Annotated in this window: 82 protein-coding genes, 2 tRNA genes, 1 other RNA gene and 1 riboswitch (1 of these 86 running past the window's edge); of the genes, 40 read left to right on the top strand and 45 right to left on the bottom strand. The window is 60.1% G+C overall.

Translation table 11 applies throughout. The annotated features are described in order from the left end of the window. From AB8C10_RS01685 to AB8C10_RS01670, 4 genes are all read right to left on the bottom strand, one after another. Positions 1–925, bottom strand: the 5' portion of a protein-coding gene (locus AB8C10_RS01685; RefSeq protein WP_368866630.1) for a primosomal protein N'. The gene continues 1,442 nt to the left of window position 1, outside the view; the window shows 925 of its 2,367 coding nt (coding positions 1–925); the start codon lies at positions 923–925; the stop codon falls past the left edge of the window. Positions 926–958: 33 nt separating this feature from the next. Then, complete coding sequence (gene metK / locus AB8C10_RS01680; protein ID WP_005506182.1) at positions 959–2,164, bottom strand: methionine adenosyltransferase; 1,206 nt, start codon at positions 2,162–2,164, stop codon at positions 959–961. A gap of 175 nt (positions 2,165–2,339) precedes the next feature. Beyond that, positions 2,340–4,280: an excinuclease ABC subunit UvrC gene (uvrC, locus tag AB8C10_RS01675; protein WP_368866629.1), complete on the bottom strand. Its 1,941-nt coding sequence runs from the start codon at positions 4,278–4,280 to the stop codon at positions 2,340–2,342. 164 nt (positions 4,281–4,444) lie between these two features. Then, positions 4,445–5,125 (bottom strand): lysophospholipid acyltransferase family protein, encoded by a 681-nt coding sequence (locus tag AB8C10_RS01670; RefSeq protein WP_294640995.1) that lies wholly within the window; start codon positions 5,123–5,125, stop codon positions 4,445–4,447. Positions 5,126–5,755: 630 nt separating this feature from the next. Between AB8C10_RS01670 and AB8C10_RS01665 the strand changes: the two genes are divergently transcribed. From AB8C10_RS01665 to AB8C10_RS01655, 3 genes are all read left to right on the top strand, one after another. Next, complete coding sequence (locus AB8C10_RS01665; protein ID WP_368866628.1) at positions 5,756–8,173, top strand: nitric-oxide reductase large subunit; 2,418 nt, start codon at positions 5,756–5,758, stop codon at positions 8,171–8,173. Positions 8,174–8,175: 2 nt separating this feature from the next. Beyond that, entirely contained in the window at positions 8,176–9,018 is an 843-nt protein-coding gene (locus tag AB8C10_RS01660; protein WP_049353133.1) for a transposase, read from the top strand. A gap of 285 nt (positions 9,019–9,303) precedes the next feature. Then, positions 9,304–10,077, top strand: coding sequence for a slipin family protein (locus AB8C10_RS01655; protein WP_005506196.1), 774 nt, complete (start codon positions 9,304–9,306; stop codon positions 10,075–10,077). A gap of 416 nt (positions 10,078–10,493) precedes the next feature. Here the strand turns inward: AB8C10_RS01655 and AB8C10_RS01650 are convergent, their stop codons facing one another. The 3 genes from AB8C10_RS01650 to AB8C10_RS01640 all read right to left on the bottom strand — a co-directional run bounded on the left by AB8C10_RS01650 (position 10,494) and on the right by AB8C10_RS01640 (position 16,300). Next, on the bottom strand, positions 10,494–12,248 hold the full coding sequence (locus AB8C10_RS01650) for a bifunctional hydroxymethylpyrimidine kinase/phosphomethylpyrimidine kinase (protein ID WP_236146119.1): 1,755 nt from the start codon (positions 12,246–12,248) through the stop codon (positions 10,494–10,496). A 400-nt stretch (positions 12,249–12,648) separates the two neighbouring features. Then, complete coding sequence (locus tag AB8C10_RS01645; protein ID WP_368866627.1) at positions 12,649–14,397, bottom strand: ABC transporter ATP-binding protein; 1,749 nt, start codon at positions 14,395–14,397, stop codon at positions 12,649–12,651. A 1-nt stretch (position 14,398) separates the two neighbouring features. Next, positions 14,399–16,300, bottom strand: coding sequence for an ABC transporter transmembrane domain-containing protein (locus tag AB8C10_RS01640; RefSeq protein WP_368866626.1), 1,902 nt, complete (start codon positions 16,298–16,300; stop codon positions 14,399–14,401). Between the two features lie 444 nt (positions 16,301–16,744). On the opposite strand from AB8C10_RS01640, the gene AB8C10_RS01635 reads away from it, so the two are divergent. Further along, positions 16,745–19,345: a DEAD/DEAH box helicase gene (locus tag AB8C10_RS01635; protein WP_368866625.1), complete on the top strand. Its 2,601-nt coding sequence runs from the start codon at positions 16,745–16,747 to the stop codon at positions 19,343–19,345. 93 nt (positions 19,346–19,438) lie between these two features. After that, a complete protein-coding gene (locus tag AB8C10_RS01630; RefSeq protein WP_070616310.1) occupies positions 19,439–20,890 on the top strand; it encodes an alpha/beta fold hydrolase in 1,452 nt (483 codons plus the stop codon). Positions 20,891–21,005: 115 nt separating this feature from the next. On the opposite strand, the gene AB8C10_RS01625 is transcribed toward AB8C10_RS01630, so the two are convergent. Beyond that, positions 21,006–22,211, bottom strand: a complete 1,206-nt coding sequence (locus AB8C10_RS01625; protein ID WP_368866624.1) for a TerC family protein — start codon at positions 22,209–22,211, stop codon at positions 21,006–21,008. 305 nt (positions 22,212–22,516) lie between these two features. Next, a complete protein-coding gene (locus AB8C10_RS01620; protein ID WP_368866623.1) occupies positions 22,517–23,119 on the bottom strand; it encodes an NAD(P)-dependent oxidoreductase in 603 nt (200 codons plus the stop codon). A 198-nt stretch (positions 23,120–23,317) separates the two neighbouring features. On the opposite strand from AB8C10_RS01620, the gene AB8C10_RS01615 reads away from it, so the two are divergent. Continuing rightward, on the top strand, positions 23,318–23,749 hold the full coding sequence (locus AB8C10_RS01615) for a winged helix-turn-helix transcriptional regulator (protein ID WP_314074715.1): 432 nt from the start codon (positions 23,318–23,320) through the stop codon (positions 23,747–23,749). An 87-nt stretch (positions 23,750–23,836) separates the two neighbouring features. Here AB8C10_RS01615 and AB8C10_RS01610 read toward each other — a convergent pair whose 3' ends face one another. The 3 genes from AB8C10_RS01610 to AB8C10_RS01600 form a co-directional block, all read right to left on the bottom strand. After that, complete coding sequence (locus AB8C10_RS01610) at positions 23,837–24,616, bottom strand: ornithinee aminotransferase (protein WP_368866622.1); 780 nt, start codon at positions 24,614–24,616, stop codon at positions 23,837–23,839. Positions 24,617–24,780: 164 nt separating this feature from the next. Continuing rightward, on the bottom strand, positions 24,781–26,949 hold the full coding sequence (uvrB, locus tag AB8C10_RS01605; protein ID WP_049354746.1) for an excinuclease ABC subunit UvrB: 2,169 nt from the start codon (positions 26,947–26,949) through the stop codon (positions 24,781–24,783). Positions 26,950–26,958: 9 nt separating this feature from the next. Continuing rightward, entirely contained in the window at positions 26,959–27,126 is a 168-nt protein-coding gene (locus tag AB8C10_RS01600; protein ID WP_168165103.1) for a hypothetical protein, read from the bottom strand. Positions 27,127–27,388: 262 nt separating this feature from the next. On the opposite strand from AB8C10_RS01600, the gene AB8C10_RS01595 reads away from it, so the two are divergent. The 3 genes from AB8C10_RS01595 to AB8C10_RS01585 all read left to right on the top strand — a co-directional run bounded on the left by AB8C10_RS01595 (position 27,389) and on the right by AB8C10_RS01585 (position 30,790). Beyond that, positions 27,389–28,531, top strand: a complete 1,143-nt coding sequence (locus AB8C10_RS01595; protein WP_368866621.1) for a FecCD family ABC transporter permease — start codon at positions 27,389–27,391, stop codon at positions 28,529–28,531. Then, positions 28,531–29,475, top strand: a complete 945-nt coding sequence (locus AB8C10_RS01590) for an ABC transporter ATP-binding protein (RefSeq protein ID WP_368866620.1) — start codon at positions 28,531–28,533, stop codon at positions 29,473–29,475. Before AB8C10_RS01595 ends, AB8C10_RS01590 begins: the two co-directional genes overlap by 1 nt. A gap of 163 nt (positions 29,476–29,638) precedes the next feature. Continuing rightward, positions 29,639–30,790, top strand: coding sequence for an ABC transporter substrate-binding protein (locus tag AB8C10_RS01585; protein WP_368866619.1), 1,152 nt, complete (start codon positions 29,639–29,641; stop codon positions 30,788–30,790). 150 nt (positions 30,791–30,940) lie between these two features. Here the strand turns inward: AB8C10_RS01585 and AB8C10_RS01580 are convergent, their stop codons facing one another. Together AB8C10_RS01580 and AB8C10_RS01575 are read right to left on the bottom strand one after the other, a co-directional pair. Further along, entirely contained in the window at positions 30,941–32,269 is a 1,329-nt protein-coding gene (locus AB8C10_RS01580; protein ID WP_368866618.1) for a 2-oxoglutarate dehydrogenase, read from the bottom strand. Between the two features lie 513 nt (positions 32,270–32,782). Next, positions 32,783–33,469 (bottom strand): IMPACT family protein, encoded by a 687-nt coding sequence (locus tag AB8C10_RS01575; protein ID WP_049353142.1) that lies wholly within the window; start codon positions 33,467–33,469, stop codon positions 32,783–32,785. A gap of 58 nt (positions 33,470–33,527) precedes the next feature. On the opposite strand from AB8C10_RS01575, the gene coaE reads away from it, so the two are divergent. Further along, a complete protein-coding gene (gene coaE, locus AB8C10_RS01570; RefSeq protein WP_049353143.1) occupies positions 33,528–34,163 on the top strand; it encodes a dephospho-CoA kinase in 636 nt (211 codons plus the stop codon). Positions 34,164–34,388: 225 nt separating this feature from the next. Here coaE and rpsA read toward each other — a convergent pair whose 3' ends face one another. Together rpsA and polA are read right to left on the bottom strand one after the other, a co-directional pair. Next, on the bottom strand, positions 34,389–35,843 hold the full coding sequence (gene rpsA / locus AB8C10_RS01565) for a 30S ribosomal protein S1 (RefSeq protein ID WP_005506223.1): 1,455 nt from the start codon (positions 35,841–35,843) through the stop codon (positions 34,389–34,391). Between the two features lie 648 nt (positions 35,844–36,491). Continuing rightward, entirely contained in the window at positions 36,492–39,503 is a 3,012-nt protein-coding gene (gene polA / locus AB8C10_RS01560) for a DNA polymerase I (RefSeq protein ID WP_368866617.1), read from the bottom strand. Between the two features lie 453 nt (positions 39,504–39,956). On the opposite strand from polA, the gene AB8C10_RS01555 reads away from it, so the two are divergent. From AB8C10_RS01555 to AB8C10_RS01545, 3 genes are all read left to right on the top strand, one after another. Then, entirely contained in the window at positions 39,957–41,234 is a 1,278-nt protein-coding gene (locus AB8C10_RS01555) for a dicarboxylate/amino acid:cation symporter (RefSeq protein ID WP_368866616.1), read from the top strand. Positions 41,235–41,357: 123 nt separating this feature from the next. Then, positions 41,358–41,864, top strand: coding sequence for a PaaI family thioesterase (locus AB8C10_RS01550; protein ID WP_070847530.1), 507 nt, complete (start codon positions 41,358–41,360; stop codon positions 41,862–41,864). 53 nt (positions 41,865–41,917) lie between these two features. Then, entirely contained in the window at positions 41,918–42,166 is a 249-nt protein-coding gene (locus AB8C10_RS01545) for a hypothetical protein (protein WP_049341350.1), read from the top strand. A 272-nt stretch (positions 42,167–42,438) separates the two neighbouring features. Here the strand turns inward: AB8C10_RS01545 and AB8C10_RS01540 are convergent, their stop codons facing one another. Further along, a complete protein-coding gene (locus tag AB8C10_RS01540) occupies positions 42,439–43,050 on the bottom strand; it encodes an ANTAR domain-containing response regulator (protein WP_049327112.1) in 612 nt (203 codons plus the stop codon). Between the two features lie 452 nt (positions 43,051–43,502). Here AB8C10_RS01540 and AB8C10_RS01535 point away from each other — a divergent pair, with 452 nt between their 5' ends. After that, the gene (locus AB8C10_RS01535) at positions 43,503–44,405 is read left to right on the top strand and encodes a PIN-like domain-containing protein (protein ID WP_368866615.1); all 903 of its coding nucleotides are present in this window, start codon (positions 43,503–43,505) and stop codon (positions 44,403–44,405) included. 151 nt (positions 44,406–44,556) lie between these two features. Here the strand turns inward: AB8C10_RS01535 and AB8C10_RS01530 are convergent, their stop codons facing one another. Next, positions 44,557–45,603, bottom strand: coding sequence for a glycosyltransferase (locus AB8C10_RS01530; RefSeq protein WP_368866614.1), 1,047 nt, complete (start codon positions 45,601–45,603; stop codon positions 44,557–44,559). 208 nt (positions 45,604–45,811) lie between these two features. Beyond that, positions 45,812–46,921 carry a signal recognition particle-docking protein FtsY gene (ftsY, locus tag AB8C10_RS01525; protein ID WP_311453000.1) on the bottom strand — a complete coding sequence of 370 codons (1,110 nt, stop codon included), beginning with the start codon at positions 46,919–46,921 and terminating at the stop codon, positions 45,812–45,814. 180 nt (positions 46,922–47,101) lie between these two features. Between ftsY and AB8C10_RS01520 the strand changes: the two genes are divergently transcribed. Next, positions 47,102–48,520: an MFS transporter gene (locus tag AB8C10_RS01520; protein ID WP_368866613.1), complete on the top strand. Its 1,419-nt coding sequence runs from the start codon at positions 47,102–47,104 to the stop codon at positions 48,518–48,520. An 84-nt stretch (positions 48,521–48,604) separates the two neighbouring features. On the opposite strand, the gene AB8C10_RS01515 is transcribed toward AB8C10_RS01520, so the two are convergent. The 22 genes from AB8C10_RS01515 to AB8C10_RS01410 all read right to left on the bottom strand — a co-directional run bounded on the left by AB8C10_RS01515 (position 48,605) and on the right by AB8C10_RS01410 (position 75,430). Further along, on the bottom strand, positions 48,605–50,056 hold the full coding sequence (locus AB8C10_RS01515; protein WP_368866612.1) for a hypothetical protein: 1,452 nt from the start codon (positions 50,054–50,056) through the stop codon (positions 48,605–48,607). A 275-nt stretch (positions 50,057–50,331) separates the two neighbouring features. Next, the gene (locus AB8C10_RS01510) at positions 50,332–51,753 is read right to left on the bottom strand and encodes a hypothetical protein (protein WP_368866611.1); all 1,422 of its coding nucleotides are present in this window, start codon (positions 51,751–51,753) and stop codon (positions 50,332–50,334) included. Positions 51,754–52,392: 639 nt separating this feature from the next. Beyond that, the gene (gene trpC, locus AB8C10_RS01505; RefSeq protein ID WP_368866610.1) at positions 52,393–53,208 is read right to left on the bottom strand and encodes an indole-3-glycerol phosphate synthase TrpC; all 816 of its coding nucleotides are present in this window, start codon (positions 53,206–53,208) and stop codon (positions 52,393–52,395) included. A 14-nt stretch (positions 53,209–53,222) separates the two neighbouring features. After that, positions 53,223–54,833: an anthranilate synthase component I gene (locus tag AB8C10_RS01500; protein ID WP_368866609.1), complete on the bottom strand. Its 1,611-nt coding sequence runs from the start codon at positions 54,831–54,833 to the stop codon at positions 53,223–53,225. 288 nt (positions 54,834–55,121) lie between these two features. Then, positions 55,122–55,598 carry a 6,7-dimethyl-8-ribityllumazine synthase gene (gene ribH, locus AB8C10_RS01495; RefSeq protein WP_005506244.1) on the bottom strand — a complete coding sequence of 159 codons (477 nt, stop codon included), beginning with the start codon at positions 55,596–55,598 and terminating at the stop codon, positions 55,122–55,124. A 63-nt stretch (positions 55,599–55,661) separates the two neighbouring features. Then, positions 55,662–56,414, bottom strand: a complete 753-nt coding sequence (locus tag AB8C10_RS01490) for a GTP cyclohydrolase II (protein WP_368866608.1) — start codon at positions 56,412–56,414, stop codon at positions 55,662–55,664. Between the two features lie 8 nt (positions 56,415–56,422). Next, complete coding sequence (ribB, locus tag AB8C10_RS01485; protein ID WP_368866607.1) at positions 56,423–57,715, bottom strand: 3,4-dihydroxy-2-butanone-4-phosphate synthase; 1,293 nt, start codon at positions 57,713–57,715, stop codon at positions 56,423–56,425. Positions 57,716–57,980: 265 nt separating this feature from the next. Continuing rightward, positions 57,981–59,291, bottom strand: a complete 1,311-nt coding sequence (ribD, locus tag AB8C10_RS01480) for a bifunctional diaminohydroxyphosphoribosylaminopyrimidine deaminase/5-amino-6-(5-phosphoribosylamino)uracil reductase RibD (protein ID WP_368866606.1) — start codon at positions 59,289–59,291, stop codon at positions 57,981–57,983. After that, a complete protein-coding gene (gene pnuC / locus AB8C10_RS01475; protein ID WP_005507473.1) occupies positions 59,292–60,023 on the bottom strand; it encodes a nicotinamide riboside transporter PnuC in 732 nt (243 codons plus the stop codon). It abuts the gene before it with no gap. 388 nt (positions 60,024–60,411) lie between these two features. Next, a riboswitch (FMN riboswitch) is annotated at positions 60,412–60,611 on the bottom strand. A 1,377-nt stretch (positions 60,612–61,988) separates the two neighbouring features. After that, positions 61,989–63,260, bottom strand: a complete 1,272-nt coding sequence (gene fabF, locus AB8C10_RS01470; RefSeq protein WP_368866605.1) for a beta-ketoacyl-ACP synthase II — start codon at positions 63,258–63,260, stop codon at positions 61,989–61,991. Between the two features lie 215 nt (positions 63,261–63,475). Beyond that, positions 63,476–63,718: an acyl carrier protein gene (locus AB8C10_RS01465; RefSeq protein ID WP_005507475.1), complete on the bottom strand. Its 243-nt coding sequence runs from the start codon at positions 63,716–63,718 to the stop codon at positions 63,476–63,478. A 198-nt stretch (positions 63,719–63,916) separates the two neighbouring features. Beyond that, complete coding sequence (locus tag AB8C10_RS01460; protein ID WP_005506251.1) at positions 63,917–64,942, bottom strand: beta-ketoacyl-ACP synthase III; 1,026 nt, start codon at positions 64,940–64,942, stop codon at positions 63,917–63,919. Positions 64,943–65,058: 116 nt separating this feature from the next. Then, entirely contained in the window at positions 65,059–65,958 is a 900-nt protein-coding gene (locus AB8C10_RS01455; RefSeq protein WP_005507477.1) for an ACP S-malonyltransferase, read from the bottom strand. Between the two features lie 356 nt (positions 65,959–66,314). Next, entirely contained in the window at positions 66,315–67,436 is a 1,122-nt protein-coding gene (locus AB8C10_RS01450; RefSeq protein WP_368866604.1) for a tyrosine recombinase XerC, read from the bottom strand. Between the two features lie 153 nt (positions 67,437–67,589). Next, entirely contained in the window at positions 67,590–69,347 is a 1,758-nt protein-coding gene (dprA, locus tag AB8C10_RS01445; protein ID WP_368866603.1) for a DNA-processing protein DprA, read from the bottom strand. Between the two features lie 61 nt (positions 69,348–69,408). Then, positions 69,409–70,947, bottom strand: coding sequence for a YifB family Mg chelatase-like AAA ATPase (locus AB8C10_RS01440; RefSeq protein ID WP_368866602.1), 1,539 nt, complete (start codon positions 70,945–70,947; stop codon positions 69,409–69,411). Then, positions 70,947–71,417 carry a YraN family protein gene (locus AB8C10_RS01435; RefSeq protein WP_368866601.1) on the bottom strand — a complete coding sequence of 157 codons (471 nt, stop codon included), beginning with the start codon at positions 71,415–71,417 and terminating at the stop codon, positions 70,947–70,949. Before AB8C10_RS01435 ends, AB8C10_RS01440 begins: the two co-directional genes overlap by 1 nt. 318 nt (positions 71,418–71,735) lie before the next feature. Next, positions 71,736–72,062, bottom strand: a complete 327-nt coding sequence (locus AB8C10_RS01430) for a DUF2469 domain-containing protein (protein WP_005506259.1) — start codon at positions 72,060–72,062, stop codon at positions 71,736–71,738. Between the two features lie 78 nt (positions 72,063–72,140). Further along, positions 72,141–72,947 carry a ribonuclease HII gene (locus AB8C10_RS01425; RefSeq protein ID WP_368866654.1) on the bottom strand — a complete coding sequence of 269 codons (807 nt, stop codon included), beginning with the start codon at positions 72,945–72,947 and terminating at the stop codon, positions 72,141–72,143. Positions 72,948–72,962: 15 nt separating this feature from the next. Then, positions 72,963–74,102 carry a signal peptidase I gene (gene lepB / locus AB8C10_RS01420; RefSeq protein WP_368866600.1) on the bottom strand — a complete coding sequence of 380 codons (1,140 nt, stop codon included), beginning with the start codon at positions 74,100–74,102 and terminating at the stop codon, positions 72,963–72,965. Positions 74,103–74,325: 223 nt separating this feature from the next. After that, positions 74,326–74,673: a 50S ribosomal protein L19 gene (rplS, locus tag AB8C10_RS01415; RefSeq protein ID WP_012903660.1), complete on the bottom strand. Its 348-nt coding sequence runs from the start codon at positions 74,671–74,673 to the stop codon at positions 74,326–74,328. A 217-nt stretch (positions 74,674–74,890) separates the two neighbouring features. Continuing rightward, positions 74,891–75,430 carry a single-stranded DNA-binding protein gene (locus AB8C10_RS01410; protein ID WP_368866599.1) on the bottom strand — a complete coding sequence of 180 codons (540 nt, stop codon included), beginning with the start codon at positions 75,428–75,430 and terminating at the stop codon, positions 74,891–74,893. A 370-nt stretch (positions 75,431–75,800) separates the two neighbouring features. On the opposite strand from AB8C10_RS01410, the gene AB8C10_RS01405 reads away from it, so the two are divergent. Next, positions 75,801–76,700 carry an HNH endonuclease family protein gene (locus AB8C10_RS01405; RefSeq protein ID WP_368866598.1) on the top strand — a complete coding sequence of 300 codons (900 nt, stop codon included), beginning with the start codon at positions 75,801–75,803 and terminating at the stop codon, positions 76,698–76,700. A gap of 114 nt (positions 76,701–76,814) precedes the next feature. On the opposite strand, the gene AB8C10_RS01400 is transcribed toward AB8C10_RS01405, so the two are convergent. Together AB8C10_RS01400 and mptB are read right to left on the bottom strand one after the other, a co-directional pair. Beyond that, a tRNA-Arg gene (locus AB8C10_RS01400) sits at positions 76,815–76,890 on the bottom strand. Positions 76,891–76,995: 105 nt separating this feature from the next. Then, a complete protein-coding gene (gene mptB, locus AB8C10_RS01395; RefSeq protein WP_368866597.1) occupies positions 76,996–78,669 on the bottom strand; it encodes a polyprenol phosphomannose-dependent alpha 1,6 mannosyltransferase MptB in 1,674 nt (557 codons plus the stop codon). A 217-nt stretch (positions 78,670–78,886) separates the two neighbouring features. Here mptB and orn point away from each other — a divergent pair, with 217 nt between their 5' ends. From orn to def, 3 genes are all read left to right on the top strand, one after another. Further along, a complete protein-coding gene (gene orn / locus AB8C10_RS01390) occupies positions 78,887–79,537 on the top strand; it encodes an oligoribonuclease (protein ID WP_368866596.1) in 651 nt (216 codons plus the stop codon). Between the two features lie 106 nt (positions 79,538–79,643). Next, positions 79,644–79,716 (top strand) — tRNA-His (locus tag AB8C10_RS01385). Positions 79,717–79,944: 228 nt separating this feature from the next. After that, positions 79,945–80,517, top strand: a complete 573-nt coding sequence (def, locus tag AB8C10_RS01380) for a peptide deformylase (protein ID WP_049334074.1) — start codon at positions 79,945–79,947, stop codon at positions 80,515–80,517. A 118-nt stretch (positions 80,518–80,635) separates the two neighbouring features. On the opposite strand, the gene rnpB is transcribed toward def, so the two are convergent. Beyond that, positions 80,636–81,028: RNase P RNA component class A (gene rnpB / locus AB8C10_RS01375), an RNA gene on the bottom strand. Between the two features lie 149 nt (positions 81,029–81,177). On the opposite strand from rnpB, the gene AB8C10_RS01370 reads away from it, so the two are divergent. The 11 genes from AB8C10_RS01370 to AB8C10_RS01320 all read left to right on the top strand — a co-directional run bounded on the left by AB8C10_RS01370 (position 81,178) and on the right by AB8C10_RS01320 (position 105,070). Next, entirely contained in the window at positions 81,178–81,969 is a 792-nt protein-coding gene (locus tag AB8C10_RS01370) for a YaaA family protein (protein WP_368866595.1), read from the top strand. Positions 81,970–82,344: 375 nt separating this feature from the next. Then, positions 82,345–83,412, top strand: coding sequence for an S-layer homology domain-containing protein (locus AB8C10_RS01365; RefSeq protein WP_368866594.1), 1,068 nt, complete (start codon positions 82,345–82,347; stop codon positions 83,410–83,412). Positions 83,413–83,993: 581 nt separating this feature from the next. Then, a complete protein-coding gene (locus tag AB8C10_RS01360; RefSeq protein WP_368866593.1) occupies positions 83,994–87,095 on the top strand; it encodes an S-layer homology domain-containing protein in 3,102 nt (1,033 codons plus the stop codon). A gap of 252 nt (positions 87,096–87,347) precedes the next feature. After that, positions 87,348–90,689, top strand: a complete 3,342-nt coding sequence (locus tag AB8C10_RS01355; RefSeq protein ID WP_368866592.1) for a siroheme synthase — start codon at positions 87,348–87,350, stop codon at positions 90,687–90,689. A 261-nt stretch (positions 90,690–90,950) separates the two neighbouring features. Then, positions 90,951–92,987 carry a superoxide dismutase gene (locus tag AB8C10_RS01350; RefSeq protein ID WP_368866591.1) on the top strand — a complete coding sequence of 679 codons (2,037 nt, stop codon included), beginning with the start codon at positions 90,951–90,953 and terminating at the stop codon, positions 92,985–92,987. A 319-nt stretch (positions 92,988–93,306) separates the two neighbouring features. Beyond that, positions 93,307–95,424, top strand: coding sequence for a peptidase (locus AB8C10_RS01345; protein WP_368866590.1), 2,118 nt, complete (start codon positions 93,307–93,309; stop codon positions 95,422–95,424). 465 nt (positions 95,425–95,889) lie between these two features. Next, on the top strand, positions 95,890–97,680 hold the full coding sequence (locus AB8C10_RS01340) for a pentalenene synthase (RefSeq protein ID WP_368866589.1): 1,791 nt from the start codon (positions 95,890–95,892) through the stop codon (positions 97,678–97,680). 441 nt (positions 97,681–98,121) lie between these two features. Further along, positions 98,122–99,006: an S-layer homology domain-containing protein gene (locus tag AB8C10_RS01335; protein ID WP_368866588.1), complete on the top strand. Its 885-nt coding sequence runs from the start codon at positions 98,122–98,124 to the stop codon at positions 99,004–99,006. Between the two features lie 344 nt (positions 99,007–99,350). After that, on the top strand, positions 99,351–101,309 hold the full coding sequence (locus AB8C10_RS01330; protein ID WP_368866587.1) for a gluconolactonase: 1,959 nt from the start codon (positions 99,351–99,353) through the stop codon (positions 101,307–101,309). A 332-nt stretch (positions 101,310–101,641) separates the two neighbouring features. After that, on the top strand, positions 101,642–103,177 hold the full coding sequence (locus AB8C10_RS01325; RefSeq protein WP_368866586.1) for a peptidase: 1,536 nt from the start codon (positions 101,642–101,644) through the stop codon (positions 103,175–103,177). A 321-nt stretch (positions 103,178–103,498) separates the two neighbouring features. Further along, on the top strand, positions 103,499–105,070 hold the full coding sequence (locus tag AB8C10_RS01320; RefSeq protein ID WP_296545275.1) for a gluconolactonase: 1,572 nt from the start codon (positions 103,499–103,501) through the stop codon (positions 105,068–105,070). A gap of 197 nt (positions 105,071–105,267) precedes the next feature. Here the strand turns inward: AB8C10_RS01320 and AB8C10_RS01315 are convergent, their stop codons facing one another. Continuing rightward, on the bottom strand, positions 105,268–106,212 hold the full coding sequence (locus AB8C10_RS01315; protein WP_296545274.1) for a Nif3-like dinuclear metal center hexameric protein: 945 nt from the start codon (positions 106,210–106,212) through the stop codon (positions 105,268–105,270). 98 nt (positions 106,213–106,310) lie between these two features. On the opposite strand from AB8C10_RS01315, the gene msrA reads away from it, so the two are divergent. The 10 genes from msrA to AB8C10_RS01265 all read left to right on the top strand — a co-directional run. Then, on the top strand, positions 106,311–106,832 hold the full coding sequence (gene msrA / locus AB8C10_RS01310; protein ID WP_368866585.1) for a peptide-methionine (S)-S-oxide reductase MsrA: 522 nt from the start codon (positions 106,311–106,313) through the stop codon (positions 106,830–106,832). A 212-nt stretch (positions 106,833–107,044) separates the two neighbouring features. After that, positions 107,045–107,815 (top strand): DUF6318 family protein, encoded by a 771-nt coding sequence (locus AB8C10_RS01305; protein ID WP_296545272.1) that lies wholly within the window; start codon positions 107,045–107,047, stop codon positions 107,813–107,815. Between the two features lie 142 nt (positions 107,816–107,957). Then, a complete protein-coding gene (locus tag AB8C10_RS01300) occupies positions 107,958–108,758 on the top strand; it encodes a DUF6318 family protein (RefSeq protein WP_368866584.1) in 801 nt (266 codons plus the stop codon). 262 nt (positions 108,759–109,020) lie between these two features. Further along, on the top strand, positions 109,021–109,791 hold the full coding sequence (locus tag AB8C10_RS01295) for a DUF6318 family protein (protein ID WP_368866583.1): 771 nt from the start codon (positions 109,021–109,023) through the stop codon (positions 109,789–109,791). A 247-nt stretch (positions 109,792–110,038) separates the two neighbouring features. After that, positions 110,039–110,791, top strand: coding sequence for a DUF6318 family protein (locus tag AB8C10_RS01290; protein WP_368866582.1), 753 nt, complete (start codon positions 110,039–110,041; stop codon positions 110,789–110,791). A gap of 40 nt (positions 110,792–110,831) precedes the next feature. Next, positions 110,832–111,632 carry a DUF6318 family protein gene (locus tag AB8C10_RS01285; RefSeq protein WP_298698713.1) on the top strand — a complete coding sequence of 267 codons (801 nt, stop codon included), beginning with the start codon at positions 110,832–110,834 and terminating at the stop codon, positions 111,630–111,632. Between the two features lie 98 nt (positions 111,633–111,730). Continuing rightward, positions 111,731–112,498 carry a DUF6318 family protein gene (locus AB8C10_RS01280; RefSeq protein WP_311450174.1) on the top strand — a complete coding sequence of 256 codons (768 nt, stop codon included), beginning with the start codon at positions 111,731–111,733 and terminating at the stop codon, positions 112,496–112,498. Positions 112,499–112,704: 206 nt separating this feature from the next. Next, positions 112,705–113,415: a DUF6318 family protein gene (locus tag AB8C10_RS01275; RefSeq protein WP_368866581.1), complete on the top strand. Its 711-nt coding sequence runs from the start codon at positions 112,705–112,707 to the stop codon at positions 113,413–113,415. 238 nt (positions 113,416–113,653) lie between these two features. Then, positions 113,654–114,364 carry a DUF6318 family protein gene (locus tag AB8C10_RS01270; RefSeq protein WP_368866580.1) on the top strand — a complete coding sequence of 237 codons (711 nt, stop codon included), beginning with the start codon at positions 113,654–113,656 and terminating at the stop codon, positions 114,362–114,364. Positions 114,365–114,528: 164 nt separating this feature from the next. Beyond that, a partial coding sequence (locus tag AB8C10_RS01265) for a DUF6318 family protein (RefSeq protein WP_368866579.1) occupies positions 114,529–115,343 on the top strand: 815 nt, incomplete at its 3' end.

Raw genomic sequence — 115,343 nt, 5'->3', positions numbered from 1 at the left:
CCAGGTTCTTAGCGGTCGGAACCACCGCAATAGCGCCGCGACCGCTGGCAGCAGCAGCCGCGAGTGCGGTCGCCAAAACATCCGCCCACGTGTGCTCCAGGTGGCCGGGAAGAACCGTCATCACGGCGCGGGTCGCGGCACCGGCGGCAACATCTTCAATGAACTCCGCGCCGTTCTCGTAATCGGAGAAGACGGAGGCGGCATCCGGCGCGTCCGGGTTCAGCGCCGGCGGGTCCAGCACGAAGGGTGCGAGCGCGCCGGGGGTGGCAAGCCACGCGTACGGGTCGGTATCGCTGGAGGTGGCGGAGGCGGCAGAAGGCTCAGATTCCGCGCTCTCGGGGGCATCGGAAGTGCTTACCGGGGCAGAATCACCCAAATACGCCGACTCATAACCCGGCAGAAGGGGCGCGTACTTCTTATCCAGCGCGGCAATGCGCGGCGGCACCGCCAGGCGCAGCACGTTCGCCACCGTGGAGGCGTAACGGTCAGCAAGCGCCTCGGCAAGCGCAAAAATTTCGGGCGCAACAGAGGGCACACGCGACAGCACCGACTTGAGCGGCAGCAGCGAGGTGCGCGTCCAATCAGTCGTGGCGGCGCGCTCCTCAATGTAACCGGTCAGCTCGTGACCGTTGAACAGCACACGCACGCGAGCGCCGGGCACCGCATCCTCACTCAGCTCAGCGGGCACGCGGTAATCAAACGTGCGGTCCACCTGCGGCAGAGTGCTATCCACACGCACACGCGCCACAGGGTTCGGCACGCCGCTCGCCTCCAACTCGGCGGCAACGTTTACCGGCTCCGGGGCGGCAGGAATCAGGGCATCACGAAGAGCAGGAAATCCCTGCAACAGGTCAAGCTGTTGCAGGGATTCCTGCTGAGCACCCAACGGTGCCGAAGAGTTCGATTCAGAACTGCTCTGAGTCACCCGAATCAGCGTGCTCCTCTACCCTGACAGATATTAGGAGGAGGACACTGCCGAACGCAGTGCATCCACGCGGTTCAGGCGCTCCCAGGTGAATTCCGGCTCGGTACGACCGAAGTGGCCGTGAGCTGCGGTCTTCTTGTAAATCGGGCGGCGCAGATCCAGTTCGTTAATGATTGCCAGCGGGCGCAGGTCGAAGACCTCACGCACAGCCTTCTCAATCTTGATCGGGTCGACCTTCTCGGTGCCGAAGGTTTCAACGTACAGACCGACCGGCGCTGCCTGGCCGATAGCGTACGCAACCTGAACCTCGGCGCGGTCAGCCAGACCGGCACCCACAATGTTCTTCGCAACCCAACGCATTGCGTACGCTGCGGAACGGTCCACCTTCGACGGGTCCTTACCGGAGAACGCGCCACCACCGTGACGAGCCGAACCACCGTAGGTGTCCACAATGATCTTGCGGCCGGTCAGGCCCGCGTCACCCACGGGACCACCCTGAACGAAGCGGCCAGCGGGGTTCACAATGAACTTAGCGTTGGAGGAATCCAGCTCGACGCTACCCAGAACCGGTGCGATAACGTGCTTCTCAATGTCTGCACGCAGGTCAGCCAGGTCGTAGCTTGCGGTGTGCTGGCTCGAAACAACGACGGTGTCCACGGAGACAGGCACGTTGTTCGAATCGTAGCCGAGGGTCACCTGAGTCTTGCCGTCGGGGCGCAGCTCGGTCAGCAGGCCGTCCTTACGGACCTTGGTCAGACGCTCAGAGAGGCGGTGCGCCAGCCAAATCGGGGCGGGCATCAGCACGTTCGTCTCGTTCGAAGCGTAACCGAACATGATGCCCTGGTCGCCCGCACCCTGGCGGTCGTACTCGTCAGCAGCGATGCCCTGACGAACCTCGAGGGACTCGTACACGCCGGCGTTAATGTCCGGGGACTGCTCGCCAATGGACACGGACACGCCGCAGAACTCGCCGTCGAAGCCGCGGGTCGAGGAATCGTAGCCGATACCCAGAATGGTCTCGCGCACGATGGAGGGGATTTCGACGTAGCTGGAGGTGGTCACCTCGCCCGCAACGTGCACCTGCCCGGTGGTTACCATGGTCTCCACAGCAACGTTCGCTGCGGGATCCTGGGCGATGATGCCGTCGAGGATGGCGTCAGAAATCTGGTCACAAATCTTATCGGGGTGGCCTTCAGTCACCGACTCGCTGGTGAATAGGCGCAGATGGTTATTACTCACGGTTTCCACTCTACTGGTTGAGGGCGCGCGAAGATAGCGCGCTCGTAATGATGACGGTTTCCTTCAATTATGACACGTTTGTTAAGCGCTATTACGAGGCGGGGTGCTGCGTTCACACCCCGGGCGGGCCTTCACTCAGCGCTAGCAGGCACTTAGGCCAACGCCAGCCAGGGGATTAGGCAAGCACCGCCAGAATCTTCTGAGCCAACGCCGGACCAATACCCGGCACCGCCGTCAGCTCCTCGGCGCTCGCCTGCTTAATCTGAGCCACCGACCCGAAGTGCTTAATCAGCGCGGATCGCTTCACCTCGCCTAGACCGGGCACCTCATCCAGGGCGGAGGCGACCATCGCCTTACCGCGCTTAGAACGGTGGAAGGTGATAGCGAAACGGTGCGCCTCATCGCGGATGCGCTGCACCAGGTACAGCGCCTGCGAAGTACGCGGTAGTACGACCGGGTAGTCGTCGTCCGGTAGCCACAGTTCCTCCAGGCGCTTAGCGATGCCGGCAACGTACACATCCGTAATGCCCAGGTCGCTCAACGCGGCGGAGGCGGCAGCCACCTGAGGCGGGCCGCCGTCCACGAGCACCAGGTTCGGCGGGTAGGCGAACTTCGCAGGCTCAGGCGTGGAGGCGTCAATCTCGCCGGAGTGCACGGGCGCGGCTTCGCGTTCTGCCTGCTGCGCCAGGTGCCTCTTGAAACGGCGGGTAATGACGTCATACATGCTGGCGGTATCGTCACGCGCGGCGTCGCCGGTAATGCTGTAGGTGCGGTAGGCGTTCTTTGCGGGCATGCCGTCCTCAAAGACAACCATGGAGGCGACCACGTTCGTGCCCTGCACATGCGAAATGTCGTAGCACTCGATGCGCAGCAGCGGGTCCGGTAGTTCCAGCGCTTCCTGCAGCTCCACGAGGGAGGCGCTGCGCGTGGTCAAATCACCGGCACGGCGGCTCTTGTGCAGGGTCAGCGACTGGCGCGCATTCTCGGCAACCGTCTTCATGAGTTCTGCCTTGTCGCCGCGCTGCGGGACGCTAATCTCCACGGGCCCGCCGCGCACCTCCGCCAGCCAGGACGCCAGCTGCTCCTTATTCTCGGGCTCCACCGGCACGAGCACGGAACGCGGAATATCGTAGCTGTTCAGGCTCTTCTCGGCGTCCTTCTGGGAGGCGAGGCTCGCCGCAATATCGCTGTACACCTGCGCGATGAGCTGCTCGATGAGCTGTGCGTCGGTGCTGTCGTTGACCTTCTCCACGATCCAGCCGCGCTGGCCGCGGATCCTGCCGCCGCGCACGAAGAACACCTGAACGGACGCCTCCAGGTCGTCCTCAGCGTAGGCGAACAGGTCGGCATCCACGGTCGCGCCGAGCACCACGGCGTTACGCTCAAACGCCTTAGTCAGCGCGGCAATATCGTCACGAAGAATCGCGGCGCGCTCAAAGTCCATATCAGCGGCGGCGGCCTTCATTTCTGCGGTCAACTGGGCGATATGCTTCTCAGCGCCACCACCCATAAACCGGGTCAGCCCGCGCGCCAACTCGCGGTGCTCCTCGGCGCTAATCTTGCCCACGCACGGCGCCGCGCACTTATCGATATAGCCGAGCAGGCAGGGCCGGCCACTATTCTTCGCGCGGTTAAACACGCCGTTCGTGCAGGTACGCACCGGGAAAACGCGCAGTAGCGCATCCAGGGTTTCACGAATCGCCCACGCCTGCGAGTACGGCCCAAAATAGCGCACGCCCTTACGGCGCTCGCCGCGAGTGACCATCGCGCGCGGGTACACGTCATTGACGGTAATCGCCAGGTACGGGTACGACTTATCGTCGCGGAACGCAATGTTGAAGCGCGGCGAAAACTCCTTAATCCAGGTGTATTCAAGCTGCAGCGATTCCATCTCGCTCGCCACCACGGTCCACTCCACGCTCGCCGCTGTATGCACCATCGCGTAGGTCTTCGGGCTCAGCGTCTGCGGGGACGCAAAATAGCTGTTGAGGCGGTTGCGCAGGTTCTTCGCCTTGCCCACGTAGATGACGCGGCCGTCGGCATCGCGGAAACGGTAAACGCCCGGGTCGGTGGGGATTTCGCCGGGGGCGGGGCGGTAGCTGGAAGGCTCTGCCATGGGTACTTTCTCCTCGCTCAACTGGGGCTCTCTACTGGGCTGCCGGGGTCATCTCAGGCTCGCGCATACGACAAACCGCGCATCCTACACCCATCTCCCCCAAAGCGCGGGGGCCGGTGCGTGAATGCGCGGTTTAAGTCTACGCGGTATAGGCGGCGAGTGCCCTAGCCTGCGTCACGTGCGGCTGAGGGCGAAACGTTGTATTCGTGCTTGCGTGCCTGACCGGACAGCTGAGCAATCTCATCCATGATCGCGTCGGTGGTGACGCGGCGCTGCTTGCCGGTCATCTTCTCGCCGGTCTTCTCAAAGTAGAGCGGCTTACCTACACGAATCGTGAAGCGGCGCGGGTAAATCATGTTCGAGCCGGGCTTCTGCAGGCGGTCGGTGCCAATCAGACCAACCGGAACCACGGGCGCGCCGGTCATGTGCGCCAGCCACGCCACACCAATCTTGCCGCGGTACAGGTAGCCGTCGCGGGAGCGGGTGCCCTCGGGGTAAATGCCGAAGACCTTACCCTCCTGCAGCTTCTCCAGGGCAATATCGAGCGCCTTGAGCGATTCGGAACGGTCGGAGCGGTTCACGGGAATGATGTCCACGGCTTCGAAGAATGCCTTCATCATCTTGCCGCGCGGGCCGGGAGTGTTCACGTACTCAGCCTTGGCGAGGAACGCCACGCGACGCGGCATCATGGCAGAAATAATGATGGAGTCCAGGAAGGACAGGTGGTTGGAGGCGACAATCACCGGGCCGGTGGCGGGGAAGTTTTCGAGTCCGGTCACGCGGGCGCGGAAGACGGTGCGCAGGATTCCGGTGACTGCTTTCTGGGTGGATTTGTAGAGAAGCACGTGAACTCTCCTGAGGTGCCGATAGATTGCGGGCTGTGGCGGCGGTCCGCCGTGGATGCGGGGCGAGTGACCCCTTCTGAATATACGCCGCCAAAGAGCACAAAATCTGTACTGCGGTAACCTGTGCCGCAAAAAATTTGTACTGTGTTTAGTAGCGTCGGGTTTTATTATTCCACACCCGAGTGTAGGCACGTGAGGGGTGCCGCGCTCCCCTTCCACATGCTGGGATGCGCCTCCCGCCCAGGTTCCTGCGAGAACCCCGGCAGGAGCTCGAGTAGGAGCCTGAGTAAAAGCCCCGATTGAGGGAGTCTGCGCAGCTTCCACCCCGGCGCCTCCTCCCCCGCTACAGGCGAGGAAGTGGCACGGAAGCTAAGGGTTCAACCTCAACGTAATATTTCAGGTTTTCGGCCTTATGATTACTGATTTCCCCGCCAAATAGCCGTGTCACATTATGACGCTACGTCAGCAAAGTTTCGTAAATGCGCATTTAATATGCAAAAATGAGAGCAGGGTGGGCTGTCGCACCTCCCTCAAGGACGATTCACCCTGAACATAGTGAGCCGCCCCTCCAGCGGATGTGCGTCGGGACCACTCCACCTACAAATTCCACGCACACTGGAGACATACACTATGGCTACAAAACCCGTCTCGCGTGCGCAGGCAGCAAAGATTGCCCGCCGCTCAGACACGGTCGGTGCCTATGCCGGAAAAGGCTGGGTACAGGCTGTTGCGTTTGTGATGCTCCTGGGCTTCACCATCATGGCAGTCCTTGCAATGCGCACCTACGCACTCTCCATGCCGCTCCCCGACAAAATCGTCGGCAACGACGGCAAAACTATCGCAACCCAAGAACAGATCCTGCACGGTCAGGAACTGTTCCAGGGACGCGGCCTGCAGCAGTACGGATCCGTTCTGGGTCACGGTGCCTACCTCGGCCCCGACTACACTGCAGAATACCTGCGCCTGACCACCGATGCTGCCGTCAAGGAGTACCGTGAACAGGGCAAGCAGGACCCCCGCGAACTCGTAAAGAACGAGTGGCGCAAGGAGAACAAGTACGACGAGCAGACTAAGACCATCACCTGGTCCGCTGGTGAGACCAAGGGCTACCAGCTCATGCTCAAGCACTACCGCGAAACCCTGATGAAGGGTGACACCTCGCAGGGCCTGTTCCCCAACGCCATTAAGAACGACGAAGAACTGCACGACATCGTCGCTTTCTTCGGCTGGACCGCATGGGCATCGGCGGCAGACCGCCCCGACCAGCCCTACTCCTACACCAACAACTGGCCCTCCGAACCCAACGTGGACAACAAGCCCACCGCGGATCTGATGGTCTGGTCGGCACTCTCCCTGATTGCCCTCATCGGTGGTACCGGTCTGATGTTCGCCATCTACGGCCGCTGGTCCCGCGCTATCGGCTGGCACGCGGAAGAGGCACCCGTCCTCGACTTCCGTCAGCCCGACGAAGTTCGCCTGACCCCCTCGCAGAAGGCAGCCTGCCTGCTCTTCGCAACGATCCTGGTGCTGTTCCTGCTGCAGGCTCTGGTGGGTGCGCTCACCGAGCACTACCGTGAAGAACTCACCGGATTCTTCGGTATCGACATGGGCCAGTTGCTGCCCTACACGGTATCCCGAACCTGGCACCTTCAGCTCTCCCTCTTCTGGACCGCAGGCGCGTTCCTGGCGGGCGGTATCTTCATCGCCCCGCTGATTACCCGCCGCGAACCCAAGAAGCAGGGTCCGCTCACCTATGTTCTCATCGGCGCCGTGGTCTTCGTGGTCCTCGGCTCGCTGCTGAACGAATGGTTCTCTCAGAAGGGCCTCATCCCCAAGGAATTCACCGGCTTCTTCTCGCAGCAGTGGGAGTTCCTGGACCTGCCGCGATTCTTCCAGATCCTGCTCACCGCGGGTATGTTCATCTGGATCGTCATCGTCTGGCGTACCCTCTCCGCTCGCCTGAAGGGCTCGAAGAAGACCTCCCTGCCGTGGCTGTTCCTCTTCTCCGGCCTCGCCATCCCCATGTTCTACGCGGTCGGCCTGCTCGCAGGTCAGCGTACTCACGTGACCGTCGCCGAATTCTGGCGATTCTGGGTGGTTCACCTCTGGGTGGAGGACTTCCTCGAACTTTTCACCACCGTCATGGTGGCGTACATCTTCGTGCTGCTCGGCGTGGTCCGCGAGCGCATCGCGATCTCCATCATCATGATGGACGCCGTGCTCTACTCCGTCGGTGGTGTAATCGGTACTCTGCACCACACCTACTTCGTCGGTACCCCCTCCGAGCAGATGGCATTCGGTGCGTTCTTCTCGGCTGCTGAGGTTATCCCGCTGACCTTCCTGACCGTTGAGGCGTGGGGCTTCATGCAGCTGGGTGCTCGCCAGTACTCCAACCGCACCAAGCCTTTCCCGCACCGTTGGGCTGTTATGTTCCTGATTGCTGTGGGCTTCTGGAACTTCCTCGGCGCGGGTGTGTTCGGCTTCCTGATTAACCTGCCGATCGTGTCCTACTTCGAGATTGGTACGGCGCTGACCGCAAACCACGCACACGCATCCATGATGGGTGTGTACGGTATGCTCGCGATTGCGTTCGCGGTGTTTGGTCTGCGCTACCTGCTCCCTGAGGACAAGTGGCCTGAGAAGGGTCTGAAGTTCTCCTTCTGGACCCTGAACATTGGTCTGCTGTGGATGTCCTTCATCTCGCTGCTGCCGCTGGGTATTGCTCAGCTGTACAAGTCCGTGGGTGAAGGCTACTACGAGGCTCGTTCCTTCGCGTTCATTCACGACGGCGCTTCCGCCGTGATGGGTTGGATGCGTATGCCTGGTGACGTCATCTTCCTGGTCGGCATTATCCCGCTGATTAAGCTGGCTCTGCTGGGTATCAAGGAGATCTTCTCCAAGAACGCTAAGGAAACCGTCCTGGAGCTGCCCGAACCGCCGCTGTACGAGGTGGTTGAGGACGCTCGCATCGCAGAGTTCGCCGGCGCTAAGGCTGCCGAGGAACTGCCCGAGCAGACCAGCCCCTACCGTAGCGATCGTCGAGGCTAACCATGCCTGAGCAGATTGCTGGAGTTTCTTTCCTCGTGTGGCTGGCCTGCGTGTACGCGCTAGGCCTGGTCGCCGTGGGTTGGGGCTTCGATATTCTCGCCAAGCGCACCAGCCAGCGCATGGTGGCGGCGCGAACCTTCGGGTTCACCTACCACGAAGAGAGCGACGCGTGGCTCTGCCCCGAAGACCAGTGGCTGTGGGCGACCGCATTCGACTCGGATAACCGAGTGATGCGTTACCGCGCCAAGCCCAGCGTGTGCAACACCTGCCCGATTAAGGACAGCTGCACCGTCTCGGCGAACGGCCGCGAGCTCACCCGTGAAGTGGACGAATGGCCCTACTCCGAGTCGGGTCGTTTCCACCGCGGGCTGGCGGTTGCTGTCTCGTTGCTGGGCGTGGTCATGCTGATTGGTGCCGCCATCGTCTGGCACTCCCCGCTGGAGCTTCTGGTGGAGGGTGCCGCCGCGGTGGTCTGCCTGTCGCTGACCTACCCGCTGGCTGTGAAGCTCATGCGTTCCCCCGCGAACTTCGAGAACGATCCGAAGCATATTCACGCATCCACCGCTGACGAATCGGTGAACGTGAAGATGGACCGTTTCGCGGCGAAGTGGGGTGGCGTGTCGAATGAGCGTAAGCGCCGTACCGAGCAGACCCGCAAGCAGATGATTGCGGAGGCAACCCTGCCGGTTCGTACCTCTGCCCTCGACCCGGACCGCCCCGCATGGAGCGGTACCGGCACCTCGGTTAAGCGACTGCACAAGACCACGAATGAGGTCCTGCAGGAGCAGAACCTGGCTGAGGTTGAGGCTGCCGAAAAGCTGGCAGAGCAGATGGCGAAGAAGTAGCGCTGCACAAGTTTTTCCGTTCCGGCGGCTGACCGGTCGATTGGTCCCGTCTGTTGGCTTCGACGGCCACCCTGCATGGAATTCTCTTTTATTCCTCTTTTGAGTTTTCCATGCGGGGTGCCGCTAAAGCACCGACCGCCGCGATGTACGCCGGGACGGAAAATTCCCCTCCCAAAACTCCCCCCCCCAGCCCGGTTACCGGGCACCCCCTACTACCTGCACCGTACGAGGCGCGGGCAGGTGGGCACACATACCGTCCTCCCCCAATATTTGTGAAGGAAAACCATGGATCCCGTCACTCTGGCAACTATCCTCATCCCAGTTGCCGTCATTGTTCTTTTTATTCTGATTCGTATGTTCCGCGTCATCCCCGAATACGAGCGTGGCATCTCTTTCCGCTTCGGTCACCTGCGTTCGGAGCTGAAGCCCGGCCTGAACGTCGTCTTCCCCCTCGTTGACTCCCTGCAGCGCGTTGATATGCGTGTTATCACCCTGACCATTCCCCCGCAGGAAGTCATCACCAAGGACAACGTTCCCGCCCGCGTGAACGCCGTGGTTCTCTTCCGCGTGACCAACGCCAAGAACGCCGTGCTCGAGGTCGAGAACTACCCGATTGCCACCAGCCAGATCGCGCAGACTACCCTGCGTTCCCTGCTCGGCCGCGTTGACCTGGACACCCTGCTCGCACACCGCGAGGACCTGAACGAGGACCTGCGTTCCATCATCGGTTCGCGCACCGAGCCGTGGGGTATTCAGGTGGAGCTCGTCGAAATCAAGGACGTTGAGATTCCCGAGGCTATGCAGCGCGCCATGGCTCGCGAGGCTGAGGCTGAGCGTGAGCGCCGTGCAAAGATCATTTCGGCACGCGGTGAGCTGGAGGCCTCCAGCGAGCTGAAGGAAGCATCCGACATTCTGAGCCAGTCCCCCGCTTCCCTGCAGCTGCGTTACCTGCAGACCCTGCTGGAGCTGGGTGCCGACCAGAACTCGACCGTGGTCTTCCCGCTGCCCATGGACGTGATTGGTCCGCTCGTGGGCGCGCTCAAGGGTGAGAGCAAGTAGGCGCTTCTCCCCTAGCCTGACGCACTAGCCGCGGCGGCTGATTCGCAGCGGTTAGACATATAGAAATATCCCGTGCAGATGAGAGTATCTGCACGGGATATTTCTATGCCGAACATTCTTCGCGAAAGCTAGAAGGAAGGCGTTTGGCCCGCCGCGGGGGTTGGATGAGGTGGTTGCGACGGGCCAAACTGGTCGGTTACACGCCGTAGAGGTGCGGGCGCGGCAGGTACATCAGCCAGTTGGGTGAGGGCCGGAATCCTGCCGCAAACGGTTTTCACCGACGCCTTAAGCATAACCGGCACAACCACCGAACCGTCGGTAGCTTGAGTGAAGCATCAATCACCCATCTCACGCCATGCCGGGGCGGTATTCAGCCCAAAAATCGGCGCCTATCATCTAGCGCAGCGCCCGGCAAACTAACGCAATGCTCGGTGCGCCTGGTCAAAGAACTCACGCTCGTACACGCACGCCGACAGGTACGCCCGCGCCGCGCGCACACGCTGAGCCGGTGAAGCCGTCTCAAACGCACGCTCCACCTCCGCGAGGCTACGCGCCACCTCCGCGGCGAACTCTTCGCCACCGTACATGCTCAGCCACTCCGCGTACGGGTGGTCCGCGTGATTCTGCGAGGAGAGCACAGCGCCCACCTCTTCGTACAGCCAGTAGCAGGGCAAGATAGCGGCGGCACCGACCACGTAATCATCACCGGCGGCGGAGGCACGCAGGAAATTCGTGTACCCCATCGTAATCGGCGAGGGGCCACCCAGACGCGCACGGTTCGCCAGCCAGCCCTCGTGCAGCTGCGATTCGGCGGCAATCGCCTCATGCGCACCGGCGGCCCAGTGCACCTGCGCCTCAGCGGTGTCAGCACGCGCCGAGAGAGTCGCGAGCGCACGCGAATAATCACGCAGGTAGAGGGCATCCTGGTCCAGGTAGAAGGCGAACAGGTCCTCGTCGAGGGTGCCATCACCGAGGGCACGCACGAAGGGCAGGTCCAGGATCTGGTGCCAGGTTTCGCCACCGGCTGCCCAGAGGGCGGCGGTCCAGGGTCCGGCGGGCTTTACGACGGCTTCACCGGCGGGCACGGGGCTGACCGGCAGCAGACGCTCCGGGCTGGTGCCGTCCAGAGTATTGCCCTCAGAGTCGGTGGTGGCGAGCAGGTGATGCCACGGGTATGCGGAGGCGGCAGCCTCCAGGCGGCGGGCACGGGCGGCGTGGTCCACCGGGCCGTGGCCCTCACCGGAGCCGACCTGTAGCCCGGCACCTGCGGCAATGGATTCGTGGAGCCAGCGGGTGCTCCACTGCAGGGCGCGGTGGGTGTCTTCGCTGGTCAGAACGCTCTGCTCTGCGGTGTGTTCTGCGACTTCGGCGTGCTGGAGCAGCTCCACTCCCAGGCGGGTTGCCAGCGAAGAGGATAGGGAGCATCCGGTGCCGTGCGTATTGCGGCTGTCCAGACGCGGGGTGCGCACGTGCGCGCAGGTGCCGTCCGGGAAGACCGCGGTGTTACCGGCGTCCTGACCACACAGGTGGCCGCCCTTCACAATCACGGTAGTTCCGGTCGCCGCCGCAAGGTTCGCCGCCTGCTCGTGCGCCTCATCGAAAGTCTGAGCGGGCTCCTTCTCACAGAGCACGGCAAGCTCCGGAATGTTCGGGGTAATCACATTCACGAGCGGCACGAGATCGCGCAGCGCCTGCTCCGCTTCCGCCTGCAGCAAGCGGTCACCGCTAGAAGCAATCATGACCGGGTCGAGCACAACCACGGGCACCGGATGCTCGCTCAGCCAGGTGCGGACGGTGCGGATCGTGTCTGCGTCGCCGAGCATGCCGATTTTCACGGCGTCAACCGTGACGTCATCAAAAACGGCGGCAAGCTGCGCGGTCAAAAATTCCAGGGGCGGGGTGAACACTTCACGAACCCCGCACGTGTTCTGGGCGACCAGTGAGGTGGTCACACACATGCCGTAACCGCCGGATGCGGCAATGGACTTGAGGTCCGCCTGGATACCTGCACCGCCGGAGGGGTCGGTTCCCGCAATGGAGAGAACCCTCGGCACCCGAGCTGTCTGGGGTACCCCGGATGCTCCGGAGGCGCTCGCGCCGGGTGCAGGGTTGGAGAGGGTCGAGGGGTTGGAGGTGGGTGCGCACGAGGGCGCGGTAGGCTGCTCTGCCATGATCGATAATCCCTTCGCTAGTTCGAACTAGAGCAGGTTCAATGGGTGATTCTCTCAGCCTTGAGTGTTATTACGCCGTTTCGTGCGCCCGCTGTGCTGTAGCTCTTCGCTGTGCCGTAGCCCTTCGTTGGGCGGTCAGTTGGGCGGGTTAGCGGGTCGCGGGCGTCTCAAGGCACCCCATATCGCTCTGCCAGGTTATCACAATGATTCTCCGTAGCTAAAAGTTCTGCGGGTAACAAGTGAATCTCTCCGAAATTTTCGTTTGAGTCTTGCACTCTTGCGAGTGCTCCCGCCGCCGATTTCAGTGCACCCTTGTACGGAAACCACCCGTTAAACACGTAGTGCCCGGCACCGCTTCACACGGTACCGGGCACTATCAGCCGGGCACTATCAGCCGGGTTTAGGTCAGGGCGAAAATCTCTGCCGGTGAACCCTCCGCAATGATCCTACCCTCGTGCAGCAGGACCGCGCGGTCAGCCAGCGAGGCGATACGCGCATCGTGCGAAATGATCAGCACCGCACGGTTCGCCAGCACGGCGCTCAGGGACTCGGTTGCGTCCGCGAGCTCCAGCTGGGTGGTGGACTCGTCCAGAATCACGGCGTGCGGGTCAGCAAGCACAATACGTGCCAGCGCCAGCTGCTGAATCTGGTCGCGGGTCAGCGGCGAATCCGCGCCGCTCACGACAGTATCCATGCCCTGCGGCAGGTCGCGCCACCAGCGGGCACCGATAGCGTCCAGTGCCTCGCCCATCTGCTCGACGGTTGCATCCGGCACGACCACCGTAAAGTTATCGGCGAGAGTACCGAAGAAGACGTGCGCTTCCTGGGTGCAGACCAGCAGGCGCGGGCGGCCATCGGCGGCGGCATCGGTCGGGAAGTCGCCGTGACCGACCGGGCGGCCCATCACGGTGATGGTGCCTTCCAGGGCGGTCAGCGAACCACCAATCAGACGAGCCAGGGTGGTCTTACCCGAACCGGAACGACCCACCAGGGCAAGTGCCTCACCGCGGCGAATCTTCAGGTTGATACCTTCCAGAACGAGGGCGTCCGGCGAGTAGCCGTAGGAGACGTCGGTGCAGTCAATGGCGTACTCCGGGTTCTTCACGGCTTCATCAGATACGGCGGCGAACGCTTCGGCACGGTGCTGTGCACGCGCCTCACGCTGCTTCTTCGCCAGGGAGACCACACCGAACACACGACCCATGTTCACCAGCATGATGCGCAGGCTGCTGACGTGGTGGTTCAGCATGTCGGCGAGGACTCGCAGGCTGAAAACCATGACCGAGGCGGTCGCCACGGCGCCCCAGCTTGCCCAGCCGAGAGCCACGCAGGCGGCACCCCAGAGCATACACAGAATCGTGGGGATCCAAGCGTTAATAGCGTCCACGGTGAAGTACAGCTGGCGGATGCGCACCATGCCCAGCTGCGCGGCGAACTGGCGCTTGTTCTCACCGGCGAAGGCGTCTTCGCGGGCGGCATGAACGCCCAGCTCACGGATCGTGGAGGTGCCGCGAATGTTCTCGGTCAGCACGCTGTTGAGGTCGCTCACGCGCTCCTGGGCGGTCTGGTTGCGTGCCGCCATGAGCGGCAGCATCTTCGACATGATGAGGGCAAGACCGGCAATCATGGGCAGCATGATCAGGCCCATTGCCGGGCTCACAACCGCTAGCGAGATGGTGGAGATAATGAAGTACAGCACCACGTAGATTGCGCCGAGCAAATCCTCGCTGACGGACTTGGCTGCCGAGGACAGGTCGTCGGTCACGCGGGTGAGCAGGTCGCCGCTGCCGGCTTCTTCCACGGTGCGTGCGTCCAGGTCGAGGGTGCCGTCGAGGGTGTCCTGGTTGGCGTCACGGGTGACGAGCGCACCCAGTCGCGCCGCACTGTACGAGGAGACCATAAGGGTTATCGCCTGCACAATGAACGCCGCCAGGATAATCAGAATCGGCTGCCACGGGTAGCTGGAGAACTTGCCCGCCACCACGTCGTCCACGGTGGCACCAATCTGCAGGGGCACCACCGCACCCATGAGGGTGCTGACCATGTAGATGACGAAGGTGTAGAGGGCCCGCCCCTTATGCGCTGCGAGGTAGTTCCACATGCGGCGTGCCACGTAGGCGGGGCTTTCGATGGGGAGCTGCTTTGCCATGCTAGTTCACCTCCTGATTCTGAGTGGTTGCGGGGGTTTCTGCCTGAGCGACGGGGTAGCCGTCGCGTTCCATGCGGCGGGTCGTCTCCGCGGTCGTGGAGACAACGTAGACCTGCTCCAGATCCTGCAGCAGGCCGGGGTAGCCGACGGGCAGGCGGTCGCTACCGACCTGGGTTTCCATCGCATCGTAGATGTAGCGCTGGCTGGGTTCGTCCACGGAGTTCAGCGGCTCGGTCAGAATGAGCACCTGCGCGTCCTGTGCGAGTGCGCGGGCGAGTGCCAGACGCTGACGCTGACCACCCGAGAGGTTCGCTCCTTCGCTGGTGATGCGGGCGGCGAAGTAGTCTTCGGGGTTGCGTCCGCCCAGTCGGTAGGCGATTTCGCGGGAGTCGGTAATCTTCAGCAGTTCCTCATCCTTTGCCTGTGCCAGCTCCTCGTCGGGATTCGGCACGGTGCCCAGGCGCAGGTGCTCCTGCAGGGTTCCAGCGAAAATCATGGGGTTGGGTTCGCTCAGCAGCACGCGGCGGCCGGAGGCATCCTTGAGGTCCTCTCCCCCGTGTCGCAGGGTGCGGGCAAGCGCCTCAGCGTAGTCTTGCGCGGTGAGGTTGTAGTCGCGCGGGTTGACGTACACGATGCGCGGGTTGCTTGCACCGGCGGGGGCGACGGGTACGGGCACCTCCAGGGTGCTTGCTTCGACTGTCTGTTCGACGCGTGCCAGCTGCGCCATTTCTTCGTCGGTGCGCGGGCTCTTCAGCACGCCCTGGCGTACGCCCGCGTGGCCTTCGAGCCGGGCGACCTTGGCGAGCGCAATCTTGGCGTAGCGCCATTCCGTCAGAAAGTTCTGGGTAATCCAGATGGGGCCACCCATCATCGCAATAATGGAGGCGACGGTCACCAGGGACGCGGCGGGGGTGTCGGAGACCCAGCGGCCATTTTCGACATGGCCGGTGAGGGCGAAGCCGACGCCGAGCAGGGTCACGGCACCGCCGAGCAGCGCGCGGATGAGGAACATCCAGCGGTGCGTCTTTTCATAGCGCATGTAGCTGTCGAAAACTTCGTCGGTACCGCGGTGGTAGCGTTCACGCATCTGTTCTTCGGCACCGAGGCCGGCGATGGTGCGCAGACCGGTGGCGATGTCGGAGGCGCGTGAGGAGGCTTCGCCATCCTTCTCACGGTATTCGCCAATCTTGGATTCGAGGAAGGACGAGTACCAGGCAATCACGCCGACCACGATGAGCGTACCGATGAGGGTGACAATCGCGGTGACGGGGTTGATGAGCCAGAGCTGCACGGCACCGAGGGTCGCGATAATCATGGCATTGACGAATAGCGGCAGTGAGAAGTAGACGGCCGTGATGCGGCGTACGTCTTTGTTCATGACGGTGACTGCTTCACCCGCATCAACGGTTGTGCGGGTGCGTCCCATGAGCCGGTTGATATAGATGCGCCAGTCGCGGCCGAGTTCCGCGCTGAGGGTCATGGAGGTACCCCAGCCGAAGAACTCGTTAATCACGATGAAGGTGATGGATGCGACGACCACCCAGAACATGGGCCAGGCGTCGGGGGCTTTGCCAGCGATGTGCTGGTTGATGAATTGACCCACCATGACGGGGATCAGGATTGCGCCGATGCCTGCGGTGGTTTCACCCACGACGGGGATTGCCCAGCGGTGCCAGGGGTATTTGTATCCGGGTGCGGTGACTCGCAGGGCGAGGCGCTTTTTGAGGGCTTCCTCTTCGGCCTTGCGCTGTTCGCTACCGGTTACTTCCTGTGCAGCTTTTTTCTGCGCAGTTTTCTTCTGAGCGGCTTTTTCCTGCGTGGTTTTGTTATGCATGGATTCTTCATGCGTAGCTTCTTCACGCGCGGCGTTTTCTTGTGCCTTGTCAGCGTTGTATTCAGTCATTCAACGTCTCTCCTTTCTCTTACCCTATTCCTTTATCAATGTGGCACGCAACACTATTTGCACCATAGATGGGCGTGTCGTCATTTATGCAACGTATTTTGGAGTTTGTATCAGCCGCTCAACATGCACCGACATCAATCGGCGGATTCTGCATCTACGCGGTAATCTATGCGGCTTGGAGGCCTACGTTTTCGACCTTCTGAGCACCAGGTTTTTGCACCACTGCACTTTTAGTGCTTTGTTCTACACTACACGAATTTGGGGAATTCCCGCGTTAGCGCGGCACCGCGCCTCCCGAACGCCCTATAAACGCCCCGCGAAGGAACCGCAACCACCCTGCAAAGATGCAGTGAACACCCCGCAAGCACTCCGCGAGTACCCTGTTGTTCCCTCGTAACGATAACGCCCCCGCGCCCGCGCTATTCCCGATAGACTGGAATCCTCATGAGTATTTTGAATTTTCTTTCTTCCACGCTGGGCGAGAATCCCGGCGACTACAATCGACGCGATTTTAAGGGCAACCCCCTCACCGCCGAAGAAATCTATGATTCCTTCACCGAGTGGATTTCGACCCGCGGCATGACCCTGTACCCCGCCCAGGACGAGGCCGTTCTGAGCATTGCCGCCGGACATAACGTGGTGCTGGCAACCCCGACCGGTTCCGGTAAGTCCACTGTGGCTGTTGCCGCGCATTTTACGGGCCTGGCGACCGGTCAGCGCTCCTACTACACCGCCCCCATTAAGGCGCTGGTGTCTGAGAAGTTCTTTGACCTGATTAATATTTTTGGTGCCGAAAACGTGGGCATGATTACCGGCGACTCCGCCATTAATACGGAGGCGCCCATTATCTGCTGCACCGCGGAAATTCTCGCCAATATTGCCCTGCGCGAGGGCAAGGATGCGGACCTCTGCCAGGTCATTATGGACGAGTTCCACTTCTACTCCGACCCGCAGCGCGGCTGGGCGTGGCAGCTTCCCCTGTTGGAGCTTCCGCAGGCGCAGTTCCTGCTGATGAGCGCGACCCTGGGCGATACGACTCGCTTCCAGGAGGAGATGACGGCACTGACCGGCCGCGAGAGCGACCTGGTGGCGCACTCTGAGCGTCCCATTCCGCTGCATTTCTACTACTCCACCACCCCGGTTCAGGAAACCGTGCAGGAGCTCGTGCAGACCAAGCAGACTCCGGTCTACATTGTGCACTTCTCGCAGAAGGCGGCGCTGGAGCAGGCGAACGCGCTGCTGTCGGTGGCTATTGCCTCGAAGGAAGATAAGGAACGCATCGCGGAGCTGATTGCGAAATTCCGTTTCGGTCCGGGCTTCGGTAAGGCACTGAATAAGCTGGTGCGTGCCGGTATCGGTATTCACCACGCGGGCATGCTGCCCAAGTACCGCCGCCTCGTGGAGCAGCTGGCTCAGGAGGGTCTGCTCAAGGTGATTTGCGGTACCGACACCCTGGGTGTGGGTATTAACGTGCCGATCCGTACCGTGCTGATTACGGCGCTGTCGAAGTTTGACGGTGCCCGTAGCCGCCGTCTGCGTGCCCGCGAGTTCCACCAGATCGCTGGACGCGCCGGCCGCGCCGGTTTTGATACCGCCGGCACCGTGGTGGTTCAGGCACCCGAGCACGATATTGAGAACGCTCGCCTGCTGGCTAAGGCTCAGGCGAAGTTCGGTGACGACACCAAGCGCATTAACCAGTCGCTGTCCTCCAAGCGTAAGAAGGCGCCGGAAGGGTTCGTTGGCTGGTCCGAGAAGACCTTCAAGCAACTGGTAGAAGCCGCCCCGGAGCCGCTGACCTCCTCCTTCGACATCACCCATTCGATGCTACTGAACCTGATGCACCGCCCAGAGAACCCGGTCATTGCCGCGTACCGCATCATTCAGGAGAACCACGAGAGCCCCGCGCGCCGCCGCGAGCTGCTGCGCAAGGCAATCGGCATCTACAAGGAACTGCTGACCGGCGGCGTGATCGAGCGAACCAACACCCCGGACGAGCACGGCTCCTACCTGCGCCTGACCGAGGACCTGCAGGATAACTTTGCCCTGAACCAGCCGCTGTCCGCTTTTGCGGTCGCCGCGCTGGAACTGCTCGACCCCGAATCCCCCAGCTACGCACTGGACGCGCTCTCCCTCATTGAGGCGACCCTGGATTCGCCGAACCAGGTGCTGTACGCGCAGGAACGCAAGGCGAAGAACGAACTGTCGGCACAGCTGAAGGCGGACGGTGTGGACTACACCGAACGCATGAACGAGCTGGACAAGGTCACCTACCCGCAGCCCCTGGCGGAGCTCATCGATCAGGCGTACACGACCTACAAGCAGTCCGCACCCTGGGTGGCTCGTTTTGAACCGCGCCCCAAGTCGATTGTGCGTGACATGTACGAACGCGCAATGGGCTTCAACGACTTCGTGCAGTTCTACTCGCTGGAACGCGCCGAGGGCGTGCTTCTGCGCTACCTCTCTGACGCGTACAAGGCACTGCGACACACCATCCCCGATTCTGCCGTGACTGACGAGCTCGACGACATCATCGAGTGGCTCGGCGAGCTGGTACGCCAGACCGACTCCTCCCTGGTGGACGAATGGGAGAAGCTGGCTGCCGGCGAAGACACCGCAACCATTGCGGCCGAGCACGCCTCCATCGAGGAGGAAGAGCCTCCCGCCGTGACGAAGAACCTGCGCGCCTTCCGCGTGATGGTACGCAACGCCCTCTTCCGCCGCGTGGAGCTCTTCGCTGACGAGCGTGACCGTGCCCTGGGCGCCCTCGACGAATGGTGCGGCTGGGATGCCGACCGCTGGGCAGACGCCATGGACGACTACTTCGACACCTACGACGACATCTACACGGACGCCGACGCGCGCTCGCCTCGTCTGGTCAGCATGGATGAGGACACCGCCGCTCACCCGGGCGTGTGGAAGGTTCAGCAGAGCTTCGCCGACCCCGAAGATAACTTTGACTTCGGTATTCGTGCCGAGGTTGATCTGGCGGCATCCGATGAGGCGGGTTACCCGGTGCTGAAGATCCTGAGCGTGGGCGAGTTCTAAGGCTCCGTCTGAGGCTCTGATTGAGACTCCGCCCGAGGCTCTGCCACGATGTTGCCCGTAGTGGGCTAGAATACAGAGTATCTATCTATTTGAATGAAAGAAGGTTCACCGTTGACCGTTTCTTCGCTTCCCAAGGTTGAGTACCGCAAGGGTTCGGTCGTCAAGCACGACGGCTACGAGATTACCGACCACTGGTTCCAGGTTCCCCTGACCCACGGTCTGATTTTCTCCAAGGGCAAGGATGCCGCTCTCTCCTCCCGTTTCGCTGACCAGACCATCACCGTGTTCGCCCGCGAGGTTGTGAGCACCAACGAAACTCTGACCGTTTCGGCTGATAAGCGTCCTTACATTGTGTACCTGCAGGGCGGCCCCGGTTTCGGTTCGCCGAAGACCGGCTCCATTGGCGGCTGGATTGCTGAGCTGGCGAAGACTCACCGCGTGGTTCTTCTGGATCAGCGCGGTACCGGCATGTCTTCCCCGCTGTCTGCCCGCACCATCACCGCTGTGGGTGACGCGCAGGTTCAGGCTGAGTACACTGAGCTGTTCCGTGCGGACTCCATCATCGCTGACGCGGAGGCTGTCCGCGAGGTGCTGCTGGCTGACCGTGCCGACAAGCGCTGGTCCACCATTGGTCAGTCCTTCGGTGGCTTCCTGACCCTGTCCTACCTGTCGTTCGCACCGCAGTCGCTGCGTGACTGCCGCATCACCGCGGGCCTGGCGCCGATTCGCACCTCCGTGGACAACGTCTACCAGCACACCTTCGACCGCATGAAGGAACGTGTTGAGGAGTACTACAGCTGGTTCCCCGAGGACGCTGAGCTCGCTACCCGCATTGCTGAGCACCTGCGCACCCACAAGGAGTACCTGCCCACCGGTGAGCGTCTGACCGATCACCGCTTCCAGATGGCCGGCCATTTCCTGGGTGGCCGCTGGCGCGAGCGCGGTCTGCACTACTTCCTGGAGACCGCTTTCGCTGAGGGTAACGACCACCTGTCCGATCAGTTCCTGACCGCCATGGGTGCCGAGGTGACCTTCCAGGCGAACCCGCTGTACGCCCTGATGCACGAGACCATTTACGCTGACGGCCCCGCTGACGGCGTTCTGCCCGGCATCCCCGGCTACGAGCTGTCCCCCTCCCCCGCACCGACCAACTGGTCTGCTGCTCGCGTGGCGGCTTCCCGCCCCGAGTTCGCACCGGATGCGGACCGTCTGCTCTTCACCGGCGAGCACATCTTCCCCTGGTACTACGAGGAGGATCCCTCGCTGCGTCCGCTGGCTGAGGTTGCAAACCTGCTGGCTGAGAAGAAGGACTGGGGCCGCCTGTACGACCACGCACAGCTGCACAAGAACGAGGTTCCCGTGGTGGCTGCGGCGTACAACCCGGACGTGTACGTGGACTTTGAGCACTCCATGGAGACCGCTCGCTGGGTCGGCAACACCCACGTGTGGACCTCGAAGACCCACCACCACGACGGTTTCGGTTCTGACTCGCTGACCATTCTGGGTCACCTGAAGAACATGCTGGCTGAGGTTCACAACCAGTAATTCTTCTGAAATATATCTGATATAGCTAAAGCCCCTCACCCCGGTTGATCCGGTGTGAGGGGCTTTAGTGTTAGCGCTTAGCCTGGTGAGGCCGCAAGCTCAGTAGCTCAAACTACTACTTCGAGGAGGAAGCGTGCGCATCCTGTGCGGTGCGGGCACGCATCACGAGGGCGTGGTATTCGTCTTCCTTCTCGATCAGCTCGTCACGCAGCTTGGCGGGAATGGCGTTGAGCTTCTCGGTTTCCTTCTGCCAGCGGGCGGTGATGTCCGCACGCTCGGCAGCGGGTGCATCCTCGGGCAGTGCCAGGTACTTCTCGGAGAGCGCCTGCACGCGCTGAATGGTCTGCAGCGCGCGGCCCTTGGGGCTGAGCAGCGAGGCGAGCACGGTAATAATCAGGACACTCACGATGACCAGCAGAGACATTTCGGTGGTAATCTCCACAACGTGTACGGACTCGCCGTGGTTAATGAACGGCAGGTTGTTCTCGTGCATCGCGTGCAGGATGAGCTTCACACCAATGAACGCGAGGATGGTCGCCAGGCCGTAGGACAGGTAGACGAGGCGGTCCAGCAGACCGTCAATCAGGAAGTACAGCTGGCGCAGACCCATGAGGGAGAACGCGGTCGCAGTGAACACGATGTAGACGGACTGGGTGAGGCCGAAGATCGCGGGGATCGAGTCGAGTGCGAAGAGCAGGTCGGAGCCCGCGATAGCGACCATGACGAGCATCATGGGGGTCATGACGCGTTTGCCATTTTCGATGGTGAAGAGCTTGTCGCCGTCGAAGTGATCGCTGGTCTTCAGGTACTTCTTGGCGAGGCGGACCATGATGTTGTCTGCCTCGTCGTCGCCGTCGCCTTCGGTGAGTTCGTCCTTGAGCAGGTTACCTGCGGTCATGAGCAGGACCAGGCCGAAGATGTAGAACACCCAGGCGAAGGAGTTAATGATTGCCGCGCCGGCGAAGATGAAGGTGCCGCGCGCCAGAATCGCGAAGACGATACCGAAGAGCAGGACCTTCTGCTGATTCTCACGGGCGACACGGAACGTGCCCATAATGATCATGAAGACGAAGAGGTTATCGACCGAGAGAGCTTCTTCGGTGATGTAGCCTGCGTAGAATTCGGTGGCGGCGGTCGGGCCGTTCGTCACGAAAATGTACAGGCCGAACAGCAGCGCGATGCCGATGTAAATACTCGACCAGATGGCCGCTTCCTTAACGGTGGGTTCGTGCGCCTTACGGACGTGGAACACGAAATCGAAGGCCAACAGACCCGCGATGATGAGAATAGTAACCAACCATTGCAACCCGGTAACTTCCATGGGGAGCCTTTCTTGTGGTGTGCGTACAGGACCACAAGTCTCTCCCGCCGACCTGAATGGAGGTCGGCTCGATTCACCGGTTAGACGCCTTCGGCTAACGTGCTGACGATGAGTCGATTGGTGGGATACTCCCTTGCTCGGTGAACGATTATACAGCAGGTTGAGGTTTTCGCACAGGAGCCCCTCCGGGAGGGTTTTTAGGAAGACTTTCAAGAGTAGCGGGCACGAAAACGCCGCATCTGGCAGGGTGAATCTGTCGGATGCGGCGTTCTGGTGTGAAGAAAGGGCTTGCTAGTTAGCGCTGATTAGTTAGCGACAGTGAAGCGGCGGCCCGCGTGCTTGGGCTCTTCCGCCTCGTCAATCAGGGCGACCGCAAAGTCCTCGGCGCTAATGGAAGCACCTGCGGGGGTGTCCAGTGCGGTGTTGTACTTGCCGGTGCGCTCACCCGGTGCAATGTCGAACGCCGGGGAAAGCATGGTCCAATTCAGACCCTCGGATGCGCGGTAGTCGTCGAGAATCTGGGAGAACGCCTGTGCCTCGGGCTTGTACTCTTCGGGGAAGCCTTCGCCGTCAACGAAACGGTTGCCGTTGCCGTCCTCGAGGGAGCCGGCGCCGCCGACGACCAGCAGACGACCGGTAGGTGCTGCCGCGATCAGTGCGCGGTGCGCGTCAATGACCGGCTGCGCGGAGGTGCCGCGACCTGCAGAGACGGCGACGATGGTGACGTCGTGGTTGTTGACGATGTCGACCAGTGCCGCGGTGTCTGCAAGGTCGATGCTGTGGGCGGTAGTGCCTTCGGGTGCCTTGCCGGAGCGGGTGTAGGCGTCGACCCGGTGGCCGCGGGAGATTGCTTCTGCTGCGGTGCGTGCGCCGACCATGCCGGTTGCGCCGATGATTGCGATGTTCATGAGGGGTTCCTTTCGGAGTGGTTTCTATCGTTTCTCTTGCGGTGTTCCGCTTGATGGTTTTATAGTATCTATTAGAAACTGGGTACCTCAAGGTAACTATTAGGGCCTTTGAGAAAATATTTAAAAATATTTTTCGCGCCCCTCGCGCACCCATAAAACAGCAAAACAGCCCCTCAACGGACAGAGAACACAGCAGCTATGACCACCACCGCACTCCCCCGCACCCCGCAGGACGACCAGCCCGCCAACATTCTCGCCAGCGTCTGCCCCTCCCGCACCGTCATGCGCCACCTCACCGACCGGTGGACCCCGTTCATCGTTGCGGCACTCTCCGAGCAGCCCGTCGCCCGCTTCGGCGAACTCAAGGCGATGATTCAGGGCGTCTCCCCCAAAGTTCTCACCCAGACCCTACGCTCCATGGAACGCGACGGCCTCGTGGAACGCCGCGTGACCGCATCCATTCCGCCGCGCGTGGACTACGAACTGACCGCACTCGGTACGACCCTCATTGAGCCAATGACCGCCCTGCGCCACTGGGCGCAGGACAATATGCAGGCGGTACTCGAAGCCCGCGAGCGCTACGATGCTGCCGAACTAAAGAACGGCGAACTAGAGAACAGCGAGATGTAGCGCTCCGCTCCCACCCCAACAAAAGTAGCCCTCCCCGTGAACTATTCACCGGGGAGGGCTACTGCTTCATTCAATTAAGACAGCTGTTTAGGAAACCATGTTGAAGGTCGGCGGGGTGAACGCAATCGCGTTCACCTGCTTGCTCGTATCAAGCTTGCCGTTCTCACGAATCGTCGGGACGGTAATGACCGCCTCGAACTGGTACATGCCTTCCATGAGCTTATTGCCGCGCAGGGCGAAACGCGCGGAGATGCCGGTCGCCCGGTCATTCACGCTCGACGCAAACGGAATAACCTGACCCTGAACGGTCTGGGTCTTACCGCTGCGGGTCATGACGGTTGCCACGCCGGTCGGGTCAGTCGTGAAGACCTGACGGTCGATGATTTCACCCTCGGGCGAGAAGAGGTAAATGTCCATGGACGGGTGCAGGTGCGTGGTGCCGGTCGTCGCCTCCAGGGCGGAGACGTTGTAGGTCATCACGAACTCACCGCAGTTCAGGTTGAGGTCGCCCTCGGGGCCGTGAGTCGCCTCGTACACGGACATGAGGCGAATCGTTGCGGGGTTCAGTGAGGTTGCATTCTCCATGGACCACCACGCCTGACCGGTCTCCGGCGCAGTCACGGGCTTGTTCTTGGTGCGCGATTGCAGGGCGCCACTGGCGGGGTTGGTGATCATCCAGCCGCCGACCTGGGTGAAGTCCGGGCCGTGTACCGTCTTGCAATCATCAGCCGAGGCAGCGAATGCGGGTACTGCCGTGGAGGCGGCAATAGCGGGCACAGCCCAGAGCGCGCCGCGGGTGAGGTTGCGGCGGGTAACGGAACGAGCTCCCATGGTGTGTGCGTCTGAGGAGTTATTCGAAATAGTCACAGATTTTTCTTTATCATTCGGAAGCATCAAGGTTTTATTTGACACGTAAAACACCTTGATAGTGTACAGCATGTATCTGCACTCAGTAGAACTTCATGAACAATGAGTTACCTCATGGCGAAAAACCCACGTCGGCCCCTAAACGCCGGGCTAGAACACCGGGCTTAGGCGTGACCCGCCTCCTTCATCAGGCGCAGCTCCTTCTTCAAATCGGCAAGCTCATCACGCAGACGCGCCGCCAACTCAAACTGCAGGTTCTCCGCCGCCACACGCATCTGCTCGTTCATCTGCTCAATCAAATCCAGCAGGTCCTCAGCGGGTGCCGCCGCCAGGCCGTCCGCACGAACGCGCGCCTCCGCACGGGCGAGAAGCTCCTCCGACTCCGGGGTGCTCGTGGCAATCTTCGACGAGGTCGCAGAACCGGTCTTCGCACCCGCGCTCACCGTGCGGGCGCCCTTCTTACCGCTCTTACGCTGCTGCAGAAGCTCGCGGGTGTCCTCTTCCTCGCGGGCGAGAACATCCGTAATATCGGCAATCTTCTTCCGCAGAGGCTGCGGGTCAATGCCGTGCTCACGGTTGTACGCCTGCTGAATCTCGCGGCGGCGGTTCGTCTCATCAATCGCCACGCGCATAGAATCCGTAATCTTATCGGCGTACATGTGCACCTGACCGGACACATTACGCGCCGCACGACCAATGGTCTGAATCAGCGAAGTGGTCGAACGCAGGAAGCCTTCCTTATCGGCATCCAGAATCGCAACCAGGGACACCTCGGGCAGATCCAGGCCCTCACGCAGCAGGTTAATACCAACCAGCACATCAAAGGTACCCAGGCGCAGCTCACGCAGAAGCTCCACACGGCGCAACGTGTCAACGTCAGAGTGCAGATACTGCACCTTCACGCCATGCTGCAGCAGGTACTCGGTCAAATCCTCCGCCATGCGCTTGGTGAGGGTCGTGACCAGCACACGCTCATCACGCTCAACGCGCACGCGAATCTCCTCGAGCAAATCATCAATCTGACCCTTGGTCGGCTTGACCACAATCTCCGGGTCAATCAGACCGGTCGGGCGAATAATCTGCTCCACATAACCATCAGCCTGCGACAGCTCATACTTACCGGGGGTCGCCGAAAGGTAAATCGTCTGACCGATACGCTCCAGGAACTCCTCCCACTTCAGCGGGCGGTTATCCATCGCCGAGGGCAGACGGAAACCGTGCTCTACCAGGGTGCGTTTACGGGACATATCACCCTCGTACATGGCACCAATCTGCGGGACCGTCACGTGCGACTCGTCAATAATCAGCAGGAAATCATCCGGGAAATAATCCAGCAGACAGTTCGGGGCACTGCCTGCGGCACGACCGTCAATATGGCGCGAGTAGTTCTCAATGCCATTGCAGAAGCCCATCTGCTCCATCATTTCCAGATCATAGGTGGTGCGCATGCGCAGACGCTGCGCCTCCAGCAACTTGCCCTGGGATTCGAGGGTCTGCAGGCGCTCGCGCAGCTCATCCTCAATGGAGGTAATAGCCTTCGCCATGCGCTCCGGGCCGGCAACGTAGTGGCTTGCGGGGAAGACATACATTTCTTCTTCCTCGCGAATTACCTCGCCGGTCAGCGGGTGCAGGGTGTAAATCGCCTCAATCTCATCACCGAAGAACTCGATGCGGATCGCGTTCTCCTCGTACATGGGGATGATTTCGACGGTATCGCCGCGCACACGGAACGTGCCGCGGTGAAAGTCCATGTCGTTACGCGCGTACTGCATCGCCACGAACTGGCGCAGCAGCTCGTCGCGGTCAATCTCCTCACCGCGACGCAAAGTCACCATCTGCTTAATGTACTCCTCGGGCGTGCCCAGACCATAAATGCAGGACACGGTCGAAACCACCACCACGTCGCGGCGAGTCAGCAGGGAGTTCGTCGCCGAGTGGCGCAGACGCTCCACCTCCTCATTGATGGAGGAGTCCTTCTCAATAAACGTATCGGTCTGCGGCACGTACGCCTCAGGCTGGTAGTAGTCGTAGTACGAGACGAAATACTCCACCGCATTATTCGGCAGCAGCTCGCGCAGCTCATTCGCCAGCTGCGCCGCCAGAGTCTTATTCTGCACGAGCACCAGAGTCGGACGCTGCACCGCCTCAATCAGCCAGGCTGCGGTCGCGGACTTACCGGTACCGGTAGCGCCCATCAGCACAATGTCTTTCTCACCGTTCTGCACACGCTCGGTGAGCTCGGCGATAGCCTTCGGCTGATCACCGGCAGGCTGGAAGGGGCTGACCACTTCAAAGGGGGCGACGATGCGGTTAATTTCGGGTGCGTAACTCATGTATCCATCCTAGGGGAAAGCCGCCCAATGCGCCTCAGGATTGGTCGCCCTTTTCTGCTGGCGCAATACGATGACGCGCAATAGTCCAGACACGACAGGTAACAAGCCATCACCATGAAAGTGCCCAAGTTCATAAAAGAAAGGACGCAAAAGATAAGGGGTATTCGACTGGTTCATCTGCGCTACCGGGCAGGAGGCGAGCGGGAGCATTCTCCCGCACGATGACGGTGCTCTTAGGAACAGCGCTCTTAGGGGTGGCCGCCCTCCCCCACAGCCGCCGCCACTTACGGGTGCCGCACCGCAGAAGATAAGCGGCAACACATAAAGACTTATGACGGGCGCTCTGCACTCACCCCCTTTGCCTCTTTGATGTGGCTCACATATGTTTAGAGCACACACGCAGACAGAACGGGACCACAAGAGCGCACGGAAGGACTCCATGAGCACGACCACGGAGACAGCTTCACAGGCAACCCCGAACGAATCCACAGAAGCGAACCCGGAGGCGAACCCCACCGGCGCGCCGGTTGCCACCTTAGCTACCAAAACCGAGCATCGTAGCACCCTCTTCGCGTCCTCGTACCCGCTGATTCTGCTCATCGCCCTCGCCATTCTGCTGGGCGTCACCTATCTCTCACTCATCACCGGCAGGTACCCGGTCGAACTGGACGAGCTCTTCCGTATCCTCGGCAAGAACTGGTTCGGCATGGACCTGAAGGTCTACAAGCCCGCCGAAAACATGCTACTGACCGTACGTATTCCGCGTCTGCTCGCCGCCGGGCTCATCGGTGCAGCCCTCGCCATTGCGGGCGCCACCTTCCAGGCGGTCTTCCGTAACCCGTTGGTCTCCCCGTACCTGCTGGGTGTTTCACAGGGCGCGTCGGTGGGTGCCGCCTCCGCCATTCTGCTGGGTGTGGGCACGAGCATCGCCATTCAGGGTTCTGCCCTCGCCGGCGGTCTCGTGGCGGTACTACTGACCGTGAGCATTCCGCGCCTGCTCAAGAATCAGTCCACGCTCATGCTGGTGCTCTCCGGCGTGATTGTGGGTGGCTTTGGCACCGCCGCGCTGGGTGCGTTGAAGTTCATTGCGAACCCTGAAACTCAGCTGGCGCAAATCGTGTTCTGGCAGATGGGCTCCCTGCAGGACGTACGCGCGGAAGCACTCACACAGTTTGCGCTGGTGGCGGTGCCCTGCATCCTGCTGCTCCTGGCGATGCGTTGGCGCATCAATATCCTCTCGCTCGGTGACGATGAAGCACGCACCCTCGGCATTAACCTGACCCGCACCCGCGGTATCACCATTCTGCTGGCAACCCTGGTCACCGCGACCAGCGTGTGTATTGGCGGCCCGATTTCTTGGGTTGGCCTGGTCATTCCGCACCTGTGCCGCCTGCTGGTCGGTAGTGACACGACCAAGCTCATGCCGCTGTCCATTCTGATGGGTGCTTCGTTCATGATGTTCGTCGATACCCTGGCACGTAGCCTCACCAGTGCGGAGGTTCCTCTGAGCGTACTGACCGGCTTCATTGGCACGCCCCTGTACGTGGCGCTGCTGCTGCTTGGAAAGGTTCGGGTGAAGTAATGTCGCCTTCCATTCCCAATACTCAGCAGCGCACGGATGCGAGCGCAGAGGTTCTGCTACACCTGGACGATGCGGGCTTCCGTTACGGTCACCGGGGCGGGCGCATCAATCGCCGCAGCACTGGTCTGCACCGTTCCGGGCATCGCTCCAGCCGCTGGATTTTCCGCAACGTGAACCTGCAGGTGCGACGCGGTGAGGTCCTCGCCATTCTGGGTCGCAACGGTGTGGGTAAGTCCACCCTGTTGAACTGCCTGATTGGTTTAAATTCGCTCACCGAGGGCAGCATTCACCTGGGCGGTGAGCCGCTGGATTCTTTGACCGCGACTGAGCGTGCCCGCCGCATCGCCTACCTTCCCCAGATGGAGGGTCGCGGCATCTCCTACACCGTGACCGAGTACCTGCTGATGGGCCGCGCACCCTATATTGGGTTGTTCTCTTCGCCCTCACGCCGTGACCGTGAGCAGGTGCACACCGTAATGGAGGAGCTGGGGCTGCTCGACCTGGCGCACTCCCCATTGGATGAGCTGTCGGGTGGTCAGCGTCAGCAGGTGGGTATTGCCCGAACCCTGGTGCAAGACGCCCCGCTCATCGTTCTGGACGAGCCGACGAGCGCCCTGGACGTTGCGAATCAGGCGAAGGTTCTGCGGAAGATTCGGCAGCTGCGCGATGCCGGGTACGGGGTCATCTTCACGACCCACAACCCGGATCACGCCCTCATGCTGGATGCGACCGTCGCCCTGCTTGGTGCGCGCGATATGCCCGATACCGTGCCAAACGCAGCGCCGGAGGTACCTGCAGATGCGCCAGCTCAGCTTTTGACGGGCCGCGCCTCCGAGGTGCTCACGAGCAAGGTTCTCTCGCGCACCTTCAACACCGACCTGACGGTGACCTACTCCCCCGAGCTGGGTCGCTCCAGCGTGCACATGACGAGCCTCGATACCTGAGAATCCACAACCCCTAGTCTTCCGGTGGTGGTTCGGACTGGACACAAAAGATGCGGTAGAGGTGCCGCATCCGCTGTGGCGGCGCATCCCTAGAGCGCCGCTTCTCCGAACCGCCGCCGGGTTATTCGTCAACTATCCGTTGTATACCAAAGAAAGACACACCATGAAGATTACGAAGTTCCACTCGGGCCTCGCGCTGACCACCTCTCTGCTACTGGCAGCTCTGACCGGTTGCGGTGCCGCAAACACTGCTTCCTCGTCGTCCTCCTCCGCAGCTGCTTCCTCCTCGGTTTCAGCTTCGGCATCGAGCAGCTCCGAGCAGAAGCACACTAGCTTCTTCGTGAAGGACAACGGTGACGGCACCAAGGTCATCAAGGACATTGATGGCAAGGAGGTCACCGTCCCGACCCACCCCGAGCGCATCGCTGACCTGTGGCACGCTAACAACCAGATCGTTCTGTTGCTGGGCGGTGCCGACAAGCTGTCCGCAACCACCACCGCGGTGAAGTCCCTCGAGTGGTTCAAGCAGGTTTACCCCGGCATTGAGAAGGTCGACGCCCCTGTGAAGGGCACCGACGTGAACATGGAGCAGCTGCTGGCTGATAAGCCGGACGTTGTGCTGGCTTCCTCGAAGGACCAGATTTCCAAGACCTCCGCAGCCGACATCCCCTCCGTGCACGTTGAGTTCCAGAACTTCGCTGACCTGAAGCGTACCGTTGAGCTGACCGCCGAGGTTATCGGCACCAACGACGCCATCGACCGCGCCAACAAGTACCTGGCATACCTGGAGAAGAACGAGAACCTCATCAAGGAACGCCTGAAGGACGTCAAGGAGAACCCGAAGGTTCTGCACATCTCCGGCGGCTCCGACCTGACCAAGGTGGACGGCTCCAAGTCCCTGATTGGTGAGTGGATGAAGCTGGCGGGCGCCACCAACTCCCTCGATGGTGTGGAGAACCTGAAGAACGTCTCGATCGAGCAGATCATCGCTTCTCAGCCCGACGTCATCATCATCGGCGGCTCGGACGCTCAGAAGGGTGTCGACGCCATCAAGGCTGACGCCGCGTGGAAGGACGTCCCCGCCGTCAAGAACGACAAGATCATCAAGAACCCCGTGGGTACCTTCAACTGGGACCGCTACTCCGCTGAGGAGGCTCTGCAGATTCTGTGGGCCGCTAAGCTGTTCCACCCCGAGAAGTTCTCCGATGTTGACCTGGTCAAGGAGACCCGCGGGTTCTACTCGACCTTCTACGGCTACAACCTGACCGAGGATGAGGCTCAGCGCATCATCAACGGCCAGGGCCCCGCAAAGTAGTCCTGTAGCTCGCTAGTTCGCTAGTTTTGTAGCTACCCCCAGGATTTTCACTCTTCTTCTCTCTATTCCTGTGTGCACATACCGCCCGGAACCGTGTCTGGTTCCGGGCGGTATTTTTATGGGTGCGTGGTGTGTTCGAGGATGCGGTTGTTAGCGTACCTCCACGTTGGCACCGGCGAGGCTCATCAGCGCCCGGTTCGTCAACGGAAGGTACCCGTTCAAGGCGCTCAAAATCAGCTGCATGGTGAGCTCTTCATCCTCCACGCTCAGCCCGCGCGGAATACCCACGCCGGGCACGCAGATGCGCTGCTTGTATAGGTCAATGACCGCGCACACGGTACGGTTCGGCACACCCAACACCGGCAGCATGCCGCGGTGGCTGACGGTGCGCAACCCCTTACCTACCACGGCGGCGGTGCGGATATCCGGGCAGATACTCCCCTCAAACCGGGAGGCGCCCGCACCGTTCGCAAAAGCCGCCGGGTCGGGGATGCTATTCGGCACCGCGCTCTTCTCGTTCAGCGCCGCCAGCAGCGGCTCCCCCACGGCGGCGGTGACCGCCACGTAGCGCACCTGCCGGTCCATCGCGTTGAGGAAGTCCAGTTCCGCGTACTCTTCCACGCGGTAGTTCTCGACCAGGCCCGCCTCACCCGACCCGGTTTCTTCTACGGTTCGGGTGATGACTTCCTCGTCGTAGAAGCTTGCCACGCACACCTGCGGGGCGCCTCGCTCCACGCGGGCACGGCACCGGTAGTCGTCGTCGAGGAGCCAAAGGGACAGCTCGTAGCCGTCGGGCACATCGCGCACACCGGTCGCGAGCAGCACCTCACTGCCGTCCAGGGGGAACGGTTCCCAGCCTGCCGGTTCGAACGCGTTGAGGGCGCCGTCCAGGGCGGGGTTGCAGGATCCGAGGCTCGGTGCCTGCTCAGCCTGGGTGAACGCCTCGGTGGAGGGCATGGCGATGGTGAGCCCGCGCATCCTGCCGGCGAGGCAGAGCTCAACCGCCATGAGCAGGTGACCCGCCCCTTCACGGCTCAGTGCTGGGCTCTGCACCAGGTGCGCCACGCCGGAGTTGTCCAGGCTGAGGTGTTCGCCGACTCCGCGGGCGGCGTTGGAGTAGCGGTTGTGCAGGCGCACCAGCTCGTCAATGGGCAGGGCACGACCCACGGTGCCGAACGCCTGGGCGATAGCCTGAACGTGTTCGGGGAAGACGCGGCAGAGCCTTCCAAGCTGGCGGGCAAATTCTGCCGGACGCTGCGTGAGCACGCCCAGCAGGGTGCCGAGGTTCTGCTGGCGGTAGGCGTTGAGCAGCTGGGCGACGGTGGCGGGTTCAAGCTGTTCGGCTACGCCCCTCTTGGGGAGGCGCGCTCCCCCGCGGTTGAGGGTTGCGGTACCGCCGCGGCTGCCCGCGGAAAACTCCAGTGAGTTCTTGCCTGCTTGTTCGCTTGTTTGTTCTCGGTAGGTTCCCGACTGCGTCACGTTTTCACGACCTTGCGCTCTTCAGAGCGTTCGTTAGCTGATTCTTCGTAAGGTGACGGGCGGGGCTCAGCGCCTACCGGCAGATGGTTCATGCACACACACCACCGCCTGCCGGCTCGTATAGTACCGGCATACAGCTGTGCCTCGTTCCTTGAGTAACTAGGCTATAGCTTCAAGACGTCAGCATCAGGACCTCAGCGCTGAGATAGTACCCAGTTCTCCGCGCTGAGATGTCAGCGTTGAGCCCTGCCCGTCGGTGCGGGCGTACGCGCTTCCTCGTGGAGGCGCCGGGCTGGGTTACCGCTGGTGATGAACCCGTTGCCCGTGCCGTGGAGGGGCGTGTGCGTTCCGCAACGCTTTTTAGGCTATCAGCTTTAGCGGGCAATTACTAGGGTTAGAGTAACTATTAACTAAGGTTGGACTATCTTTTGGGTTTTGGGGGCTTTAGGCAGGCGCTCTAGCCCGAAAATCTGGGACCGGAAATCTAAGACCGAGAATATAGGGAGCGGTAACCTAGACCGGCAAATCCACCCACTGCGTGTCCCCCCAGGTCACACTCGCCGCACCGGAACTCAGGCTCACCACCAGCTCCTCGGCACGCGCCAGCTCCTCCGAGCGGTCAAACACGCCCAAGGAAATCGTGGCACCCTCCGCACCGTACTCGGTACCCAGCACATTCAGACCGGCGGCACGAATCTCGTTCTCCAGGCGGCCAGCATCCGCATGCGAACTGGGCACCTGACCCACACGCAGACGCTCACGCGAATCGAATAGCGCACCATCCAGGGTCTGCACCACCGAATCAGTGTAGGCGCGCACCAAACCGCCCGCGCCAAGCTTAATGCCACCGAAATAGCGCACGACCACCGCAACCACATCCGACAGGTCGGTGGTGCCGTCCTCGCGGGTCTGACGCGCCAGCAGCGCCTGCATCATCGGCACACCGGCGGTACCGGCGGGCTCACCATCATCGGAGGAACGCTGAATATCGCGGTCAGCACCAATAATGAACGCCGAACACACGTGGCGGGCATCGTGGTAGGTCTTGCGCACCGACTCAATGTAGGCGCGCGCCTCCTCAACGGTACTCACGCGCTTGATGTGACCGATAAATTCGCTACGCTTAATTTCGAGGAGGCTCTCATAGGGCTCATCGCCGCGCGGCACAAGGTATCGGTTGGCGCGAGTTTCTTCCTGCATGTGTCCTCCTCTAATCAGTACCTATCTATTGTGGCACAGCCCGTCAGGAGCACCGTCCATGTCCCAGCCTTCTTCCCCCGCCTCCACTGCCCTGCGCCGTTACGCCCTCACCGGCGGTATCGGCAGCGGCAAGAGCACCATCGCCTCCCTCTTCGTTGAGCAGGGCGCGTTCCTGGTGGATGCGGACGCTATCTCCCGCTCCCTCATGGAGCCCGGCGAGGCGGTGCTCGCCCGCACGGTCGCGGAGTTCGGTGAGCATCTGCTCGATGAGGACGGCCGCCTCAACCGCCCCGCCCTGGCGCGTATCGTGTTCAATGATGAGCAGGCGCGCCTGCGTCTGAACGCAATTGTGCATCCCGCTATTCGTGAGCGTGCCGCACAGCTGGTGGAGCAGGCGCAGTCCGAACCCGGTTTTAGCGGCGTGGTGCTGGAGGATATTCCTCTGCTCGTGGAGACCGGCGACCCGTCCGCTTTTGAGGGCGTGGTCGTGGTGCGCACTCCCCTGGCGACTCGCCTGCAGCGCCTCGTATCTTCACGCGGCATGAGTGAGGAGGATGCGCGCGCCCGCATCGCCGCGCAGGCAACCGACGAGCAGCGTGAGGCGGTCGCAACCTGGATTATCGATAATGGCGGCTCGCTGGAGGAAACCGCCGAGCAGGTGCGCGCCGTCTGGGAGCAGATGACCGCCGCCTAAAATCCTCCCCAGCAACACGGGGCGCAGCAATACAGAGCACAGCAACACCGGGCACGTACCCCGGCTCCCAACGTCCCCCAACCCCGACTCACCCGGCCCCCAATAACGCAAAGAACCCCCTCACCTCCCAAACGGGAGGTGAGGGGGTTCCTCTGCTCTAGGCACCCCACGCGGGGGGTTACCTATCGGCTATTACGCCTGATGAGTGCTCATCTGAGCGGCAGATTAGTTGCCGGTCAGCTTCTTGCGGAGCTCAGCCAGTGCCTCATCCGATGCGAGGGTACCTGCGGAAGCGGGCTCCTCGGAGGAGTAAGAGGTCGGTGCGGGCTCAGCTGCTGCGGGAGCTGCTGCTGCAGCCTCTGCGTCAGCCTCGAGAGCCTTAGCAACCTGAACCTTGTGAGCCTCGAAGCGAGCCTGTGCCTCTGCGTACTGTGCTTCCCAAGCCTCGCGCTGTGCGTCGAAGCCTTCCAGCCACTCGTTAGCCTCGGGGTCGAAGCCCTCGGGGTACTTGTAGTTGCCAGCCTCGTCGTACTCTGCAGCCATGCCGTACAGAGCGGGGTCAAACTCGGTAGCGTTGGGGTCAACGCCCTCGTTTGCCTGCTTGAGGGACAGGGAGATGCGGCGGCGGTCCATGTCGATGTCGATGATCTTAACGAAGACCTCTTCACCAACGGAGACGACCTGCTCAGCCAGATCAACGTGGCGGGTTGCCAGCTCGGAGATGTGGACGAGGCCCTCGATGCCGTCCTCAACGCGCACGAATGCACCGAAGGGAACGAGCTTGGTGACCTTGCCGGGAACAATCTGACCCAGAGCGTGGGTGCGAGCAAATGCCTGCCACGGATCTTCCTGGGTTGCCTTGAGGGACAGGGACACGCGCTCGCGGTCCAGGTCCACCTCGAGAACCTCGACGGTAACGGGCTGGCCAACCTCGACAACCTCGGACGGGTGGTCGATGTGCTTCCAGGACAGCTCGGAAACGTGAACCAGACCGTCCACGCCACCCAGGTCCACGAATGCACCGAAGTTGACGATGGAGGAGACAACGCCCTCGCGGACCTGACCCTTCTCCAGCTCGTTGAGGAAGGAGGAGCGAACAGCGGACTGAGTCTCTTCCAGGTATGCACGGCGGGACAGAACAACGTTGTTGCGGTTCTTGTCCAGCTCGATGATCTTAGCTTCGATCTGCTGACCGATGTAAGGTGCGAGGTCGCGGACGCGGCGCATCTCAACGAGGGATGCGGGCAGGAAGCCACGCAGACCGATGTCGAGGATAAGGCCACCCTTGACAACCTCGATAACGGTACCGGTAACGACGCCGTCGTTTTCCTTGACCTTCTCGATGTCGCCCCATGCACGCTCGTACTGTGCGCGCTTCTTGGAGAGGATCAGGCGACCTTCCTTGTCCTCCTTGGTGAGGACGAGTGCCTCAACCTCGGAGCCGAGCTCGACAACCTCAGAGGGGTCGATGTCGTGCTTGATGGACAGCTCGCGGGAGGGGATGACGCCTTCGGTCTTGTAACCGATGTCGAGCAGAACCTCATCGTGGTCGATCTTAACGACCTGGCCGGAGACGAGATCGCCGTCGTTGAAGACCTTGATGGTCTTCTCGACTGCCTCGAGGAATGCCTGCTCGTCGCCGATGTCGTTGATTGCGACCTGAGGGATGTTGGTGCTCATGTAGTGAGGGCTCCAATTGGATTTCTAATAGGTCGACGCTGCCGGTTCGCCGTTCAACACCCCCGAGTGGAGGCGCCGACCGGCTCACTTTTTCACCCCGGCGCGCACGGCATAGGGCCGCTAACGCCTTTGAACGGGGTGAGGAAACGTCGAGCTGACGGATACTTACAATGTGTACCACCCACCGGAAGCAGATGCTCTCAGCAGGGTGTGCGAGCGGTCTGTGCCCGTTTTCTCCCCGTTTTCTTAAGGAGAAAAAAGAGCATAGAAAACCCGTACGTTGGTACACGCGATTAATAGTGTACGGGAATCCCGGGCGTGTCGTCAATGGTTACGCGCCCGGGATTCCCGTACTTATTTGCGGTTTTGAACTTGTGGTTTACGTTGTGGTTTGCGGAGGGGACGGCGCCCGTCCTCGTTCCTCTCCCCACCCAAGGATGCGACCGGTGCGCACCTTCCTACGCTCCTACAGGGGAACCCACCCTCTCGGGCGCTCCGCTCTCTCCTTGCTTCGCTGCGGAGAGCACCCGAGAGGGTGGGTTCCCCTGCAGGAGCGAAGGAAGGGTATAGCGTACCCACCCACCCCCTACCTGTAGGAACGAGGACGATAACCGTCTTTCCAAGCGGAGCCAAACGGAAGAAACGAGCCTAGTGGCCCGCCTCCTGCCAAGACTTGCCCCAGCCGACCTGCACATCCAGAGGAACACGCAGGGAGGCGGCACCGCTCATCTCCTCGACCAGCACGCGTTCGGCGGCTTCACGCTCACCGGTGGCGACTTCGAGGATGATTTCGTCGTGCACCTGCAGCAGCATACGGGTCTTCAGGCCCTCTTCGCGCAGGCGGCGGTGAATGTTGATCATGGCGATCTTGATGATGTCCGCGGCGGTTCCCTGAATGGGGGCGTTGAGGGCGGCGCGTTCGGCGGCTTCGCGGCGCACACGGTTGGGAGAGTCCAGGTCGGGTAGCACGCGGCGGCGGCCGAAAATGGTTTCGGTGTAGCCGTCCTGGTGTGCTTGCTTGAGCACGCCGCGCAGGAAGCGGCCCACGCGTCCGAAGCGCTTGAAGTAGTTGGTGCGCAGCTCGCCCGCCTCGTCGGAGCTGATGTTCAGCTGCTTGGCGAGGCCGAAGCGCGAGAGGCCGTATGCCAGGCCGTAGGACATTGCCTTCACCTTGGAGCGCTGCTCGGGGGTGACGTCCTCGGGGGCTACGCCGAAGACTTCGGAGCCGACGTAGCGGTGCAGGTCCTCCCCCGCCTCGTAAGCGGCGATGAGCTTCTCGTCGGCGGCAAGGTGCACCATGATGCGCATTTCAATCTGCGAGTAGTCGGCGGTGAGCAGGCCCTCGTACTCCACACCGTCGACGGGTGCGGGCGCGACGATGAAGGCGCCACGAATGCGGCGGCCTTCTTCGGTGCGGATCGGGATGTTCTGCAGGTTCGGCGCGGTCGAAGAGAGTCGACCGGTGGAGGCGGCACCCTGCTGGAAGGTGGTGTGCACGCGTCCGTCGTCGGCGGCTGCTTTCTGCAGGCCTTCGACGGTCTGTACGAGTTTGATGTTGTCGCGGTAGGCGGCGAGCGCACCGAGGAATGCGGCACCGTCGGACTCCGGGGAGATTTTGGTGAGCAGTTCGGTGACGGATTCGGCGTCGGTGGAGTAGCCGGATTTGATTTTGCGGGTGTGCGGCAGGGCGAGCTTGTCGAAGAGCACGGTCTGCAGCTGTTTGACGGAGGCGAGGTTGAGGGGTTCTTCGCCGTCGTCGGTTTGGACGGTGTCGCCGATGATGGTGCGTGCGGCGTCCTGTGCCTGGCTAGCGCGTGCGGAGAAGGTGTCGTGCAGTTCGGCAAGGAGCGCGTCGGAGACGGCGATGCCTGCCTGCTCCATGTCTGCGAGGACGTAGAGTAGCGGCAGTTCGATTTCTTCGTAGACCTTCAGCTGGCCGTGTTCTTCCATTTCGAAGTGCAACAGGCGCGCGAGTTCGTGGATGATGCGGCTGATCTGCGTGAAGTAGCGCAGGTTTTCGACGGGTTCGGCTTCGCCGGGCAGGCTGAAGAGGGAGGGTTCTGCCTCTTCTTCTTCGGGCTGGAAGACGAGCTGCGCGTAGGGGTCCTTGGGGATCCAGAGGTAGCGTTCGGCGAGGTCTTCCATGCGTTCGGAGAAGAGCTTGCGGGTTGCGGTGGGGATGAAACCGCACATGTAGGAGGACAGTGCGGGGTCTTCGACGGCGCCGGCGAGTTCGTAGCCGTAGGCGCGCAGGAGTTTGCGCTGGACTTTGAGGTCCATGACGATTTTGCGGGCTGCTTCGTCGGAGAGCCAGGCGGCGAGGGCGGCGTCGAGTTCCGGGTCGATGGTGCGGGTATCGATCCAGAGGCTGGTGTTCTTGCTGGTGAGGAGCACGCCGAGCAGTTCGGGGTTTTCTTCGGCGGCGCGGATTTTGGTTTTGGTGACCTTGACGGCGGGTGCGTCGCCGATGGCGGGGCGTGCTACGGGCAGGTTGGTGACCGGGTAGAGGGTCACGGCGCCTTCGAGGCGTTCGGGTACGGCGATGGGCGCACCCTGTTCGTCGTTGCCGTAGTTTTCTTCGGCTGCGGCGGCGCAGAAGGCGCGGAATGCTGCTGCGTCTGCGTTTTTGGTGGGTGCGCTGGTGGCAATGGGTGCGTAGACGGGGCCGGTGGGTGCCTTCTTGGTGGCACCCTCCTCCCCTGCTTCTGCGGCGGAGCTTGCAGAGCCTGCGGTTCCGGCGGCGCGCACGATGGGGCCGAGGGTGTCAGCGGCGCGCTTGCGGATGGTGCGGAACTCCACCTCGTCGAAGAAGGCGTTCAGCGCGTCCAGGTCGGGGGTGAAGGCGGTGTCTTCGAGGGTGACGTCCAGGTCGAGGTCGTTGACGAGCTGGTTGAGGCGGCGGTTGCGCACCACGTTATCCACGTTCTCGCGCAGCGCCTCTCCCTTCTTACCACCGATCTTGTCGCGGTTGTCGAGCACGCCCTGCAGGGAGCCGTACTCGCCGAGCCACTTGGCGGCAAAGCCGGGGCCCACGCCGGGTACGCCGGGCAGGTTGTCCGCCTGTTCGCCGGTGAGGGCGGCGAGGTCGGGGTACATGTGCGGGGGTACTTTGGTTTTCTTTTCGACGGCGGCGGGGTCCATGCGCTGAATACCCTTGGAGGGGCCGGTGGTGACCGGGTAGAGCAGGGTGACGTCGTCGGTGACGAGCTGGAAGATGTCGCGGTCGCCGGAGAGGATGAGGACCTTGTAGCCGGCTTCGGTGCCGCGGCGGGTGAGGGTTGCGACGATGTCGTCGGCTTCGTAGTTTTCGTAGGTGAGCGCGGGGATGTTGAGCGCGCCGAGCATCTTTTTGATGAGGTCGATCTGGCCGTTGAAGGCTTCGGGGATGGCGTTGCGGCCGCCCTTGTATTCGCCGTATTCAGCGGTGCGGAAGGTGCCGCCGGGCAGGTCGAAGGCTACGGCGATGTGGCTGGGCTGGTTGTCTTTGATGATGCTCAGCAGGGTGGAGAGGAAGGCGTGGACGGCTTCGGTGTGCTGGCCGTCGCTGCGCACGAAGATGTGCTGTCCGGTCTTTTCGGCCATGGTGTAGATGCCGAAGAAGGAGCGTAGGGCGAGGGAGTGTCCGTCAATGAGCAGGAGGGTTTTGTTCTCTGTAGTCACCCCTCTAGTGTATCGAGTCTGGGTTTTCTCGGTGGTTGGCTTCGTGACGGCGGGGGTCGTGACGACTGGTTTCGGCGGGCACTGGTCGGCCTGCAGGGATGCGCCCGCGCTGTGTTGGGTGCCGGCGCCGTGTAAGTCCTTGCGCCGTGCCATATAGCGGAATACCGGGCTGCGTGGAAAGAGTTTTACCTCATATATAGGTGATGTATAGGTGCTCGTGGGGTGCGTTTGGCGAGTTTTTCTCACGCATACTGTGCCCCAAGCCACTATGTTAGGTGGATAATAATACAGTTTCCAGATAATATATAACCTTATTATCGCCTCCAGCGTAGGAACCCCCCACACCCCGTGTATTCATAGGCAGAACTCTACCCAGAATTCACCGGCAGGATTCATCGGACTGTGAGGGCACCTCCCGCGCTCAACACACAACGAACCCTCATTTAGGAAACTATGAAGGCACTCAAAAAACTACCCCTTCTCGTATGGATCCTCATCGCGATTGCATCGGGTGTACTCATCGGCTTGCTGACCCCCGGAATGATTAGCGGCATCAATGACGCCACCGGCGCAGCCATCCCCACTGACCTCATTGTGCAGATCTTTGTCTCCTTCTCTACCGTGTTCAGCGCTTTCCTGAGCTTCGCGATTCCGCTGATTATTATCGGCTTCATCGTGCCCGGCATTGGTTCCCTCGCTCAGGGCGCCGGCAAGATGCTCGGCATCACCGTGGGTCTGGCGTACATCTCCAGCATCCTTGCTGGCTTCCTGGCGCTGACCTGCGCACTGCTGCTCTACCCCATCATTCTGCAGGGTCAGCAGCTGGCGTCATTCGACAACCCGGAGAACGCGCTGTCCAAGGGTTACATCTCCTTCGAGCTAACCCCGATTATGGGTGTGCTCAGCGCGCTGATTCTCTCCTTCATCCTGGGTCTGGGCATTACCGCACTGAAGACCCGTGCAATGCTGAACCTCTTCGAGGACTTCCAGATCATCGTTGAGAAGATGCTCAGCTACGTAATCATCCCCCTGCTGCCGGTGCACATTGTGGGCGTGTTCGCGAACATGACCCTCGCCGGTCAGGTGGCGAAGATTCTCTCGGTCTTCGGCCTCGTCTTTGTCATGGTGATTATCCTGCACTGGGTCACCCTGGCCCTGCAGTACTCGGTGGCTGGCGCAGTCTCCCGCCGCAACCCTGTCCAGATGCTCAAGACCATGCTCCCGGCATACTTCACCGCAATCGGTACCCAGTCTTCGGCTGCAACCATTCCGGTGACCGTGCGTTCGGCAAAGAAGGCTGGTATCTCGCCCCGCGTGGTGGACTTCGCGATTCCGCTGTGTGCGACCATTCACCTCTCCGGCTCCATGATTACCATTACCTCCTGCTCGGTGGCAGTGCTGTTCATGACCGGTCAGCACCCCGACTTCGGTAGCCTGATTCCCATGATTCTGGTGCTCGGCGTGATGATGGTTGCCGCTCCCGGCGTTCCCGGCGGTGGCGTGATGACCGCGATTGGTCTGCTGCAGTCCATGCTCGGCTTCGATGCCTCCATGATTGCCCTGATGATTGCTCTATACCTGGCTCAGGACTCCTTCGGCACCGCAACCAACGTGACCGGTGACGCGACCATCGCAGCCCTGACCGAGCGTATTTCTAAGGCAATCGGAGTGAACCCCGATAAGGAAATCCGCGACGAGGACATCGAAAAGGCAGAAGCTATTTCCGCCTAATCCTCATCCGCTCACATAGCGTTTTTCAGCCCCGTCTCCCCCGTAAGGAGGCGGGGCTGATGCGTACCCGGAGCCTCCCCCCGCAGGTCAAAGCACCAAAAACCGAGGAGTACACTGGAAGTCATGACTGAAAACAACACACAGCACGCACCCGTCCGCGCGGCAGCACCCACAACCCTCACCGCAGAAGAAATCAAGGCACAGCTGACCGAAAGCGGCATCCCCGAGCACCTGCACTCTTACTTCCCCCGCGGCCTGGGCGAGCTCATCCCCGCCATGGGCATTAAGTTCCAGGAACTCACCGCAGAACGCACCGTCGCGACCATGCCCGTCGCCGGCAACACCCAGCCCATCGGCCTGCTGCACGGCGGCGCCAACGTGGTCCTTGCCGAGACCCTCGGCTCGCTCTCCGCAGGCGTGCACGGCGGCGAAGACCTCGTAGCAGTCGGGGTGGACATCAACGCAACCCACGTGCGCCCGGCAGTCTCCGGCGTGGTCACCGCAACCTGCACCGCCGTCAAGCTCGGACGCACCCTGTGCATCCACTCCATCGACATTGTGGATGAGCGCGGCCGCACCACCTGCACCGCACGCATCACCAACATGCTCATCCCCCGCCCCACCGCCTAACGACTACCGCCTAAGCTAAAGTAGAGGGAACGACCCCCAACGAAAGGACAACCATGGCCCGCGAGCGCACCCCCTATTTCAAGCGCTACCCGAAGATTGTGCGCGCCAAGCGCATTGTCCTGCCCATCGCAATCGGTGTGATGCTGGTGTGCCTGGTGACCGCGATTAATAATCCCGGTAGCTTCTGGTGGCTGGGCGTGATGCTCGGTACCGGCGGCATGCTCTGGGCTGGTTCTCCGACGGACCGCCCCATTAGCGGCCCGAACAATGATGACGACGATTTGAACCGCTACCTGCGCTAGGCTCTGCCTGCATTAGGGTTCCAACCAGCACTAGGTTCCCGCCAGCGCTAGGCACCCGGTTCGCCGCGCGTACCCGCGAACGGTCAAAAATGAACGGTTAAACACGAACGCCCCGTCCCTCAGCTTCATCGTGAGGGGTGGGGCGTTTGTGTGTCATGAATAAAGGTGCCGGTTCATCACTGCACCAGCTGTGTGTGCTCAGCGGCGAATCCTAGTCTTCGCCGTAGCGTGCATTCGTACCTGTACTGTCACGTACTGTGTACGTCTTGTGCTTAGGAGAGCTGCTTGATGATGGTGTCGGAAACTTCACGCATGGACAGGCGGCGGTCCATGGAGGTCTTCTGAATCCAGCGGAATGCTTCCGGCTCGGTCAGGTTCATCTTGGTGATGAGCAGCGACTTTGCGCGGTCAACGAGCTTGCGGGTCTCGAACTGGTCGCGGATGGTGCCAACTTCCTTCTCGAGGGCGCGAATCTGCTCGTAGCGGCTGATTGCCACCTCGATTGCGGGGACCAGGTCGTTCGGGGAGAACGGCTTGACGACGTACGCCATAGCGCCTGCCTCAACGGCACGGTCAACGAGTTCCTTCTGGCTGAATGCGGTCAGCAGAACGACGGGAGCAATCTGTTCCTTCGCAATTTCTTCAGCTGCGGTGATGCCGTCCATAATCGGCATCTTTACGTCCATGAGGACGAGGTCGGGGCGGTGCTTCTGCGCCAGTTCGACAGCGGTCTTGCCGTTATCGGTTTCTGCAACAACATCGAAACCCTGGTCCTTCAGAATTTCTACGATGTCGAGGCGAATCAATGCCTCGTCTTCTGCCACGACGACGGTGCGGGCGGGACCCTGCTCCTCTGCCTGATCCTGAGTGGTCAGCTCTGACATTACTCTTCTCCTTTATCAAATTTCAGTCACTTTAAAGTTTACAGGAGGGAATAAATGTTCATCTACTTTCGCGCCTTGTCCCCCGCGTGTTATATGCGTCCTATGTGCAGGTGGGAGGGGTTTTCTGATGTCATTTTGGGCACCACCCCTCAGATTTTGCACATTAATGCATGTTTTTGTTCTATACTGCTCATAACCATGAAGAAAACCGTGAAGAAAAAGCCGCACAACATAGACATACGCGGCGAAATTCACACCTAAAACATAGACCCGAAAATGACTCTGACATGCAGTAACACACCCTCGGGTTAGACACAAACGTAATAAACAAAATATTTATACCGAAACTCCATGACCTGCCAAAGAAGGCCGATACACTGGAATGGATTATTCTCCTCGACTTCTCCGGCACTCGCATTTGACCGACCATACTCGATACCCGGAGGGGATTCATGTCAATCACCCGTCAAGCACGCACCCTGTACTCAGACTTCGTCGAGTACAAGGAACTCGACCGCGAACCGCTGACTTCCATTCACCCCGGAATTCTCGTCGCCTTCGACTCCACCGCGCTTGCAAGCCTCTACAACTACCCAACCCACGTTAGCGACGAAATCCTCCGCGTCTACTCCCAACTCCGCGGACACGCCTTCCTCCCCCACCAGGCACTCAAAGAATTCTGGGCAGCACTCGACGGCGCCTCCCCCGTGCCCGCCGCTGCAGAACGCGTCCGCTCAGCGCTCGCATCCTTCAAAGAAACCCTGCCTGAAGAACGCAACTCCCCCTGGAGCGCGCTGCGTTCCGTCACGCACCAGCTGGACCACTCCATCGCGCAGATCATGCGGATCCTTGAACCCACCACCGACACCGGATCCATCAACATGGCACGCCGCGAAGACGACACGATCCTGCCGCGACTGAACCGCATCTTCACCGGACACGTAGGCGCAGCACCCAGCCCCGAACGCCACGAACAGCAGTGCCGCGAAGCTCTTGAGCAGGGCCACCCGCTGCTCGCTAACGCCAGCTTTGACGCCGACTTCGCGCTCTGGAACCAGTGCGTTACCGAAGCAACCACCCGCGTGAAGGGCACCGACTGCGTCTTCGTCACCGGCGGTGTGCGCGACACCTGGCTGCGCAACGGCCCGCAGGTCCGCGCCGCATCGGGTAAAGAGCCCGTGCGTCAACTGGCAAACCGTCAGCTGCTGCGTGAATACACTAAGGCAACCGGAGGCGGCGTGTTCCGCATCTACACCGTCGAGGAGATTCTGCGACTCGCCTCCAAGCAGTACGGCGTGACCGTCAGCGACGCTACCTATAATGCGATTCGCGCGGAACAGCCCGTCGCTGTGTAAATTCGCCGTATAAAGTCACCGTATAACGTCACGGCTGAGAATAATCCCACCACACCACACCCACCACCATTAACCGCGAGAAGCCACATGTGTTTCGAGAAGCCACTAAAAACGTGGCTTTTCGAAACACATGTGGCTTTTCAGTGTCTAGCTAGTTCTCACGGCTGGCGCGGTACAGCTCAGCGGCGCGCTCCTCCGAAGACTCGTCATCACCGAGCATCAGGTAGCACAAGTACAGGGTGAAAGCGGCGCGGCGGTCGGCGGCGAGCACCTCCGTGTTATCACCCTCAGGGGTGCTGAAAGCAATAACGTCGTGCGCCTGGGGCAGGGCTGCGATCAGGTGCGCGGCGGTTTCGTAGCCGTCCTGGTTGCCGGGCAGGGTGACGTGGTGCGGCTCCTGGTTCTTGTCAGCAGCGCCGGATTCCGCTCGGGCAGCCTGGAAGTTAGCCTTGAGGACGTCCTCAACACGGGTCATCAGCTCATCGTCGGGCAGTGCGCGGTCATCCGCGGCAAATGCAATGTGGATGCCGTTCAGAGTCTCGTAGGGGTGCTCACCCGCGTAGTATCCGGCGGCGAGCGCATAGCCGGTGAGCAGCTGCGCCTCAGCGGCGGTGAAGGTGCCGCGCGCCTCACGCAGGGCGGGCAGCAGAAGCTCGGCCAGGAGCGGGTGCAGGGACTCGGGGGCGTTCGCGATAGCCTCCTGCAGGGACTCTTCCGCCTCCGCGGTGGGCTCGGCGTTGAGCAGGGTCAGGAAAGCCTCATCGGTGCCCTCCCAGTAGCGGGCAATCAGCACAAGGGTTGCAACGAGTGCGAGAAGTTCGCGGTAGTCGCCGGAACGGTCAGCGCCGAAAGTGTCAGCAACAACGCGTGCGAGCATGCGGGCGGCAATGTTCTCGAGGATGAACTCGTCGTAGGCGTTGTCGCCGGGCCAGTTTGCGGGGTCGAGAAGGTAGCTTTCGTCCAGGTACCGCAGCACGGGTTCGAGGGGCACGGGAGCATCCGCAGCGAGGTCGGGGCGGCACTGCTCAACCCAGCTGTTCACGGTCGCCTCGTCGGCGATGCCGGTAGCCTCAGCCAGCTGGGCGCGCGAAAGACTGTAGGGTGCAACGAGTGCCGCGAGGTCGTCGCACGCGCCGTTGGAGCGGTAGGTGGGTCGGTAGTTAGCGCTGGGGAGGGTTCCGGGGAGGGTGGCTGCCATGGTGGCTCCTTCGCTGAGTTTCGGGGTGAATTGGGTTGTATGGTGTGTGATGCGCCGGGCCGTTTGGGGGGCTGTGCGTCTTCTAATTTCAGAATATCCCAGAGCCTCGAATCATGTACTGCCCGTCGTCATTACCCGCCCATTAACCGCGAGAAGCCACATGTGTTCACAACACATGTGGCTTCTCGGCGCAAGAGGGAAAAGGATGCTAGTCCAGCAGCGCGTCCACGAATGCTTCCGGGTCGAACGGTGCCAGGTCGTCCGGGCCTTCACCCAGGCCGATGAGCTTGACGGGAACGCCGAGCTCCTCCTGAATAGCGACCACGATACCGCCCTTCGCAGTGCCGTCGAGCTTAGTCAGCACGATACCGGTGACATCCACGATATCGCCGAAGACCTTCGCCTGAACCATACCGTTCTGGCCGGTGGTCGCGTCAATCACGAGCAGAACCTCGGTGACCGGCGCTTCCTTCTCGATAACGCGCTTGATCTTGCCGAGCTGGTCCATCAGACCGGACTTGTTCTGCAGGCGACCTGCGGTGTCCACGAGCACGGTGTCGACGCCCTGCTCCTTGCCAGCCTTCACGGCATCAAACGCGACGGATGCGGGGTCGGCGCCTTCCTTCTCGGAACGCACGGTCTTCACGCCCACGCGGTCGCCCCAGGTGGTCAGCTGCTCAGACGCGGCCGCACGGAACGTATCCGCAGCACCCAGGAGCAGGGTCTGACCGTCAGCGACCATCACGCGGGCAATCTTACCGACCGTGGTGGTCTTACCGACGCCGTTCACGCCAACGACCAGCACCACGCCGGGGTTGCCGTCGCTACCGGCGGTCTTCAGTTCGCGGTCCATGTCGGGGCGGACGATCTTCACGAGCTCTTCGCGGAGCATCTTCTTCACGGCGGCGGGGTTGCTCGTGCCCTCAACGCGCACGCGCTGTTGCAGCGCCTCCACCAGGCGGGTGGTCGGTTCAGAACCGAGGTCAGCGAGCAGCAGGGTTTCTTCCACTTCGTCCCAGACGTCCTGGTCGATGCGGTCGCGGGAGAGCAGAGCCAGCAGGCCCTTGCCGAGCATGTTGTTGGAGCGTGCCAGGCGGGCACGCAGGCGCACCAGGCGACCCGCGGACGGGTCGGGCATATCAAGTTCAATAGCGCGAGGTGCCGAGCTTTCGGGTTTTTCCGCCGAACCTCCGGAGGCTTCTGCCGCCTCCTGACGCAAAGACTGCAGGTTCGCGGTCTTCTTGGGTCGGCGCAGAACGGCGAAAAGTATACCGGCGATCACCAGCACACCCAGCACGATTGCGCAGATTATCATCATCGTTTCATTCACACTACTAGCTTACCGGTTTGGGCGGTTTGGCTGGTCGAGATTACGCGCATGCCCGGCTGTCGGCGGAGTAGACTGGACACTGTTAACTTTTTTAGCCGAACACATGATGGGCGGTTGCGGGTGGGGCCTGCGGCTGCTGCACGGCACCGCACGATTTCGAGGATGAACATGAGGAACCCTGCCACAACACCGCCTGTTTTTGACCCGCGCACGATTGACCCGAACCGTGTGCCGACCGGTTTGAAGGTTCTGATTGTTGCGTCGTTCATGATTGCGGTGGGTTTTGGTTTGGTGGCGCCGGTGCTGCCGAACTATGCGCAGAATTTTAATGCCACGGTCACTATGGCGACGATGGTGGTTTCTGCGTTGGCGATTACGCGCCTGATTTTTGCGCCGTCGGCGGGTCAGCTGATTACCCGTTGGGGTGAGCGTCCGGTGTACACGATTGGCATGCTGATTGTGTCGGTGACGTCGTTTATGATTGCGTTCGCCTGGGATTATTGGGTGCTGCTGGCTTCGCGTGCGGTGGCGGGTATCGGCTCGGTCATGTTCACGGTCTCTGCGATGGGTCTGCTGGTGCGCCTGTCCCCGGCGCATATGCGTGGACGTATTTCGGGCTATTATGCGACGGCGTTCCTGCTGGGTAACCTGCTGGGCCCTGTGATTGCGAGCGCGCTGGCGCCGTTTGGTATGCGTGCGCCGTTCATTGTGTACGGTTTTTCGCTGCTGGCGGCGGGTCTGATTGTGTGGTTCATGATGCCGTCGCAGGCGGCGCTGGAGGCGGAGCGTGACGCCATTATGGAGGCGGCAGCGCTGGCAGAGGGTAAGGGTACCGGGGTGTTGCCGTCGGCGGCGCCTTCACCTGCTGACACTCAGGCTGGCGCATCCGGCAAGGCGGCTAAGCCTGCTGCATCCGGCAGCGCTGCGGGTAAGAGCGACCTGCCTGCGATGACGGTTCGTGACGCGTTGAAGTTCTCAAATTACCGTTCTGCGTTGGTGTCGAACTGGGCGATTGGCTGGTCGGTGTTTGGTGTGCAGTCGTCGATTATTCCGTTGGCGGCGGCGTATTTGGCGACTGGTGGCGACATGTCGGATTCGGTGGCGGCTACCTTGTTGGCTTCTTTGGCGATGGCGACGAACTCGTTTGGTAATGCGTTGACGCAGACGTTCTCTGGTCGTTTTTCGGATCGTTTTGGTCGCCGCGTGATGGCGTTTTCGGGTCTGCTGTTGGCGGGTTCTGCGGTGACGGTTATGGGTTTCGCGCCGGTGGCGTGGGTGTTTGTGTCGTTGACGGCGTGCCTGGGTATCGGTGCGGCGTTTATGGGACCGTCGATTCAGGCTGCGGTGTCTGATGTGATTGGTACTCGCCGTAGTGGTGGCCAGGTGTTGGCGGTGTATCAGATGGCTAGCGATTTCGGTATGATTTTGGGCCCGCTGGTGGCTGGCATGATTGCGGATGCGTGGGGCTTCGTTCCGGCGTTTATCATGAGTGGTTTGTTGCTGGTGGCGGCGGCGTTTACGTGGGCGCCGTTCCGTAAGGCACGCTGGCCGAAGGATATTGCGGACGCGGACTATACGGGCCGCTAAAAGCTCCCTAATAGGTAAAAGCCGGTGCCCGGTTCCTGCTGTGTGGCAGGACCGGGCACCGGCTTTATGTGTTTATTTTTGATTCTAGGGAACGAGCACGGCGATACCGTACATCATCTGGTCTCCCCAGAGAATCAAGACCCACGGGATTGATGTAAGAATCCCAAGTCCCACTAGCGTGGGGCGGTACCATCGGCTCTTTGGCAGGTATGCCGCTACCAGCAGTGCCAGCGGGAACAGCGGCAGCAGGATACGGATGGTGGAGGAAATCGGGTGCCAGAGAATGAACAGGTATCCCATGTAGCAGGCGGTCCACAGCCACAGTGCCGGGTGGATGAGGGTGCGGCTGAATTTGCGGGAGATCCAATAGTAGAAACCCACCATCGCTGCGATGAATAGGATTGCTACGACGGCTTTAGGGAGTGTACCTCCGAGGTAATAGTAGATGCGGAGTATCCACTGGGTGAAGAATTGGTGGCCTTCTCCGGGTTTGCGGTTGCTCCAGCCGAGTTCTGTTGCGAAGTAGGCGTCGAGGCGTCCGGTGTGGATTGCTGCGTGCAGGGGGTGCAAGAATGCGAAGAAGCAGACGAGCAGGGCGCCGAGGAGCTGGCCGAAGCGTCCGCGGAATGCTGCCCACGCATCCGCAGGGGCGAAACGTAGGTCCCCGCCGAGGCGGCGACGGTAGTCAACGGCGGTGCACCACAGCCACCACAGGCCGACAAATGCACCGAGGGGAACGCCGACCGGGCGTGACAGGGCGGCGAGGAACGCTACGGGTAGTAGCATGAGGTATCGGCCGCGGAGTACGCACCATACGCTCAGAGCAATCAGCAGGATGGATAGTGCTTCTGCGTAGCCGGTGATGAAGACGGGGCTGGCAACGCTGAATGCGTACACGGCGACAGCCCACAGTGCTAGGCGGTTGCGGGATTCGTCGCCGACAAGTGCACGGGTGTCGAAGACGTTGCGGTCACGCCAGTTCAGGCAGCCGATGAAAAGGCGGTACATTACATAGGCCAATGCGAAACCGGCGGTGAGGGTCAGTGCAAGCGTTGCGACACGGTACTCGATGCCGAGTACGTTAGCGATTCCGCCGGCGATTAGGGGTTGTAGCGGCATGAACGCCCAGGTGTTGTTGTCCACCGTGCCGTTGGGGCGCATGGGTAGTTCTTGCGGATACCAGTCGGTGTAGATACGTTCGTAGAGGAGGGCATCCCACCTGTTCAGGAACCCGAGGAGGTCATTGTGCTGACCGAAGTCAATGAGGGGGTGGGTCCTGTGCTGTTCGAGGGCGATAGCGAGCATGCCCAGGTGGAGGATGCATGCTACAGCCCAGATGATGAGGGCTGGGATCCAGGTGCGGCGGGCGGGTAGTAGCTCGGGTTGGTTGGTTCCGGACCCTGAGGAGGCGGTTTCGCCTCTCCCCTGTGTGGAGGGTCGGTGTGCTTCTAGCGTCGGTATAGGACCGGTGAGGAAGCCATAAAAGAAGTTACGCAGGTTGAAGGACGGTACGGCCCGCCCAAGGTGTTCAGCCATGGTGTTCCTGTGTATGTGTGAATGAATAGTGGTGTGTTTCGGCGCTGCTGCCAGGGTGCTTGGCGTGTGTCATGATCCTGGGTTGCGCAGTGCATTATGATGAAACGTTTCCCATAGAATACCAACTAATCTACAGTTTTTGGCACATTACAGGGGTCTCACCTGAAAACTAACCATAGATATAAGTCACATATCATTTGGGGGTGCCCATAGACAAAGCCGGTGCCTGCTATGTAGCAGACACCGGCTTTCATGATCTTGTTAGTTAGGGAGTTCTAGGGCAGGAGCCAGACGGGCCCAATAACGTCCGGGCCGCCCCAGAGCAGGCGCATCCACAGGGCGGAGCCGAGCAGACCCGCCAGTACCAGCAGGAGGCGGTACACGCGGCTCTTCGGCAGGTAAGCGGCGACCAGCAGCGACAGCGGGAACAGCGGCAGCAGAATACGGAACGTAGACGGCGTCGGGAGCCAGAAGATGAACAGGTATCCGGCGTAGCAGGCGGTCCACAGCCACAGGGCGGGGTGCAGCAGGGTTCGGGTGAACTTCTGCGACATCCACCAGTAGAAGCTCAGGATGAGGAGCACCAGGCCCGCCCACATGATGATGGCGGGTACGGAGCCCACGTAGTAGAGGTTGAACTGGTGGACCCACTGGGCGAAGTACTGGTGGCCGTCTTCGACCTTGCGGAAGCTCCAGCCGAGTTCGGTGGCGAGGTACGCATCCATACGTCCGGTGCGCAGTGCCGCGTGCAGGGGGTGTACGAAGGCGAAAGAGCAGACCAGCAGGGCACCCAAGAGCTGACCGAAGCGTCCACGGAACGCAACCCACGCATCCAACAGGACAGACTGCGAAGATTCATCAGCGCGGCGAGCAAGATAGTCAGAGATCGTGCACCACAGCCACCACAGGCCAACGAAAGCACCCAGCGGAACACCCAGCGGGCGGGACAGTGCCGTCATAAGAGCTACAGGCAGCAGCAGGATATACCTGCCGCGCACCACACACCACACACTCAAGGCAAGGAGCAGAGTGGAAAGAGCCTCGGCGTAACCGGTCACGAAGATGGGGCTTGCCGGGCTGAATGCGTACACGGCGAGCGCCCACAGGGCGATGCGGTTTCGGTTCTCGTCGCCAACGAGTGCGCGGGTGTCGAAGACGCCGCGGGCACGCCAGTTTAGGGAGCCCACGAAGAGGCGGTAGAGTACGACCGCCAGGGCGAGGCCTGTGGCGAGGCTGACTCCGACCGCGGCGAGGCGGTATTCGATACCGAAAATGTCAGCGACTTTGCCGCTGATCATTGAGTGGAGGGGCATGAAAGCCCAGGAGTTGAAGGACACGGACCCGTCGGCGCGCAGGGGCAGTTCGGTGGGGTACCACTCTTTGTAGATGCGCTGGTACCAGCCGGCGTCCCAGATGTTCAGGTAGGAGAGGAAGCCGTTGTGGTTTTTGTTTTCGTGGCTGAGGGGGTTTCGCTGGTCTTCGGCAAGCGAGTATGCGAAGGTGACGAAGTGGGTTGCGCAGGCTAGTGCCCAGATGAGGAGGGCGGGCATCCAGGTGCGCCAGGCAACCAGCTTCTGGGGGTTGGCGGCGGGTTCGGTGTTACTCATCTTAGTTTTTGTGGAGGGGCGCTGCGCTTCGAGGGCAGGCACGGGGCCGGTGGAGGAGCCGGATGAGAGGTCACGTTCGATAAAGGACACAGGTTTTCCTGGGGATTGAGCCATAAGTATTCTCGCGAGTGTAGTGTGGACGCATGATGGATATTCCGGCGCTGCACCTGTTGGACCGTGTCTATTAGATACGGCGGGTGCTGCCCAGTCCAAAGCGGGTGGTGCAGTTTGGTGAAATATCCATGTGTAGACTATCAACGAACTGACGGCGTCTCAATGTGAACGCGCGGCCTGTGCGTAATATGACGTTGTGCATGGGTAAAGCCGGTGCCTGCGAGGGGGCAGACACCGGCTTCACACGCGCCAGGCTTATGTTCAGGAAATAGATAAAGAATCCGACAGGATCAATAACCCCAGAATTAGGTGAGCTGACAGTATCCCCCAACCCCAGACCAAGCCACCTATAATCCCTACCCCCAAAGGATTGGCGTGCTACCTCTGAAACCCAACCCCAGACCATCCTCATATACCCTAGGCTGAGGCGAGCTAGCCCGAGAAAGAAACCCCGTACCAAGCATCTATCTCAACCAACCCGAGGGGTAGGCGACCTAGAGGGCGTACCGGGCACGCGAAGCGGGGGCTCCGTCCTCAAGGCGCCCCAGCACCGAAGAGGGGGCACTCCCCCGCGAGCGTGAACCGGTACAACCTCTCAAACAACTAACCCACAGGCTAGCGGGTCACAGGCACCTTGGAGAATTCGCGCACTGTACCTTCGGGGTCGCCGGAGCGGACCAGCGCTTCACCGATGAGGATTGCGTCGGCGCCGGCACCGGCGTAGGCGCGCACATCCTCGATGCTGGCAACGCCGGATTCGGCGACCTTGATGACGGAGTTGGGCAGGTGCGCCGCGAGGGATGCGTAGTGCTCGTTATTGACCTCAAGGGTCTTGAGGTTGCGCACGTTGATGCCCACGATCTTGGCACCGATGCGCTGGGCGACCTCGATTTCTTCGGGGGTGTGGGTTTCGACGAGGGCGTTCATGCCGAGCGATTCGGTGAGTTCGAGGAACTCGCGCAGGGTCTGCTCGTCGAGTGCCGCGACGATGAGCAGAACCAGGTCGGCGCCGTGTGCGCGTGCCTCCCAGATCTGGTATTCGTCGACGGTGAAGTCCTTACGCAGCACGGGGATGTTCACGGCGGCGCGCACTGCGTCCAGGTCGGCGAGGGAGCCGTTGAAGCGGCGCTGTTCGGTGAGCACGGAGATTGCTGCTGCGCCACCTGCCTCATAACGTGCGGCAAGCGCGGCGGGGTCCGGAATCTCGCCGAGGGCACCTTTGGAGGGCGAGGAGCGCTTCACCTCGGAGATAATACGTGCGGTCGAGCCGTTGCCGCCGCCGGGTACCTCACCGCGCAGGGAGGCGAGCGCGTCACGGGCGGGTGCGGCTGCGAGGGCGCGCTTCTTCATCTCCTCGAGGGGAACCTGCTGTACGCGGGCGGCGAGGTCTTCGCGGACGCCAACGATGATGTCGTCGAGAACGGTGCTCATGGTGTCTCCTTGGGTTACTGGGCGGCGTTGACGGCCGCGTCCGCGTCGAGGGGTGCCAAGCCGGAGGCGGTCAGCACGGCGCGCAGCGGGGCGGCGGACTTGTTGACGGTTTCGAGGGTTTCGGAGTCCGGGTTGGAGTCCATGACGAGGCCCGCACCTGCCTGCACGTAGGCGGTGCCTTCCTTGAGTACGGCGGTGCGGATGGCGATGGCCATGTCCATGTTGCCGGCGAAGTCGAAGTAGCCGCACACGCCGCCGTAGACGCCGCGGCGGGTGGGTTCGTATTCGTCGATGAGCTGCATGGCGCGCGGCTTGGGTGCACCGGAGAGGGTGCCCGCCGGGAAGGCGACGCGCAGCACGTCGTAGGCGCTGAACTGCGGGTCGAGTTCGGCGCTGACGGCGGAGGAAATGTGCATGATGTGGCTGAAACGCTCAATGATCATGAACTGGTCGACGGACACGGTGCCGGGCTTGGCGATGCGTGAGAGGTCGTTGCGTGCCAGGTCGACGAGCATGAGGTGTTCGGAGCGTTCCTTTTCGTCGGCGAGCAGTTCCTCGGCGAGTGCGAGGTCTTCTTCGCGGGTTGCGCCGCGCGGGCGGGAACCGGCGATGGGGTGGGTGCTAGCGATGCCGTCCTTGAGGGTGACGAGCGCCTCCGGGGAGGAGCCGACAATGTGGAACGGGGTGCCGTTGCTGTCTTCGAAGTTGAAGAGGTACATGTACGGCGAGGGGTTGGACTGGCGCAGTACACGGTACACGTCGAGTGCCTTGGCGTTGGTTTCGGCTTCGAATCGGCGTGAGAGCACGATCTGGAAGACGTCGCCGTCGATAATGTTCTTCTTAGAGCGGTCGATGGCGTCCTTGAAGCCCTGTTCGCTCCAGGTGAGGGTGACGTCTTCACGGACCTTACGGTCTACGTCTGCCACGCCGGAGAGAATGGAGGTGGTCGCTGCGGCGCCGCGCTGCAGGCGACGGAGCATGCTGTGCAGGCGCGCAACAGCATCCTCGTAGGCGCCGTCAACGTTTTCGCTGGTGCCGTTGAAGTTAATGGCGTTGGCGACGAGCAGGACGGTGCCGTCCTTGTTGTCGTGAATTGCCATGTCGGAGACCATGTTGAGCGCGAATTCAGGCAGGTTCACGTCATCGGCGGGCGGGTACGGCAGGTGCTCCCAGTGGCGCACAACGTCCCAGCCGAGGTAGCCGACCAGGCCGGAAGTGAGCGGCGGCAGGGTCGGGTCGGGTTCGGTGTAGAGCATCTGCAGGGTCTTTGCGATGGCTTCTACGGGGTCGCCGTCGACGGGTGCGCCGGCGGGGGTGCGTCCCTGCCAGTGGACTGCGCCGTCAACGGTGGTGAGGGTCGAGCGGGAGGATGCGCCGATGAAGGAGTAGCGGTCCCAGGCTGCGGATTCGCCTTCTGCGGAGATTTTGGCGGATTCGAGCAGGAAGGTGCCGTGGGCGGCTTCGACGGGTTCGCCCTGGTCGTTTTGGAGTACGAGGGATCGGTAGATGCCGATGGGGGTGAGTGAGTCGGCGAGGATTTTGATGTGTACGGGAATGACGCGGGTGCCGGCTGCGCGGGCGCGGAATTCTTCGAGGCTGGGGGTGATGGTGCCCAAATCCTGCATTGCTGTACTCCTTGGTGTTGGGTTGGACCTGCCGATGCGTGACATGACAGTGTGGGCATGCCAGCTTAGGGCATGTCGGCGCGGGTGTTGAGCCTAGTCAGTAAGGTGTGCTGAGCCGGCGGTTAGCGCGTCGGTGCGCTGTCACCTCATGGCGTTCTGGCGCTGGGGCTCGGTACGTTGAAGCTCAACGCCGCGTGTTGTTTCAGTTTAACCGGTGCTACGGCCCAGTTCCACGGTGAAGATCCATGAGTTCTCTTCGTGAAACTGAGCCGCGTACCGTTCAGCGTATTAGTTGCTGAACTGCTTGAGGGTTGCTGCGGTCTGCAGTGCCGCTGCGGTCGCCTCGTAGCCCTTGTCTTCGTTGGAGCCTTCCAGGCCCGCACGGTCGAGTGCCTGCTGCTCGTTGTCGCAGGTGAGCACGCCGAAGCCGATGGGGCGGCCGGTCAGCACGGACACGTCGGTCAGGCCGTTGGTTGCGCCCTGGCAGACGTAGTCGAAGTGGGGGGTGCCGCCGCGGATGACCACGCCGAGCGCGACGATAGCGTCGAACTTCTCAGCGAGGCGGGTTGCTGCGACGGGCAGTTCGAAGGTGCCGGGAACGCGCACGAGGGTCGGCTCGATGCCTGCGTCACGTGCTGCGCGCTGTGCACCGTCGATGAGGCCGTCCATGACCTGGGTGTGCCAGCTTGCCGCTACGATTGCGAGCTTGAAGCCCTTGTAGTCTTCGGGGTTGAGGGTGGTGTCTGCTGCGCCTACGCCGCTCATAGTGTTCTCCTTGTTTTGGGTTTTGAAAAGTTTAGTGTGCCGGGGTTGTTTGCAGGGCTGCCGCTACGCGCTTTTGAGCACGTGGCGCATACGCTCACGCTTGGTCTGCAGGTAGTGGGCGTTCTCAACTCGGGCGGGAATCTCGTCTGGGATGAGTTCGGTAACCTGCAGGCCGAGGCTTTCGAGCGCCTCCTGCTTGGCGGGGTTGTTGGTCACGAGCCTCAGCTCGTTCACACCGAGTTCCTGCAGAATCAGTGCCGCCTGCGAGTAGTCGCGCATGTCGCCGTCCAGGCCGAGCGCCAGGTTCGCGTCGAGGGTGTCGAGCCCGGCATCCTGCAGTGCGTAGGCGCGGAGCTTGTTGACCAGGCCGATGCCGCGTCCTTCGTGGTTGCGCACGTAGATGAGGTACCCGCCGGTGCGGCCAATGATGCGCAGGCCGTTCTCCAGCTGGGGTCCGCAATCGCATCGGAAGGAACCGAAGATGTCGCCGGTGGCGCATTCGGAGTGGATGCGTACCGCGGGCGCTCCCCCGTCCTCGGCGGGTACGGGGGTGCCGTCACGGTCGAGGGCGCGGGCGCTGATGTGCTCGGCGCCGTCCGCGAATCGCCAGGCGCGCAGACCGAACACACCCTGCGGGGTGGGTACGGCGACCTCTTCGGTGCTTTCGACCAGTAGCGGGCTGGGGTTGGGCACCATGTCGAGGGGGCTGACGCGGTAGCCTTCAGCGAGCTCGGAGGCGATGCGCAGGGATTCGGCGCTGAGCTCTTCAGCCTGCGCCTCAACCGGCGTTGCTTGGGTGTTAGAGGTTTCGCTCATGCGTTCTCCTACGCCTTAGCTACGTACTTGATGAGGTCTTCGATAGAGATCATGGGCAGGTTGTGCTCGGTTGCGAAGGCGCGCAGGGCGTCGAAACGCATCATGGAGCCGTCATCGTGCACGACCTCGGCGATAACGCCCACGCCGGACAGGCCCGCCGCGCGGGAAAGCTCCACTGCGGCTTCGGTGTGGCCGGGGCGCTCCGCCACGCCGCCGTCCACGGCGCGCAGCGGGAAGATGTGGCCGGGGCGGGTAATATCCGCCGGGGTGGAGGCAGCGTCCGCGAGGATCTGCACGGTGCGTGCGCGGTCCGTTGCAGAAATGCCGGTGCTCACGCTGGAGGCCGCATCGCAGGAGACGGTGTAGGCGGTGCCCTTGGGGTCCTCGTTGTTGATGACCATGGGCGGCAGGTTCATCTCGTCGGCACGCTTGTTGCTCATGGGCGCGCACACCACGCCGGAGGTGTAGCGAATCATGAAGCCCATCAGCTCGGGGGTTGCGTGCTCGGCTGCGAAGATGATGTCGCCTTCGTTTTCGCGGTCCTCATCGTCAACGACGACCACGGCGCGACCGGCAGCGATAGCGTCCACTGCGGTCTGCACGCTGTCGAGCATGCTTGCGGCGTCGGCGCGGCGGGGTGCAACCTGCTCACCGGAGTGCGCAGAGTCAGCCTGGGGCACGCCTGCGAACGCGGTCAGGCGCTGCACGTACTTAGCGAGCGCATCGGTCTCAAGGTTCACGCTGTCGCCGACCTTGAGCGCGCCGAGGTTGGTTGCCTTCAGGGTTTCGGGAATCAGGCCGACCTCGAACCATGCGGGGGTTTCGCCGGGCTCAGAAACGGCGGTGACGGTCAGGGACACGCCAGACACAGCGATGGAGCCCTTCTCAGCCAGCAGGGGTGCCAGCTCGGTGGGCAGGTTGAAACGCAGGGTGCTCCACGCCTCGTGCGCGGTGACGGATGCGAGGGTACCGACCGCATCCACGTGGCCCTGCACGACGTGACCGTCGAGGCGGCCACCGGCGGGCAGGCAGCGCTCCAGGTTGACGGTGTCGCCGGGGTTCAGGTTGCCGAGGTTGGTGCGGCGCAGAGTCTCACCCATGGCGTAGGCGCGGAACTGGCCGGGCTGCAGCTGGTCGAGGTCGATAGCGGTGAGGCATACACCGTTGACGGCGAGGGATCCGCCGTGTTCGAGGTCGGCGACAATGTCTCCGGCGTTGAGGGTCAGGTAGGCTGCGTCGCTACCTTCGATGGGGGTGATGGATTCTACGGTGCCGAGGGCGCCAATGATTCCGGTAAACATGTGTGCTTTCCTTTTCTCGCCGTGTCCGCCGGGGCGTCGTCGTTGAGGGCGACGGGCGGCGATGGTTTGTTCGTCGGTATAACTATACGTATTTTTCGAATATTCCCCGTGACGGGGAGCTTTTGTGCCAGCATGCGAACCAGCCGACACAAACTAGCCGGGCGCCGGCGGGGGGTCTTTGAGGTACTACTCCCCCGCCCGCGCTCAGCCGAAGGGAGACTAGCCCAAGCGGAGGCTAGTCCAGCCGCGACTAGTCCAGCCGCAGCTAATCTAATCTCGGTTCGGGCGCGTGGCAGGCGTCCAGCTTCGGCAGGGTGCGCCGCTCACCCGGTTCCTGCGCCGTTCCGCGAGGTGCCGGCACCAGGTGCGTTGCGGTGTCATTACCGAGCACGCGCACCGCCGGGAACATGCCCAGATCGTCCAGTTGCAGGCGCGGCGCCTGCGCGAGGGTGTCCACGAGCAGCCGGTACACGGCGCTCTTGCCCTGCCCCATGATCATGGGGGCGCGGTACCAGACCATCTCATCGATAAGGTCTTCACCGGCGAAGAGGCCAACCATGCCGGGGCCGCCCTCAATCATGAGGTGCCGCACCCCGCGGGCGTACAGCTCATCGAGCAGTTCGCGCGGGTCGTGGGTGAAGACCTGCAGGAAGTTCTGCGGGTCCGCCTCCACACCTTCGGGCGGGTTGAGGCCGCGCACGCGGTAGTTCTCGGTAATCTCGGTTTTACCCATGACCACGCGCAACGGCTGCTTCTCGAAGCGTTCCCCGTTGGCGTCGCGCGCATCCAGGGTCGGGTCGTCCATGAGGGTGGTTCGGGTGCCGATCATGACGGCGTCGGCGCGGTGACGAATCAGGTGCCCGTCAATGCGTGCGGCGGGGCCGGTAATCCACTTGCTCGTGCCGTCAGCAGCCGCGATGAACCCGTCCAGGGTGGACGCGCTCTTTGCGGTAATGAAGGGGCGGCGTTCGGCGGCGGCAATGAACCAGCGCTCGTTCAGCAGGTAGGATGCGTCCGCGAACTCCTCCATGGCGTGCACGGTGACGCCCTGCGAGCGCAGGTAGGCGGCGCCTCCAGCTGCGTTTTCGGTGTCGTCGCTGTAGGCGTAGTAGAGTTCGCTGATGCCTGCCTCGGCGACGGCGTGGGAGCAGGGGCCGGTGCGTCCGGTGTGGTTGCAGGGTTCCAGGCTCACGTACATGCGTGCACCGGTGAGGTCGGTTCCTGCCGCGCGGGCGGCGGCGAGTGCGTCAGCTTCGGCGTGCGGGGTGCCTGCGCCTCGGTGGTAGCCCACGTGCAGCAGGTGCCCGTCACGGTCGGTGATGACAGCACCGACGAGCGGGTTCGCGCCGCGGATGCCCTGGCGTGCCGCCTGCAGGGCCAGGCTCATTGCCTCGTCGTGGCTGAGGGTCTGCTCGGGGTCGGGCAGCTGGAGGGTGCGTGCGGCGGGCAGCCCAGCGAGGTGACCGTACTCAGCAGCGGAGTAGTCCGCATCGTTGTGCGGCAGGTGCGTGCTGGGGGTAACGGTTGCGGGCAGGTGCGCGCTCGCCAGCACCTGCAGCGAGGGGTTCTGCGGCATTTATGCACGGCCCTTCTTCACGTCGGTTACCTCAACGGTCACGTCGGGGAACTGGGTCTGTACCCGAGTCTTCTGCGCCTCCAGGTTGCGGGTGCGCCACCAGACGAAGAAGCCGACCAGGGTGAAGCATCCGTAGAACACGTACATGAGCGAGGTTGCGTAGTAGCCTGCGCTCCACAGCAGCGGCACGCCGACCAGGTCGACGGCAACCCAGATGAGCCAGAATTCAACCCAGCCGCGCGCCATGCCGTAGGTGGCGAGCAGCGAGCCGGTAAAGATCCAGGCGTCGGACCAGACCGGTTCGTAGGAGCCGAGGGCACGGAAGATGGGGGTGAGCAGCAGGGTGCCTGCAACCATGGCGACAACCAGACCTGCGCGTTCAGTGTTAGTAGCCCACTTGGGGATCACCGCGGCACCTTCGGAGGCGTCACCACCGGCGGCGCGGGTGGCGCGCCAACGGTGCCAGCCCCAGATAGAAACAGCAATGAACATGATTTGGCGGCCTGCCTGGCCGAGCATGGTCACGGGGTGCGGGCTGCCAACGAGGGCGCCCAGGAAGACGGTGAGGAGCAGCAGGTTGCCGAGAATGCCGACGGGCCACGCCCATACTTTGCGTCGCATTCCGCCGAGCGCCGATGCCAGGCCGAATGCGTTTCCGAGAACTTCGCGCACGAGGAGGGACTGGTCCCCCACGTGAATTTGTGCGTCGAAGAGCCACCGCAAGATGTCCATTTGTTTCTTTCCTCTCTGAGTTGGACCGTGTGTCGGATGCGCTGTGTGCGCATCTGCGGCGGCTCCGGGGAGAGGAACAGAAAAGGGCGGCTACCGCGGGCATCTTAAGGGTGCCCGGTATCCGTGGTGAGGCGGGAGCGGCGAATCAGCCAACCGTAGCTGAAAACCGCAACTGAGATCAGCCGGCTGCGGTCGAGGGGAATAACGTACCGGCACCTAGGAAAGGTGCCTCTCCCCTGTCTCGCAAAAAGCCATCTCACAGAAAACCGCTGCGCTCTTAAGCAACAGTTTTCGTGAGCAACAGTTTTCTCAAAGAACTGCTTCGGTACACTCTGCACGCTATCCCGGTTTTCGGGAGGTGCGGCGGAGTGCGCTCCTGCCTTTTTCTGCTCGTGCTACCTTCCATCCAGACTGTACTGTCGGCACCGGATTTTCACCGGTTCGGCCTCTCTTGCGGGCGGGCTTCTCTAGCGGAGTCTTGGCGTCCTGTGCGGATGCGAAGATTCGTATGATTTTTTGCCTGCCTGCGGGAGCGGTTCGCGGGCTGTGACCGCCGGTTCGGAATTTCACCGACCCCGGAGCACGATGTCGATACTGATTATGCCACAGCGCACGCCGGGGGTTTAATTTGTTTTCTCTGGGATAATTTCCGTGACAAGATGACGTTTTATGACTGTACTCTCGGCGCATCTTCAAGACCCTCTCAACAAGCCCTCGCGGCAGCCACGTGCGGGACCGTTTTGGACCCGATTCTTCAATTTTCGGGAATGATTTATCACGGTTTCATAACGGTGGAGAGCACCAAACAGACCAAAGAGTTATGAGGACCTTCTGAGGGGTTACCAGAACACATTGAACACCCGTCAATACCTTTATGACAAGGAATTATAACAATAAGGTTAAATTATTGGTTTAAGGTTTACTCCAGGGGTGATTTAAGGTTATTCTTATCTACAGGAGCTCCCATCACCGATAAACCGGTTCCGTTGAGAGCGACATGATTCGGACCATCCGAGCACTCACATCAAACCCTTAAGCTTCTGCCATTTGAAGCTGGAAGACTACTCCGTGGACTGCATTCTTTGGATAGTTTTCGACGCAGCATCTGCGCGCACTAAACTGCGCGGTTTATGCGGCACACGATGCTGAGGTGCTTCACCATCGGGAGGCAACCACACCGAATTGTTTTCTCAACGGAGCCGGCGTGGGGGCCCCGTCGAAATACTTCCGGAAGATCGTACATTGTGTACCCCTTTGTGTGGGGTGTTGTGTGTGTCGAACGGTCATAGACTCCCGTTCTTCTGTCGTCGCCTACCGTGGTGCGCGATGGAGGTTGCGGGAACCTTGCGGGATGGTTGATCCCGCGCGCTCTGCATTGTCTTGTGGAGTGTGGTGTGTTTGGGTGGCGTATTCGCAGTGCCGGAGCGAATACGCCACCCGTTTTTAACCTGTAAAATCCTGCCCACCCCAAACCCGGGTGAGCTGTGTACGAAACCCGGCCCCAGACCAAGCCACCTATAATCCCCATCCCAAGGGATCAACGCGTTACCTCTGAAACCCAACCACAGACCATCCTCATATACCCCAGACTGAGGCAAGCTAACCCGAGAAGGTAACCACGTACCAAGCATCTATCTCAACCAACCCGAGGGATAGGCGACCTAGAGGGCGTACCGGGCACGCGATGGGGCTCCATCCTCAAGGCGGCTGGGCTATTTGAAGGTTAGGGCGCCGCAGAGGGGGCACTCCCCCGCGAGCGTTGTCCGGTACGCCATCTCCAAACAACTAACCTACAAACGCAAGGGTCGCCCGCGATAGCTAACTATCACAGGCGACCCTGTTTATTTCTATACCTACAGAGGGTACCGTCGGTAATGCGTGGCGGGGGCTCCGTCCTCAAGGCGCCCCAGCGCCGCAGAGGGGGCACTCCCCCGCTAGCATTATCCGACGTACCTTTTTACGGGATTAGTCCTCTACGGAGCGGAATGCCACAACAGCGTTGTGACCGCCGAAACCGAAGGAGTTCGACAGCGCCACAATCTCACCGGCGGGCAGCTCGCGTGCGTCGGTCACCACGTCCAGGTCAATCTGGGGGTCCTTGTTGTCCAGGTTGATGGTGCAGGGTGCGGTGCGGTGGTGCAGAGCCAGTACGGTCAGCACAGCCTCGAGGGCGCCCGCGCCGCCGAGCAGGTGGCCGGTCATGGACTTGGTTGCGGAGACGGCAATGTTCTTGGTGTGGTCGCCGAAGGTTTCGTGCATTGCGGTTGCTTCGGGCAGGTCACCGGCGGGGGTGCTGGTGGCGTGCGCGTTGATGTGCACGACGGTCTTCGGGTCGATGTTGCCGTCTTCGAGGGCTTCGCGCAATGCGCGGGTTGCGCCAAGTGCTGCGGGGTCGGGGGCGGTGATGTGGTAGGAGTCGGCGGAGACGCCGGTGCCTGCCAGTTCCGCGTAGACGCGTGCGCCGCGTGCCTTGGCGTGTTCTTCGGATTCGAGGATGAGCGCTGCTGCGCCTTCACCCATGACGAAGCCGTCGCGGTCGACGTCGTAGGGGCGGGATGCCTTTTCGGGTTCGTCGTTGCGGGAGGAGAGTGCCTGCATCTTGGCGAATGCTGCCATGGGCAGGGGGTGGATTGCTGCTTCGGCGCCGCCGACGATGACGACGTCTGCCTTGCCGCTGCGGATCATTTCGGCGCCGAGCTGCATGGCTTCGGTGGAGGATGCGCATGCAGAGACGACGGTCTGTGCTGCGGCGCGTGCCTTGAGGTTCATGGAGACGGCTGCTGCGTTGCCGTTGGGCATGAGCATGGGCACGGTCATGGGCAGGACGCGGCGGGGGCCCTTTTCGCGGAGGGTGTCCCATGCGTCGAGGAGGGTCCACACGCCACCGATGCCGGTACCGAAGGCTACGCCGGTGCGTTCGGGGTCGACTTCTTCTGCGGATTCGGCGTCGGGGCCGGAGAATCCTGCGTCTTCCCATGCTTCGCGTGCGGCGATGAGGGCGAGCTGGCCCGAGGGATCCAGGCGCTTTGCTTCTACCTTGGTGAGGCGGCCGGATTCGAGGGCGGGCACAGCGAGCTGGCCTGCAATGTATACGGGAAGGTCGTATTCCTTAACCCAGGGGTAGTCGAGGGTGGATACACCAGATACGCCCTTGGTTGCGTTTTCCCAGGTGGTGGGGACGTCGCCGCCAATGGGGGTGGTCGCGCCGAGGCCGGTCACCAGCACTTTTCGAGACATTGTGGCACTTTCTCTTCGGTGGTCGATTTGGTGGTTTATCCGGTGGTGTGTGGATAAAAACCTGTAGGGCCCGGGGTTTGCAGTGGGCGTTTTCACGCCGTGGAGAGTGCAGTCATCGCACTCTGCGTGTTCCCGGGGGTGTGTTGGGCTGTTGGGTGAATAGCGATGCGGCGCGGGCCGGTGAGAGCCCGCGCCGCCTCGTTATTGGTTATAGCTTAGGCAGCGTTCGCGATGAACTCGACTGCGTCGCCAACGGTCTTGAGGTTCTTGACCTCTTCGTCCGGGATGGTCACCTCGAACTTCTCCTCAGCGTTCACGACGATGGTCATCATCGAGATGGAGTCGATGTCCAGGTCCTCGGTGAAGGACTTGTCCAGCTGAACGTCCTCAACCTCAACGCCGGTCTCTTCGTTAACGATCTCTGCCAGACCTGCGAGGATCTCTTCCTTGTTAGCCATTCAGGGGCTCCTTTGTTTTTTCGATGGTCATCGCACCCGCCGGGTGGGGGTACGCGTGCATTACCGAGTTTATCGTGTCTGCGTGGTGTACGCATGCGTCAACTCGGAGTTTGTGGGGATGCTTTCCCGCTTTATTTCTCGCGCACCGGCGCTGTGCCGGTCGTGAGGGGCGGGGAGCATCGGGCTCCGGGGTTTTCCTTAGGGAAGGACGACTACCTGAGCTGCGAATGCCAGGCCGGCGCCGAAACCGATCTGCAGGGCGAACTTGCCGGAGAGTTCCGGGTTCTCCTTGAGCAGGCGGTGCGCGGCGAGGGGGACCGATGCGGCGGAGGTGTTACCGGCATCGACGATGTCGCGTGCCACTGCCACCGTGTCGGGAAGCTTGAGAGTCTTGACCATCTGGTCAATGATGCGGGCGTTTGCCTGGTGCGGAATGAGCGCGCCGAGCTCGTCGGGGGTAATGCCGGCGGTTTCGAGTGCCTGCTTGGCGACCTTCGCCATTTCCCATACTGCCCAGCGGAAGACGGAGGGGCCGTCCTGACGCAGGGTGGGCCAGATCTTTTCGCCTTCTTCGACGGGGTTTGCGGCGAAGTCGCGGTTGCGGATGTCCAGCAGGGAGTGGGTCATGCCGACGGTGCCCCAGCGGGAGCCGTCCGAGCCCCATACGGTCGGGGCGATGCCGGGTTCGTCGGAGACGCCTACGACTGCTGCGCCTGCACCGTCGCCGAGCAGGAAGGAGATGGTGCGTTCGGTGTTGTCGATGAAGTCGGAGAGCTTCTCAACGCCGATGACCAGCACATGCTTTGCGGTGCCGGCGCGGACGAGGGCGTCTGCCTGGGCGATGCCGTAGCAGAAACCTGCACACGCTGCGGAGATGTCGTATGCGGGGCACTTGGAGCCGATTGCGTCGGCGACCAGGGTTGCCAGGGAGGGGGTTGCGTAGGGGTGCGAGATGGTCGAGATAATGACCGCCTCAATGTCCTCACCGGTTACACCGGACGCTTCGAGGGCGTCCTTGGCGGCGCCGATGGCGAGGTCGGCTACCGACTGGTTTTCGCTGGCGCGGTGACGAGTTGCGATGCCGGTGCGCTGCTTGATCCACTCGTCGGAGGAGTCGATTGCCTCAACGATGTCGTCGTTGGGGACGATGACCTCACCGCGGGCTGCGCCGTAACCGAGGATGCGGGAGTAGCGGTTGATTTCGTACTGCTTGAGGGTAGTCACGTATTCAATCCTTAGTGCTGATGCTTGCAAGACACTGTGTGCCTCGCATGTCTAAAGTGCATGTCTAGTGTGAAGGGTTCCTAGCGCGGGGAGGGCTGGGTACTCCCCTGCGGCGTTTAGCCCTTCAGCGAGGCGAGGTCCTCGGGAGTGTTGATGGAGGTGCCGGGCACGCCGCGCATCGCGCGCTTTGCCAGGCCGACCAGGGTGCCTGCGGGGGCGACCTCGATAATGCCGGCAACTTCACGCTCAAGCAGGGTTGCCATGCACAGGTCCCAGCGCACGGGGCTGGTGACCTGGGAGACGAGGGTCTTGACGAACTCTTCACCGGATGCCACGGCGGAACCGTCGCGGTTGGTCAGCAGTGCGGAGGTCGGGTCGGATACCTGCAGGGATGCGGCGAACTCTTCCAGGGCGGGCACGGCGGGTGCCATTGCCTCGGTGTGGAATGCGCCAGCGACCTTCAGGGGGATAACGCGAGCGCGTGCGGGCGGGTTCGCGGCGAATGCTTCGATGGCGGGGATGGGGCCTGCGGCTACAATCTGGCCGCCGCCGTTGGAGTTTGCTGCGACGAGGCCTGCTGCGTCGATGGCTTCGCGGACGTTTTCTTCAACGCCGCCGAGTACTGCAGCCATGCCGGTCGGGGAGGCGGCTGCCGCCTCCGCCATGCCATTGGCGCGCACGCGCACGAAACGCATTGCGTCTTCGTCGCTGAGTACACCGGCGAGTGCTGCTGCGGTGATTTCGCCGACGGAGTGGCCCGCGAAGATGAGTTCTTCACCGTCGAGTTCGCGCAGTGCGAGGCGGCCGGTGACGATGCCTGCAGCCACGATGAGGGGCTGGGCGATTGCGGTGTCCTTGATGGTTTCTTCTTCGGCTTCGGTGCCGTAGTGAATCAGGTCGATGCCTGCCGCTTCGGAGAGTCGTTCCAGGTGCTCACGCACACCTTCAATCTCGAGCCAGGGGCTCAGAAAGCCCTTCTTCTGGGAGCCCTGTCCGGGGCAAACGAGTGCGCGCATGCGGTGCGACCTTTCTGGTTTTTAGTACTCGTACGCGGTGCCTCCGTAGAGACGGAGACCACGGTTAGTCTGTTACCTATGCTACCCTGTTCGACCGCCTTGTATAAACATCACCGTGCAGGAAGTTGCAGATACGCGGGACACTCAGGCGAATGTTGAACAGTGTATAGCTTAGAACGAATTCCCCCATTCGTACAGTTCAGCCGCACAAGGTTCAAATAGAGAGACATGAGCGGCGGCGTTCAGAGCACCCTTCAAAGCGCTACCCAAAGCTCTACTCAAGGCACAGTCCAGCAAAGCACAGTCCAGCGCACTCCCCCGCCCTGCGCACTCCTGCCCTACGCGCTAACTAACCGCTAGGCGCGTGGATGCGCCCGCGCGTACGTCTCCGCAAGGCGCTTCATCGACACGTGCGTGTAAATCTGGGTGGTCGCCAACGACGAATGGCCCAGTAGCTCCTGCACCGAACGAATATCGGCGCCGCCGTCCACCAGATGAGTCGCCGCCGAATGACGCAAAACGTGCGCACCCGACACCTGGGTGTTCTCCACCGTGCGCAGCAGACGGGTCAGATCCTCACGAATCTGGCGGGCATTCGCACGCCCACCGCGAGGACCAATAAACAGCGCCGTCACGCCCTGGGCCCCCTCCGGGATCCACTGCGGACGACCATACGACACCCAACGATTCAACGCCTTGAGCGCCGGGGTGCCCAGCGGCACCACGCGCTCCTTATTGCCCTTACCCAGCACGCGCACCGTCTTATTCGCCCGGTCCACGCTCTGCAAATCCAGGCCGGTCAGCTCAGAAATACGCATGCCCGAGGCGTACAGCACCTCAACCACTGCCTCCAGGCGCAGCAGACGCGCATCGCGAGGATCCTGCGCCCGGCGCTCCTGCAGAGTAGTCAGCAGCTGATTCATCTGCTCGCGGCTCAGCACCGGCGGCAGGTGATTCTCCCGCTTTGGCGTGCGCATACCGCGCGTGGGGTTGGCGTGCACCAGTTCCTCCTCCTGAGCCCAGGTGAAGAACGTGCGCAGGGTCGAACCGCGGCGCGCCACCGTAGAACGAGCCGCCTGCCGCAAATGCAACGAACCCAACCACTCACGAATCAGGGACGCATCAATGCTGTCCAGATGCCGCACACCGCGGCGCGCCATATAGCCGAAGAAGCCCTCCAAATCGGAGATATACGAGCGGATTGTCTCTTCGGAACGGTGCTTCTCATAGCGCAGAAAACGATCGAAACGGTTCAGGACGGGGCGGAATACCTCGCCGGAAACACCCAGTGCCGACTCGGGTAGAGCAGAGTCGGGTAGGGCGGAGCCTGGCCCCTCAGCTTGGGTTTGGGGGCTATCCGCGGCGAGGCTGCGGGTATACGTCACCGGCAGGGTCGTGGAGGGAGCCTCATCCCGGTATTCTTCCCGGTTCTCGTTTCGGTTTTCAGGCCAGTTTTCGTGCTGGCGGGCGGGGGTCATGCGTCCCTCCTTTCATGTGTTCTCGATGCCCCTATCGATGATGCGGCGGCGGGGTAGGCGGGGGGGTAGGCTCTGGGCCAGTGCGCGCAGGCCTACCCCAATTGTAGAGAGGTTCCGAGCTCTCCACGTGCCGCCCCGTCATCAGGAAGAACCCTACGCCGCGACTGCCGGGCGGACCTTCCTCCAGCTCGTTCCGCTGCTCTCCGCCAGACCGCAACGGCCCAGGTGGAACAGGTCAGCCATCACGTCGCGAGCACTCAGCCCGAGAGCTGCGGCAATCTCGTCCACGCTGCGGTAGGAGCGCGGGCTCAAGTCATCCCAGACTCTGCCCTGTCGTTCGGTCAGCTCATCCAGCGCCGTCGAGGAGGCAGCAGATGCAGGATCCCACTCGCTCTCATGCTCGGTGCCCAGCTCGAAACCAGCGGCGGCATCGTACTCGAGGATGTCGGCGGCCTCGGTGAGTGTTTGCGCTAGTCCATCGCGTAGCAGACGGTTCGTGCCCACCGAGTTCGGCGAGTTAATCTGCCCCGGAACCACCCAGAGCGTACGCCCAATCTCCATCGCGTGACGAGCCGTATTCAGGGCACCGGAACGCCATCGCGCCTCCACCACAATGGTGTGCCGCGCCAACGCCGCAATCAGACGGTTACGCTCCAGAAAACGCCAGCGCGTGGGGGTGTTGCCCACGCTCACCTCGCTCATAATGAGCCCGCGGTCAACAATCATGTTCAGCGCATCCGAGTTCTGCGCCGGGTAGAGCCGGTCCAGCCCACCCGCCATGAAGGCGATAGTCGGCAGGTCGCTACCCTGCTGGGTCAGCGCCGCCCGATGCGCCGCAATATCAATGCCCATTGCACCACCAGAAATCACCGTGTACCCGCGGCGCGCCAACTCAGCGGCAAGGTGGGTCGTCGCCTCCGTGCCGTAGATGCTCGGGTCGCGCGAACCGACCAGGGCCACGCTCGGGGCAGCCGCCAAATCCAGCAGGTGCCGCGAATCGCCTCGGCACCACAACCCGTACGGGCGGGCGGGCCCCAAATCGTTCAGCTGCGGCGGCCACAGCGGATCGGCGGGAGTGACCAGCCACACCCCGCAGGTTGCCGCCATGTGCGCCTCCGCGTTCAGGGTGCGTTCCATGCGGCGGTTCCAGCGCAGGCGGCGGGTCGCGAGCGCCTTGCCGAACTTATCGCGGCTCAGCTGATGATCGCCCGGCGTGTAGTAGCCATTCGCGCTGCAGAACAGGGCGGACTCCCCCTCGGCGGGCGCGCCCACCGAGTGCAGAAATTCGCTGAGCTGCGCATCCGGTTCGCCGTGCTCCCAGGTGTGCTCATCGGGGATGTTCCCGGTCAGTAGGTAGTGCAGGGTCAGCGGCGCACCCAGGGTGGTGAGGGATTCGACCACGAGCTCATCGGCGGGTTCGGCGTAGCGCATCAGCTGGGCGGTGCAGCAGCGGATGTACTCGCGGCACGCCGCCTCAAGCTCCTCCGCGCTGAGGGAGGGGTTGAACAGGGGTTCTGGATTGAGCAGGGGCGCGGGGGCAGAACCACTGGAGGTGGTACCCGCCGCGGGATCGGAGCGCTCGTCCTGCTGTTCCTCCCCCGGCTGTTCCTGTCGGTTATTCTCCCCCAGGGGCATCTCTTCTAGATATACCGGGTTCAGGCAGGAGGCGAGGAACCCAGGCAGGCGCGCCGCGTTATACGGGCTCGGCGAAGGCTCCTGCCCCAGCGACAGAATATGCGCCACCCTCTCACGCACCAGGGCGTGCCTATCCAGGGTGCAACCGGGCAGGCGGATCTGCAGTTCCTCCTGCACAAAATCCTCCGCCGTGCTCTCTTCCGGCCCTGTTTCTCTCAGCTCCGATTCTCTCGGCTCAGCCTCTTCAGCTCGTTTTCTAAGCTTCTTCTCACTCATGACCTTCTTCTCCTCTCGTCAGTGATTCGTTCTATCAACCGGCACACTATTTCAGCCGCCTCTATTTCAGCTGCCCCTGTTGCCTCAAAAAGAGCGCCACATCCAGGTGCTCCCGGCTCGGGTAGGCGGCGCCCTCCAAATCGGCAAGGGTCCAGGCGATACGCAGCACCCGGTCGTAGCCGCGAGCCGTCAGCGTGCCCCGATCCACAGCGGCATTCAGCTCGCCGGTGAGCTTCGCGTCCAGACGTAGCGGGCCGCGCAGAATCTTGCCGTTCATCTCCGCATTCGTCTTCAACCCGTACGACTCCAGGCGCTCCCGCTGAGCCTGCCGCGCCGCCATGACGCGCTCGCGAATCTGCGCGGAACTCTCGTTCACCTGACCGCCCGCAAGCTCCGTGGACGACACCTTCGGAACCGTCACATTCACATCTATGCGGTCCACCAGCGGGCCGGACAGCCGCCCAAAATAGGCGCGACGCTCACGCGGGGCACACGTGCACTCCGTACCGGTGCCCACGTTCATGCCGCAGGGGCACGGGTTCGCCGCCAGAATCAGCTGAAAACGCGCCGGGTACGTCGCAGACGCACTCGAACGGTCCAGGGTCACGGTCCCCGATTCCAGGGGCTGGCGGAGCGAATCAAGCACCGTGCGTTTGAACTCCGGCGCCTCGTCCAGAAAGAGCACGCCGCGGTGCGCTTTAGACACACAACCCGGGCGGGGAATACCGCTGCCGCCGCCCAGAATCGCCGGCGCGGAGGCGCTATGATGCGGCGCCTCAAACGGCGGCTGACGCACCAGCTCGCTCAGGTGCTCCCCCGCCGAGCAGAGGGAACGGATCGCGGTCACCTCCATCGCGGCGTCGTTGTCGAGGGTCGGCAGGATGCTCGGCAGGCGCTCCGCCAGCATGGTTTTACCCGAACCGGGCGGGCCAGTCAGCAGCATGTGGTGGCCACCCGCGGCGGCAATTTCCAGGGCGAAACGACCCTGCGACTGACCGGCGACATCGCTCATATCCGAGGGAATTTCAGCCGGTTTCGCCACCGGGGCGCTCGCCTCCGTCTGCGGGGCGGGCGGGTAGGTCAGCTTCTGGCTCTCAGCGCCGAGTGCGGCAAAAACCTCCGCCAGGCAGCGGAAACCGCTCACCTGCGCGCCGGGAATGAGCGCCGCCTCCTCAGCGTTTTCGGCGGGCACAATCACGCGGTGGTGTCCGGCGTCCACGGCGGCTTTGACCGCAGGCAGGATGCCCGGCACGGGGCGTAGCGTTCCGTCCAGTCCCAGCTCGCCCAGGAAGACGCTATCGCCGCTGGGGTGCAGTTTCTTCTCCGCCTGCAACGCCGCAACTACAATGGCAAGGTCGAACGCCGAGCCGCGTTTAGGCAGGGTCGCGGGGGTCAGGTTCACGGTGAGCCGGTGCTGAGTGAGGGTGATGCCGGTGTTCTTCGCCGCGGAGCGCACACGCTCTTTAGACTCATTGAGGGCGGTATCGGGCAGACCCAGCAGTACGAAGCCGGGCAGGCCCTGCGAAATGTCCGCCTCAACGTCGACAATGTGCCCGCGCAGGCCAACCAGCGCCACGGAATAGGTGCGTGCGAATCCCATTACGCCACCGCCTTCAGGTGCTCGAAGGTGAAGGTTTCACAGGTTCCGGTCACCGCGATTGCGTCAATGCGAAAGCGCGGAAAATCCAGGTTCTCACGTAGCCTGCACCAGAGAACCGCCAGCGAGCGCGTGCGGCGCGCCTTATCGCGGTCAATGGAGGCGAACGGGTGCCCAAAGTCTTCGCTGCTGCGGGTCTTGACCTCAACGAAAACCAGTTCATCCTCGGGGGCAATGGCGATCAGGTCGAGCTCCCCGCGGATCTGTTCGTGTTCCAGTCCGGCGGGCGGTCGCCAATTCCTCTCCAGGATGCGGTAACCGTTCGCCTCCAGGATGCGGGCAGTCAGCTCCTCACCCCAACGACCGACGCTGTGGGCTCGGGGCTGGGTTCGTTGAAGCTGGGTGCTCTGGAGTAGGGTTCTGTTGGGTGCGCTTCGGGTTGCGGCGCGGGCTGTTATTCGGGCTGTTGTCATGGGTCTCTCCCCTAAGTAGATAGCGGTTGTGCTTCTACTGTGCCCGCCGCGCGCGTTCCCGAACGCGGTTAACGAAAAACTGTGGATAACCTCGGCTTCCAGAAGGAATTAGAGGTTATCCACAGTCGTTTATTTGAAATTTTGGGGCATATTTTTCAAAAATGCCGCCCGTGTGCCGATTCGGCGCGTCATATTCGCGCGAGTTCATCGCGTGCTTCTGCGCGCACTTTCATCACTCAGTCCCGCCGCATTCCAATCACCCGGCACCCACGCGCCTATCCGCGCCTACCCCCGGCGAGGCGTTGAATCAGGCTTGAGCTAGGCGTTGAAGTCCGGCATTTCCGGCACGGTGAACTCCTGGTTGGGCAGGCGCTCCTCCACGTTCACATCACGCACCGAGTAGGCGTGCACCTTCTTCACAAAGCGGTTGGAGCGGAACACGTCCCACACCCACACGTCGCTCATGCTCACCTCAAAGTAGAGGGTGCCGTCCTGCACGTGCGGGGTGACGTCCACCTGGTTCGCCAGGTAGAAGCGTCGGTCGGTTTCTACCGCGTAGCTAAAGAGCGACATGACGTCTTTGTATTCGCGGTAGAGCGCCATTTGGGCGTCGGTCTCGTAGTTTTCGAGGTCTTCTGCGCTCACTACTCTTCCTTTCCTGGGCTTTCTTAGTACTGATTCAGCGGTGACATGCAGGCTCCCGAGGGTGTCGCCTCCTGCGCCTTAGTCGCGCTGTGCCGCCGCAGCCTCAATCTGCTCGGCGGTTGCCGGAAGCGACCATGACAGTCGATGCTGCGGGCTGGGGCCCTGCACGCTAATCGCCTCGCGGTGAGCAGCGGATCCGTAGCCCTTGTTCTTTGCCCAGCCGTACCCCGGGTAGCGGGCATCCAGCTGGACCATCAGCTCGTCACGTTCAACCTTCGCAACCACCGAGGCTGCGGCGATGGAGGCGCACTTGTAGTCGCCCTTAATGACCATGGTCACCGGCATCTGCGCGGGCTCACCCGCACCGCCTGCACCTTCCCACGCCTGGGCGAGCAGTGCGTTGTAGTGTGCCTGCGCCGGGTCCGGTGCCAGCGCACTGAACAGGTCTTCCTGCGGAGGCGTAAACCAGTCGTGCTTACCGTCCAGCAGGGCGGCATCGGCACGGTATCCGCGGCGCGCCAGTTCGGCGAGCGCACGCTGGGCGGCAAGCCTCAGCGAGAGGGTCATGCCGAGCCGGTCAATGTCCGCCGGTTCCACGTGCCCGACCGCCACGGCGCACCACTGGCGAATCTCGGGGACCATGGATTCGCGGCGTGCCGGTGAGAGCGCCTTGGAGTCGATCAGCCCGCCCACCTCGAGGGTGGCGTCCGGGGTGAGGATTGCGACGCCCACGGTGACCGGGCCCGCCATGGAGCCGCGGCCTACCTCGTCGATTCCGGCGACCGTGCGGGCGCCGGAGGCGAAGAGCTGCTGCTCGTATTCGAGGTCGGCTGCGGGCGGGGTTGCCTTCGCGGGTTTCGTTGCGCTCTTCTGGGCGCTCGCCATCATTCCCAAGCTCGCTTACTCGGACGGGGTGGAGGTCGGCGCGGGAACCGAGGAGAATACGGAGCTCTCGTCGGTCAGCAGGCCGAAGTGGTTCAGCGGCCACGCCACGACGAACACGTTACCCTGCACGTCATCCTTGGAGATGAACGCGGTGCCGTCGCTAATGTGGTAGCGGGAGTCTGCAGAGTTGCTGCGGTGGTCACCCATCACGAAGTACTTGCCGGCGGGCACGGTCACCTTGAAGGGGACCTCCGAGGGGTTGTTGCCCGGGTACAGGTACGGTTCGTTAATCTCTACGCCGTTGACCTTGATCTTGCCGTTGCCGTCACTTTCGACCACGTCACCGGGGGTGCCGATAACGCGCTTGACCAGGAAGTTCGAGGAAGTATCCGGCAGAATACCCGCGAAGGACAGAGCATCCTTGAGCGGGCTACTGGTCTTCTGGGTGGAGGGAATCCAGCCCTGAGAGTCCTTGAAGACGATGACGTCGCCGCGCTTGGGCTCGCTAAAGTAGGAGCCCGCCACGTTAATGAACACGCGGTCGTTGACCTGCAGGGTCTGCTCCATGGAGCCGGAGGGAATGTAGAAGCCGCGCAGCAGGAAGGTCTTCACCAGGAACGCGATGACCAGCGCGTAGAGGATGACGGTGCCACCCTCGCGTGCCTGCACCCAGAACCATTCGCCGAGGCGGCCTTCTTCCTGCGCCTGGGAGTAGGTCAGCTCCGCCTGTTCGGCACGCTTTGCCTTGCGGCGTTCCTTGGGGGTCATTTCGGAGAAGTCTTTGGTGGTTTCCACGTTCTCAGAAGTCTCCTTTTCCTTGGTCTTTTCGTGCTTGGTATCCTTCGCGGCGGAAGAAGTTGCAGCGGCGGCGCCTGCGGAGGCGGCGCTCGCCTCGGCGCTGGCGACCACCTCGTGATCGCGCTCGGAGGTGCTCTTAGTGTCGCTTTCGGTGGAAGAGGTAGCGCTCCAGGGGGTCGCCTTCTCGGCTACCGCCTTTTCAGAGGTCACATTCTCTGCTGCGCTCTTTTCTGCAGCAGTCTTTTCTGCGGCGAGGCGCGCAAAGTATTCTTCCATTTCGCGGCGCTCGCGGCGGCTTTGAGGCTGGTATCCCTCAGGGAAGGGGCTGGTGTTCGCAGTGTTCTTGTCGTCTGCCATGCTGGAGTGAGCCTTTCGTTTGAGAGATACCTAGCTCGAGTGAAACGGTACCTAGCTATTGTATCGAGAGTGTTTGCGCTCTTGGGCTTTTATTTTCTGAGAGCGGCAAGGTTCTCAGAAACCGAGTCCTCAGAAACCGGGTCTCAGAATATGCAAAAACCGCTCCTCTCCCGCGGAATGCGGTTGGGGAGCGGTTTGCAACAGAATTCTGTATCTATAAAGATTAGAACTCGCGCTTCTCGCGGATACGAGCAGCCTTACCGTGGCGGTCGCGCATGTAGTACAGCTTTGCACGACGGACGTCACCGCGGGTTACCAGCTCGATCTTCTCGATGGAGGGAGAGTGAACCGGGAAGGTACGCTCAACACCAACGCCGAAGGAAACCTTGCGGACGGTGAAGGTCTCGCGAACGCCTGCACCCTGGCGGCCAACGACGAAGCCCTTGAAGACCTGGATACGGTGGTTCTTACCTTCAACGATCTTAACGTGAACGTTCAGGGTGTCACCGGGGCCGAATGCGGGGATGTCGTCACGGAGGGACTTCTTGTCGAGGAAGTCAAGAGTCTGCATAGTTGTAGATCTCCAGAGTCATCTGCCGCAGGTCAAATAGACTCAGATTGCTCTGCCCCACTGCGGGACAGAAAACTTGATGCTTCGGACAGGATTGGTGCCCGAAGGCTGACACCGTTGGTCGCTCTCCCCCCTGCGGCAGGGGCGTGCCCGATGTCAACACAATGCTCCATTATCCCAATGCACCCGCGTTTATGCAAGCATCCGGGGAGCACTTTTAGAAGGGGGGTTCGTCACTCTGGGATGCGCCGCCCTGGGATGCACCGTTCTGCGGTGCAAGGTTCTGAGGTGCCGGGTTCTGCGGTGCAAGGTTCTGAGGCGCATCCTGCTGCACCTGGTTCTGGGGCACCGAGTTCTGCAACGGCGCGCCCTGCATGGCTCCCTCGTTGACCGTTCGCTTCTCCACGGTGCGGGCGAAGGTGCTCGTGCCGTAGTTCAGGTCGTGACCGATGCCGAGGGCGTCCACTTCTACCGTGGTGCCCTGCGTGCCGTCTTCGCGGTTCCAGCGGCTAATGCGCTGACGACCGCTCACGACCAGCGGCTGCCCCTTCTCAACGGAGGTGGCGATATTCTGCGCGAGGCGGCGGTAGGCTTTCACGGTGTACCAGTTGGTGGTGCCTTCTTTCCAGGTGCCGGTGGCGTCCTGCCAGCGCGGGGTGCTGGCGAGGCGAAAGTTCACGACGGGCACCCCGTTGGGCAGGGTGCTCAGTGCCGGGTCGGAGGCGGTGAATCCGCGGATCAGGATGGTGTCGCTCATGGTTTCTCCTTAGAAACTAGTGGGTGGGGTTCTTCAACCCTGCCAGGGCTGAGTCGAGCCCGCATCCGGCGGTTACTGTTCCTGTGGATAACCTCGCGTTTTGCGGTTTTGGGTGCCGCCTGTGGATAGAGTTTTTGAACTTTTCGCCCCGTTTTTTTAAAAATCGCCCGCGGGCAACGCACTCCCTGCAGAAATATGACGGCTACTCCCCCGACTCCGCAAAACCCCACCCCATCCGGCATGGTGACAGGTATCTCAGCGGCAGCAGGCCATATTCTTGCCCTCAAGTTCACTATTTCTATCCCGCTCCCTCTATCCTTGATGATGCGGTGCACTCAGCCGCATCCCGTCTACCCGCCTTGGAGAACCCGTGAGCAAAAAGCCCGCGAACAACAACCTGCCCTCCCTGCAGGAACTTCAGCAGCTGCAGCGCAACCTGCCCAAGCTGCCCGATTCGATGGACCCGCAGAAGAAGCGCCTCATTTACGGTCTGCTCGCTGTGTTTGCCGTGATTGTGCTGATTATTGGTCTGGTATACGTGAGCAAGAACGGCGTGGATGGGCTGCTCGGCTCCGATACGACGACTTCCGCCACCGACGAGGAAGAAACCAACGTTCAGACTGAAACCCTCGCCGAGGTCAAGAACCCGTACAAGGCGGTTGACCCCGCGACCGCGCTCGCGCCGGATCTGGCGACCGCGAAGAGCGAGCTGGCGTCCCTACAGGTGAAGGATCGCGCCTCGAAGGCCGGCTACTCTCGCGACCAGTTCGGCCCCGCCTGGGATGACGTTGACGGCAACAAGTGCAACACCCGCGACGACATTCTGCGCCGCGACCTGACCAACGTTCGCTTCAAGGTCAGGACCCACGCATGCACCGTTATCAGCGGCACTCTGGATGACCCGTACACCGGCAAGACCATCGAGTTCAAGCGCGGTAAGAAGACCTCCTCGGCTGTGCAGATTGACCACGTGGTTGCCCTGTCGAATGCTTGGCAGACCGGCGCTCAGGATTTGACCGCCGAGCAGCGCCGCCAGCTGGCGAACGACCCGGAGAACCTGCTCGCCGCGGACGGCCCGGCGAACCAGCAGAAGTCCGATGCGGACGCCTCCGAGTGGCTGCCGAGCAACACCGCCTACCGCTGCACCTACGTGGCTCGTCAGGTGCACGTGAAGGCGAAGTACAAGCTGTGGGTGACCGCGGACGAGAAGAAGGTTATGGAGCGCGTCCTCAACTCCTGCAAGGACACGAACCCGACTAAGAAGAAATAGTCCCGGCCAAGAAGTATCCTCCCGGCACCGCCTCCTTGTGGCGGCGCAAAACGTAAATGCATACAGAAAACCGCCCCGCACCCTGAGTTTAGGGTGCGGGGCGGTTTTCGTATGTGGCGCCCCAGGAGGGAATCGAACCCCCGACCAAGAGATTAGAAGGCTCCTGCTCTATCCTCTGAGCTACTGAGGCCTTCCTCTAGGGTACATGAGATTTTGAGCCTCTCATGCACCGAGCCTCTACAGGCGGAGGATGCCACTGGGCTACCCAGCCAGGCGGGCGCGTTAGGAGTTCACGCTAGGAGCCTACCTTGGCGGCTTCCCGTTCTGCCTTCTTCACCTCGCGGCGGCGTGCACGGCGGCTTGAGGCGCCGGGGAACAGCTGCCACCACAGGCGAATGGTGGTGCGGCGAATCTGCGTGGGGTGCAGGCTCACGTACACCAGGCGGCGGGTTGCCGGGTCGAGGGCGACCAGGTAGATGATGTAGCCCAGGCAGATGACGGTCGCGATGAGTCGTCCCATGTCCTGGTTGAAGTCGCGCAGGTAGGGTGACACGTTCAGCTGGTCGCTCACACCGTACGCCATGAAGAACAGCGTGGTGATGAAGTACCACATGAGCTGGAAGTGCGAGCGCAGGCCGGTTGCGGCGAGCATCGGGATTGCCCAGAGCAGGTACCAGGGCTGAATCATGGGGCTGCACAGGAGCATGAACAGGATGGCGAGGCCGGCGTGACGCACGATGTTGCGGTCGCGTCCGACGAATGCCATTGCCATGGCGCCGAGCATGCCGATGCCCTTGCCGACAGTTTCGATGAGCTTGCGGATGACCTCGAAGGCGTCGCCCTGAACGAACAGGGATGCGGCGCCGATGACCAGGCCGAAGGGGGTGTACCAGATGTACTGGCCGCCGGTGGTGGACAGCGCCTTGATCCAGCCGAATTCCAGTCCGGTTGCCCAACCCATGAGCGCCATTTCGGCGAGCAGCAGCACACCGGAGAGAGCCCAGAAGATGAACTTGCGCGGCCAGGAGGCGTTCTTACCCGCCCAGAGCAGACCCACGAAGGGCAGCACCACGAGGGCGAGCGGCTTCACGGCAACACCGAGGGCTACGAAGGTCACGCCGAGGGGTCCACCCCACCAGGTGTCGCGGTAGCGCTTGGCGTAGTAGAGGCCGCCGAGCATGAACATGGTCATGAGCGAGTCGTTGTGGCCGCTGGCGATGAACGATGCGATGAACAGCGGGTTCGGGCCGATCTGCCAGAGGGCGCGGACCTGGTTGAAGCCGTGCGCCTGGGCGAGTTTTGCCACGTAGTAGAGGATTCCGATAACCGCGAGTACGGAGAGCAGGCGGAAGTAGAACAGGGAGAGGTCGATGTTCTCCCCCGCCAGGCGCACAATCCACTCTTCGAGTTTGAGTGAGACCGGGCCGTACGGCGGCGGGGATTCCGCCCACATGGGGTCCGCGCCGTTCTGCATGAAGTTCGAGATTTCGGAGACGCCGTGCTTGTACGGGTTGAGGCCGTGCGCCATGACCATGCCCTGACCGTAGTAGGAGAACATGTCGCGGCTGTAGATGGTGAAGGCGAAAATCTGCGGCAGGGACCAGCTGACGGTGACGGCAATCATCCACCGCATGGCGTTGGGTTCGTTCCAGTCGCCCATTTTCTGGTAGATGCGCAGCCATTCGCGGCACATGATCATGGCGCCGAGGGCGAGCAGGATAATGCCGGTGATGACCCATGCGGCTTCGAATCGGATGGCGCGGATAATCTCGTAGCGCCAGAAGTTGGAGCTGTCGGCGAGCCAGCCGACGGCGTAGGAGCCGAGGGTGACCATGATGGAGCCGATGGTGCCGATAATCAGCGTGCGCAGACGGTGATTATTGACGTAGTCCAAGAGTTTGGGTGAGAGGGGTGCGTCGTGTGCGCCAGGGGTGGTGAGCCGGTGTGCTAGCTCCTTTGGTGCGCGCATAACTCCCTTTCTGTCTGCATCGTCGTTCTGGTTTTTATCATACCCGAGCGGCTCTGAGCACCCGGCGGATTCGCCGTTGCGGTAGAACTGACGAACAGGTGGCGGGCGTATCGGTGGGCGTATCCGTTCCCTTATTTCTGGTCGGCTGAGCATACTGCATGTGCTTTTATGACAGGTGGGGAGGCTGGTCGGCGGCGTTTGGGGGTAGAGTGGGAGGGTGAGTATTTCTAGTGAACGTATTGTATGGATTGACTGCGAGATGACCGGCCTGGACGTGGAGAATGACGCTCTCGTCGAGGTGGGTGTTCTGGTCACGGATGCCGATTTGAACATTCTGGGTTCTGGCGTTGAGTTCGTCATTAAGCCCGGTGATGAGTCTCCTGCCGGTGCGCTGGAGAACATGAATGACTTTGTGCGTTCGATGCATGAGGCGTCGGGTCTGCTGCCCGATATTGAGCACGGCGTGTCGATGGATTACGCGCAGGAGCAGGTGCTTCGCTACATCAAGAAGTATGTTCCGGTGGCGGGCAAGGCGCAGCTGGGCGGTAACTCCGTGGGCATGGATAAGCGCTTCTTGGAGCGTTACATGCCCGAGGTCATGGCGCACCTTCACTACCGTGTGATTGATGTGTCGACCATTAAGGAGTTGGCAGCGCGCTGGTACCCGGCGGCTCGTCACAGCGCCCCGGCAAAGACCGGTAACCACCGCGCACTGGGTGATATCAAGGACTCGATTGACGAGTTGAAGTATTACCGCCGCGCTATTTTTGTGCCGCAGGGCCCGGATGCGATTGCTTCGGCGCAGATTGCGCGTGAGGTGGAGGCGGAGCGTGCCGCACGCGAGGCGGCTGAGGCATCCGAGGCGTAAGCGCAACATGTAACGAGCATCACGGCTTTTCAACTTGGCAGGTTTCTGAATCTCCTGTACAGTAGTATCCGTTGCATATCGCAAGGGAAACCAAGCGAAGCACATGGTGGTCGTAGCTCAGTTGGCAGAGCGCCTGGTTGTGGTCCAGGAGGTCGCGGGTTCAACCCCCGTCGATCACCCCGATGGAAAGGGTCGTTATGGTTATCCGTAACGGCCCTTTCGCTTTACCCTCTGTTCGCGTTATCCCCTGTTCGGTTGCCCCGCACACGGTTTGACCGGATCAGAGCTTTTACACCCGCACTTTAACCAGCGAGCGGGAACAGGGCGCACCGCATCTTCACGAGGCTGGCGCATCCGGCAAGTTCCCGTTCAGCAGTTCCCGTTCAACACAAGCAAAGGATGAATCCGTGGCTATTCGCCCCATCGTTATTCACGGCAACCCCGTTCTGCACCGCCCCGCGGCACCCGTCACCGAGTTTAATGATGAGCTCAAGGAACTCGTGGCTGACATGTACGAGACCATGGACGCATCCAACGGTGTGGGCCTGGCGGCACCGCAGATTGGTGTGGGTCTGCGCATCTTCACCTACAAGATGGAGAACGAGGACGGCGTGCCCCCGCGCGGCTGCATCATCAACCCGGTGCTGACCCTGGGCAAGATTTCTACCGCCGACCCGGACCCGTACGAAGAGGAAGAGGGCTGCCTGTCCTTCCCCGGTTACGGCTTCCCCCTCAAGCGCGCCGAGTGGGTGACCGTGAACGGTCTTGATGAGCACGGCAACCCCGTCCACTTTGAGGCGACCGGCTGGTTCGCACGCTGCATGCAGCACGAAACCGACCACCTGGACGGCAAGCTGTACGTGAACCGCCTGAACAAGAAGTGGACCAGCAAGATGAAGAAGGTCGTGAAGAAGGAAGGCTGGACCGTCGACGGTAACTCGTGGATGCCCGGCGTGGATCCGGACCCGTTCGGCCACTAATCACGAGCTCTTCTGAGCTCTCGGTTGAGAGCTTTTGTACAGAACTTAAAACGAAGACCGCGAATGCACTCTCAAGGCGCATTCGCGGTCTTCGTTTTCCATCAGCCGACGGTAGCGTGAAACGGGTCATCCTATGAGCCGGGTTCTGTCTAAAACGCCGCCCGAAGGGGCGTTTCGAGGCAATCATCTATCTAGAACGTACGTTGCCGCACGTCTCAAGCAGCCTACCCGAATACGCACCCCGATAAAGCGGGGATCGGGCGCACTACCCTACCATGGCGTATTCTGTTTGACCTTGCTCCGAATGGGGTTTACCTAGCCGGGCACGTCACCGCGCCCGCTGGTGGTCTCTTACACCACCCTTTCACCCTTACCGCGGCGAACCGCGGCGGTTTACTTTCTGTGGCACTGGCCTGCGGGTTACCCCGAGTGGATGTTATCCACCATCCTGTGCTGTGGAGCCCGGACTTTCCTCGAAGCACGTGTGCCTCGCGATTGCCCGGACGGCCCGTTTCACCTCACCCATTATACGCATACCCCTGGCGGCGGCTATTTCGCGGGTTCGTCTCACAGGCGTGGTTCCCTCACGGGCATGCCGGGGCCTCGTAGCTACGCTGCGTCTCACGGATGTCCTAGCGGCCTCGCGGGTACACTGGAGAGATGCTGATTCTTCTTCCCCCTTCCGAAGGTAAGACCCCCGCCCCGGCTGGCAATGCGCCGGTTTCTTTCGCTGACCTCTCGTTCCCTGAGCTCACTTCCGAGCGTGAGAGCGTCCTGGAGGAGCTGGCCGCGGTCAGCTCTAGCCCCGATGCCCTGGCAGAGCTCAAGGTGGGTGCATCCCTCGAGGCAGAGGTGGAATGCAATACGCGCCTGCTGACCGAACCTGCACAGCCGGCAATCCGCACCTACACGGGTGTGCTGTTCGAGGCGCTGGATTATGCGAGCTTCTCCCATGCCGAACGCGATGCCGCACACTGGTCGCTGCTGATTTCTTCGGCGCTGTGGGGTATTCTGCGCCCCGAGGACGCGATCCCCGCCTACCGTCTGTCCATGGGCGTGAAGCTGGGTTCGATTGGTGCGCTCGCCTCCTTCTGGAAGGGCGCGCTGGGCACCGCCCTGGAGGCAACCGCGAAGGACCAGCTGATTCTGGATTGCCGTTCCGCTGCCTACGCGAAGTCGTGGGTGACTCCCCCGTCGCAGACTCTGGCGGTTCGTGTGGAGCGTGTGGCGGCTGATGGTTCGCGTAAGGTCGTCTCGCACATGGCGAAGCATTACCGCGGCCTGTTTGCGCGCTACTTGATTCAGTCGGGCTTGGCGGCTCGTCCTATTGACGGTTCCACGGCTGGTATTGCCGAATTTTTGGAGGCGGTCAGCGAGGACTGGTCGGTGGAGTGCGCTCTGCCCACGGCCCGTAAGGCGGGTGTTTTGACCCTGCTGGTGCATGAGCAGTAGCGGCAACCGGTTGTTATTTCTCACTCTTGTAGAGATTCAATGTAAAGATTTTTTAACTATTTTTATGAGCGTTAAAAATGTATTTCCCCCTGTAAAACCACATTTCCCCACACTACGCGGGTAGGTTTTTGCGGGGCAGAAGGCGGGTAGTGTCCAACTATCCGCCTTCTTTTTGTGCACAGAAGTGCTTATAGTATTAAACGTCTCGCCATTGATGGCGGGTATTTCACTCACTAACATTCACAATCTCAACTCAGCGCACACGGAAACACATTACGCCACGTACGTATAGCAAACAGCTAGAGGCTTAACCAATGGTTATTGGTTTGCTAGCGTAGAAGTAACCACTCAGAAACACATCGATGGGACAATGACATGTCTACTTTTTCCTCTCGTCGCGCCCTCATTAAGGGTGCGGCTGCACTAACAGTTGCTGGCGCTTTGGGCGCGCACCACGCCGGCGAGCAGAGCGCCCAGGCTGCCACCTTGGACGTTAAGACCACTCCGCTGACGTTCAAGATTACCGAGGCGTCATTTGATATTAGCGGCTTCAACCTCAGCTACGAGATTACCGGTCTGCAGGCTGTGCTTGATACTGGCCTGTACACCCCATACATTGAGGCTGGCTACTACACCAAGGAAAAGGGCTTCACTCAGTTCTATTTCTTCGCTCTTGAGCCGAAGAAGCGCATTGAAGATGACCTCTACGTGAGGCACCACGTTATTAATCGTGACATCACTGCCGGCCCGAAGGGAAACTACGGGGTTCGCTTGTCTCTTCGTCCGCGCCGTGAGCAGTACACCATCCTGCGTACTATTGAGGTTCGCCCGACGATTGACACTGAGTTCGCGTGGGCACCGTTCATTGTGGATATTGATCTGGATGGCGAGTACGCTCCCGATATCTACAGGTCATGTAGCGCAAAGATTCTGCTGCTCGATAAGAACCGTTGCTTCCACCCTCAGCGTGCGGTGACCCGTGGCGATCTGATGGATGCAATCTACCGAGGCGCCCGCTCCCCGAAGGTGAAGCTTCCGGCGCGTTCCCCGTTCCCGGATGTGTCCCCGAAGGATGAGCGTTACGCAGCGTACATTTGGGCGTACCAGAATGGTCTGACCTCGGGCTGGTCTGACGGTAAGATGCACCCGGAGGCGGTGGCTAGCCGCGCTACGATGGCTGCGTTCTTCTACCGTTACTTTATGCTGACCCCCGGCCGCCGTCCTTCGTGGTTCAATCGCACTGTCCCGCAGGATATGAAGCCGGGTGCCCCGTTCTACACCGAGTCGGTGTGGCTGCACTCGTCGGTGAATGTTGATGTGAGCTTCATTTATAAGAGCAAGGATTTCCGTCCGACCAAGACTGCTACCCGCGAGGAGCTGGCTCGTGTCCTGTCGATGCTGGGCATGACTAGCATCAGCCGTAGCCCTTATCTCGATGATTAAGATTCGGCTGGTGCGGTGAACCGGGTGGTTGAGCCCGCGTGTTTTAGCGCGGGTTACCCTGATAACAACAGCTGAAGATAGTGGCCTGAAGAAGGGGCGGTGAGAGTTTTTCTCTCACCGCCCCTTTTCGTGTGCCCATTTTCTAGTGCTGACACTGTTGGGCGCCGTTTTTGGTGCTGGTTATGTTTCCAGTTTTTGTTTCTCTATGTGTGGTCTTTTTGGGGGGTTTTGGCTTTATCTAGAACCGGGACGTAATTTTTGAATTTTTTGTCTTATAACTCTCATCGGCATGTTTTTCTCGTGTTTTCATTGATTGTTTAAGACGCGGGTTGGTAGGCTGAAATTGCACTTCAGCATGCCGCTGCGGCGGGTCCTCTACGATGTGGATTCGGTGTAGGCTCAGCGCGGTGGACTGTCACTCATTAATCCTCTCAACTTCTTTTCTCCTTCACCCTCATTCATGCAGAAAATCAGATTGGATAATGATGTCCTCATTCTTTAAACCGCCCCATGGTGCACACCGAAAAGTTGCGGGCGCTTCCCTGGCGTTGGGCTTGACTCCGCTGCTGGCTTTGACGCCGGTGGCAGCTCAGCCGGCGCCCGCTTCCCCCGCTCAGCAGGCAGCACCTCAAGAAGCACCTGCACAGAACGCCCCCGCACCGAACACGCCAGCCCAGAACGTAGCTCAGGGTGATCAGCAGGATGCGTCCCTACCGACCCTGCGCGTGACCAGCGGAACCCTCGACATTCTTCACGGCGGCACCGTCCACGTGGAGGGTACCGGGCTGAGCCCCGAGTTCTTGGCACATCATGAGCTGCGTAGCCTCACAATTGCCCCGAAGGGCTCTTCAACCTACACCAACCCCTACCAAAAGGTCGATCACCGCGGCCTCGTCTTTGACGCCCCGAAACCGGCTGCCGACGGCAGTTTCAGCGCCGACCTGACGGTTCCGGCAAATAGCCTCCCGGCAAACCTGGAGTACGAGGTCATTCTGACCTACCGCCCCGTAGACGATGCGCACCCTTACGCGTGGAACACTGAGGACCGCGTCCGTGCGGCGCTACCGGTGGAGTTCAACCTCCCGAAGGCGGCGCTCCCCTCCATCACCTATGATGTTTCGGCTATTTCTGAGGAGCAGATTGCTTCCGGTCAGCCGGTTGAGGTGACGTTGACGGGTACCGGTTTTCAGGATGTCAGTTCCTTGAGTTTCACGCTGTCTGAGCAGGGAACAATTAGGACCTACAGCGTGGCTTCTTTGGGCGAGTTCCAGGCGCCGGATACGGAAGAGAATCAGCGCATTTTCAAGGGCCTGATTCCTAACGGCTATTTCCAGAAGAAGATCACGATCCCCGCGGGAGTCCTGAAGTCCGGCAAAGGGTATTACCTAGATGTTTACGGTGTGGAAACCCACGGGTGGAATAAGCTGTCGCGTAAGTTCCCCTTCGTTCCGGTGGGCAATAACCCCGCACACATGGCGTATCAGAATAATTCGTTCAGGAACACCCTGCCGAAGGTATCTGTGTCTTCCCCGAACTTTGATCCCGGTCAGGACCGCGTCTATAAGGTGACTATTTCTAATATTTCACCCGAGGTTGACCTGGGGTACTACATTGACTCTGTGGCGATTTATAACGCTACCTCTGGTGAGTCCAAGCCTTTCGCGGTCAACGATGTAGCGAGCTACTACTATAAGCGTGACGAGCTGGTAACCCGCAATGCTGACGGCACCCGTACGGTAGAAGTCGAATATAAGGTTCAGGATGATGACGGGTTCTACCCCTCTCACGTGGGCTCGACGGCAGAAGTTCGGGTAACGTTCTCGGATTCTGAGTATTTGTACGGTAGCCATAAGTTCACGGTGAGCGCGCAGCTTCCGATGGTGCCTCCTGCCGCTGATACGGTTCGCCCGGTGAACCCCGGAAACGTGCAGCTGAAGGTCGATTCGGGAACCCTCAATATTTCTCAGGGCGGCACGGTGTCGGTGACGACTTCCCCGTTGAGCGCTGAATTCCGTCAGAAGTACACCTTCTACGAGCTGGCTCTGGTGCGACGTGGATCGGTGTACGTGCATGATTGGCGTAATAATAATCCGCCTCTCGACCAGTACGGCGGGTTTCTCAAGGATTTGAAGCATCAGGTGCGTGAGAACCCGGACGGTAGCCTCACCTACACGTTTGAGGTTCCCCCGCAGTACGTTGAGGCGGCGGACGGCGAGCTCTTTGACGTGTTCATGTCGTACTACCCCTCGGATGTAAATGAGCTGGATTTGTTGAGTCCGATATATCGTATTTACATCCGCGCCCATATTGATGTGGTTCAGGACGCGCAGCCTACCCGCGCGACCTACCGTTTCAGCCGGTCTGCGATTGATAACCCGTGGAAGGATACGACGCTGAGGGTTGAGGGTTGGCACGTCCTCTCGCAGGCTAATAACTTCGCGGGGGATGGTGAACAGCCGGTTCTCGCCTTGTATGAGGCTGACCCGGCAACAGGCAAGATGGTGGGTCAGCCCGTGTTCACGCACACGCTGGAGTTCACTAACCAGCAGGATAACTACGGCACGTTCCGTAACAACTACCTCAACACGGAGATGACGATTCCGGCGGGTACGTTGAAGCCGGGCAAACTGTACTTCATGGGCGTGTACGGTGGCGGGGTGCCTTACCCCGGCATGGAAGATTCTCCGGGTTCTATGCTGAATGATGTTGCGGAGTTCCTGCCGGTGCATTCCCCCGATCAGGAGTCCACGGGGCCCGCACTGCACCTTGGGTCGGTAAGTTTGAGCCCGTACGCGAAGACGAACTCGTTTACGGCACGCGCTACCGGGCTCTCTGCACCGGGTGAAGGATCGTACCGCCTCTCGGTGCAGCATGTTGATGAGCAGGGTCATTTGACCGGTCAGACGGTGTTCCAGCAGGCAATCCCGGCTGACCTCATCAAGGACGGCAGGGTGGAGCTGAATCTGACGATTGATCAGCAGCTGAGCTATTCGGGTGCGTACCGTCTGTTTATGGAGAGGGTCACCCCCGGTAAGGATGGTGCCAGCGAGTCGGTGGAGCAGCTTGCTGTCGAGGATATTCCTCTGAAGCTGACGCGTGAGGGTGAGTTGCAGGCTGCTGAACGCTGGTTTGCTGATCGTGAGATTCTGCCTGGTCCTTCGCCGATGTCCTGGAATAGCAATCTGACGCGCCGCGATGTGACGGTGGCGCTGTACCGATTGGCTGGTTCCCCAAAGGTTGAGCTACCTGCTTTTAGCCCGTATGCGGATGTGGCAACGAGCGACCCGGACTACGCCGCGTTCATTTGGGCTCGTCAGAAGGGTATTACCTTCGGTTGGGCGGACGGCAAGTTCCACCCGGATGCGCCCCTTTCGACCCCGTCGACGGTGGCTTTCCTGTACAGGTATCAGAAGGCGATGGGTCAGGTCACGCCGAAGGCGCCGGCCTCTTCTTCGCTGCCGGGTAACCAGGATGCGCCCCAGAGTTCCGGTGGCTGGCAGCATAAGGTTCGTGAGGGTAGCGCTTTCTGGCGTGAGGCTCAGTGGGCTGTTGATTACCGCATGTGGGGTTACAGCGTTGACGGGGAATACGCCTATGAGGGCTTTGATAATTCTTCCATTTCCTCTGGTGATTTGGCGTTGATGCTGTACCGCATGGAGCACGGTGGTAGCCACCTCAAGTAACGCCAGGTCGTGGTGAGGAGGTAACCGGTGGGCTGGAATGTTCGGATTAGTTCGACTTTTCAGCCCGCCGGTACCGTCCCGATTTTTCTTCCCTGCCTTCTGCGAGTTCTTTTGCCCGGCACCAGGCTTTACGGGGCTTCTTCTCCCCTGTTTTTTTGGGGGGGGTCTTTTCACGTTTTATCCACTCGACTTCTTCGCTTGCTTCATATACTCGCTCGCTTCATTCACCGTACAGTTTTTGTAGATGGGATAATGATGTCTTCATTCTTCACACCACGAGGTGCCCCGCACCCTTCTGATACCCCGCGCCACCCGGCGAGCGCCCGCGCACTCAGCCTGTCGCTACTGCTGGGTTTGAGCCCACTGGCCGGTATCACCCCGGCGGCACTAGCTGCGCCCGAAAACCCGGCGCAACCGGCACAGGTTGCACCCGCTCAGGCAGACCCTGAACAGGCAACCCCCGCCTCCCCCGCCGCAGCTTTAGTTCAGAAGCAAGCAGACAACCAGCAAAATCCTGCAGCCCAGGGCGAGCAGACCAGTTCGCTACCGACTTTGCGCGTCGCTAGAGGAGCACTAAGAATTTATGCCGGAGGCACGGTGCATGTTGAGGGTGCCGGCTTCACTCCCGAATTCTTGGCGCACAATGAGCTACGTAGCCTCATTATTGTGCCCAAGGGTTCCTCTACCTACGTGGGTCCTCACCAGGAGCCAACATACCAGGGGCCGCGTTTTGACGTTCCGGCGCCTGCCCCAGACGGGACTTTCAGCGCTGACTTGGAAGTATCTTCCAACGGCATACCTGCGGGCATGGAGTACGAAGTTATTTTGACCTACCGCCCGCTAGATGAAGCGCACCCCTATCAGTGGAATACTGAGGATCGTATTCGTACGGCGCTCCCTGTGACGAATGATTTTCCGCAGTCTGTTTTGCCTTCTATTACCTATGATGTGGATTCTATTTCTGAGGAGCAGATTAATTCCGGAAAACCAGTTGAAATCAATATGATGGGTTCGGGTTTTGACGGGATGAATAAGTTAAGCTTTACTCTCGTTGAATATGATCCGGCTGCAAATGTTACCCATAAATATCTCAAGGAGCTGGAGTCTTTTGATCCTTCAGATTCTCCGTACTTTAAGCGTGTTTTTCATGACCTAATTCCTAACGGTCATTTTCAGCATAAAATTACGATTCCTGCCGGTCTTTTGAAATCAGGCAAGGGTTATTATCTGTCGGTACAGGGAGACTCTCCTTCAGGCCCGATTGCTATGAGGCGTGCCTTCCCCTTCGTTCCTGTGGGCAAGAACCCCATGAAAATGCCTTACCAGAGCAATACGTACCGCAATACTCTTCCGAAGGTTTCGTTGTCTCCTCAGACGGTTGACCCGTACCATGAGGGGAAATATAAAGTTACTATTTCTAATATTTCCCCGGAAGTTGATTTGGGGTACTACATTGGGTCAATCAGTGTTTATAGTAAAACCGCTCAAAAAACGATTACCAACCTCAACGTTAATAGTGACCATTACTATGAACGTGACAAAATTGTGGTCCGTAACCCCGACGGCACCCAAACCGTAGAACTTGAAATTAATGCTGAGGATATTAAAGAGCTACAGGGCGTGTATTTGGGTTCCGAAGCGGAACTGAGGGTCTATTTCTCAGATAATCCTTACTACGGTTCAGAGAACCATAATTTTACGGTTACTGCACCAGTTCAGCTGGCGGATTCCCCTACCCCGTTGACCCCTCCCACCCCTGCGGAGGATAAGAAACCTGACAACCCGGTTGGCATGAAGCTCACCTCGGGCACCCTCAACATTTCTGAGGGCGGTACTGTCTCTGTGACCACCGCGCCGCTGAGTGCCGAGTTCCGCGCGAAGTACACGCTGTATGAGTTCGGCATTGTGGAGCGCGGTGAGAATTACCTTGAGTCACATTACGGCAATCCGCTTCCTGAGGCGCAGTACGGCAGCAAGGTTGCCGACCTCCGTGCTGAGGGTAAGGCCCACGATAATCCTGATGGGAGTGTCACGTTCACTCTTGATATTCCGAAGCAGTGGATGATGGTTCCGGAGGGCACCCTCTTCGACGTGGTGCTGACTTACTACCCGTCCGATAAGCCTGACCCACACGACTATCCGTATGAAGATTATCGTCTTACGGCACGAATTCCCTTGCCCACGGTGCGCGACCCTGAGCCTGAACAGCCGACGTACCGCTACAGCATTTCGGCGATTGATAAGCCGTGGCAGGATACGACTCTGACGGTTGAGGGCTACCATATTCTTCCCCCGAATATCGTAGGTGGATACGACAGCCAGGCGTACGTCACTCTGTACGAGGCAGACCCGGCTACGGGAAAGATTATGGGACGTCCTGTTTTCTCCCATGTTGTTCCGTTGACGGGCAACTGCTTGCATCACTGTACTGGGTTCCGCAATAACTATTTCGGCACGAAGATGACGATTCCGGCGGGTACGTTGAAGCCGGGTAGGCTCTACATGATTGGCATCTACGGTTCTAATCTGCCTCACCCGGGTGAGGAGGATTATAGCGGTAGCCTGCTGACCAGTGTTGCGCAGTTCCTTCCGGTGCGTTCAGGGCAGCCGAGCGATAACCAGCCGAACCCTGACCAGCCTGTAGCGCGTCCGGACTTGTACATTCCGTATAAGCGCATCAGCCCGTACCAGGAGATGAATACCCTCACCGCACGCGTCTCGAATCTTCCGAAGCTTACCGATGGCCATTACCGTTTCTCGGTTCAGGCAACGGATATTTTCGGCGAGCTGACCGGCGAGAAGGCTTTGGAGCAGGTTATTCCCGCTGAGCGCATCCACGATGGTGCCGCTGAGGAGACGCTGAACGTCCCCGGTAGCGCGCTGAATTATGAGGGATCGTACAAGGTTGTTCTGGAGAAGGTAACCCCAGGCAAGGACGGTGCCGCGGATGCGGTCGAGCCGGTGGCTTCTGAGAATCTTGACCTCTTGGCGAATACTACCGAGGAGCAGAAGGCGGCTGTCGAGTGGGTTAAGCAGCAGGCTCTTCTGGACGAGAGTAAGACCGTTTTGAGTCGCCGCGATGTCACGGTGGCGCTGTACCGTCTGGCGGGCGCACCTCATGTTGAGCTGCCTGCAACCAGTCCTTATGCGGATGTGGCACCGAGCGACCCGGACTACGCCGCGTACATTTGGGCTCGTCAGAAGGGTATTACCTTCGGCTGGGCGGACGGTAAGTTCCACCCGGAGGCGGCCCTTTCGACGCGTTCTGTGGTGGCGTTCCTGTATAGGTACCAGCGGATGGTTGCCCCGGCTCCTGCGCCGGAGTCGAGCAGTGTGCCGTCTTCGTCTGTGCCCAAGAACAGTAGCGTGCCGGGTGATTCTCCTGTCCGAGTTTCGCGTTCGCATTGGTCCGATTATGAGCGTACGGATACTGCATTCTGGCGGGAGTCGCTGTGGGCTACTCAGCAGTTCATCTGGGGTTATACGGATTATGATCACCGCTACGCCGAGGGTTTCAGTTCGGATGCTGTTTCATCTTCGGAGTTCTCGGTCATGCTGTACCGTATGGCGCACGGCGGCAGCCGTCTTAGTTAGTTTCGGTTCGTGAGGGGGCTGGCGGGCTGTGTTCTTCGAGTTGTTGTGCCCGCAGGCTCAGCAGCTAGACAGTCCCGCCCCTAGCATCCTTTACAGGCACCGGTGTGGGGAATCGGGAGCGTTACCTGATGGGAGTCTTCCCACGAGTAGCGTCCCGGTTTCCCGACCCTTGATTTGCTCAACCTTTTCACTCGCTTTGCTTATTCACGCTTCACCTGTTCATTCGCTTCACTCACCGTATAGTTTTTTATAGATGGGATAATGATGTCTTCATTCTTCACACCACGAGGCGCCCCGCCGCATTCCGATACCCCGCGTCACCCGGCAAGCGCCCGCGCGCTCAGCCTATCATTGCTGCTGGGTTTGAGCCCGCTTGCCGGTATCACCCCGGCGGCACTAGCTGTGCCCGAACACCCGGCGCAACCGGCACAGGCGACCCCAACCTCCGCCGCTGCAACTCTAGAGGACGCTAACGAGTCCGAGCAGACGCTTCCGCATGTGCGAGAAGAGCCCCGCAACCCTGAAATGGACGGGTTTAAAGTCTCTCCCGAGACTCTCAACATTTCTCGAGGCGGCACTGTAACGCTGACGACGCCTCCGCTCAGCGCTGAGTTCCGTCAGAATTACGAATTCTACGAATTTTCTCTGGTCGAACGCGGTTCTTCTTACTTCCATCTTGGGCATAACTACTTCCGCACGCCGGGTACCCAGTACGGCTACGTCTTTGACCGTGAGCCCAACCCGAAGCAGATGGTAGAAAACCCGGACGGGAGCTATACCTTCTTCCTTAATGTTCAGCCGCTCATTATTGAGGCTGAAGAAGGCACTCTTTTCGACGTCATTCTGACGTACTACCAGAAGGGCTACCATCCGGGGCCTTGGCAGTCTGATCTCCGTCTCGTGGCACGTGCACCTATTAATGTTGTGCAGGACCCTAAGCCTACCGAGACGAAGTACATTTTCGGTACCTCCGCGATTGATGACCCGTGGAAGGATACGACTCTGACGCTTGAGGGGTTCCACATTACTGCGCGCGGTAATCGTGAATACCTGGGAGGTCCGGCGCTTCTGGCTCTTTATGAAGTCGACCCGAAGACCGGAAAGATTGTAGGCGAACCGGCATTCACCGATTGGATTCGGTACACGGATTGCGGTGAGTTCTGTAGCGGCTTCCTGAATGAGCATTTTAAGACGTCTATTACGATTCCTGGGGGCACGCTTAAGCCGGGTAAGGTCTATAAGCTTGGTTTCTACGGTTATGATCGCCCGGAGGATGAGAAGTACCCCGGTGAGTTGCTGAATGATGTTGCTGATTTCATTCCGGTACGTTCGCCTAATAAGGAATCGGCTAGCCCTGAGATGTATCTGAAGGCTACGACGGTGAGCCCTTATGATGGGGAAAATATTCTGCCGGTACGTGCAGTGGGTCTGAAGAAGCAGCCTGGGGTTTCTTACCGTTTCTCGGTGCAGCATGTTGACGAGCAGGGACGTCTGACCGGTCAAAAAGCGCTGGAACAGGAGATTGCTGCTGAGAACATCCATGACGGCACGGTGGATGAGAAGCTGAATGTCCTCGGTGAGGCGCTGAATTATGACGGCTCATATAGGCTCGTTTTGGAGAAGGTGACTGCCGGCAAGGACGGTGCGGTTGAGTCGGTTGAGCAGCTTACTTCGAAGGACCTACAGCTGGAGGTGACGAAGGATAAGGAGGGCGATGTTGCCTGGGAGTGGTTTAGGTATCGTCAGATTCTTCCTGAGTTTTCTGAGTCAGGTAGGAACAGCTATATGACGCGCCGTGATATTACGGTGGCGTTGTACCGTCTGGCGGGTTCCCCGAAGGTGGAGCTTCCGGCTACGAGTCCTTATGGAGATATCACTCCGGATGACCCGGACTATGCGGCATATATTTGGGCTCGTCAGCAGGGCGTGACCTTTGGCTGGGTTGACGGGAATTTCCACCCGTATGTGCAGCTTTCTCCTCGCTCTATTGTTGCGTTCCTGTACAGGTATCAGCGTTCACACGGTAAGGTGTCCCCCAGCTTGCCGACTGCCGCACCTCAACCTCGTAATGGTAGCTTGCCGGGATTGAAGGATTCTGAGCTGAGCACTAAGAATTGGGCTACGGAGTTGGAGGAAGGTAGCGCTTTTTGGCGTGAATCTCGGTGGGCTGTACAGCAACGCATTTGGGGTTACGCCAAGGATGGGCGACACGAGTACTTTACGTGGGAGCAAACGCCCACCGATGACTTGGCGTTGATGCTGTACCGTATGGAGCACGGCGGCAGCCGTCTCAAGTAGTTACCCTGAAGTAGTTATTTGAGAGTCGCCTCCCGCGGCCACGCAGCCTGATACTGTGTTGCTTTACAATCGGTGATGGCGGGCTGAAATTTCGGGCTGATTCGCCCGGCTTTTCAGCCCGCCAGCACTTTCGCTAAGGCGCCTGGTGCACCCCTTTTTCTACTCAACTTTTCGTTCATTTTCACCGTTTATTTCTCCCCTTCCACTCAACGTTTTCCCTCACTCACTTCAATCACCGTATAGAAAACCACTGTGCAGAAAACCACCGTGTAAAGCCGCGGTATAGAAAGCACAGTGCAGAACATTAGATGGGATAACCGTGTCTTCTTTCTTCCAACCAACCACAACTCAGGGCGCTAAGACGCCTGCCCAGAAAAACCGCCTCCAAAATACCCGGGGCAAGAAGGCAATCAGCCTCTCCCTGCTGTTGGGCATGACCCCGCTTGTGGGTATTACCCCGGCGGCGTTGGCGGCACCGAACCAGCCTGCACAGGTGGAGCCTGCTCAATCGGATCCGGCGAGCCCTGCCTCCCCCGCCGCATCGTTGCAGATAACCCCCGTAGCTGCCGCCCCCGCCGCCTCAGGCACAGGTGCCGCCGCCACTGACGTCAGCGGTGCCGACAAGATTGATTTGAAGGTCACCACCGGCACCCTCAACATTTCTCAGGGCGGCACGGTGTCCGTGACGACCTCCCCGTTGAGCCCCGAGTTCCGTAAGAAGTACAAGCTCTTCCAGTTCGGTCTCGTAAACCGTGGTACCGGTTACGAGTGGTCCCGCACCGGCGAGGCAACCCAATATCCCCTGTACAGCGGCAGGGTCGATCATCTTCGAGAAGACGGCATCGTCCACGACAACCCGGACGGAAGCATCACCTTCACCTTCGAGGTCAAGAAGCAGACCATCCGGGCAACCCCTTCGCCTGCCCTTGACGTGGTGTTGACCTACTATCCGGCGGGCGAACCTGAGCCGAGCGCTGAGGAGTATGAGGATCCCCGTCTTACTGCCCGCACTCCACTCAGCCTGACGCAGGACCCTGAGCCGGGTCAGACTACTTACGTGTACAGCATGCCGGCGGTCGATAACCCCTGGGTTGATACGCAGCTGAAGATTGAGGGCTACCATATTCTCTCTAAGCAGCTTGTTGAGCCGGGGAGTGCCCCGGCATATCTGACTCTGTATGAGGTTGACCCTGCAACGGGAAAGATGGTGGGCAAGCCTGTTTTCACCCATAAAGTTCGTTATACGGATTGCGGTGAATACTATTGCTGGAGTTTTCTGAACAACTATTTCTCTGCGGATGTGACAATTCCTGCGGGTACTCTGCGACCGGGTAAGTCGTACATGATTGGCGTCTACAGCGGCCTCTTCCCGAATCCGGATGAGGAGAAGGTACCCGGTAGCCTCTTGACGGATGTTGCCCCGTTTATTCCGGTGCGCTCACCCAACTCGAACACCGAGGTGAAGGATGCCGCCCCGGTTCTGCGTGTTGAGCCGCAGCAGATGGACCAATATCGTTCTGATTCACCGCAGGTGAGCCCCTATTGGGAGAAGAACACGTTGCAGGTGCGTGCCGTAAATCTGCCGAACCTCACTGAGGGTCATTACCGCTTCTCACTGCAGGCTACGGATGCTTCTGGCAATCTGACCGGTCAGAAGGCGCTGGAGCAGGATATTGCGGCTGACCGCATCCAGAGCGGTTACACGGAGGCGACGCTCACTGTTCCTGGTGAGGCGCTGAATTATCAGGGCGGTTACAAGCTGGTGGTGGAGAAGGTTCTTCCCGGTCAGGGTGGTGCCGCGGATTCTGTGCAGCAGGTTGTTTCTACTGACATTGGTTTGGTGGTGAACGCGTTTGAGGAGAGTGAGGCTGCGAAGAGGTGGTACAAGGCTCAGCAGCTTCCCAAGTCAGAGCTCTATTATTCTGAGAATATGACGCGCCGTGATCTGACGGTGGCTCTTTATATGTTGGCGGGTTCGCCGAAGGTTGAGCTTCCGGAGGCCAGCCCGTATCCGGATGTTCAGCCTAGCGACCCGGACTATGCCGCGATTGTGTGGGCTCGTCAGCAAAGCATTACGTTCGGTTGGATTGATGGTAATTTCCACCCGGATGCGAAGGTTTACAATTCTTCGGCGGTGGCATTCCTGTATAGGTATCAGAGGGCGCAGGGTAAGGTTCCTGCGGCGAAGCCTCGTCCTGTTTCTTCGGCATCAAAGAAGAGTAGCCTGCCGGGTGGTTCTTCTGAACATGGGTGGAATACTGTTCTTGGCTGGCATTACTCGTTCCGTAAGGAGTCCCAGTGGGCGATTGATCAGCACATTTGGGGTTATATCAGCGAACAGTCTACCTATGAGGCGTATGTGCCGTCGTTTATTGGGCACACGGAACTCGCTACGATGCTGTACCGCATGGAGCACGGCGGCAGCCGTCTCACATAGTGTCCCGTTCTCGGTGTTAGCTATTTTGAATGGCTTTCGTCAAATAGGCGACTTTACGACCCTGTTTATGTGCCACTTTTATTGTGGGTGACTTTTATGTTGCCTTGCCCACCGCATTGTGAATATTTTCAACCTGCAGAGGTTGCATAGGTGCGAATTTTTCGAATGCGGTGGGTTTTTTGTGCTTTCTTTTTTGTACAGTGACCAGTGTTTGTGCTTATCAGCACAATATTTAGGCATATTTTCCACGTCATGCACATACTTTTTAAAGCTATACTTCACCTTAAGACATGCGATAAAACACACAGACATTTTTCGCGCTGATGACCTTTCAGGTTCCAGCACGTCTTAACTATTTGCTACGGTGTTTATGCGCACCACACTCGATGCGTGACACCGATAAAAACTGATTGGATAACAATGTCCTCACTTCCCAACCACATGCGCTTTGCGCTACCCAAAAACATGGCCAAGAGCGGCTGCGCCATCACCCTGGCTGGCGCAATGCTCTTGCCCCTCTCCCCCGCGTTTGCGGCGCCTACTGCTACTCCGGTAGCGGCTCAGGCTGTTGCGCAGGGCGAGGTTCAGGGTGCTCAGCGTCTGCAGGTTACCTCCGGCACTTTTGACATTCTCAAGGGCGGCAACGTGACCGTTAGCGGCTCCGGTTTCTCTAAGGACTTCGTCAAGGGCAAGTCGTTCCGCCTGTACGTTGTTCCGAAGGGTGAAAGCGTTGCTTTCCCGCCGCACCACCCGCGTAATTACCCCTTCTACGTTCAGGATGTTCCCGCCTCCGCTTTTGCAGCTGACGGCTCCGTGAACCTGACCGCTTCTATCGGCGCTAACTATCTGGAGGCCAATGGCTCGTCCTTCGATGTTGTGCTCGGTTACCGCGATGACGCTGAAGACGGCTGGATTCCCGCGGGTGAGGTTCGTGCTGAACTGAAGGTCGCGGATGTTCCCACCGTTGATTCCCCGACCCTGTCGTACGACGCTTCGTCGGTGAATGCTTCTGAGAACACTAAGGTCACCGTGAACGGTGCCGGTTTCCAGAACATTTCGTACAACGGTAGCGAGTCGCTGATTGTTGCGGTTCGTGCGGTTGATCCGGCGACCGGCAAGGCGACCGGCCCCGCGTTGGCTCAGTCGGAGGCTAAGTTCACCTCCTACTCTGCTTTCTTCGGCCAGTACATGGGTTACACCAACGGCCGTTTCTCGACTGTTCTGGACATCCCGGCGGGTACCCTGAAGTCCGGCAGCTCCTACGTTGTGCAGACTTTCGAGTTCAACGTCCCGGAAGATAACGATGAGGCGAACAACCAGGCGCTGAGCACTCAGGCGTTTGTTCCGGTGAACGGCGAGAACGTTAAGACTGCTTCTCCTTCGGTGTCTTTGAGCACTGACAAGGTTGATCTGAGCTCTTCGACCACTATCCGTGTGAAGGGTAAGGATTTCAAGGTTCCGGCTGGCGCTACCGTGAACGTTCTGTTCTCTGAGGCTGAGGCTGACGGCAACCCGACCGGTGAGGCTATGGATAGCTTCACTCTGAGCGCTGACCGCGTGGCAACCGGCGCGTTTGAGACCACCGTTAATGTTGACGGCACCAAGCTGGATGAGGATAGCCGCTACGCTATTTTCGTAACCATTAACTACGCCGATGGTCAGCGCGAGCGCATCGCTGCCGATTACCTGACTCTGACTGGTGAGTCTGCGAACAAGAAGGCTCGTGAGCGTTTCGCTGACGTTCCGGCTGCTCACGCGAACCACAAGGCTGTTCTGTGGGCTGCTGATCAGAAGCTGATTGATTCTCGCGAGAAGGATTGGTTCGGCGTTAACGATGATGCGACCCGCGGCGACCTGACTGTTGCGCTGTACCGTCTGGCTGGTTCCCCGAAGGTTGATCTGCCGGCGACTAGCCCGTACGCGGATGTGAAGACTGATGACCCGAACTACGCTGCATACATTTGGGCTCGTCAGAAGGGCATTACTTTCGGCTGGTCTGATGGTAAGTTCCACGCGAATGCTTCCGTGTCTAACGCTACTGTTGCGGCGTTCCTGTACCGTTTCGATGGTAAGAAGCCGGTTGCTGTGACTGAGGCGCCGTACACCGATGTGAAGGTTGGCTCTGCGTTCTACCGTGAGATTACCTGGGCTAAGCAGCAGAAGCTGCAGGTTTTCCCGGGTTCTGAGTACCACCCGTCTGCGCTAGTGAGCCGTGGTGAGCTGGCTGGTTTCTTGATGAACTACAAGGTTCGCTAGGGTCCTGCTGGTTCATTGGGGTTGGCGTCTAACCCGCAATGATTGAGCCGGGCTGGCGGTGATGAAACGTTGGTTTCATCCCGCTGGCCCGGCTTTTCTGCGCCTCCTGCTGGACGTATATAAGCCGCATGTAGGGGCGTGTGCGGGGCTGTTGCCCGGCGCTGTTCCGCGGTTTTTCGGGGTATTTTTGCCGATTAACACGCTAATGTGGGCTGTACCGCATGTGGGGCGCACCTCATACGGTACCCGCTATTGGGGGATTTTTGGGGTGTTCCGCTCCCCTTTTTCACAATTGTTCCGTGGAGTGTAAATTAATATTTTTCAAGCTGTGGTTTATGCTTAGGACTGTTGCGCCCCCTTGGTGCGCGCCCGTTTCCGGTTGGGCGTCTGTTGTGCGAGGGCGCCTATCACACACCGATACATCAACCACATTGAGGATTTATGTCCCAGGATTCTAAGCAGTTGACTGATACTGCCCATAATTCTTCTGCACCTCTGCTGGCGCCGGAGGGCACCCCCGAGGCTTCTTCTCAGGCTGATTCTAAGAAGCGTAAGCGCCGCCGCATTGAGCTGGCTGTTGGCGCTGTGGCGCTGGCGGGTGTTTTGTATCTGCCGTTCTCTCCTCTGTTTTCTTTCTATGATTCGTCGGAGGCGCGTCTTTCTTCGGCGGATACTGCTGCGCCGGTAGCTGCTTCGGCGCCTTCCACTTCTTCTCCTCTGGTGTCGAGTTCTTCGACTCAGGGCCCGAAGATTCTGCGTCCGTCTGTGACCGCGCCGGATGCGAACACTATTTTTGATGATGCCACTGAGGATTCTGCGTACTATGCGGGTATCCGTTGGGCTGTTCGTACTCAGACGATGGAGCCGCTTTCTGAGGACCATTTTGGTGCTGAGGATCCGGTGACTCGTGGCGAGCTGATTAGCATGTTCTATAAGCTGGCGGGTTCGCCGTCGGTGACTCGTCCGGAGCATTCGCCGTATGCGGATGTTGATGAGTCTGACCCGAATTATGATGCGTACCTGTGGGCGCGTCAGGAGCGTATTACCTCCGGTTGGGTTGATGGTAAGTTCCATGCGGAGGCGCGCCTGTCGAATGCTTCTGCTGCGGCGCTTTTGTACCGTGCTGATGGTGCGCAGAAGATTCAGATGTCGGGTTCTTCGCCGTTTAGCGATGTTTCGTCTGCGACTCCGTTCTACCGTCAGATTGTGTGGGCGTCTCGCCGTGGCGTGTCGACGGTGTCTGAGGGTAACGCTTTTGAGCCGACGGCTCAGACGTCTCGCGGTCGCGTTGCGATGATGATGTACCTGTACTTCCGCACTTCGTAGTTTTTACACTGCCTAGTTTTTTGCGCTTTATTCAGCGTATCGAGCGGCCCCGTACTTCCTGTTTGGAGTGCGGGGCCTCTTGTGTTTTGAGGAGTGTGCGCGGGGTTCAGCATGGTGGGTTCAGTTTTTAGCGGTGGTCAACCTGGGAAAACCCTCAGAACCTTCAAGTCTCTCTTGAGTGTTTCCTGACTTCTATTCGCCCCTTTGATAGGGTGAAATTGTCCCCGAAATTGGCGGGGATATTCGACCACTTTTCTCATTGGGTTGGCGCAGATTCGACGAAGATTTCTCACTCCCTTTTAGAACTGCATTGGCGCGATGGGTTCGACCGATAAGGAATGATTATGTCCGCTCTTCCGAATTTCAAGGCTTCGTCCTTCTTCCGTGCAGCACGGGGTTGCGGTGCATTGGCGCTGGCTGGCGCGATGGTTTTGCCGATGGCTCCGGCTCTTGCTCAGAACGCTACTGCAGACACTCCTGCAACTGCGGCGGCTGGTTCTCTTCCGGCTGACCCTGCTCCGAAGGCCGCTGTCGCCCAGAAGGCTGACGCTTTCGCCCCGCACTGGCGCTACAACGCTCTGAAGGATACCGGTAACGATCAGGTTCTGAACTTCTCAGGTTGGGGTTTCAATGGCGATATTAACTCCCCGAAGGGTGTTCAGATTGTTGTGCGTGAGAAGACCCTGAGGGCGCGGGTTCTGGCGGTTAGCGACATTATCGAGTACAACGACCCCGAGTATGCGTTCCAGTACCAGCACGGGTACCTCAACGGTAACGTCAAGATTCCCGCTAACACCCTGAATAAGGCAAAGCAGTACGTTGTCGAGGTGTGGGGCAACAACGGCTACGAGGGCGACGAGTTCATTACCCCCGTCGTGGGTAAGGCACCCGAGGGTCGTGGCACCCTGCTCGCTTCTCAGACGCTGAACTTTAACGGTTCTGATGGTTCGCAGGCTGCGGATGTTCCGGGCGCTAAGGCTGTCCAGGAGGACGCTCCGACATTCGACGTTCTGTACGACGGCAAGAATCCGCTACTGTACACCTTTGAGGGCGGCACCGTCCACGTGAAGGGTTCGGGTTTCACCAAGGAGTGGCGTGAAAAGCACGGCAATGTAGCGGTTTACCTGGCCGCTTCTCAGGGTGTTCCCGATGGTGACCTTCTGCCCGCTGATGATACGCCGCTCCGTTTTGAGGAGGGTAAGGACTTCACCATTGCCGAGGATGGCACCCTGGATGCTCAGCTGACGGTCAAGCCGGACGTGCTTCAGCGCTACTACGAGCCTCGCAACTACTTCCCCGGTATCCCGCGTTACGAGGTGCGTTACGAGGTTGACCTGGTTGCTGAGAAGCAGGGTCAGCCCCCGCTGACCGTTGAAGATCTGTGGGCTGGCAAGAACGTGGTGCGCCGTATTGCGGTGCATACTCAGGCGTTCCGCCCCAGCCCGTTTGCCCCCGAGGTGAAGTACAAGGCTCTGAGCGACACCGCAGCAGATCAGGATATTTACTTCTCGGGTACCGGTTTCTACGGTGAGTTCCGTTCCCCCAAGGGTCTTCAGTATGTGATTCGTGAGAAGGGCTCAAACACCCCGGTTCTGGCGACCAGTGACATCATCGAGTACAACCATCACGATCGTGCCTTTGAGTATGTGAATGGCGAGCTGGACGGCACCGTGAAGGTTCCGGCTAACACTTTGGATGCTTCGAAGAAGTACGTCGTGGAGGTGTGGGGTAACAACGGTTACGAGGATGGCGAGTTTGTCGCTCCCGTGGTGGGTAAGGCACCCGAGGGCCGCGGTACTCTGCTGGCTTCTCAGGACCTCAAGTTCAAGGGCTCTGACGCTGCTGAGGATAAGAAGCCTAGCTTGACCGATGAGCAGCGCAAGGAGCGCGCTACTCGCGGTGAGCTGGCGGTGGCTCTGTACCTTCAGGCCGGCGCGCCCGAGGTGAAGCTGCCTGAGACCTCCCCCTGGCCGGATGTGAAGACTGACGACCCGAACTACGCTGCGTACATTTGGGTTCGTGAGAAGGGTATCAGCTACGGCTGGTCGGACGGCAAGTTCCACGCGGACGCTGGCATCTCGAACGCTACCGTTGCTGCGTTCACCTACCGTGCGGCGGGTTCTCCTGCGGTGAAGGGCGATTCTCCCTATGTGGATGTTAAGCCTGGTGCGCCGTTCTACCGTGAGATTCTGTGGGCGAGCCAGAATTTGCCTACTGTATACGGTGGTCAGTATTTCATCCCTAAGCAGCTGCTGACTCGCGGTCATCTGGAGACTGTCCTGGCTGCTTTCCAGGCTCGCTAAACATAGCCAGCTGAACACCCCCGTGTTCCTGAGCAGGTTTTCTGTTCAGGAACACGGGGTTCTGTTTTCGGGGTTTAGGTTGCTGAGTTTAGCCTGCTGGGTTCAGTTCTTAGCGGCTGGTCAACCTGTGAAAAACCTCAGAACCTTCAAGTCTCTCTTGAGTGTTTCCTGACATCTGTTCAACCCTTTGATAGGGTGAAAATGTCCCCGAAACCGACGGGGATATTCGACCACTTTCTCATTGGGTTGGAGCAGATTCGACGGAGATTTCTCACCCCAGAAACCCTATGAAACTGCATCATCCCAGTGGGTACGACCCGTAAGGATGATGTATGTCCTCGCTTCCGAACTCTAAGTCTTCGTTCCTCCGTGCGGCGCAGGGTTGCGGCGCACTGGTGCTGGCTGGTGCGATGGTTCTGCCGATGACTCCGGCACTCGCCCAGGATGCGGCACCTGCTGCTAATGCACCGGTGGCAAATGCTGTGACTCCCAAGCCGGCTGCTCAGGATGCAGCGGCACAGCCGACGTACTCCACTGATTATGACGGTATTCTGTACACCGGCGAGGGCGGCACCGTGACTCTGAAGGGTACCGGTTTCACCAAGGAATGGCGTGAGCAACACGGCACCGTTGTCTTCTACATTGCCGCTACGAAGGATCGCCCCGGTAATGCTGAGCCTTCCACCTCGATGCTCCGCTTTGAAGAGGGTAAGGACTTCACCATTGCCGATGACGGCACTTTTGAGGCAAAGCTGACCATCAAGGCTAAGGCCCTGGAGAGTTTCTACACTCCCATCGATTATTTCCCGGGTATCACCCTGGATGAGGTGCGTTACGAGACGGGTATTTTGACCGAGGCTAAGGGCCAGCCCCAGTCGAGCATTGAGGATATTTGGGCTCGCAAGAACGTTATCGCCCACCACCCAATGTACACCCGCGCCTACCATCCTGAAGTCATGGCACCTAAGTGGAAGTACGATGCTCTGAAGGACACCACGAAGGATCAGGAGTTGCTGGTCAAGGGTGAGGGTTTCGTTGGTGAGGAGCTGCCCGGCCGTGAGGGTGCCATGTACGTGATTCGTGAGAAGGGCACCGGCACCCCCGTCCTGGCGATGAGCGATATGAAGTCCTACTATGAAGGTCCCGATGGCGTAACCCGCCTGGAGGGAGGCACTCTTTACCGCACCATCAAGATCCCCGCAAACACCCTGGATTCGTCTAAGCAGTACGTCATTGAGGCGTGGAGCGACTACGACTACGACCTCACCAAGAAGGACAGGCCCCTCATCACCCCGATTGTTGGTTTGGCGCCGGAGCACCGCGGTGTTCTTATGGGCCGTCAGGATCTGAAGTTTGAGGGTGTTCAGGACTTCGCGGATGCTACCGTGCCTAAGGGAGAGTACAAGAGCCTGATTTCGAAGCTCACCTACCAGGAGCAGCAGCAGCGCGCTACTCGCGGCGAGTTGACGGCGGCACTGTACGCTCAGGCTGGTAGCCCCAAGGTGGACCTCCCTAAGACCTCCCCGTGGCCGGATGTGAAGACCACCGACTCGAACTACGCCGCCTACGTGTGGGCTCGCCAGAAGGGCATTACTTTCGGCTGGTCTGATGGCAAGTTCCACGCGGATGCCGGCATTTCGAACGCTACGGTTGCGGCGTTCACCTACCGTGCGGCAGGTTCTCCGGCTGTTTCCGGTGTTTCTTCGTTCACGGATGTTAATCCGAGTTCCGCCTTCTACCGTGAGATTCTGTGGTCCACTCAGCAGTATGTCATCAATCCGGATTTCGGCGCTTTTAACGCGACGGACCTGGTGAATCGTGGTCAGCTGGAGCAGATGCTGTTCAACTTCCAGAACCGCGCTCAGTAGAACGGTGCCGGGTAGAACGGTGCCGGGTATGGTGGACTAGTTCTACGCTGAATGCCCCGTGTTCCCGATTGGTTTTTCTATTCGGGGGCGCGGGGTTTCAGCATTTAATAGCTACTCACTACGTGAGATTTTCGAAAACCTTAAAGCGTTCCTTGAGTGTTTCCTGACAACTGTTCAACACTTTGCTAGGGTGGGAGTACTCCCGAAACCGACGGGGCTTCCAACCACTTTTCTCATAGGGCGCAGCAGATTCAACGGCGAATTCCCTACCCGCCGTTGATTCCGCAGGGCCCCGCGAGAAACAACTTTTAAGGATGTGTTATGTCCTCGCTTCCGAACTCTAAGTCCTCTTTCCTCCGCGCAGCTCAGGGTTGCGGCGCGCTGGCGTTGGCTGGTGCCATGGTTCTGCCGATGGCCCCGGCGCTGGCTCAGAATGCGGCTCCTGCCGCTGATGCACCCGTTGCCGCCGCTACCCCGCAGGCTGCTCACCAGGTCGCTGCTGCTACTCCGACCCTGGATGTATCCATCCCTGACGGTTACAAGTACGACGGTGTGAACCCCTTCCTCATCACGACCGAGGGCGGTACCGTCCATGTGAAGGGCGCAGGCTACACCAAGGAGTGGCGCGCTCAGCACGGTACCGTGGCGCTGTACATTGCTCCCGCGAACTACGCACCGTCTGGCTACGAGATTCCGACTTCGAAGATGCTACGCTTCGTGGAGGGTCAGGACTTCACCATTGCCGATGACGGCACTTTTGAGGCTGACCTGAAGGTTGAGGCGTACGATCTTGCCGCCTACTACTTCGTTGATGATGACAACTTCCACGATCCAACCGGCGGCACCAAGTACGATGTCCGCTACGAGATTCACGTGGTTGCTGAGCAGAAGGGTCAGAAGCCGCTGACCGCTCAGGAGCTGTGGACCGGCAAGAACGTGGTGAGCACCCAGGTGCTGAGCACTCTAGGTGAGAAGCCGGCGCCGTTCGCACCGCGCCTGGGCTACAACAGCGTGGCTGACCCCGCCAAATCGCAGAATCTGAACGTTGGCGGTCAGGGGTTCAACGGCGATATCCACTCCGTTAAGGGTGTCCAGTTCGTGGTTCGTGAGAAGGGCTCGAACACCCCGGTTCTGGCAACCAGCGACATTATCGAGTTTGACCACCCCACCCAGGCTTCGGCCTACCGTGACGGCAACCTGAACGGTACCGTGAATCTTCCGGCAAACACCCTGGATACTTCGAAGAAGTACGTGATTGAGGTGTGGGCTAATGATGGTTACAGCGAGACGGGCGAGCTGCTCGCACCGGTCGTGGGCAAGTCCACCGAGGGTCGTGGCACCTTGCTCGCATGGCAGGACCTGGACCTGAACGGCACGAACGGTTACCGGGAGGCGAACCTGCCCAACGCTCAGGACCCCAAGAAGGACGATGATCAGAAGCCTGCTCCTTCCGATGAGAAGCTGAAGACCCCCGCAACTCGCGGTGAGCTCGCAGCTGCCCTGTACATCCAGGCGGGCACCCCCGAGGTGAAGCTCCCCGAGACTTCTCCCTGGCCGGATGTGAAGACTGACGACCCGAACTTCCCCGCCTACGTGTGGGCTCGTCAGAAGGGCATTACTTTTGGCTGGTCGGACGGCAAGTTCCATGCTGATGCCGGAATTTCGAACGCTACCGTTGCGGCATTCGCCTACCGCGCAGCTGGTTCGCCCGCAGTGACGGGCAACTCTCCCTACAGTGATGTGGCTCCGGGTTCGGCGTTCTACCGCGAGATTCTGTGGGCTCAGCAGAACAAGGTGGTGCTGAACGCTAGCGGTGCTTTTGACGCTCAGCATATGGTGACTCATGGTGAGCTGGAGACTCTGATTGAGGCGTTCCAGGCTCGCGCTAAGTAAGGTCATTTAGCCCCCCCCTGCGCTTGGTACCCCAAGCCCTGCAGAGTATTGCTCCCGCAGAAGTAATGCCCGGTCTGCACGTTCCTGTCAGGATCCTTGATGAGAGGTTCCTGTCGGGCTCGTACAGACCGGGCTTTACTGTGCCTAAATTTTTGAAGACTGCTTCTTGGTAGCTATTCAGTAGCTATTTTCAGCGCTTACTTTTCAGTCAGGCTGGTCCACGCGGGGGCTGCGGCGGTGCTTGCCGAGTGCGCATCCTGACCGGTTGCCACGCCGGTGGAGACGGTGAAGTCCCACGGGTCGGTATTCAGTACGGACAGCTTCGTTTCAATGGTGAAGCCGCGCTCAGCAAGCAGGGCGCGCAGGCGGTCGGCCGCCGAACGCAACCACAGCGATTCGCTGGCGGGATGGGAGCAATCAATCAGCGCGATGTTGCTGCCATCGACTCGTGCGGTTTCACGGAATTCGCTGGCGGGGTGGTGGCGCAGGTCAGCGGTAATGTACACCTGCGCGTCGGTGGCGCGTACCGCCTCGAAGAGGGAGTCACCGGCACCACCGCAGAGGGCGACGCGGCGGATCGGCTGGTCGGCACGTCCGGCGATGCGCAGACCACCTGCGGTTGCGGGTAGTGCCGCGGCGAGGCGTTCAGCGAGTTCCTTGAGGGTGATCTCTTCGGGCAGGGTGCCGAGGCGACCGGTGCCCACCGCGTGCTCCTGCCCGTCGAGTACCTGGGTTTGCGCTTCGGTGAGCGGTTCGCGGTCGATGAGGCCGATAGCGTCACAGAGTGCTTCATTCACCCCTTCGACGGCGGCATCTGCGTTGGTGTGCGCGCCGAGCAGGCCACATCCGCCTTCGATGAGGGTGTGCAGCACGTTGCCCTTGTAGTCGCTGTCGGGGATGAACTTTGCGCCGCGGAGCAGCAGCGGGTGGTGGGTGATGAGCAGCTGCGCGCCTTCGGCTACGGCTTCTTCGGCGGTGGCGGTGAGGGCGTCTACCGCGAAGAGGACGGTGTTCACTTTGGCGGCGGCACGACCGGCAACGAGGCCGGAGGCGTCCCATCCGGCGGCGAGCTGCGGCGGGAAGAGCGTGTGGAAGGCGTCGACGACTTCTGCGAGGGTGGGGGTTTCAAGTTTTTCAGTCATACCTCTATTGTGGCAGGTGGCGCGGCGGTAACTCGGGAATATTATGCGGCTCAGCAGTGTTCTTCAGGTAGTGTGGATTTATAGTTCGAGGAGGAATCATGACTGATGTTGTTCTTGCTGGCGACTGTTTCTGGTGCCTGGATGCGGTATACCGCCAGTTCCGCGGGGTTGAGGCGAGCGTCTGCGGTTATACGGGTGGTGAGACTCCCGACCCTGATTATCGTTCGGTGTGTTCGGGTACGACCGGTCACCAGGAAGCGCTGAAGCTCAGCTTCGACCCGCAGGTGATTGACCTAGATACGGTGTTGGATATTTTCTTCACGAGCCACGATCCGACCAGCTGGGATCGTCAGGGTGCGGATACCGGTTCGCAGTACCGTTCGGTTCTTTTCTACGCGGATGAGCAGCAGCGTGAGGCGTTTGAGCGTGCGGTGGCGCGTGCTCAGCAGCTGTACTCCTCCCCCATCGTTACGGAGATTAAGCCGCTGGGCGTGTTCCACGAGGCTGAGGATTACCACCAGAACTATTACGCGTTGAACCCGGCGCAGGGTTATTGTGCGTTTGTGGTGAGCCCGAAGGTTGCGAAGGCTCGCCGCAATTTTGCGCATCTGCTCCGCTAAGTTGCACGCCCCTCCAGTTGTTTTGCCCCGCGGCTGTTGTTCTTTCTTCGAAAATATTCGGAATAAGGGCCGCGGGGTTTCTTCATGCGTGCCCAGTTCTCCCAGGCTATTTGCTATTCACATGTGCTTTAGGGTGGCTCTAAGGTGTGCCCGGTATGATGGGGGTGTCGACTCACTCCTCCTCATCTGTTGACCTCTTCGAAAGACTGCTGATGACTAGCTCTTCTTCTAAGTCCATCGCTTTGAGCCGCCGCGCCGTGTTGGGTGTGGGCGGTGTTGGTCTTGCCGCCGTGTTGGGTGCGTGTGCGCGTACGGTGCATCCGCCGGCTGATGTTGCTGAGTCTGGCTCGGCGAGTGCTTCGGCGAGCCCGTCTGCTTCGCCGGCGCTGCCGCCTGCGAATAAGTCGTATAAGGGTAAGGTCACGTTCGATAACTTTGAGAAGAACGGCGAGTATGTGCCTGCCACAGCTGAGAAGAAGGCGCAGAATGTGCCCAAACCGATCATGCCGGAGAAGGTGCAGGAGCTGAGCGTTGACGGTATTTATGCACTGATTGGCTATTGGATTTCTAGTTTTAATTATTTGGCGTTGACGGGTGATATTGAGCCGTTGAAGAAGACGGATCCGAGCAGCGATTACTATAAGGAGCTTGAGCCGATGGTTAAGCTCTACGAGACGGGGCGCGGCTGGATTTATGACACGAGTGAGCCGATGTCTGTGTACCTGTTGACGGATACTCCCACGCAGATTGAGGGTGACCGTATTCGTTATTTCTGGCGTGCTCGTTCCCTGGTTGATCAGAATGCGAAGAGGCATCTGACCGAGGGCGATAACCGCGATAAGTCCCTTGTGGGGGCTGAGGATTCTCAGGGCCAGGCGATGCGGATTGTTGTGGAGTATAAGGAGGGTGCTTGGTTTATGAGCACTCAGAAGGATAAGGATGCTGATAAGAGCTCGGATTCTGCGAGCCCCTCGGCTTCCTAGTGCACTAATTGCAGCTTTTTGGGTTTCTTCTACTCAAAAGTACATGAATAGCAACATTTGATAGTCATTCACGCACTTTAGGGTATTATAAGGGTGTCAACTCACTCTATTTCCTTTGTTGACCTCTTTTGAAAGGCCAATTATGATGAGCCCTTCCCCCATATCTACCCGTGTGAGCCGCCGCGTAGCACTGGGCGCGACCGGCACCGGTGTGCTGGCTGCACTGACTGCGTGTGCTGGTAGTATCCGCCCGCTGGCTGATGGCTCAGCGTCAAGCCCCGCTTCCGGTTCTGCTAGTGCATCCGCGAGCGCTTCAGCTAGCGCCTCACCCAGCGCATCCGCAAGCGCTTCGGCGTCTGCTTCTTCCGGCAAGCATTATAAGGGCCTCGTGAAGTTTGATAACTTCGAGAAGAACGGCGAGTACGTTCCGGCGACCGCCACTCATAAGGCGCAGAATGTGCCTAAGCCTCTCGTTCCGACGAACATGAACGAGCAGAACGTTGACGGCATGTACGCGTTCATTGGTTACTGGCTGGCGAGCTTCAACTATGCAGTGCTGACCGGTGACACTGAGCCGATGAAGAAGGCGGACCCTGCGGATATTTACGTTGACATGCTGCAGGATTACGCGATGATGTATGGGGACGATCTTGGCTGGCTGTACGGTTCGGATACCCCGATTACTATTGAGCTGATTAGTAGTGCACCGCAGAAGCCTTCCGGTAGCAGTGCCCTGTACTACTGGCCGGCTTACATGAACTACAGCCCTGATACGAAGATTCACCTTGAGGGTAAGTCAGATCAGCCTTTCAAGACGGCGGAGAGCCCGAACGGCAAGCTGATGAAGGCTATTGTGGAGTACAAGGACGGTAAGTGGTTTATGCTGACCGGCAAGGAGAGCTCTTCTGCACCTGCTTCTTCTGGTAGCTCTTCTTCCGTCTAGACCTCACCTTAACGGTTCAGACCTAACGGTTTAAGATAGGCTTCTCCCCCGCCTGCGGTAATGCACCGTGGGCGGGGGTTTCTTTTTGCCGAAATTCCAGGGAATACCCAGGAGAAAACCCGGCGGATGGTCGGGGTTGGCGGAGGGTGCCTCGGGTACGCTTAACGTATATACATTGACGTACTACATGTGGTCTTTACCTGCAGGTTGTGAGCCTCGTGCTGATGGTTTTGTGGGTGAAGGATCCGACGAAGGACTTCCGATGACTACTTTCTTCACTCGACGTACCGCTCTGGGTGTTGCTGTTGCGGGTGCGCTTTCTGCGTTGACTGCGTGCGCTAGCGATATTCGCCCGCTGGCTGGCGGCACCGGCTCAGCTTCTCCGTCGGAGTCGGCGACCGCCTCCGAGACTGCCTCCGCCTCGGCGTCTGTGAGCACTTCGGCTTCTCCTTCTCCTTCTGCGTCTGCGAGTGCTTCGGCTACTTCGGGTCTTCCGTCTTCGGGTAAGTCCTATAAGGGTCCGATGAAGTTCGATAGCTACGAGAAGACCGGCGAGTACATTCCGGCGAGCGCTACGAATCCGGCTGAGAATATGCCGAAGCCTGTTCCTCCGGCGAATATGAAGGAGCACAGCGTTGATGGTGCGTATGCTTTCTTGAGTTTCTGGCTGGCGAGCTTGAACTATTTGATGATGACGGGTAACCCGGCCCCGATTGAACATATCTACTACAACGGCTACGGTTGGGAGAAGTATCAGAGCACGATTAAGCTGTATGCGTCGGGTGCTGGTTGGGTGTACGGTACGGAAACTCCGTATATTGTTGAGCTGCTGACGGATGCTCCTCATGAGGTGCCGGGTAGCGACAATACCCGCTTTATTTGGGAAGGCTATTCCTACATGGACCCGAAGATGATGCGGCATTATAGGAATCAGCCTGAGAAGGCAACGAGCGCTGATGAGTCGAAGAAGAGGGTGGCGAGGTTCCGCCTGGAGTACAAGGACGGCAAATGGGAGCTGTCTAGCGCCGCGTAGTTGCCGCTTTGCAGAGGGTTCGCTCTCGTAGTGACTTGTTATGTGACAAGACCCCGCACCTGGTAAAACGCTGGGTGTGGGGTCTTAATTTTCTGAACAATTGAGGTGGTCGCGGGGCTATCGGGTGGCTCTCGGGTAACCTTAAAAGTGTATACATTGACGTACTGATAGGTCTGTACGGGGTGCGTATGCCTGCCGCGGTGTGTGGCGTGATTTGCTCTGTATTGGCTCCAACGAAGGGCTTCCGATGACTACCTTCTTCACTCGACGTACTCTCCTGGGCGTGGGTGCGACCGGTGTTCTTGCGGCGCTGACTGCGTGCGCTAGCGATATTCGCCCGCTGTCGCAGGGTTCCGGCGGTTCCTCTGGTTCAGCTTCTGATGCTGCGTCTGGCGCGGCTTCTGGTGCGGCGTCCTCGTCTGCGAGCGCCTCGGCGTCACCTTCTCCGACTGATGATCACACTCCCGGCTCGTATGTTGGTCCGATTAAGTTCAATAACTACGAGCGGAACGGCACCTACGTCCCTGCGAGTGCGGATGCGCCGGCGCAGAACGTGCCGAAGCCTCTGATTCCGGAGAAGATGAAGGAGAACAGCCCCGAGGGCGCCTACGCGCTGATGGGTTATTGGCTTGCTTCCCAGAATTATCTGATTCTGACCGGCGATGTTGAGCCGCTGATGAAGGCGGATCCGGCGAAGGCTTTTTTGAAGAACTCTAGGACCATGATTAAGCTCTATGAGTCGGGCCTGGGTTGGATTTACGGTTCGGATCAGCCGTACAAGATTGAGATTGCGGAGAATGAGCTTCAGCCGGTTGCTAATAAGCCGGACCGTTATGAGTGGCTTGTGACCGTCGCGTATGACGCTGCCGCTAAGTACCACATTGAGGGTGAGCCTGATGCGACTATCGTTGAGGAGGAAAAGACGATTCCTCGCACGACGAAGTTCATCATGGAGTACAAGGAAGGCATGTGGCGCATGCTTCTGGATAACAACAGCTAAATTTCCTCATCTTCTGATACGCACTACTTAAGGATTTCTGATGACGACTTTCCTTTCTCGACGTGCAGCCCTGCTAGCTGCCGGTGCAGGCGCTATTACGATGCTGAGTGCCTGCTCCAGTGATATTCGCCCGCTGGCGGATAGCTCCCCGTCTGCTTCTGGGGAGGCGTCCTCTTCCGCAAATCCCAGCGCCTCTGCTAGCCCCTCTGCCTCCGCTAGCTCCTCCTCTGGGGGCGGTTCTTCTGCGAAGTCTTATCTGGGGCCGGTGAAGTTCGACAACTACGAGAAGAAGGGCGAGTACGTTCCCGCGGATGAGACGCACAAGGCGCAGAACGTGCCCAAGCCCCTCCCTCCGGCGAATATGCATGAGAACAGCATTGATGGTGCCTACTCTGCCTTTAGTTTTTGGCTTGCCAGCGTCAACTATCTGGTGCTCACCGGTGACGATGAGCCGTTGAAGCAGGCTGACCCCTCCGGCAGGGATGTGAAGTCTTTCCATGATTACGTGACTTTTTATGAGTCCAATGAGGGGTGGTTTTACGGTTCGGAGCATGCGCTTCAGGCTGAGATGATGACCCCGCAACCTGAGAAGGTGGAAGGCAGCGAACCTCTCTATTACTGGCGTATCACGCTGTCCAAGGACCCTAATGCGATGATGCATGTTGAGGGTAAGGGCAACAGGCCTATGTACCAGAACACTTCCATGGAGCCTGAGCTTTCCAACCTGAAATTGTCGTATCAGGACGGCAAGTGGTTTACTTACCCCACCAAGGTACGCGGGCAAAGCACTGCAAGCCCGAGTGCTAAATCATCCGATGAGGCTAGCTCCAAGAACGCCTAGAGCATCTTTGCTCAGTTCGTCTTATGGGCGGGAATTTACCTCGCACATAGGCTCTAGGATTTAGTCTCATAACCCCACACATTACTTAAGGATTTTTCATGGCAACTTTTCTTTCTCGACGTGCAGCACTAGCTGCCGCTACCGGTGCCGGCGCGGCTGCGGCGTTGACTGCTTGCGCTAGCGATATCCGCCCGCTGGCTGATAGCTCTTCTTCCCCTTCCGGTGAGGCTTCGGCGAGCGCTAGCGCTTCTGAGTCTGCAAGCGCATCCGCCTCAGCATCTGCGTCGTCTTCCGCTAAGAAGTCGTACAAGGGTACCGTAAAGCTCGACAAGTACGAGAAGAACGGCGAGTACGTTCCTGCCACGGCTGAGAAGAAGGCGCAGAACGTGCCGAAGCCTGTTGTTCCGGAGAAGATGAACGAGGCGACCGTTGAGGGCATGTACCAGTTCCTCTGCTACTGGGTGGCAAGCTTCAACTACATGTTCATGACCGGCGATTTCGAGCCGCTCAAGAAGGCTGACCCTGAAGGCCGCTATGCGAACGATCACGCCAATGCTGTTCTTATCTACTCTTCCGGTAAGGGCTGGGTGTATGACACGGATGCGCCGGTTACCATTCAGCTGCTGACTGATGCTCCCAAAAAAGTTGAGGGCGGTCCCAACCGTTACGATTGGCTCGGACGCATTATCTATGATCCCAATGCAAAGGCTCATGTTGAGGGTCATGACCCTGTTCCTCTGGTTGATGGATCGACCAAGAGCGAGGCAACCAATTTTCCGTTTGACTATAAGGATGGCGCATGGTTCTTACTCAGTGATGAAGAAGCTGATTCCCCCTCTTCAGAGGCGAGTAGCGCTAGTGCCTAACCCGCGTTCCTAGTCATTTATAGTGATGAGGGAAGCTCTCGAATGCAGTTGAGGCTGCGTGCGGGAGCTTCCCCTTTTTGTTTGCATGGCCTGTGTACGGTCGTGTTGAACTATTCTTCCAGATGAGCAGGTGCCGGCTTTGAACGTGTCAACAAACCTGCTCGGGTACGCTTAAAAGCACACGAACAAACTATTGAGGGGTTCCCATGCCTACCTTCGTTACTCGACGCACCGCCCTGGGTGTTGTTGCCGCTGCCGCGCTCGCCTCCCTAACCGCCTGTGCCAGCGATATTCGCCCGCTGGAGGACCCGAGCGTAGTTGACTCGATGCGTCCCTACAAGGGCGAGCTGAAGTTCAATAGCTACAAGTCCACCGGAACGTACCACCCCGCAAGCAGCACGAAGAAGGCGGAGAACCCGCCTATGCCCGTTCCTCCCGTGAACATAAAGTCAAAGACGACCTCGGGCATGTATGCGGCGCTGGGCTACTGGGTCGCAGCTCTGAACTACCTGACGGTTACTGGCGACGCTACCCCGTTCAAGGACGTGGACCTGGACGGCATCTACGTGCGGAAGCTGGAGTCATACGTAGTGTTGTACGCAAAGAATGAGGGGTGGATGTACGGCACCGAGACGCCGCTCGTGGCTGACCTAACCGACGAGACCCCGCAGAAGGTTAACGATGAGCAGTACCGCTGGAAGGGTATTGCCCGTAGCCATAAGGATGCTGTTCTCCATTACGTGCCCGAGGACAGGGACATTCGTCTGGCTGAGACGAGCGGTGACTCCAGCGACGATGAGGTCACTTTTGTGTTGAAATACCGAAACGATGCGTGGATGGTCACCGTTGAGACGAAGAGTTCCTCGACGACTTCTCCCGGATCCTCGGGCGGAAGCGATTCTGGCCTCAGCGTTTAGGATGCGGCAGCGCGGCAAAGCGGCGGCACAGGAAAGCCGCAGCACGGCAAAATGCCAGCGCAGGAAAGCGGCAGCATAGGAAGATAATGGCTTTTCCCCTAGTAAACGGTACTTATCGTTAGCTAACGTATCTTTTGTAGTATTTTCCCAGGTTTGGAACCCAATAAATCGTAAGAATACCCAAATACACTAAGGTACCCTGAAATAGATACACCGATAATCTATTGAAGGGTACCTTATGTCTACCTTCGTGACCCGACGCGCCGCCTTTGGCATCGCCGCCACTGCCGCGCTCGCCTCCTTGACTGCCTGCGCCAGCGATATCCGCCCGCTCAGCGACCCGAGTGTGCTCGACGCTCAGCGTATCTATAAGGGAGAGCTGAAGTTCAACAACTACGAGTCGCAAGGAACTTACGTTCCGGCAACCCATGAGAAGAAAGCTGAGAATCCGCGCAAACCCGTACGCCCTGCAAACATGAGCAACAAGACAAAGGGCGGCATGTATGCAGCATTGGGATATTGGATGGCTTCTCAGAACTATCTCATGATTTCTGGGGATATTGAGCCTTTAAAGTCTGTAGACGCAACCGTAGACCAATACTGGGAAAAGATGAAGAAGGCGTACGTGAAAATGTATTCAGACGGCAGCGGCTGGCTATACGGCACCGAAACACCTTGTCTATACCAGTTGACAGAGGAATCTCCTCAAAAGATTGACGAAGACCGCTACCATTGGAAAGCTACGACCTACATGCACAGTAGGGCCGTAGTCCACACCACGGCACAGGGCTTGGAGATTTCGCTAGCCTACACAAATAACCCAGACGGTCCCAGCAAAATCATTTTTGAGTTGGTATACCAAAATGGTGCATGGACAGTCGGTCCTGCAGGAGGAAGCAACGCAACGAATTCACCCCAGCCTACAGCAAGCAGTTCTTCTCCGGCGTAGAAGCAACAATATTACTGCCTTAGCGAGAGCCCGTGTTTTTCGTCATCTCCCGCCGTTTTTACGGTCATGGAGGCACACACGACATTGGGCTGGCCGCTCCCCTGCGATATTCTGGAATTAGTTCAATACCGGCACATACTTTATTCACCTCAGAAAGAGCCCCCATGTCTACCATGTATACCCGCCGCACCGCCCTGACCGCACTGGGTCTGGGCACCGCCGCGCTTCTTGCCGCATGTTCCTCGAAGTCCTCCGAGTCTTCGGCGACCGCAAGCGCATCCACTACCGAGTCTTCGACTGCGAGCGCTACCGCATCCGTCTCCCCCACCACGGAGGCAACCACCACTGTTGAGCCTGGCCCCAGCATGAAGGGTGAGGTCGTTCTTGCCGATTACTCCTCCACCGGTACTTTTGAGCCCGGCACCAAGGAGCACAAGGCAGTGAACGTCGCGATCCCCGTGGAGCCGGCGAAGCTGCGTGAGAACAGTGTTGAGGGCCTGCACGCGTTCATTGCGTACTGGCAGGCCACCCTGAACTACCTGCTGCTGACCGGTGACGGTACCCGCTTCACGAACATTGACCACACCGGCGACTACTCGACTGTGGCTGAGTTCTTCCAGAGCATGTACGCTTCGGAGAGCGGCTGGGTTATTGGTTCGGAGCGTCCGATGGTTCTGTCGCTGACCGCTGACCGCCCGACTAAGGACACCCGCACCGGCTACTACACTTGGGCAACCGAGATGGTGATTGATGGTGCTGAGGGTGCTGGCGTGTACAGCAAGACCAACGATCGTGTGCAGCCGCTGACCGAGGTGTTCAAGTACCCGGGTAAGCCGGTGGCTGGTCAGATTGTGGCGCACTACCAGGACGGCACTTGGCGTATGGTGCGTCGCGCTCCGGGTACTGCTTCCGCTTCGCCGGTTCCGTCGCTGAGCCCGAGCGCTTCGGCTGCGGGTTCTGCGTCTGCGGAGGCTACGAC

It is taken from the genome of Rothia mucilaginosa (assembly GCF_964210535.1).
Lineage (GTDB): Bacteria > Actinomycetota > Actinomycetes > Actinomycetales > Micrococcaceae > Rothia > Rothia mucilaginosa_F.
This window is presented reverse-complemented; position numbering and strand designations above follow the sequence as displayed.

Excerpts from the sequence above, each read along its gene's own strand:
- uvrC (WP_368866629.1), bottom strand. The coding sequence starts at position 4,280 with ATGGCAGAGCCTTCCAGCTACCGCCCCGCCCCCGGCGAAATCCCCACC.
- AB8C10_RS01665 (WP_368866628.1), top strand. The coding sequence starts at position 5,756 with ATGGCTACAAAACCCGTCTCGCGTGCGCAGGCAGCAAAGATTGCCCGC.
- AB8C10_RS01660 (WP_049353133.1), top strand. The coding sequence starts at position 8,176 with ATGCCTGAGCAGATTGCTGGAGTTTCTTTCCTCGTGTGGCTGGCCTGC.
- AB8C10_RS01655 (WP_005506196.1), top strand. The coding sequence starts at position 9,304 with ATGGATCCCGTCACTCTGGCAACTATCCTCATCCCAGTTGCCGTCATT.
- AB8C10_RS01650 (WP_236146119.1), bottom strand. The coding sequence starts at position 12,248 with ATGGCAGAGCAGCCTACCGCGCCCTCGTGCGCACCCACCTCCAACCCC.
- AB8C10_RS01645 (WP_368866627.1), bottom strand. The coding sequence starts at position 14,397 with ATGGCAAAGCAGCTCCCCATCGAAAGCCCCGCCTACGTGGCACGCCGC.
- AB8C10_RS01640 (WP_368866626.1), bottom strand. The coding sequence starts at position 16,300 with ATGACTGAATACAACGCTGACAAGGCACAAGAAAACGCCGCGCGTGAA.
- AB8C10_RS01635 (WP_368866625.1), top strand. The coding sequence starts at position 16,745 with ATGAGTATTTTGAATTTTCTTTCTTCCACGCTGGGCGAGAATCCCGGC.
- AB8C10_RS01630 (WP_070616310.1), top strand. The coding sequence starts at position 19,439 with ATGAAAGAAGGTTCACCGTTGACCGTTTCTTCGCTTCCCAAGGTTGAG.
- AB8C10_RS01625 (WP_368866624.1), bottom strand. The coding sequence starts at position 22,211 with ATGGAAGTTACCGGGTTGCAATGGTTGGTTACTATTCTCATCATCGCG.
- AB8C10_RS01620 (WP_368866623.1), bottom strand. The coding sequence starts at position 23,119 with ATGAACATCGCAATCATCGGCGCAACCGGCATGGTCGGCGCACGCACC.
- AB8C10_RS01615 (WP_314074715.1), top strand. The coding sequence starts at position 23,318 with ATGACCACCACCGCACTCCCCCGCACCCCGCAGGACGACCAGCCCGCC.
- uvrB (WP_049354746.1), bottom strand. The coding sequence starts at position 26,949 with ATGAGTTACGCACCCGAAATTAACCGCATCGTCGCCCCCTTTGAAGTG.
- AB8C10_RS01600 (WP_168165103.1), bottom strand. The coding sequence starts at position 27,126 with ATGAACCAGTCGAATACCCCTTATCTTTTGCGTCCTTTCTTTTATGAA.
- AB8C10_RS01595 (WP_368866621.1), top strand. The coding sequence starts at position 27,389 with ATGAGCACGACCACGGAGACAGCTTCACAGGCAACCCCGAACGAATCC.
- AB8C10_RS01590 (WP_368866620.1), top strand. The coding sequence starts at position 28,531 with ATGTCGCCTTCCATTCCCAATACTCAGCAGCGCACGGATGCGAGCGCA.
- AB8C10_RS01585 (WP_368866619.1), top strand. The coding sequence starts at position 29,639 with ATGAAGATTACGAAGTTCCACTCGGGCCTCGCGCTGACCACCTCTCTG.
- AB8C10_RS01575 (WP_049353142.1), bottom strand. The coding sequence starts at position 33,469 with ATGCAGGAAGAAACTCGCGCCAACCGATACCTTGTGCCGCGCGGCGAT.
- coaE (WP_049353143.1), top strand. The coding sequence starts at position 33,528 with ATGTCCCAGCCTTCTTCCCCCGCCTCCACTGCCCTGCGCCGTTACGCC.
- rpsA (WP_005506223.1), bottom strand. The coding sequence starts at position 35,843 with ATGAGCACCAACATCCCTCAGGTCGCAATCAACGACATCGGCGACGAG.
- AB8C10_RS01555 (WP_368866616.1), top strand. The coding sequence starts at position 39,957 with ATGAAGGCACTCAAAAAACTACCCCTTCTCGTATGGATCCTCATCGCG.
- AB8C10_RS01550 (WP_070847530.1), top strand. The coding sequence starts at position 41,358 with ATGACTGAAAACAACACACAGCACGCACCCGTCCGCGCGGCAGCACCC.
- AB8C10_RS01545 (WP_049341350.1), top strand. The coding sequence starts at position 41,918 with ATGGCCCGCGAGCGCACCCCCTATTTCAAGCGCTACCCGAAGATTGTG.
- AB8C10_RS01540 (WP_049327112.1), bottom strand. The coding sequence starts at position 43,050 with ATGTCAGAGCTGACCACTCAGGATCAGGCAGAGGAGCAGGGTCCCGCC.
- AB8C10_RS01535 (WP_368866615.1), top strand. The coding sequence starts at position 43,503 with ATGTCAATCACCCGTCAAGCACGCACCCTGTACTCAGACTTCGTCGAG.
- AB8C10_RS01530 (WP_368866614.1), bottom strand. The coding sequence starts at position 45,603 with ATGGCAGCCACCCTCCCCGGAACCCTCCCCAGCGCTAACTACCGACCC.
- ftsY (WP_311453000.1), bottom strand. The coding sequence starts at position 46,921 with ATGATGATAATCTGCGCAATCGTGCTGGGTGTGCTGGTGATCGCCGGT.
- AB8C10_RS01520 (WP_368866613.1), top strand. The coding sequence starts at position 47,102 with ATGAGGAACCCTGCCACAACACCGCCTGTTTTTGACCCGCGCACGATT.
- AB8C10_RS01515 (WP_368866612.1), bottom strand. The coding sequence starts at position 50,056 with ATGGCTGAACACCTTGGGCGGGCCGTACCGTCCTTCAACCTGCGTAAC.
- trpC (WP_368866610.1), bottom strand. The coding sequence starts at position 53,208 with ATGAGCACCGTTCTCGACGACATCATCGTTGGCGTCCGCGAAGACCTC.
- AB8C10_RS01500 (WP_368866609.1), bottom strand. The coding sequence starts at position 54,833 with ATGCAGGATTTGGGCACCATCACCCCCAGCCTCGAAGAATTCCGCGCC.
- ribH (WP_005506244.1), bottom strand. The coding sequence starts at position 55,598 with ATGAGCGGCGTAGGCGCAGCAGACACCACCCTCAACCCCGAAGACTAC.
- AB8C10_RS01490 (WP_368866608.1), bottom strand. The coding sequence starts at position 56,414 with ATGAGCGAAACCTCTAACACCCAAGCAACGCCGGTTGAGGCGCAGGCT.
- ribB (WP_368866607.1), bottom strand. The coding sequence starts at position 57,715 with ATGTTTACCGGAATCATTGGCGCCCTCGGCACCGTAGAATCCATCACC.
- ribD (WP_368866606.1), bottom strand. The coding sequence starts at position 59,291 with ATGCCGCAGAACCCCTCGCTGCAGGTGCTGGCGAGCGCGCACCTGCCC.
- pnuC (WP_005507473.1), bottom strand. The coding sequence starts at position 60,023 with ATGGACATCTTGCGGTGGCTCTTCGACGCACAAATTCACGTGGGGGAC.
- fabF (WP_368866605.1), bottom strand. The coding sequence starts at position 63,260 with ATGTCTCGAAAAGTGCTGGTGACCGGCCTCGGCGCGACCACCCCCATT.
- AB8C10_RS01465 (WP_005507475.1), bottom strand. The coding sequence starts at position 63,718 with ATGGCTAACAAGGAAGAGATCCTCGCAGGTCTGGCAGAGATCGTTAAC.
- AB8C10_RS01455 (WP_005507477.1), bottom strand. The coding sequence starts at position 65,958 with ATGCGCGCACTCGTTTGCCCCGGACAGGGCTCCCAGAAGAAGGGCTTT.
- AB8C10_RS01450 (WP_368866604.1), bottom strand. The coding sequence starts at position 67,436 with ATGACCCCCGCCCGCCAGCACGAAAACTGGCCTGAAAACCGAAACGAG.
- dprA (WP_368866603.1), bottom strand. The coding sequence starts at position 69,347 with ATGAGTGAGAAGAAGCTTAGAAAACGAGCTGAAGAGGCTGAGCCGAGA.
- AB8C10_RS01440 (WP_368866602.1), bottom strand. The coding sequence starts at position 70,947 with ATGGGATTCGCACGCACCTATTCCGTGGCGCTGGTTGGCCTGCGCGGG.
- AB8C10_RS01435 (WP_368866601.1), bottom strand. The coding sequence starts at position 71,417 with ATGACAACAGCCCGAATAACAGCCCGCGCCGCAACCCGAAGCGCACCC.
- AB8C10_RS01425 (WP_368866654.1), bottom strand. The coding sequence starts at position 72,947 with ATGGCGAGCGCCCAGAAGAGCGCAACGAAACCCGCGAAGGCAACCCCG.
- lepB (WP_368866600.1), bottom strand. The coding sequence starts at position 74,102 with ATGGCAGACGACAAGAACACTGCGAACACCAGCCCCTTCCCTGAGGGA.
- rplS (WP_012903660.1), bottom strand. The coding sequence starts at position 74,673 with ATGCAGACTCTTGACTTCCTCGACAAGAAGTCCCTCCGTGACGACATC.
- AB8C10_RS01410 (WP_368866599.1), bottom strand. The coding sequence starts at position 75,430 with ATGAGCGACACCATCCTGATCCGCGGATTCACCGCCTCCGACCCGGCA.
- mptB (WP_368866597.1), bottom strand. The coding sequence starts at position 78,669 with ATGCGCGCACCAAAGGAGCTAGCACACCGGCTCACCACCCCTGGCGCA.
- AB8C10_RS01370 (WP_368866595.1), top strand. The coding sequence starts at position 81,178 with ATGCTGATTCTTCTTCCCCCTTCCGAAGGTAAGACCCCCGCCCCGGCT.
- AB8C10_RS01365 (WP_368866594.1), top strand. The coding sequence starts at position 82,345 with ATGTCTACTTTTTCCTCTCGTCGCGCCCTCATTAAGGGTGCGGCTGCA.
- AB8C10_RS01355 (WP_368866592.1), top strand. The coding sequence starts at position 87,348 with ATGATGTCTTCATTCTTCACACCACGAGGTGCCCCGCACCCTTCTGAT.
- AB8C10_RS01350 (WP_368866591.1), top strand. The coding sequence starts at position 90,951 with ATGATGTCTTCATTCTTCACACCACGAGGCGCCCCGCCGCATTCCGAT.
- AB8C10_RS01340 (WP_368866589.1), top strand. The coding sequence starts at position 95,890 with ATGGCCAAGAGCGGCTGCGCCATCACCCTGGCTGGCGCAATGCTCTTG.
- AB8C10_RS01335 (WP_368866588.1), top strand. The coding sequence starts at position 98,122 with ATGTCCCAGGATTCTAAGCAGTTGACTGATACTGCCCATAATTCTTCT.
- AB8C10_RS01330 (WP_368866587.1), top strand. The coding sequence starts at position 99,351 with ATGTCCGCTCTTCCGAATTTCAAGGCTTCGTCCTTCTTCCGTGCAGCA.
- AB8C10_RS01325 (WP_368866586.1), top strand. The coding sequence starts at position 101,642 with ATGTCCTCGCTTCCGAACTCTAAGTCTTCGTTCCTCCGTGCGGCGCAG.
- AB8C10_RS01320 (WP_296545275.1), top strand. The coding sequence starts at position 103,499 with ATGTCCTCGCTTCCGAACTCTAAGTCCTCTTTCCTCCGCGCAGCTCAG.
- AB8C10_RS01315 (WP_296545274.1), bottom strand. The coding sequence starts at position 106,212 with ATGACTGAAAAACTTGAAACCCCCACCCTCGCAGAAGTCGTCGACGCC.
- msrA (WP_368866585.1), top strand. The coding sequence starts at position 106,311 with ATGACTGATGTTGTTCTTGCTGGCGACTGTTTCTGGTGCCTGGATGCG.
- AB8C10_RS01305 (WP_296545272.1), top strand. The coding sequence starts at position 107,045 with ATGACTAGCTCTTCTTCTAAGTCCATCGCTTTGAGCCGCCGCGCCGTG.
- AB8C10_RS01300 (WP_368866584.1), top strand. The coding sequence starts at position 107,958 with ATGATGAGCCCTTCCCCCATATCTACCCGTGTGAGCCGCCGCGTAGCA.
- AB8C10_RS01295 (WP_368866583.1), top strand. The coding sequence starts at position 109,021 with ATGACTACTTTCTTCACTCGACGTACCGCTCTGGGTGTTGCTGTTGCG.
- AB8C10_RS01290 (WP_368866582.1), top strand. The coding sequence starts at position 110,039 with ATGACTACCTTCTTCACTCGACGTACTCTCCTGGGCGTGGGTGCGACC.
- AB8C10_RS01285 (WP_298698713.1), top strand. The coding sequence starts at position 110,832 with ATGACGACTTTCCTTTCTCGACGTGCAGCCCTGCTAGCTGCCGGTGCA.
- AB8C10_RS01280 (WP_311450174.1), top strand. The coding sequence starts at position 111,731 with ATGGCAACTTTTCTTTCTCGACGTGCAGCACTAGCTGCCGCTACCGGT.
- AB8C10_RS01275 (WP_368866581.1), top strand. The coding sequence starts at position 112,705 with ATGCCTACCTTCGTTACTCGACGCACCGCCCTGGGTGTTGTTGCCGCT.
- AB8C10_RS01270 (WP_368866580.1), top strand. The coding sequence starts at position 113,654 with ATGTCTACCTTCGTGACCCGACGCGCCGCCTTTGGCATCGCCGCCACT.